We start from the raw sequence: 113526 nt of genomic DNA on the forward strand, positions 1-113526 counted from the left end.
CTGTTTGATGGGCCTGCCGCCCTGTATCTGCGGCCCGTGCGCCCGGGGGGGGCGGCGGTTGGGGGGGGGGGGGCGGCGGGGGGGGGCGCGCGGGGGCCGCCCCCGGGCCGGGCCCGCCCCGCCGCGGTGTTCCGACACCGCGGCGGGACCGGCGACCGGAGGGGATGTCACCTCAGTTCACCCCCTGGCGGCGGGCGATCTGCTTGGCCTGGCTGACAGCGTCGTTCCAGGCGTCGTCGGGCTTCTTGCCCTTGGCCTCGATGTTGGTCAGTTCCGTCTTGTAGGGGGCCATGACAGCGGCGTCGGCCGGCGCCTCGTAGGTGTTCGGGACGGCCTTGGCGGCCGGCCCGAAGATCTCGATGATCTTCTGTCCGCCGAAGAAGGCGTCGGGGCCCGTCATGGCCGGCATCGTGTACGCGGCCGGGGCGGCGGGGAAGATGGCGGCGTCGGTGAACCCGCGGGCGTCGTTGGCCGGGCTGAGGATCCAGCTGATGATCTTGAAGGCTTCCTCGGGATTCCGGCACTGCTTGGGCAGGGCCAGGTAGGAGCCGCCCTGGTTGGCCGGTCCGACGGGCATCGCGCACACCCGCCACTTGCCCTTCGTCTGAGGGGCCGCCTGCTCGATGTCCAGCGCGTGCCAGGCCGCGCCGAGCTCGGTGAGGAGGGTCTTGCCGACGGCGGCGTTCCAGGAGTTGTCGTTGATCTTGGCGTCGAGGCCCAGGGTGTAGGGGCGCACCGACGTGGTCCATGCGGCGCGGATGTGGTCCTGGTCGCCGATGAAGTGGTTGTTCTTGTCGATGAACCGCTGCGTGCCCTGGCCGACGGTCATGTCGAACATGGAGCCGAGGTTGTTGACCAGGAAGGTGCCGGGGTTCTTCTTCTGCACCTCGGTGCCGAGCGCGAAGTAGTCGTCCCAGGTCGTGACCAGCGCGGCGACCTTGTCGGGGTCGGTGGCCACGCCGGCCTTGGCGAACAGGTCCTCGCGGTAGAAGAGCGCGGTGGGGCCGATGTCGATCGGGAAGCCGATCTGCTTGCCGTCGCTGGTCTGGGCGAGCTTCGTCTTCCAGCCCAGGTACTGCGAGGAGAGCTTCTTGAAGCCCAGGTCGTTCAGGTCGAGGAAGCGGGAGGCGTTGGGCAGGAAGGACGCGATGTCCTCGCCCTTGATACCGGTGATGTCGGGCACGGAGGAGCCGCCCGCGGCGAGGGTGGTGGTGAGCTTCTGCTTGAAGTCACCGCCGATGGAGGAGGCCGTCAGCTCGACCGCACCGCTGAAGTGGGTCTTCGCCTCCGCCACCACCTTGTCGCTGAGTGCGCCGCCCCAGTACCACAGGGTGAGGTTCTTGCCGTTCTTGGTGCCGCCCGATCCGGAGCCGCCGCATGCGACGGTCAGGCCGGACGCCGCCGCGGTGAGCGCGGCGGCCTGGAGGAAGCCTCTGCGTGAAAGGTCCACGGGTCACTCCTGTTGTTCCTGTGCGTGGTACTGAGGGGCGTGGGCTGAGGGGGGTGGTGCTGTGGGTGTGGGGCGGGGGTGCTGTGGGGCTCTGGGATCGAGCGGTGGATCGGGTGCGGGTCAGTGCTGCCGGGCGGGCGGGGTGACGGGCGCGTGGCGCACCGGGGGGCCCGCGTCCGGCGGCAGGCGGTCGGCGAGGAAGCCGTAGGCCTGCTTCAGGTCGGGATCGGCCAGGGAGCGCCACCAGCGATCGACGCCGTACCAGCCGGGGGCCGCGAGGGCGCCGCCGTGGTGCTGTACGGACAGCCCGGCCGCCAGCACCGCGAACCGCAGCCGTTCGGCCAGTGGCCAGCCGCCGAGGGAGGCCGTGACGAAGCTCGCCCCGAAGACGTCCCCGGCGCCGGTCGCGTCCAGGACGTCCACGGCGAGGGCCGGGACCTCCGCGTACTCCCCGGTGATCTGGTCGACGGCGATCGCGCCGTCCCCGCCCCGGGTGACCACCGCCACCGGCACCAGCTCCGCGAGCGTACCGAGGGCCGCCACCGCGCTGTCGGTGCGGGTGTAGGCCATCGCCTCGGTCTCGTTCGGGAGGAAGGCGTGGCACAGGGCGAGCTGGTCGAGGAGGTCGCGGGACCACTCCTGGGTGGGGTCCCAGCCGACATCCGCGTAGACGTGGGTGCCGTTCGCGGCGGCCTTGGCGATCCACTCGCGCGGCTCGGCCTCGATGTGCACCAGCGCCGTGCGCGCCTCGGGCGGGTCGCCCATCAGCGCGTCCTGCGTGAACGGGGGCTCCTGGCCGTGGGTGACGAGGGCCCGGTCGTGACCGGTCGCGAGCGAGACGGTGACGGGGGTGGGCCAGCCGTCCGCGGTGCGGGAGAGCGAGAGGTCGATGTCCTCCTGGTCGCACAGGACGTCCCGGCAGTACTCGCCGTAGAAGTCGTCACCGAAGACCGTGGCCAGCGAGGTGCGCAGGCCGAAGCGGGCCGTGGCCACCGCGAGGTTCGCGATGCCGCCGGGGCCGCAGCCCATGCCGCCCGTCCAGATCTCCTCGCCCGGCGTCGGCGGCTTTCCCAGCCCCGTGAGAACGAGGTCGTAGAAGAGCAGCCCGGTCAGCAGCACATCGGGCCTGTCGTCGTCCACGCGCGCCACCTCTCGTCAAAACTCGTCATTTTCGATGCCGGAATCGTGCGCTGCTCGGGGAGATTGGTCAATACCCGAGCAGAACTGAGCATGGAAATGATTGAAGATGACGAGTAGTGTGCACCGCGTGCTGGCAGAACGACGACACCAACTCATCCTGCGGGCCCTTCGCTCGGGTGGCCCCGCCTCTGTGACTGACCTCTCCGAGCAACTCGGCGTGAGTCCGGCCACCATCCGGCGCGACCTGGTCAGACTGGAGGAGGACGGACTGCTCACCCGGGTCCACGGCGGCGCCGTGGCCGACGAGGGCGACCAGCCCTTCGCCGAGGTCGCCGAGGTGCGGGTGGCCGAGAAGGACGCGATAGCCGCGCACGCCGCCGCCATGGTGGCCGACGGCCAGTCCGTCCTCCTCGACATCGGCACCACCGCCTACCGGCTCGCCCGGCAGCTGCACGGCCGCCGCCTCACCGTGATCACCAGCAACCTGGTGGTCTACGAGGAGCTGGCCGACGACGAGGGCATCGAACTGGTGCTGCTCGGCGGCGTGGTCCGGCGCGAGTACCGCTCCCTGGTGGGCTTCCTCACCGAGGACAACCTGCGCCAGCTGCACGCCGACTGGCTCTTCCTCGGCACCAGCGGCGTGCGGCCCGGCGGGCAGGTGATGGACACGACCGTCGTCGAGGTGCCGGTCAAACGGGCCATGATCAAGGCCGGCGAGAAGGTCGTCCTGCTCGCCGACGCGCAGAAGTTCCCGGGTACGGGCATGGCGAAGGTGTGCGGTCCCGAGGACCTCGACGCGGTCGTGACGAACGCCCCGGTCGACCCGGCGACCCGCTCCTCCCTGGAGGAAGCGGGCGTCGAGGTCGTCGTGGCAGGAAAGGTGAAAGCGTGAAGCTGACGATTCTGGGCGGCGGCGGGTTCCGCGTGCCGCTCGTGTACGGGGCACTGCTGAGCGACCGCGGCGAGGGCCGGGTCACCGAAGTGGTGCTGCACGACCTCGACGACAGTCGACTGTATGCGGTAGCCCGCGTACTGGCCGAACAGGCCGCCGGCGTGCCCGACGCCCCCACCGTCACCGCCACCACGGACCTCGACGAGGCGCTGCGCGGCGCCGACTTCGTCTTCTCAGCGATCCGCGTCGGCGGCCTGGAGGGCCGCGCCAACGACGAGCGGGTGGCGCTGGCCGAGGGCGTCCTCGGCCAGGAGACGGTCGGCGCCGGCGGTATTGCCTATGGTCTACGAACCGTCCCGGTCGCCGTCGACATCGCCCAGCGCGTGGCCCGCCTCGCCCCCGACGCCTGGGTCATCAACTTCACCAACCCCGCGGGCCTGGTCACCGAGGCCATGTCCCGCCACCTCGGCGACCGCGTCATCGGCATCTGCGACTCCCCGGTCGGCCTCGGCCGCCGTATCGCCAAGGTGCTCGGCGCCAACCCGCGCGAGGCATTCATCGACTACGTCGGCCTCAACCACCTCGGCTGGGTACGCGGCCTGCGCGTCGCCGGCCGCGACGAACTCCCGCGCCTGCTCGCCGACGCCGACCTGCTCGGCTCCTTCGAGGAGGGCAAGCTCTTCGGAACCGACTGGCTCCAGTCGCTCGGCGCCATCCCGAACGAGTACCTGCACTACTACTACTTCAACCGCGAGACCGTCCGCGCCTACCGCGAGGTCGAGCGGACCCGCGGCGCCTTCCTCCGTGACCAACAGGCGCAGTTCTACGACGAGATGAAGCGCCCCGACGCGTCCGCGCTGACCGCCTGGGACCGCACCCGCGCCGAGCGCGAGGCGACCTACATGTCCGAGAACCGGGAGACCGCCGGCGCCGGCGAACGCGAGGCCGACGACCTCTCCGGCGGCTACGAGAAGGTCGCCCTCGCCCTGATGCGGGCCATCGCCCGCGACGAACGCACCACCCTGATCCTCAACGTCCGCAACCAGGGCGCACTGTCGGTCCTCGACACGGACGCCGTCATCGAGGTGCCGTGCCTGGTCGACGCCAACGGCGCCCACCCCGTCGCGGTCGACCCGCTGCCCGACCACGCCACCGGCCTGGTCTGCGCGGTCAAGGGCGTCGAGCGCGAGGTCCTCGCGGCGGCCGAGAACGGCTCCCGCACGACGGCGGTGAAGGCCTTCGCGCTGCACCCGCTGGTCGACTCCGTGAATGTCGCGCGCCGCCTGGTCGAGGGCTACACCGAGGTCCACCCGGGTCTGGCGTACCTTAAGTAGGCACCGTCCCGGTAAGCGCTTTCCCCGAGTGCTCGGCAGCGAGTCCTCGACAGCTCCCCACGTACTCAGCAGCTCAGCTCCCTGGTTCCCTGGAGACCTCCCATGCACGACGAACGCAGCCGGATCGAGGAGCGCGTCCAGCGCGCCCACGACCAGCGGATCAAGCCCGCGATCTACGCGGCCACCGCGCCCTTCACGGTCGAGGCCTGGCAGGCCCCCGGCGAGCCGGTCTCCTTCGAGGAGGCCGCGGCGGCGCCGTACAAGCCGTTCGCGATGGACACCCCGTGGGGTCCGCCCTGGGGCACCACCTGGTTCCGGATGCGCGGACAGGTGCCCGCCGAGTGGGCCGGGAAGCGCGTCGAGGCCGTCATCGACCTCGGCTTCACGGGCGACTGGCCGGGCAACCAGGCCGAGGCACTGGTGCACCTTGTCGACGGGACGCCGCTGAAGGCGGTCAACCCGCTCAACCAGTACGTGGCGATCGCCAACCCGGCGGAGGGCGGCGAGGTCGTCGACTACCTGGTCGAGGCGGCCTCCAACCCCGACATCCTCGCCAACAACTTCGCGGAGCCGACCCCGCTCGGCGATGTACTGACCGCGGGCGACCGTCCACTGTATACATTCCGCCGGGCCGACCTCGCCGTCCTCGACGAGGAGGTCTTCCACCTCGACCTCGACGTCCAGGTGCTGCGCGAACTGATGCTGGAACTCGGCGAGCACGACCCCCGCCGGCACGAGATCATGCACGCCCTGGACCGGGCCATGGACCTCCTCGACCTCGACGACGTCTCCGGTACGGCCGCCGACGTACGGGCCGCGCTCAAGCCCGTGCTGTCCAAGCCGGCCAACGCCAGCGCGCACATCGTCTCCGGTGTCGGGCACGCGCACATCGACTCCGCGTGGCTGTGGCCGATCCGCGAGACCAAGCGCAAGACGTCCCGCACCTTCTCGAACGTGACGTCCCTCGCCGACGAGTACGAGGACTTCATCTTCGCCTGCTCGCAGGCCCAGCAGTACGAGTGGGTGCGCGACAACTACCCGCAGGTGTGGGCCCGTATCCAGGAGTCCGTCAAGCGCGGCCAGTGGGCGCCGGTCGGCGGCATGTGGGTCGAGTCCGACGGCAACCTGCCCGGCGGCGAGGCCATCGCCCGCCAACTCATCCACGGCAAGCGGTTCTTCATCGAGCACTTCGGCGTCGAGACCAAGGGCGTCTGGCTGCCCGACTCCTTCGGCTACAACGCGGCCTACCCGCAGCTCGCCAAGCTCGCCGGCAACGAGTGGTTCCTCACCCAGAAGATCTCCTGGAACCAGACCAACAAGTTCCCCCACCACACCTTCTGGTGGGAGGGCATCGACGGCACCCGCATCTTCACCCACTTCCCGCCGGTCGACACCTACAACGCACGCTTCAGCGGCGAGGAGATGTCCCGCGCGGTCCGCAACTACCAGGAGAAGGGCAACGCCACCCGCTCCCTGGCCCCCTTCGGCTGGGGCGACGGCGGCGGCGGCCCCACCCGCGAGATCATGGAACGGGCGCGCAGGCTCGCCGACCTGGAGGGCTCGCCCAAGGTCGTCGTCGAGCACCCGGACGAGTTCTTCGCCAAGGCCCGCGCCGAGTACCCCGACGCCCCGGTCTGGGTCGGCGAGCTCTACCTGGAACTCCACCGCGCCACCTACACCTCCCAGGCCCGCACCAAGCAGGGCAACCGGCGCAGCGAACACCGGCTGCGCGAGGCCGAGTTGTGGGCGACCACCGCCGCGCTGCACGTACCGGGCTACGCCTACCCGTACGAGAAGCTCGACCGGCTGTGGAAGACGGTCCTGCTGCACCAGTTCCACGACATCCTGCCGGGCTCCTCGATCGCCTGGGTGCACCGCGAGGCCGAGGCCGAATACGCCCGCGTGGCAACGGAGTTGGAGCAGCTGACGACGGCCGCCGTGGCCGCGCTGGGTGGCGGCGGCACCACCGTCTTCAACACCAGCCCCTACGACCGCGCCGAGGTCATCCGCACCGCGACCGGTGTCCCGATGTACGCGACGGTCCCGGCGAACGGCAGCGCCCCGCTGGCCGCCGAGTACGTCCCGCAGGCGGTGACCGTCACCGACCGCGTCCTCGACAACGGCATCGTCCGCGTCGAACTCGCCGACGACGGCACCCTCGCCTCCGTGCGCGACCTGCGCCACGGCGGCCGCGAAGTCCTCGCCGACCAGGGCAACCTGCTCCGCCTGCACACCGACCTCCCGAACTACTGGGACGCCTGGGACGTAGACAAGCACTACAAGAACCGCTTCACCGACCTCCTGACCGTCGACTCCATCACGGTCGTCGAGCAGGACCCGCTGCTCGGCGCGATCCGCGTGGAACGGTCCTTCGGCAAGGGCTCGAAGATCGTGCAGACGATCACCGTCCGGGCCGGCAGCGCCCGGATCGACTTCGAGACCGACATCGACTGGCACGAGGCCGAGAAGTTCCTCAAGGCCGGCTTCCCGGTCGACATCCGGGCGGCGCACTCCTCCGCCGAGATCCAGTTCGGCCACATCCAGCGGCCCACGCACACCAACACCAGCTGGGAGGCGGCCCGTTTCGAGGTCTCCGGCCACCGCTGGGTGCACCTCGCCGAGCCCGGCTACGGCGTCGCCGTCATCAACGACTCGACGTACGGCCACGACGTCTCCCGCACCGTCCGCGAGGACGGCGGTACGACGACCACGGTCCGACTCAGCCTGGTGCGCGCCCCGCGCATCCCGGACCCGGGCGCCGACCAGGGCAGGCACCGCTTCGTCTACTCGCTGCTCCCCGGCGCGAGCATCGAGGACGCCGTCGCCGAGGGCTACGCCCTCAACCTCCCGCTGCGGCTGGCCGATTCGGGGGGCGCTCCGCAGCCGGTCGTCTCCGTCGACGGCGACGGCATCACCGTCGAGGCGGTCAAGCTCGCCGACGACGAGTCCGGCGACGTCGTGGTCCGGCTCTACGAGTCGAACGGCGGTCGCGCCGAGGGCACGCTGCGCACGGGCTTCCCGCTCGCAGGCGCCCGGATCACCGACCTGCTGGAGCGCCCGCTGGAGGAGGAGGTCTCCTTCGACGAGGGCTCGGTCGCCGTCGCCCTGCGGCCCTTCCAGATCCTGACGCTCCGTCTGAAGCGGTCGGAAGCGGGCCAGTAGAACCCCGGAGGGCGGGCCCGGTTCGTCGCACGCCGGGCCCGCTCTCCGGCACATCCCCCAACTGACCTTGTACGCACCAGGAGTTCAGCCGTGCCCATGCAACCGTGGTTCAACGACGCCAAGTTGGGGATCTTCGTCCACTGGGGGATCTACGCCGTCGACGGCGTCCAGGAGTCCTGGTCGTTCTACGACGACATCGTGCCGCACGACCAGTACATGTCCCAGCTCGACCGGTTCACCGGCGCGAAGTACGACCCGCGCGCCTGGGCCGACCTGTTCGCCCGTGCCGGCGCCAAGTACGCCGTCCTCACCAGCCGGCACCACGACGGAGTGGCCCTGTGGGACACCGAGTTCGGCGATCTCAACCTCGGCAGGGACTACCTCACCGGCTACGCCGACGCGCTCCGTGAGCAGGGCCTCAAGGTCGGCCTCTACTACTCGCACTCCGACTGGAACCACCCCGACTACGCCACCACCCGCAAGCCGGGCCGCCCGCCCGAGCAGGAGGACAACCGGTACTCCGAGTGCTCCGCCGAGGACGAGGACCTCGCGGCCTGGGAGCGCTTCATCGCCTACCGGGACGGCCAGATACAGGAGTTGGCCTCCCGCTACCGGCCCGACCTGATGTGGTTCGACGGCGAGTGGGACCGCAGCGAGGAGCAGTGGCGCATCAAGGAACTCGCCGCGCTGATCCGCTCGTACTCACCGCACGTCGTCTTCAACGCCCGCATGCTCAGCGAGGGCGACTACGCGACACCGGAGCAGGGCGCCCCCATCGAACCCCCGGACGGGCCGTGGGAGTTGTGCCTCACCATCAACGACTCGTGGGGTTACCAGCACCACGACGACAACCACAAGTCGCTGAGCCAGCTGGTGCGTTACTTCACGGAGACGATCGGCGGAGGCGGCAACCTCCTCCTCGACGTCGGCCCGATGGAGGACGGCACCATCCCGCAGCCGCAGGTCGAGCGCCTCGAAGGCCTGGGGGAGTGGATCCGCAAGCACTCCGACGCCGTGTACGGCACGGTCCGCGGCCTCCCGGCAGGGCACCACTACGGGCCGAGCACCCTCTCCGCCGACGGCCGCACCCTCTATCTCACCCTGTTCGACGTCCCACGCGCCGAGATCGGCGTCCGGGGACTGGTCACTCCGGTCCGCAGGGTCACCGTGCTCGGCACCGGCACCGAACTCGCCCACCGGGTGATCGGCGGGCTGCACGAGGCGGTCGGCGTGCTGTGGATCGACCCGCCCGCAGGCGCCGACCTCGACCCGCACGCGACCGTGCTGGCCCTGGAACTCGACGGGGAACTGGAGCTGTACCGGGGCTCCGGCCGCTTCTGAGAACGTTGGCGTCCCGAAACGTGGACCGGTTCCCATCAAGACTTGGACCGGTTCCCATCAAGAATTGAGGAAACGGTAAGTGGGCAGGTCGGCGGCCCTTTCCGGCCGATCCCGGCCCGCGCCGTTCGACTCCGTGACACCTGGAGTTCGTCTGCCCCTTCTGGGATCCGAGGGGAACGGCGAGCGAAAGGTGTCAGCATGCGAGACCCGCGGATGTCCGCGATCGGCAAGGGGCTGCGGCGGCGGGGGAGGCTGATGGCCCAGGCGGTCAGCCCGCCGCGCCGCCCCCTCGACGCGATGCCCGCCCCCCGGGCGGCCGCCGACGGCTACACCGCGCCGCGCGCTCCGCGCCTGGTGGACTCGCCGGTGTTCGTGCTGTCCTCCGTGCGCTCCGGGTCCACGCTGCTGCGGGTGCTGATGAACAGTCACAGCCGGATCCGCGCCCCGCACGAGATGCATCTGCGCACCCTGCACGTCCACCTCTCCCGCGAGTTCACCGACGACGCCATGCGGGCGCTCGCGCTCGACAAGGAGGAGCTGGAACACGTCCTGTGGGACCGGGTCCTCCACCTCGAACTGCAGCGCAGCGGCAAGGACGTCATCGTCGACAAGACCCCGCCCAACACCCTCATCTGGCCGCGCCTGCACCGATGTTGGCCGCACGCCCGCTACATCCTGCTGCTGCGCCACCCCGCCGTCGTCGTCGCCTCGCTCACCGCGCGCCGGGACGACCCCGACCACGAGGCGATCCGCGCCGAAGTCCTGGGCTACGCCGAGAAGTTGGAGGAGGCCCGGCAGCATCTCGACGCCCACGTCATGACGTACGAGGACCTCACCGCCGAACCGGAGAAGTCGACCCGAGGCCTGTGCGAGTACCTCGGTGTGCCCTGGGAGAGCGGCATGCTCGACTACGGCAGCAAGGACCACGGCGTCCACCGGCCGCAGCTCGGCGACTGGAGCAGCACCCTCAAGTCGGGCCGGGTCCAGCCCGCCCGCACCGTCGATCCGGACACCGAACTGCCGTACAGGCTCAAGGAGTTGGCGCGGGCGTGGGGGTACCCGGACGGGGCACCCCCACGCTGACGCTCAGCCGGTGAAACCGGCCGTGATGGACGTGAACTGCCAGGTGTTCTGGCTGATGCCGGAGCAGTTGCTCACCACTCCGCCACCGGCACACCCGCGGTCACGGTTGACCGACCAGAACGCGAGACGTGCGATGTGGTGCGAGTTCGCCCAGTCCTTGATCGAGGTCCAGATCGCCGGGGTGGTGGTCTCCGACTGGTCGGAGAGTCCGTTCATGCCGGAGATCCCGATGTGCGAGTAGGCCGTGGCGTCGTCCCACCCGAAGGTGGACTTCAGCTTGGTCTTCAGGCCCTCGGCCGCGGAGACCGTGTTGCCGTACATGTCGGAGCCGCCGCCGAAGTCGAACGGCATGATGGTGAAGACGTCGATGTTGGCGTTGAGCGACTGCGCCTGCTCGATCAGCCGGTTGCCGTAGTAGGTCGGGCCGGTGGTCGAGGTGCCGAAGGTGACGATCGTCCGCAGGCCGGGGTTGTTGGCCTTGACGGTCTTCAGCGCGGTCAGGATCTTCGCCTGGACGGCCTCGTTCTCGAACTCGTCCGTGTTCTCGATGTCCATGTCGATCGCCTTGAGGCCGTAGGCGTCGATCACCTTCTGCAGCGCCCCGGCGAGCGCGCTCGCGGAGGAGCAGTTGGCGCCGAGCTTGCTGCCCTGCCAGCCGCCGAAGGACGGCACGATGTCGCCGCCCGCCGCGCGGATCTGGTTGATGGCGGTCTGGTCGACGCCACCGGTCAGGGCGCGGCTGCCGTCCCAGGCGGGGGTGCAGCCGCCGGAGTCCAGCACGAACGCCATCGTGAACCACTTGATGCCGGTCGCGCTCATCACCGTGCTCGGGCTCGGCGGATCGCCCCAGCCCTCGTACAGGTAGGGCGCGGCCTGCGTGAACCCGGTGCCGCCGCCGGTGCCGGCACTCGTGGTGACGCTCACCGCGTTGGAGGCCGCCGAGGTGTTCCCGGCCGCGTCCCGCGCCTTCACGGTGAACGTGTAGGCGGTGCCGGCCGAGAGCCCGCTGACCGTGGCGCTCGTACCGGAGACGCTGAGGACCTGGTTCGAGCCGCTGTAGATGTCGTACGCCGTGACGCCCACGTTGTCCGTCGAGGCGCCCCACGACAGGGACACGCTGGAGGACGTCTTGCCCGTGGAGGTCAGTCCGGTCGGCGCGGTCGGCGCCTGGGTGTCGCCACCGCCACCGCCGCCGGGACCGTCGAGGCTGATGTCGTCCGCGTAGTAGGTGCCCTGCGCGTACCAGCCGTGGACGTAGATGGTGGCGCTGGTCTGTGAGGCGCCGGTGGTGAACGACGTCGTCAACTGCGCGTACGCCGACGGGGAGGAGGTCCACGTCGAGGAGCCGCCGTCGACACCGAGGTAGACATAACTGCCGCGCACCCAGCCGCTGAGCGAGTACGCCGTGTTCGGTTGCACGGCGACCGTCTGGGAGCACTGTGCGGTGTCGCTCGAACTCACCGCGCCCGCAAGGGCCTTGGAGCCGCCGTGCACCGGTGAGGAGACCACCGAGCCGAGGTTTCCGGTGCAGGACCAGGGGGACAGGGAACCCGACTCGAAGCCGGGGTTGGTCAGGACGTTGGCTGCCTGCGCGGTACCGGGCAGCGCGATGGCCCCGGCCATGGCCAGGGCTGCGGTACCGAGCAGAGCGAGGAGGCGACGTCTGGAACGTCTGAGTGTGTCGCGCACGCGATCTCCCTGAAGGAATGGGGGTGTTCGGGAGTGCTGGAAGGTGCGCAACCAATGTGGTCTGGACCAATCAGGGTGTCAAGATGCTGCTCCATGATTGGTCCAGACCGGTATGAAGTTGTGGTGCGGAGGGGGAGGGGAGACCCGGAGGCCTAGGCGCGGGCCGCCGCGCGGCTGCCCAGCTCCGGTGCGAGTGTGCTCTCCGGCGCCGTCCCGGTCTGCGCGGGCACCGTCGGAAGCAGGGGCTCCGACTCCTCCGGGCGCTGGTGCGGGAGCGTCACGGGACGCAGCTGACGCGGGCCCGAGACCACCGCGTAGTCCGCGCCCAGGAACGGCGGCTCCATCGTGCCCGGGTCCTCGCCGAGCGCCAACTGCACTGCCGCCCAAGGGGCGTTGACCCCGCACAGCGACAGCTGGTGCAGGCCGCCCGCGGGGCGGGTGTTGACGTCCATCAGCACCGGCGTCTCGCCGAACATCCGGAACTGGATGTTGGAGAGGTAGTGCAGCCCGAAGCCCTCCGCGATCCGGCGGGCCGGCTCCAGCCACTGCTCGTGCAGGGTGAAACCGCGCCGGCGGCCGTTCTTCGTGCGGCCCACGGCGAGCCGGACCAGGTTGTCGGGACCGGTCAGGCAGTCCACCGACACCTCCGGCTCCTCCAGGCGCGGCATGACCAGCCAGTCGACCTGCTCGTCGGCCTGCTCCAGCGCCTCGACGACGGTGTCGAGCGGGACGTAGGGGCTCGGGAATCCGTTGAGGTGCATGAGCGAGAAGGGGGCGCGCGTGACCACGCGGAAGCCCACCCCGCCCGCACCGGACGCCGGCTTGAAGCACGCCTTGTGCCCGGCGGCCTCCAACTCCTCGACGGCCGCGACGAGTTCGGGCGCCGTGCGGACCCGCCACCACGGCGGCACGGGCACGCCGATCGCCTGGACGGCCTCGTAGGCGATCACCTTGTCGTGGAAGACGGCGACGGCCTCGGGGGTCGGCGCCAGCAGTGCCGTGCCCACCGCCTCGAAGTCCGCGCGGTGCGCCACGATCTCCGACTGGTGCAGCCGGGGCACGAACACGTCGATGCCGCGGCGGGCGCACTGGTCGAGGGCGTACTCGACGTAACCGGCCGGGGACAGGCCCTCGGGCTCAAGGTCCGCGGTGTCGGCCGCGGCCAGTACGGGGGAGTCCGCGTCGCCGTGCGTGGCATGGATCTCGACGGCCCGATCGCTGGGATTTCTCCGCAGCTGATCCATGAAGAACACGTTCTCCGCGTACGTGCGGTTGAGCCAGACGCGTACGCGAGAGACCATGCAGGGCCGTCCTTTCGGGTTCGCGGGCACGGCGGAGCGAGGCCGTGCCCGGCCAGGGTGGTTGGAGGGACACCAAACCGCCCTCGGCGAAGAGGCGTTCGTGGCGGTGGTGTTGGGGCGATCATACGGCTTTCAAGGGGTGCCGCGTGCAACGCCCGTGTTACGGATTTCCCGATCCTGCCCACCCGGCCCATGAACTCCCGTCACAAGACCGCCCCGAGCACCGTCCGGACCGCCCACCGGGGCGGCCTCGCCGTCTTGTCGCGGAACGGCGGGATGTGATCTCGTGGCCTCATTCGTGCGCGCGGAGGGGGCGAGAGGTGGAGTCGACGGCCGGTGGTGCCGGACAGCTGCTGGCCATCAGCGACCTGCACATCGGGTACGCAGAGAACCGCGCCCTGGTCGAGAACATGCGCCCCGGCACGGACGAGGACTGGCTGATCGTGGCCGGTGACATCGCCGAGACCGTGGCCGACATCCGCTGGGTCCTGGAACTCCTCGCCGGCCGCTTCCGCAAGGTCCTGTGGTCGCCCGGGAACCACGAACTGTGGACCCACCCCAAGGACCCCGTCACCCTGCGCGGCGTCGCCCGCTACGACCACCTCGTCGCCCTGTGCCGCGAGCTCGGCGTCCTCACCCCGGAGGACCCCTACCCTCTCTGGGACGGCCCCGGCGGCCCGGTCGTCGTGGCCCCGCTCTTCCTCCTCTACGACTACTCGTTCCTCCCGGCCGGCTGCGCCACCAAGGACGAGGGACTGACGTACGCGCACGGCACCGGCATCGTCTGCAACGACGAGTTCCTGCTGCACCCCGACCCCTACCCCAGCCGCGAGGCCTGGTGCCGGGCCCGGGTCGCCGAGACCGAACGCAGACTCACCGGGATCCCCGACAACCTGCCCACGGTCCTGATCAACCACTACCCCCTGGACCGGCACCCCACCGAGGTCCTGTGGTACCCCGAGTTCGCCATGTGGTGCGGCACCACCCTGACCGCCGACTGGCACCGCAGATTCCGCGTGGACACCATGGTCTACGGCCATCTCCACATCCCGCGGACCACCCACCACGAGGGCGTCCGCTTCGAAGAGGTGTCCGTGGGATACCCCCGCGAGTGGCGGAAGCGCCCGGAACCCCCGGGACGACTGCGCCGCATCCTGCCGATGGAGGTCGGAGCCGGTGATCGAGGAGCTGCTCCCGGAGTCCGTGGTGACCGTGGAGACACACGGTGACGAGGGCTTCCAGGACGCCCCGCTGTACCCCGGGGAAGAGGCCCGGGTGGCCCGCGCGGTGCCCAAACGGCGACGCGAGTTCACCGCCGTACGGGCCTGTGCCCGGCGCGCCATGGAGAAGCTCGGCGTGCCCCCGCAGCCGATCCTGCCCGGTGCCCACGGCGCCCCGACCTGGCCCGCCGGACTCATCGGCAGCATGACCCACTGCGACGGCTACTGCGCCGCCGCCCTGGCCCGCGCCACCGACCTCGCCTCGCTCGGCATCGACGCCGAACCCCACGCCCCGCTCCCCGACGGCATCCTCCCCTCCGTCGCCCTGCCCGCCGAACAGGAACGGCTGACCCGGCTCACGGCCCACCTGCCCGCCGTGCACTGGGACCGGCTCCTGTTCAGCGCCAAGGAGTCCGTCTACAAGGCCTGGTTCCCGCTCACCGGGAAGTGGCTGGACTTCTCGGAGGCCGACATCGAAGTCTTCGCGGACCCCGGCGACGAAGCGCGCGGCGGCCTGCGCGCCCGACTCCTCGTCCCCGGCCCGGTGGTCGGCGGCGAGCGCCTCGACACCTTCGAGGGCCGCTGGACCGTACGACGGGGACTGGTCGCCACGGCGATCACGGTCCCGCATCCCTGACCCCTCGTCACCCCTCCGGGCACCAGCACTCCAGTCACCCCTCCGGGCACCAGCTCTCCAGCAGCCCGAAGAACGCCTCCTCGTTGCCCGCCAGTCCGGCGTCCGTCAGAGCCTGGTCCGCCTCGGCGAGTACCGAGGGTGGGACCAGGACGGGGCGTGGGTCGCCCGGGGGGCCGTCGAAGGCGGCTCTGACCGTGTGCAGCAGCCGTAGGTAGGCCTGGACGGCGGCGCGCTCGCGGTCGGTCATCACTGCGGTCTGCATAGGACGGCTCTCCCCTGATCGGCGTCGTGCGCCCCCGCACGGCGGTGGCACGACTCCAGCTTGCCGCGTGCCACTGACAATCCCGTTTCACCGGGCGCCGGTTCGCCCGCTTAGCGGAGGCGAAACCTCCCCGAAATCCCCGGTGGGACAGCGGTCGTAGGCTGGGAGGCAGGGGTTTGGGCCGTCCGCGGGCGGCCAGGTGAACGGGAGGTGAGTACGTGGAGGACGTCCCGGTACAACGCCCGGCGCGCGCCGCACGGCTGCGCCCGGTGGGCGACGCGGAACTCACGCTCCAGTACCGCGTCGTGCACGGATACCGCCGTGCCTTCCGCATGGCCGGCCAAGGCCCGGCGCTCGTGCTCATCCACGGCATCGGCGACTCCTCGGCCACCTGGGCGGAGCTGATCCCACAGCTCGCCCGCACCCACACGGTGATCGCCCCCGACCTCCTCGGCCATGGCGCCTCCGACAAACCACGGGCCGACTACTCGGTCGCCGCCTACGCCAACGGCGTGCGCGATCTGCTCACCACCCTCGGCATCGAGTCCGCGACCCTGCTCGGCCACTCGCTGGGCGGGGGAGTGGCGATGCAGTTCGCCTACCAGTTCCCCGAACGCACCGAACGGCTCGTCCTCGTCAGCGCGGGAGGTGTGGGCCGCGAGGTCAACCCCGTGCTGCGGCTCATCACCCTTCCGGGCTCCCATCTCGCCCTGTCCGCCCTCCGGTTGCCCGGCATGCGCGTTCAAGTCGGCCTCGCCGTGGGGCTGATGAGGCTCCTCGACACCGACCTCGGCCAGGACGCCCCCGAACTCCTCACCCTCGTCGACGCGTTGCCCGACGAGACCGCCCGCAACGCCTTCATCCGCACCCTGCGCGCGGTCGTCGACTGGCGCGGCCAGGTGGTGACCATGCTCGACCGCTGCTATCTGACCGAGGGCATGCCGACGATGCTGCTGTGGGGCGACCGGGACAGCGTGGTGCCGGTACGGCACGCCCACGGCGCCCACGAGGCCATGCCGGGCAGCCGCCTGGAGATCTTCGAAGGGGCGGGACACTTCCCGTTCCACACCGACCCGGCCCGGTTCCTCGCCCTGGTCACGGAGTTCACCGGCACCACCACCCCGGCCCACTGGAGCCGCGAGCACTGGCGCGACCTCCTGTGCGAGGGTCGGCCCGGTGTCACGGCCCAGGGTGACGCGACGGAACGGGACCTGAGGGAGGCGAGCGAACGCAGCGCGACCTGACGGAACGTCAACTCCCGTTCCCGCGGCCCCGGATCACGCCTCGGGACGCTTCACGCTCTCCAGGAGCATGTCCAGCCACTCGGCGACCTTGTCGCGGTGCTGGTCGGTGGGCAACTGCGCGGCGCGCCAGGCGATTCCGCGCACCCCGTGGTCCTGCAGCAGCCGCTCCAGCGGGTCCCCCGCGGCCGCGGCCGCCGCCCGCTCGCGGTCGGCGAGCTTCTGCAGCAGCTCCTGCTCGGTCCGCTGGAGGGCGCCGGCGAGGGCCTCGGAATCCTCGGCCGTGAGGAATCCGGCGTGCACCCGGAAGAAGCGCTGGAGTGCGTCGCAGTGCTCCATCGTGGGGCGCCGGTCGCCGTTGATGAGCGCGCCCGCCTGCTGGCGCGACATGCCCGCGCCGTCGGCGATCTCCTGCTGGGTGTACTTGCGCCCGTTGGGCTTGAGCCTGGTGCGGCGCAACAGGTCGAGGCGCTGCAGGAACCGGGCCTGCACATCGGGCTCGCCCGCGGGACGGCCGCTCAGCAGGGCCCTGACCACGGGGTCCGGGACACCGGAGGCCACGGAGAGCCGGCCCACGTGGAAGACCTCGGCCTGCGGGACGTCGAGCCGCTCGGCCAGCGCGGTGACGCGGTCGACTACGGCGGGCAGCACGGCGCCCGCCGTCGCGCCCGGTACCTCGAAGCCATCCGACACCGACAGATCTCCTACGTCTCTCACAGGCCTCTCACAAACGGTGGCCGTGAACATCCCGGAGGGTAGCGGTTCGTTCGAACTCGCATCCAGGTCTCGCCACAACTGTGGCCAATTTCAGCCGTCAACCATCATGAAATGCCACGATAGTTGACACGGCAAGAGTCGGGGCAGCAGGATCAGGACGCCGCGAGAAGGCCGCATAGGCAAGAGGGGTGACCTCCCGATGGCGTATCAGGCAGGTGGGCAGCGGTCCGCACCGCGGCCCGCCCCCGAGAGTCCCGAGGCCCAGGCGTATCTGCTGGACTACGCCACGCTGCTGGAGGCCGTTCCCTTTCCCTCCGTCGTCATGGACCACCGCTGGGACGTGGTGCTGACCAACGGCGCGTTCAAGTCACTTTTCCGGGCGGTCGGTCCGCATCCGACGGCCATGCCGGGCGACAACTTCCTTCGGTTCGTGCTCTTCCACCCCGACGCGAGCACGGTTCTCGGTGAGCACGAGTCGAGTTGGTGCCTGCCGATGCTGGCCCACTTCGCCTCCGTCGTGGAGAGCCACGCCCACGACCACGGCCTCCAGGCGATCCGCCGCGACATCGCCCAGGACCCGATCATGGAGGCCGCCTACCGGCAGGGCCTGCCGCACTGGATCCGCGCGGTGGGCGAGGGGGCCGTGGAGCACGACGGCGCGGTCCGCCCCGTACGGCACCCCGACCCGCGCTGGGGCGTCACGGACTGCCGGATCGTCGGCGAGACCCCCAAGACCCTTGAGAACATGGGCTATACGCGTCTGACGCTGGTCCTGCGCGAGGCCCGCCGCACCCCGCCGCCCAGGACCCGCAGGCCGGGCCGCGGCGCGGGACACCTGAGAGTGGTCCCGGCGGCCGAGTGAACCCCGCCCCAACTCGGAGGACCGGTAAGCGGGTTGGGGTCAGCGCTCGGCGACGACCAGCACCAGCGGCACCCCGTCGCACGGCACCAGCCGCAGCCCCCGCGCATACCCCGCCCGGCCCGCCGCCAACGCCTCCGCGAAGTCCGGTCCCTTGCTGAGCGAACCGACCAGCCGGCGCGGGTCGGTGGACGCCGCGACCCGGCCGCGTGCGTTCACCAGCCGTGCAGGGCCGGGCAGTTGGCGCAGCATCGGCATCACGGCCGCCTCGAAGTGCCGTAGATACACGTCCGCCGCGGCCACCCCGGCGAACCGCCCCTCCACGTGCACCGGCGCCGACAGGGTGAGGCTGTACTCGTCCGAGCAGAGGTAGTCGACGTACGGTCCGGCGACCGCCCGCTCCCCGGTGTCGCGGGGCAGCGCGAACCAGTCCCAGTGCGTGTAGTCGGCGTACGCCGAGTGCTCGGGATCGAGGTCGAGCAGCAGCGGCCGGATGCCCCCGTCGGAGGTGGACTGCCACCACTCCAGCCAGGCCGGTACGTCGCTCAGCAGCCCCGGCGCGGCGACGAAGCCGACGCCGGACACCAACTCCTGCCGGGCCAGCCGGAGATGGAGGCCCGGGCGGAGCGCGGCGAGGTCGACGGTCGCGGGGCGGCGGCCCTGGACGGCCACCTTGGTGAGCAGCGCCGCCGTGTCGGCGCGGGTCGCGGCCACGGCGTCGAACACGGACTCCAGGGCCGAGCGCACCCCGGCCGCGACGGACTGCTCGGGTGCCGTGGCCGGCGGTGCCGTCGCGAGGCTCATGCGTGCCCTCCAGCAGACGGGGAGCGGACGCGGTGCCGGCTACAGGGCCAGCCGCTCGGCGATCAGCCGCGCCGTGGATTCCTGCACGCACCGCTCGGCCAGCTCCCTGGCCGAATCGTGGGCCCCATCTTGCACGGCCGAGATTACGGAGCGGTGACGGTCTGCGGCTTCTTCACGATATTCGTCGCTGCCGAGCACCAGGCACAGCAGCGCCCCGACCTCGGTCTGCAACGCCACCTGCTCCCGGGTGAGCCGCGCCGACTGCGCGGCGGCGGCCAGCTCGACATGGAACCGGCCGTACACCCGGCCGCGCGCCGCCGCGTCCTCGGCCTGCGTCAACTCCGCGGCCGTACGCCGGAGTTGTACGAGATCCTCGGGCTCGGTCCGCTCCGCGGCGAGCCGGGCCGCGGTACCGGACAGGGCGGCCCAGTGGTCGCCGAGGTCGCGCAGCTCCTCGGTGCTCCAGCCGCGCAGCCGGACCTTCAGCCGCTCCTCGCCGGGGACCTCGGGCAGCGACACGAAGCTGCCGCCGCCGCGCCCTCGGCGGGTGGTGACCAGACCCTGCTGGCGCAGCGCCATCAGCGCCTCCCGCAGGGTCACCGTGGACACGCCGAGCTGTCCGGCGAGCTCGCTCTCGCCCGGCAGCTGCTCGCCGTCGGCGAGCAGCCCGAGCTCGATGGCGTCCCCGAGCCGGCTCACGACGGCGTCCACCCGCGCCCGGTTGTCGACCGGCGTGAAGACGGCTTTTCGGGCGCCGCCGTTGCTGTGCTGCTGCTGGTTCACGGTCACCACCTTGCACGTTGACTCAAGCTTTACCCTAGGGGGGCCTTGAGCTTTGAACTATGACTTCATATGTTTCCGTGCAACGTCACAGAGCACCAGAAAGGTTCCCGCCCATGGAGGGGATTGCGATCCGGCTGCGGGATCTGCGGAAGTCGTTCGGCGAGACGACCGCCGTGGCCGGCGTCGACCTGGAGATCCGGGACGGCGAGTTCTTCTCGATGCTCGGCCCCTCCGGCTCGGGCAAGACGACCGTGCTCCGCATGATCGCCGGCTTCGAGAGCCCCACCGGCGGCACCATCGAACTCGCCGGCCAGGACGTCACCGGCCTCGCCCCCTTCGAGCGCGACGTCCACACCGTCTTCCAGGACTACGCCCTCTTCCCGCACATGACCGTCGAGCAGAACGTCGCCTACGGCCTCAAGGTCCGCAAGGTTCCCAAGCCCGAACGACTCGCCCGCGCCCGCCAGGCCCTCGCGGAGGTACGACTGGAGGGCTACGGCACCCGCCGCCCGTCCCAGCTCTCCGGCGGCCAGCGGCAGCGCGTCGCCCTCGCCCGCGCGCTCGTCGGACGCCCCCGTCTGCTGCTGCTCGACGAACCCCTCGGCGCCCTCGACCTGAAACTGCGCGAGCAGATGCAGGTCGAACTCAAGGCGCTCCAGCGGGAGGTGGGCATCACCTTCGTCTTCGTCACCCACGACCAGGAGGAGGCCCTGACGATGAGCGACCGCATCGCCGTCTTCGACCAGGGCCGCATCCAGCAGGTCGGCACCCCCGCCGAGGTCTACGAGCGTCCCGCGACCCCGTTCGTCGCGTCCTTCGTCGGCACCTCCAACCTGCTGGCGGGCGAGGCCGCCGAGCGGATCGTCGGCACCACCGGCACCTACAGCATCCGGCCCGAGAAGATCCGCGTCCTCAAGGACTCCGCCGAGACCGGCGAACCGGAGCACGAGAGCGCCGCCGGCACCGTCGCCGAGGTCGTCTACCTCGGGGACTCCACCCGCTTCCTCGTCGACCTCGACGCCGGCGGCCGGCTCACCGCCCTCCAGCAGAACCTGGAGACCTCCGCCGAGGACGTGGCCGCCTACCGCGGCAGCCGGGTGCGACTGCAATGGCACCAACGCCACACGGTGCACGTCCCCGACCCCCGCTGACCCGCCCGCTCCTCCCCCCACCCCTTCGCCGACCGCTCGCTCACCCATCTCCTCCACCCATGGAGAACGCCGTGCGTCTCACCCGAACCCTCCAGGTGACGGCCTGTGCCGCCGTCCTGCTCGCCGCGACCGCCTGCGGCTCCTCCGACTCGTCGGGCAGCTCGTCCGGCGGCCTCAACCCCCCTGACCTCAAAGCTCAGTCGAAGCTCGGCAGGAGCGAGGGCGAGGTCAACCTGATCGCCTGGGCGGGCTACGTCGAGGACGGCTCCAACGACCCCAAGGTCAACTGGGTCGGCGACTTCGAGAAGCAGACGGGCTGCCAGGTCAACTCCAAGGTCGCGGCCAGCTCCGACGAGATGGTCAAGCTGATGAAGACCGGTGAGTACGACGCCGTCTCCGCCTCCGGCGACGCCTCCCTGCGCCTCATAGCCTCCGGCGACGCCGCCCCCGTCAATACGAGCCTGGTCCCCAACTACAAGGACATTTTCCCCGACTTGCAGCTCCAGGCCTGGAACTCGGTCAAGGGCAAGGCCTACGGCATCCCGCACGGCCGCGGCGCCAACCTGCTGATGTACAACACCCAGAAGGTCACACCCGCCCCGACCTCCTGGTCCGCGGTCTTCGACGACGCCTCCAAGTACAAGGGCCATGTCACCGCGTACGACTCGCCGATCTACATCGCCGACGCGGCCCTCTATCTCAAGGCCACCAAGCCCGAGTTGAAGATCAAGGACCCCTACGCGCTCGACCAGACACAGTTCGACGCCGCCGTCGCCCTGCTGAAGAAGCAGAACGCGGACATCGGCGAGTACTGGAGCGACTACCTCAAGGAGATCTCCGCCTTCAAGAGCGGCGACTCCGTCGTCGGCACCACCTGGCAGGTCATCGCCAACCTCACCGCCGACGAAGGCACCAAGATCAAGGCCTTTGTTCCCAAGGAGGGTTCGACCGGCTGGTCCGACACCTGGATGATCTCCGCCAAGGCCAAGCACCCCAACTGCGCCTACAAGTGGCTCAACTGGATCGTCTCCCCGAAGGTCAACGCCCAGGTCGCCGAGTACTTCGGCGAGGCCCCCGCCAACGCCAAGGCCTGCGAGGAGACCAGCGACAAGAACTTCTGCACCACCTTCCACGCCGCCGACACCGCGTACTGGAAGAACATCGCCTTCTGGAACACGCCCATCCAGCAGTGCCTCGACGGCCGCACCGACGTCAAGTGCGTGCCGTACGCCAAGTGGGTACAGGCCTGGACCGAGATCAAGGGCTGAGCCATGTCCCTGCTCAACCGGACCGCGGGGGCGCTGTACCGGCGCCCCCGGCTGCGGCTCTCCCTGCTCCTCACCGCACCGCTGCTGTGGCTCGCGGTGCTCTATCTCGGCTCGCTGAGCGTGCTGTTCGTCTCCGCGTTCTGGACGACGGACTCCTTCACCTCCGAGGTGGTGAAGGTCTTCTCGGCCGACAACTTCCACGAGCTGTTCACGGTGCCCGTGTACCGGCAGGTGATCCTGCGCAGCATCGGCGTCGCACTCGCCGTCACCGTCCTGTGCGCCGTGATCGCGTTCCCGCTCGCCTTCTGCACGGCCCGAGTTGCCAGGCCGAAGTGGCGCCCGCTGCTGGTGGTCGCCATCCTCACGCCGCTGTGGGCCAGTTACCTGGTGAAGGTGTACGCGTGGCGGCTCATCCTCTCCCAAGGCGGCCTGGCCGACTGGATGTTGAAGCCGTTCGGGCTCAGCGGACCCGGCTTCGGACTACCGGCGGCCGTCCTCACGCTCACCTACCTCTGGCTGCCGTACATGGTGCTGCCGATCCACACCGCGCTGGAGCAGCTGCCCGCCAACCTCCTCGACGCGTCGGCGGACTTGGGGGCGCGGGCCGGGCGGACCTTCCGGTCGGTCGTGCTGCCGATGGTGCTGCCGTCCGTCGCCGCCGGGTCGATCTTCACCTTCTCGCTCAGCCTCGGCGACTACATCACCGTGCAGATCGTCGGCGGCAAGACCCAGCTCATCGGCAACCTCGTCTACTCCAACATCGAACTCAACCTGCCCATGGCCGCCGCCCTCGGCACGGTCCCCGTCGTCGTGATCGTCGTGTACCTGCTCGCGATGCGCCGCACGGGCGCACTGAGCAGCCTGTAAAACACCGTCGACCGCCTCTGAAGGAGGTGACATGTCATGCAGCTCTCCCGCTCCGCGCGCATCGCCCTGCGCGTGGCCGCCGGCTTCGGCTTCGCGGTGATCTACGTCCCGCTCCTGCTCGTCCTCGTCAACTCCCTCAACCCGGACCGCAGCGCGAGCTGGCCGCCCTCCAGCCTGACCCTGCACTGGTGGTCGGTCGCCCGGCAGAACTCGGGTGCCCGCGCGGCACTTTGGGTTTCCGTGAAGGCCGGGCTCGGCGCCACCGCCATCGCCCTGGTGCTCGGCACCCTGATCGCGTTCGCGGTCGCCCGGTACCGTTTCTTCGGCCGCGACGCCATTTCCTTCGTGGTCGTCCTGCCGATCGCGCTGCCCGGCATCGTCACGGGCATCGCGCTCAACTCGGCGTTCAGCACGGTACTCGAGCCGCTCGGCGTGGGCCTCGGCCTGTTCACGGTGATCGTCGGACACGCAACCTTCTGCATCGTCGTCGTCTTCAACAACGTCGTCGCCCGGCTGAGGCGCACCTCCGGGTCGTACGAGGAAGCGGCGATGGACCTGGGCGCCGACACCTTCCGCGCCTTCGTCGACGTCACCTTCCCCCTGGTGCGTTCGGCGCTCCTGGCCGGCGGACTGCTCGCGTTCGCGCTGTCCTTCGACGAGATCGTGGTGACCACCTTCACCGCCGGACCCGGCATCGAGACGCTCCCGATCTGGATCTTCAACAACATGACCCGGCCCCAGCAGGCGCCGGTCGTCAACGTGGTGGCCGCGGTACTCGTCCTGCTCTCCGTGCTCCCGATCTACGTCGCACAGCGGCTGTCCGCCGACACGGCCACGGCCAGCCGGGTCTGAGGCCCTGAGCACCTGTTTTTCGCGGCGCCGGCCGGTCTAGGCTCTGGGGATGACCTTGGAATGGGAACAGGTAATCGTGCACGCGGAGGACCCGGCGGCCCTGGGCCAGTGGTGGGCCACGGCTCTCGGATGGGTGGTGGTCCACTCCTCCGACGACGAGTTCGAGATCCGTCCGGCGCCGGACCGCCTGCCGGGGATCGACTTCGTGCGGCTCGCCGAGAGCAAGAAGTCCAAGAGCCGGCTGCACCTCGACTTCAGGCCCGACGACCAGGCCGCCGAGGTGGCCCGTCTGGAGGCCCACGGCGCCCGGCGGGTCGACATCGGCCAGGGCGAACAGCCGTGGGTCGTCCTGGCGGACCCCGAGGGCAACGAGTTCTGCATCCTCGGGCAGCGGCGTCAGTAGGCACCCCTGGGTGGGATTGTCGCCGGTCTGTTCCGGCTCACCGTCCTCGCGGCGACATTCGCGCGAGGACATACTCAGGCGGAGAGCTATGTGACATAGTACTGACGTGAGCAAGCGACTGACCTGCGATGTCGTGGTCGTCGGCGCCGGAGTGGTGGGCGCCGCCTGCGCCCTCTACGCGGCCCGGGCCGGCCTCGACGTCGTCATCGTGGATCGCGGCCCGGTGTCCGGCGGTACGACCGGCGCCGGCGAGGGCAACCTGCTCGTCTCCGACAAGGAACCCGGTCCCGAACTCGACCTCGCCCTCCTCTCCGCCCGCCTGTGGACACAACTCGCCGAGGAGCTGGGGGAGTTCATCGAGTACGAGGAGAAAGGCGGCCTCGTCGTGGCCTCCACGCCCAGCGGGCTCACCGCCCTGGAGCGCTCCGCCGAGCAGCAGCGTGCCGCCGGAGTCGTCGCCGAACCGGTCGACGCCGAGGCCTTGTACGACCTCGAACCCCGCCTCGCCCCGGACCTCCCGGGCGGCGTGTACTACCCCCAGGACCGCCAGGTGATGCCCGCCCTGGCCGCCGCCCACCTCGTCCGGGTCTCCGGCGCCCGCCTGCTCACCGGCCGCACGGTGACGGCCGTCCTCCGCAAGGCCGATGGAACGGTCCAGGGCGTCCGCACCGCGCCGGGCGACATCCTCGCCCCGACCGTGATCAACGCCGCCGGCACCTGGGGCGGTGAACTCGCCGCTCTAGCCGGCACCACCCTCCCCGTCCTCCCGCGCCGAGGCTTCGTCCTCGTCACCGAACCGCTCCCGCGCCTGATCCACCACAAGGTGTACGCCGCCGACTACGTGGCCGACGTGGCCAGCGACTCGGCCGCCCTGCAGACCTCACCCGTCGTGGAGGGCACGGCCGCCGGGCCCGTACTGATCGGCGCCAGCCGTGAACGCGTGGGTTTCGACAGGGAGTTCTCGCTGCCGGTCCTGCGGGCGCTGGCGGCGGGCGCGACCCGCCTGTTCCCGTTCCTGGCCGAGGTGCGGGCGATGCGCTCCTACCTCGGCTTCCGCCCCTACCTGCCGGACCACCTCCCCGCCATCGGCCCCGACCCCCGGGTCCCCGGCCTCGTCCACGCCTGCGGGCACGAGGGCGCCGGCATCGGACTCGCCACCGGCACCGGGCACTTGATCGCCCAACTCCTCGGCGGCAAGACCTCCGACCTCGACATCGCGCCCTTCCGTCCCGACCGCTTCCCCGACCAGGAGGGCGAGTGAGCCCAGGATCCCCGCAGAACCTCGCCGACGCCCTCCCGGAACCGGCCTTCACGGTCACCCTGGACGGCCGTGAGATCGAGGCAGTCCCGGGCCAGACCGTTGCCGCCGCCCTCTGGTCGGCGGGCGTGACGTCCTGGCGCACCACCCGAGTCGGGGGAACGCCGCGTGGTGTCTTCTGCGGCATCGGCGTCTGCTACGACTGCCTCGTCACCGTCAACGACCGCCCGAACCAACGGGCTTGCCTGGCGCCCCTGCAACCTGGTGACGCCATCCGCACGCAGGATGGAACGGGCCACGATGGCTGAGCGACCGCACCTCGCCGTGATCGGCGCGGGCCCGGCGGGACTCGCCGCCACCGTGGCCGCCGCGGCACACGGCGTCCGCGTCACGCTGCTGGACTCGGCCGCGCGGGCGGGCGGCCAGTTCTACCGACAGCCCGCCGCCGAACTGAACGCCCGCCGCCCGCAGGCCCTGCACCACCAATGGCGGACGTGGGAGCGGCTCCGTGACTCCCTCGCGCGATACGCAGAGGCAGGCCACGCAACACACTTGACGGACCATCATGTCTGGTTCGTAGAGCGCCGGTCGGACCACTTCACCGTGCACACCCTGGGCGGCCCCGCACAGGAGGACCCGGTCGAGGTGCGCGCCGACGCCGTTCTGATCGCCACCGGCGGCTACGAGAAGGTCCTCCCCTTCCCCGGTTGGACCCTTCCCGGAGTCCTCACCGCGGGCGGCGCGCAGGCCATGCTCAAGGGCTCCCTGGCTGTCTCCGGACGAACCGCCGTGGTCGCAGGGACCGGTCCACTCCTCCTCCCCGTGGCGACCGGTCTCGCGGCATCCGGCGTCGAAGTGGCCGCACTTGTCGAATCCGCCGACCCCAAGGAGTTTCTACGACGGACCCGTGTGCTCGCGGCACAGCCCGGGAAGGTCGCCGAAGGTGCCCAGTACGCGGCTCAACTCATCCGCCGCCGCGTCAAGTTGCTCAGCCGGCACACCGTCGTCGAGGCGCACGGCGACGAGCGGCTGGAAGCGGTGACCGTGGCCGCGCTCGACACCGACGGGCACGTGCGCCCCGGGACCGAGTGGCGCCTTCCCTGCGACACCCTCGCTGTCGGCCACGGCATGCTCCCGCACACCGACCTCGCCGAGACCCTCGGCTGCCGGCTCGAAGGTCCCGCCGTCCACGTCGACGACGAACAGCGCACCGATGTCCCCGGCGTCTGGGCGGCCGGCGAGACCACCGGCATCGGCGGCGCGGACCTCGCCCTCGCCGAGGGGCACATCGCGGGACGCTCCGCCGCCGCCCGCCTCACGGGTGCTGTACCGGACCCGCACGGGTGGGCGACGGCCGCCAAGTCCCGTGCGCGACTGCGGGAGTTCTCCGCCGCGCTCGACACCCTGTACGCGCCACCCGCCTGTTGGACCGATCTCGTCACCGACGACACGGTCGTGTGCCGCTGCGAAGAGGTCACCGGAGGCGCGATCCGCGAGGCCGTGACCGGGCTCGGCGCCGGTGACGCACGCACCGTGAAGCTGCTGACGCGGGCCGGGATGGGCTGGTGTCAGGGGCGGATGTGCGGGCCCGCGGTCGCAGGGCTCGCCGGGTGCGAACTCACCCCGTCCCGGCGGCCGTTCGCCCGACCCGTACCGCTCGGCGTACTGGCGCGCGCCGGTGAGGCCGAGGACGACGAGCAGCAATGACATGTCACACCCCATTGAGATGAGGCGCTTCATGACCACCACCCCGAACCGTCCCTGGCGCGGCGTCCTCGTCGCCACCGCCCTCCCGCTGACCGACGAACTCGCCGTCGACCACGAAAAGTTCGCCGAGCACTGCGCCTGGCTGGTCGACAACGGCTGTGACGGCGTCGTACCGAACGGCTCGCTCGGCGAGTACCAGGTGCTCACCCCCGAGGAACGGTCCAAAGTCGTCGAGACGGCCGTCGCCGCGATCGGCGGTGCGCGGGTGATGCCCGGTGTCGCCGCCTACGGCTCCGCCGAGTCCCGCCGCTGGGCCGAGCAGGCCCGCGACGCAGGCTGCGCCGCCGTGATGCTGCTGCCGCCCAACGCCTACCGCGCCGACGAGCGTTCGGTCCTCGGGCACTACGCGGAGGTCGCGAAGGCGGGCGTGCCGATCGTGGCGTACAACAACCCCATCGACACCAAGGTCGACCTGGTGCCGGAACTCCTCGCCAAGCTGCACGGCGAGGGGTACATCCACGCCGTGAAAGAGTTCTCCGGCGATGTCCGCCGCGCCTACCAGCTCGCCGAACTCGCCCCGGAACTCGACCTGTTGATCGGCGCCGACGACGTGCTGCTGGAGCTGGCGGTCGCAGGTGCGAAGGGCTGGGTGGCCGGTTACCCGAACGCGCTGCCCGCCGCGAGCGTCGAGCTCTACCATGCGGCCGTCGACGGCGACCTGGCCACCGCGAAGAAGCTCTACGAGCAGCTGCACCCGCTGCTGCGCTGGGACTCCAAGGTGGAGTTCGTGCAGGCGATCAAGCTGTCGATGGACATCGTGGGCCGGTACGGCGGTCCGGTGCGCCCGCCGCGCGTCCCGCTGCTGCCCGAGCAGGAGGCCGTCGTGCGCGCCGCCACCGAGAAGGCCGTCGCGGCCGGACTCGCGTAAGCACCCTCGCATCGGCACCGATCCACCAGGAGCGTCATGCGCAGCAAACTCGTCCTGCACGCCGTCGACTCGCACACCGAGGGCATGCCGACCCGGGTGATCACCGGCGGCATCGGCACCATCCCCGGCGCCACGATGAACGAGCGGCGGCTGTACTTCCGCGAACACCGCGACCACATCCGGCAGTTCCTGATGAACGAGCCGCGCGGCCACTCCGCGATGAGCGGTGCGATCCTGCAGCCGCCCACCCGCCCCGACTGCGACTGGGGAGTCGTCTACATCGAGGTCTCCGGCTATCTGCCGATGTGCGGGCACGGCACGATCGGCGTGGCCACCGTGCTCGTCGAGACGGGCATGGTCGAGGTCGTCGAGCCGGTCACCACGATCCGCCTCGACACCCCGGCGGGACTCGTCGTCGCCGAGGTCGCGGTCGAGAACGGCGACGCGAAGAACGTCACCCTCAAGAACGTCCCGTCGTTCTCCGTGGGGCTGGACCGCAAGGCCACCCTCGCCGACGGGCGGACGGTGACATACGACATGGCGTACGGCGGCAACTTCTACGCCATCCTGTCGCTGGACCAGTTCGAGCTGCCCTTGGACCGGTCCCGCAAGGACGACATCATCAAGGCTGGCCTGTCCCTCATGGAGGCGATCAACGACCGGGACGAGCCCGTCCACCCGGAGGACCGGTCCATTCGCGGTTGCCATCACGTCCACCTGTACGCGCCCGACGCGACCCCCCGGCACTCGCGGCACGCGATGGCGATTTACCCGGGTTGGTTCGACCGCTCGCCCTGTGGCACGGGCACGAGCGCGCGCATGGCGCAGCTCCACGCGCGCGGCGAACTCCCCCTGCACACCGAGTTCGTGAACGAGTCCTTCATCGGCACCCGGTTCACCGGGCGGCTCCTCGGCACCACCGAGGTCGCCGGCGTACCCGCCGTACTGCCCAGCTTCACCGGCCGCGCCTGGATCACCGGCACCGCGCAGTACTCGCTCGATCCCACCGACCCGTTCCCGGGCGGGTTCATCCTCTAGCCCGGGGATAATGGCGGGTCACACGTGACATTGCACCGCTTGTACACCAGGAGACTCGATGGCCGTCCAGCGCACCGGCGCCCCGCCCACCGCTGCCCCGGACCTGCCCGCGCTGGGCGGGAAGAGCAGTTACCGCGAGCGGGTCGCCGACGCGCTTAGGGCCGCGATGGTCGCGGGGGAGCTGCGGCCGGGCGAGGTGTACTCCGCGCCGACGCTCGCCGCCCGCTTCGGCGTCTCGGCCACACCGGTGCGCGAGGCCATGCTCGACCTCGCCAAGGAGGGACTGGTCGACACCGTCCCGAACAAGGGGTTCCGGGTCACCGCGGTCTCCGAGAAGCAGCTCGACGAGTACACCCACATCCGCGCGCTGATCGAGATCCCCACCGTGGTGGGGCTGGCCGGGACCGCCGACCCCGTCTCGCTGGAGGCGCTGCGGCCCGCCGCCCGGGAGATCGTTCACGCGGCCGTGGCCGGCGACCTCATCGCGTACGTCGAGGCCGACACCCGCTTCCATCTCGGGCTCCTCGCGCTGGCCGGCAACGCCCATCTCGTCGAGGTCGTCGGTGATCTGCGGGGGCGGTCCCGCCTGTACGGGCTCACCGCCCTCGTCAAGGAGGGACGCCTGCTGGCCTCCGCCCAGGAGCACCTGGACCTCCTGGATGCGCTGTTGGACCGTGACAAGCGGGCCGTGCGTGAGATCATGACCCGTCACCTGGGACATGTCCGCGGTCTGTGGGCAGCACACAACTGACATCGGGGCCCGCGACGCCGTGAGCCGGTTCAGGTCACTTGCCCCATGGCGCAAACCACTTGCGTCGCTTGCGCTATTCTTGCGCACATGACGCGACGACTTGCTGAGGTGGCGAAGAAGGTCGGGGTCAGTGAGGCCACGGTCAGCCGGGTACTCAACGGCAAACCCGGAGTCTCCGACTCCACCCGGCAGTCGGTGCTGTCGGCCCTGGACGTCCTCGGCTACGAGCGGCCCACCCAGCTGCGCGGTGAACGCGCGCGACTGGTGGGCCTGGTGCTGCCCGAGCTGCAGAACCCCATCTTCCCCGCCTTCGCCGAGGTGATCGGCGGCGCGCTCGCCCAACTCGGCCTCACCCCGGTGCTCTGCACCCAGACCAAGGGCGGGGTCTCCGAGGCCGACTACGTGACGCTGCTGCTGCAACAGCAGGTCTCCGGCGTCGTGTTCGCCGGCGGCCTGTACGCCCAGGCGGACGCACCGCACGACCACTACCGGCTGCTCGCCGAGCGCAACATCCCGGTCGTCCTGCTCAACGCGGCCATCGACCACCTCGGTTTCCCCGCCGTCTCCTGCGACGACGCGGTCGCCGTCGAGCAGGCCTGGCGGCACCTCGCCTCCCTCGGCCATGAGCGCATCGGGCTGGTCCTCGGCCCCGCCGACCACATGCCGTCGGCAAGGAAGTTGACCGCCGCGCGGGCCCTGTCCCCGGATCTGCCCGACGAGTTCGTGGCGCGCGCCATCTTCTCCATCGAGGGCGGTCACGCGGCTGCCTCCCGGCTGATCGACCGGGGAGTCACCGGCATCATCTGCGCCAGCGACCCGCTCGCCCTCGGCGCGGTCAGGGCCGCCCGCCGCAAGGGACTTGACGTCCCGTCACAGATTTCCGTCGTCGGTTACGACGACTCCGCGTTCATGAACTGCACCGAGCCCCCGCTGACCACCGTCCGCCAGCCCATCGAGGCCATGGGCCGGGCGGCCGTCGAGCTCCTGAACTCTCAGGTCGGCGGCTCCGTCGTACCCGCCGAAGAACTCCTCTTCGAACCGGAATTGGTAGTCAGAGGTTCCACTGCGCAAGCCCCGCGCAGCTGACAGGCGCCCCGCTGTCGAATAATTACAGATTCTGCGCGACATCTTGCGGAGAGATGTCGGCGGTGCTTGAGTGTGGGCGCCCACCGCTCCTGCCCAGAGGGGTCCACCGATGAGAAGCACCGGGTTCCGCCGTACCTTCGCCGCGATCGGCGTCTGTTCGCTCGCGCTCACCGCCGCCGCCTGCGGGTCCGGCGGCGACTCGGCGAGCGGCAAGACACGCATCACGGTCAACTGCGAGCCGCCCAAGAGCGCCAAGGTCGACCGCGGGTTCTTCGACTCCGACGTCGCCGCCTTCGAGAAGAAGAACCCCGACATCGACGTCGTAGCGCACGACGCGTTCCCCTGCCAGGACCCGAAGACCTTCGACGCCAAACTCGCCGGCGGCCAGATGGAGGACGTGTTCTACACGTACTTCACCGACGCCAAGCACGTCGTCGACATCAACCAGGCGGCCGATCTCACCCCGTACATCAAGGAGTTGAAGAGCTACGACACGCTGCAGAAGCAGCTGCGCGACATCTACACCGTCGACGGCAAGATCTACGGCATCCCGCGCACCGGCTACTCGATGGGCCTGCTCTACAACCGCAAGCTCTTCCAGCAGGCCGGCCTCGACCCCGACAAGCCGCCGACGACCTGGGCCGAAGTCCGCGCCGACGCCAAGAAGATAGCCGCGCTCGGCAACGGCACCATCGGCTATGCCGACTACAGCGCCCAGAACCAAGGGGGTTGGCACTTCACCGCCGAGATGTACTCGCAGGGCGGCGACGTCGTCAGCGCCGACGGCAAGAAGGCCACCATCGACACCCCGCAGGGCCACGCCGTGCTGCAGAACCTGCACGACATGCGCTGGACCGACAACTCGATGGGCAGCAAGCAGCTCCTCGTCATCAACGACGTGCAGCAGCTGATGGGTTCGGGCAAGCTCGGCATGTACCTCTCCGCCCCGGACAACATCCCGATCCTGGTCAAGGAGAAGGGCGGCAACTACGACGACCTCGCCCTCGGCCCGATGCCCGGCGGCCAGGGCACGCTCATCGGCGGCGACGGCTACATGTTCAACAAGCACGACACGCCCGCCCAGATCCGCGCCGGCCTCAAGTGGCTCGACTCCATGTTCCTCACCCCGGGCAGCGGCTTCCTCGGCGACTACGCCCGCGCCAAAAAGGCCAACGCCCCCGTCGGACTGCCCGAACCGCGCCTGTTCACCGGCGCCGCCGACGCCAAGGACCAGCAGGTCAAGAAGGCCAACTCCAACGTCCCGGTGCAGAACTACCAGACCTTCCTGGACGGCAACGCGCCCCTCCAGAAGAAGATCGAGCCGCCGGACGCCCAGCAGATCTACTCCGTCCTCGACTCGGCCGTCTCCGCCGTCCTCACCAAGAAGGACGCGAACATCGACCAACTCCTCAAGGACGCCTCCGGAAAGATCGACGGCATCCTGGCCCGGGGCTGACCCGATGACCCGGACGGCCACCCGGAGCCCCGTCGAGCCGACGGCGGTACGACAGGTCGAGGCGCCGCCCCCGGTAGGGGGCCGGGGGCGGCGCCGCCTCCTCGACCAGGCCCGTGCCTACGCCTTCCTCATCGGCGGCCTCATCTGCTTCGCCCTGTTCTCCTGGTACCCGGCGATCCGCGCGGTCGTGATCGCCTTCCAGAAGTACACGCCCGGCTCCTCGCCCGAGTGGGTCGGCACCGCCAACTTCACCCGCGTCTGGCACGACCCCGAGTTCTCAGCCGCCTGGCGCAACACCCTCGTCTTCACCCTGCTGGCCCTGCTCATCGGCTTCGCGATCCCCTTCGTACTCGCCCTGGTCCTCAACGAGTTGAGGCACTGGAAGGCGTTCTTCAGGGTCGTCGTCTACCTCCCGGTGATGATCCCGCCGGTGGTCACCGCCCTGCTGTGGAAGTGGTTCTACGACCCCGGAGCGGGCCTCGCCAACGAGACGCTGCGCTTCCTGCACCTGCCCACCTCGAACTGGTCCAACGGCACCGACACCGCCCTCATCTCCTTGGTGATCGTGGCCACTTGGGCCAACCTGGGCGGCACCGTCCTCATCTACCTGGCAGCGCTCCAGTCCATCCCCGGCGAGCTGTACGAGGCCGCCGAACTGGACGGCGCGAGTCTGCTGCAACGCGTCCGGCATGTGACGATCCCTCAGACCCGATTCGTCATCCTCATGCTGATGCTCCTTCAGATCATTGCCACGATGCAGGTCTTCACCGAACCCTTCGTGATCACGGGCGGCGGCCCGGAGAGCGCGACCGTCACCGTCCTCTACCTCATCTACAAATACGCCTTCCTCTACAACGACTTCGGCGGCGCCTGCGCGCTCAGCGTGATGCTCCTCGTGCTGCTCGGCGCCTTCTCCGCCGTCTATCTGCGGCTGACCCGCTCCGGAGAGGACGACCTGTGAGCACCCGCACGCTGCTCTCCCCGGCCGCGCTCGCCCGGCCCCGAGGCAGGGCCGTCTACTGGACCGTCTTCTCCGGCGTCCTCGTGCTCTTCGCGCTCGCCTTCCTCTTCCCGGTCTACTGGATGGTGACCGGCGCGATGAAGTCGCCGGACGAGATCGCCCAGACCCCGCCCACGATCATCCCCAAGCACTGGCACCTCAGCGGCTACACCGACGCCTGGGACCTGATGCAGCTCCCGGAGCACCTCTGGAACACGGTCGTCCAGGCCGCCGGCGCCTGGGCCTTCCAGCTGGTCCTGTGCACGGCCGCCGCCTACGCCCTGTCCAAACTCAAGCCCGCCTTCGGCAAGTTGATCCTCGGCGGCATCCTCGCGACGCTGATGGTCCCCGCGCAGGCCCTGGTCGTACCGAAGTACCTGACCGTCGCCGACCTCCCGCTGATCCACACCAGCCTGCTCAACGACCCCCTCGGCATCTGGCTGCCGGCCGTCGCCAACGCCTTCAACCTGTACCTCCTCAAACGGTTCTTCGACCAACTCCCGCGCGACGTCATGGAGGCCGCCGAGATCGACGGCGCCGGAAAACTCCGCATCCTGTGGTCCATCGTGCTGCCCATGTCCCGGCCCGTCCTCGGCGTCGTCTCGATCTTCGCCCTGGTCGCCGTGTGGCAGGACTTCCTGTGGCCGCTGATGGTCTTCTCCGACACCGACAAACAGCCGATCAGCGTGGCACTCGTCCAGCTGTCGCAGAACATCCAACTGACCGTGCTCATCGCCGCGATGGTGATCGCGAGCATCCCCATGGTCGCCATGTTCCTGGTCTTCCAGCGCCACATCATCGCCGGGATCAGCGCGGGCAGCACGAAGGGCTGACACCGCCCCTCGACGCCCTCCGACAGAAAGGCCAGCACAGTGGGACAGCCCACCCATGCCCAGAGTCACGACGACTGGTGGCGCTCGGCCGTCATCTACCAGGTGTACGTCCGCAGCTTCGCGGACGGCGACGGCGACGGCACCGGCGACCTCGCGGGCGTCCGCGCCAGACTGCCGTATCTCGCCGAACTCGGCGTGGACGCCCTGTGGTTCACCCCCTGGTACCTGTCGCCGATGAAGGACGGCGGCTACGACGTCGCCGACTACCGCGCCATCGACCCGGCCTTCGGCTCGCTCGCCGAGGCCGAGAAACTCATCAGCGAGGCACGGGAGTTGGGCATCCGCACGATCGTCGACATCGTGCCGAACCATGTCTCCGACCAGCACCCGTGGTTCCGCGCCGCCCTCGCCGGCGGTCCCGAACGCGACCTGTTCCACTTCCGTCCCGGACGCGGAGAGCACGGCGAACTCCCGCCCAACGACTGGCCGTCCCAGTTCGCCGCCTCCACCGAACCCGTCTGGACCCGCCTCCCCGACGGCGACTGGTACCTCCACCTGTTCACCCCCGAGCAGCCCGACCTCAACTGGGCCCACCCGGCGGTGCGTCAGGAGCACGAGGACATCCTGCGCTTCTGGTTCGAGCGCGGGGTCGAAGGGGTCCGCATCGACTCGGCCGCACTGCTCGCCAAGGACCCCGCACTGCCCGACTTCGTCGAGGGCCGCGACCCGAACCCCTTCGTCGACCGCGACGAACTCCACGACATCTACCGCTCCTGGCGGGCCGTCGCCGACGAGTACGGTGCCGTCTTCGTCGGCGAGGTGTGGCTCCCCGACACCGAACGCTTCGCCCGCTACCTCCGCCCCGACGAACTGCACACCGCCTTCAACTTCTCCTTCCTGTCCTGCCCCTGGGATCCGGACCGGCTGCGCACGTCGATCGACGAGACCCTCGCCGAGCACGCCCCGATCGGCGCCCCCGCCACCTGGGTCCTGTGCAACCACGACGTGACCCGCACGGTCACCCGCTACGGCCGCGCCGACACCGGCTTCGACTTCGCCACCAAGGCCTTCGGCACCCCGACCGACCTCGCCCTCGGTACCCGGCGCGCCAGGGCGGCGGCGCTGCTGTCGCTGGCCCTGCCCGGCGTCGTCTACCTCTACCAGGGGGAGGAGCTGGGGCTGCCCGAGGTAGAGCTGCCGGTCGACCGGATACAGGATCCGATGTACCTGCGGTCTGGCGGCACCGATCCCGGCCGCGATGGCTGCCGGGTACCGCTGCCGTGGGTGGCCGACGCGCCGTACGCGGGCTTCGGGTCGCGCGGCGAGCCCTGGCTTCCGCAGCCGGCCGGCTGGACATCGTATGCGGTCGACCGTCAGCAGCGGACGGCCGACTCCATGCTCAACCTCTACCGCGAGGCGATCCGCCTCCGGCCGGCCTTCGGCGACGGCCGCCTCACCTGGCTGCCCGCCCCCGACGGCGTCCTCGCCTTCGCCCGGGCGGGCGGCGCGACGTGCGTGGTCAACCTGTCGGACACCCCCGTCGACCTCCCGCCGCACACCAGACTTCTGCTGACCAGCGGCCCCCTGGACGACCAGGGCCGGCTGCGGCAGGACACGGCGGCCTGGCTGCACACCGCGTAACGCCGACGGGCGACTGTCGACAGCCGACGATCAACGGTCGACCGCAGACAGCCGACCGCGGCCGGTCGCCAGTCGCCGCGGCCGGTCACCGGCCGACCGCCACCCCACATCTCGCATCTCGCATCCCGCTATCCCCGCACCCCCACCTCGAAGGGATCAGCACATGCACAGCACCATGCTCAGAACTGTCAGGCACATGCCAAGCATAGGAGTGGCCGTCGCCCTCGCCGCGGGCATGCTCGTCGCCCTGACCCCCGCCGCCGCCCACGCGGCCTCCGGCGCCTCCCTCCCCTTCACCTCCGTCGAGGCCGAGTCCGCCACCACGACCGGCACCAGGATCGGCCCCGACTACACCCAGGGGACCCTCGCCTCCGAGGCCTCCGGGCGACAGGCCGTACGGCTCACCTCCGGACAGCGCGTCGAGTTCACCGTGCCGCGCGCGGCCAACGCCGTGAACGTGTCCTACAACGTCCCGGACGGGCAGAGCGGCAGCCTCGACGTGTACGTCAACGGCACCAGGATCGCCAGGACGCTCGCCGTCACGTCCAAGTACTCGTACGTCGACACCGGTTGGATCGCGGGCGCCGAGACGCACCACTTCTTCGACAACTCCCGGCTCCTGCTGGGCCAGAACGTGCAGCAGGGCGACAAGGTCGCGTTCGTCGCGACCGGTACCCAAGTCACCGTCGCCGTCGCCGACTTCGAGCAGGTCGCCGGGGCCGCCGCGCAGCCGGCCGGTTCGGTGTCCGTGGTCTCCAAGGGCGCCGACCCCAGCGGCGCGGGCGACTCCACCCAGGCTTTCCGGGACGCCATCTCCGCCGCCCAAGGGGGAGTGGTGTGGATCCCGCCGGGCGACTACCGGCTCACCTCCTCCCTCAGCGGCGTACAGAACGTGACCTTGCAGGGTGCCGGTCAGTGGTACTCGGTCGTGCACACCTCGCGCTTCATCGACCAGTCCGGCTCCTCCGGCGGCGTCCACATCAAGGACTTCGCGGTCATCGGCGAGGTCACCGAGCGCGTCGACTCAAACCCGGACAACTTCGTCAACGGGACGCTGGGGCCTGGGAGTTCGGTCTCCGGGATGTGGATCCAGCACCTCAAGTGCGGCTTCTGGCTGACGGGCAACAACGACAACCTCGTCGTCGAGAACAACCGCGTCCTCGACACCACCGCCGACGGCCTCAACCTCAACGGCAGCGCCCACGGCGTGATCGTCCGCAACAACTTCCTGCGCAACCAGGGCGACGACTCCCTCGCCATGTGGTCGCTCAACTCCCCGGACACCAACAGCAGTTTCGAGAACAACACCATCTCGCAGCCGAACCTCGCCAACGGCATCGCGATCTACGGCGGCACGAACATCACGGTCCGCAACAACCTGATCTCCGACACCAACGCCCTCGGCAGCGGCATCGCGATCTCCAACCAGAAGTTCCTCGACCCCTTCTACCCCCTCGCAGGCACCATCACGGTCGACGGCAACACCCTCGTCCGCACCGGCGCGATCAACCCCAACTGGAACCACCCCATGGGCGCGTTGCGCGTCGACTCCTACGACAGCGCCGTCAACGCAACGGTCGACATCACCAACACGACCATCACCAACAGCCCCTACAGCGCCTTCGAGTTCGTCTCCGGCGGCGGGCACGGCTACTCGACCGGCAACGTCAACGTCAGCGGTGCGACCGTGCAGAACACCGGTACGGTCGTCGTCCAGGCGGAGGCGCAGGGCGCGGCGAAGTTCAGCAACGTACAGGCCACCGGCGTCGGCGCGGCCGGCATCTACAACTGCCCCTACCCGTCCGGCTCCGGTGCCTTCACCCTCAGCGGCGGCGGCGGCAACTCCGGCTGGAGCAGCACCTGGTCGGACTGCTCGACCTGGCCGCAGCCCGGCCAGGGCAACCCGCCCCCGGACCAGAACACCAACCTCGCCAAGGGGCGCCCGGCCACAGCGACCGGCTCGCAGGACGTCTACACACCCGGCAAGGCGGTCGACGGCGACGCGAACACCTACTGGGAGTCCGCCAACAACGCCTTCCCGCAGGCCTGGACGGTCGACCTCGGCGCCAACCAGGCCGTCCGCAGGCTGGTGTTGAAGCTGCCGCCGGCGTCCACCTGGAGCGCCCGCACACAGACACTGTCCGTGCTGGGGAGCACCGACGGCTCGGCCTACTCCACCGTCGTCGGCTCCACCGGATACCGCTTCGACCCGGCGACCGGCAACACGGTCACCGTGGCCCTGCCCAGCAGCGCCAACCTGCGCTATCTGCGACTCAACGTCACCGCCAACACAGGCTGGCCGGCAGCGCAGTTCAGCGAAGTGGAGGCGTATCTGTCTTCGTGAGCCGGTCCTGCACCGGAAGAGTCCCGCGCTTCGCCGCCTGGATCTGCTCGTACACATGGGTCCGCAGTTCGGCGAAGCGCGGGTCGACCCGGGTGTGCAACTGGTCGCGTTCCACGGGCAGATCGACCTTCAGCTGCTCCTGCACGACGGTCGGTGAGGCGGAGAGCACCACCACTCGCTCGCCCAAGTAGACGGCCTCGTCGATGTCGTGGGTCACGAAGAGGATCGTGATGCCGCGCTCCCGCCACAACCCCCGTACCAGGTCCTCCAGATCGGCCCGGGTCTGTGCGTCGACCGCCGCGAACGGCTCGTCCATCAGCAGGACTTCGGGCTCGTAGGCGAGAGCGCGGGCGATCGCTACCCGTTGCTGCATGCCGCCGGACAGCTGCCACGGGTACGCCCCGGCCGCCTCCGCCAGCCCCACCGACTCCAGTGCGTCCGTGACCAGTTCCCGTCGCCGCGATTTGCTCAAGTCCTTTTGCTTCAGAGGTAGTTCGACGTTCTCGCCGACCCGCATCCAGGGGAACAGGCTGCGTCCGTACTCCTGGAACACGAACGCCATCCCGGGTGGCGGACCGCTCACCTTCCTTCCGTTCAGGAGGACTTCGCCCGCGGTCGGCGTGAGCAGTCCGCCCATGCACTTGAGCAGGGTGGTCTTGCCGCAGCCCGACGGGCCGACGAGACAGACGAGTTCGCCGGTGTCGACGGTGAAGCTGAGGTCCCGCACCGCCTCCACCCGGCGGCCGGAACCCTCGTAGACCTTTTTGAGGCCGGATACGTCGAGCAGCGCGTGCATGGACCGCCCTTTCACGATGTTCACGGGGACCGGCGGGTGGCTGCGCGCAGGCCGTGGTACCAGCCGAGCACCCGCCGCTCGACCACCTGGAAGACGACGGAGAGCAGGAATCCCAGCATCCCGAGGACGAGGATGCCCGTCCACATGTCGGGCACCGCGAAACTGCGCTGGAACTGGACGACGGTGTAACCCAGTCCGTCGGTGCCGGCGAACATCTCGCTGATGACCATGAGGATGATCCCGATGGACAGCGCCTGGCGCAGCCCGGTGAAGATCTGCGGGCTCGCCGAGCGCAGCACCAGATTCCGCAGGCGGGCGGCGCCCGTGATGCCGTAGGAGAGGGCCGTCTCCTTCATCACCGGGTCGACCGCGCGGACGCCCTCGACCGTGTTGAGGAGGATCGGCCAGACGCAGCCGCTCGCGATGACCACGATCTTCATGGTGTCGCCGATGCCCGCGAACAGCATGATGACCGGGACCAGGACCGGCGGCGGCACCGCGCGCAGGAACTCCAGGACCGGTTCGCACACCGCGCGCACCCGCCGGTAGGAGCCGATGACCGTGCCGAGCGCGATCCCGGCGACGGCCGCCGCGGCGTAACCGGCCGTCAGCCGCAGCACACTCGGCAGGACGTCCGTCCTGAACCGGTCGGCGGTCCACACGTCCGGGAACGTCTTGAGGATCGTCCGCAGCGGTGGCCAGAACACATTGGTGCTGCCGTCCGACGCGAGCCACCAGACGGTGAGCAGCACCGCCGGGAGCGCGACCACGAACAGCAGCCGGAGCAGGACGCGCCTCATGCCGCCACCTCTCCGCGCACCGACTGGTGCCAGGCCAGCGCCCGCCGTTCCACCGTCCGCGCGCCCACGTTGATGATCAGCCCCAGCAGACCGGTCACCACGATCAGCGCGTACATCTCGGGCACGGCCTGCGAGCTCTGCGCGACCATGATGGTCGCGCCCAACCCCGGTGCCCCGATGACCAGTTCGGCCGTGATGGTGAGGATCAGCGCGACGGCCGCCGCCAGCCGTACGCCGGTCATGACGTACGGCAGCGCGCTCGGCCACAGCACGTGCCGGACCCGGGCCCAGGTGCCGAGACCGTAGGACCGCGCCGTCTCCTCGGCGACCGGGTCGACGTCCTGGACGCCGTAGAGGACCTGGATGAGGATCTGCCAGAAGGAGGCGTAGACGACGAGCAACAGCACCGACTTGAGCTCGGTGCCGTACAACAGCACCGCGAGGGGGATGAGGGCGACCGAGGGGATCGGGCGGAGGAACTCGATCGTCGAGGCGGTCGCCTCGCGGAGGTGGGGGACGACGGAGAGCAGGACGCCGGCGACGATGCCCGCGCCGACGGCGATCGCGAGGCCGAGGGCCCAGCCGGTGAGGGTGTCGCCGAGCGCCGACCAGAACGCGCCGTCGTTTAGCTCGATCCAAAACGCGGAGGCGATCCTGCTGGTCGGCGGGAAGTAGGCCTCCTTGACGATGCCGACGCGCGGCACGACCTCGCCGAGGGCGAGGAAGGCCGCGAGTCCGGCCGCACCGAGTGCGGTGTTCAGTCCTTTCACGGGAGCAGCGTGTTCAGGTCGGGGGTCTTCTTGAAGAGGCCGTCGGTCTCGCTCAGCTTCTCCAGCGCCTCGATCGACGAACGGTTGGGATCCGCGGGCCACTTGGGCAGGATCACCTTGGCCAGCACACTGGCCGGGACCTTGGTGTAGGTGGCGACGATCTGGCGGACCTCGTCCGGGTGGGCGTCGGCGTAGGCCAGGGACTCGGCGGTCGCCTGCTGGAACTTCTTGACCACGTCCGGGTTCTTGGCCGCGTACGCCGACGACGTGAAGTACATGGCGACGGTGAGGTTCGGCGCCACGTCGACCAGCGGCCAGGCGATCTGCTGGGCGCCCTGGTTCAGCATCGTGGTGAGCGCGGGTTCGACGGCCATCGCCGCGTCGATCTGGCCCTTGTCGAGCGCGGCCGGCATCTGGTCGAAGGCCAGCTCGACGAACTTCACCTTGTCCGGGTCGCCGCCGGCCTTGCGGACGGACTCGCGTACGGCCGTCTCGTTGATGTTCTTCAGCGTGTTGACCGCGACCTTCTTGCCCTCCAGCTCCTTCGCCGACTTCAGCGTGCTGCCCTTCTTGACGACCAGGGCGCCAAAGTCCTTGCCCGAGACGCCGGTTGAGGCGACGCCGTTGGCGATGGCCTTCACCGGGACGTCGTTGGACTGGGCGAGCATCAGCGAGGTCATGTTGGAGAAGCCGAACTGGAACTGGCCGCTGACCACACCCGGCACGATGGCCGCGCCGCCCTGCGCGAGCGTCATGGCCAGTTTCAGGCCTTGCTTGCTGTAAAAGCCCTGCTTCTGGCCGAGGTAGAGCGGGGCGACATCGACGATGGGGATGACCCCCACCTTGACCGTGGTGGTGCCCCCCGAGGACGTGCTCTTCGACGAACTCGACCCGTCGGACGAGCCACAGGCCGCGGTGGCGAGCAGAAATGTGCCGACCGTGAGACCGGCGAGCAGACGACGCATACGGCTCCTCCTGTGCAGACAACGGTGTTCCGACAGGCTGTGCGCACAGCGCACAGTGGTGCTCTTCTTGGTGCTCAGCGGGAACGTAGAACCCGGCGTCCGACCGGGTCAATGGTTTGGCTAACAAAATTGTTGACAGTTATCGAAATGCGCTTCTACCGTGCTCCCGGAGCGCACTCCGTGCGTCCGTCTGGAGGCGACGATGCCTGCGGCAGTCCGCGCACCGCACTTCGTGAGGTCCTTCGAGCGCGGCCTCGCCGTCATCCGCTCCTTCGACGCCGAGCATCCCGCCCGTACGCTCAGCGAGGTGGCCCGCGCCTGCGAGCTGACCCGCGCCGCCGCCCGCCGGCTGCTGCTGACCCTGGCCGACCTCGGCTACGTCCAGTCCGACGGGCGCCTCTTCCGGCTCACCCCGCGCGTCCTTGAGCTCGGCTACTCCTACCTCGCGGGCTCCACCCTGCCGCAGCTCGCGGCCCCGCATCTGGAGCAACTCGTCGCGCGGACAGGGGAGTCGGCGTCCCTGTGCGTCCTCGACGGCGACGACATAGTCCACGTCGCCTGTCTCCCGGCCCGCCGCGTCCTGGCGGCCACGATCGCCGTGGGCACCCGCCACCCGGCCCGCGCCACCGCGGCGGGACGGGTGCTCCTCGCCCACCTGTCGGCCGAAGAATTGGCCGCCCGACCGTCAGCCGACTTACTGCGCAAGGAACTTCACCGGATACGGGACCAGGGGTACGCAGTCGTCGACGAGGAACTGGAGGAGGGACTCAGATCGGTCGCCGCCCCGGTACGGGACCGGGACGGCGCGGTGGTCGCCGGCGTGAGCGTCGGGGCGCACGCCGGCCGGCACTCCGCCGAGGCCGTACGGCGGGACCTGCTGCCCCAGTTGCTGGCGGCGGTGGCGCTCATCGACGACGACCTGCGGATCACAGATCGAGCACGAGCCGCTTCCCCAGGCAGCGCGAGACACAGATGAGCATGGTCTCGCCGGCCGCCCGTTCCTCCTCGCTCAGCACCGAGTCCCGGTGGTCCGGGGTGCCTTCGAGGACATCGGTCTCGCAGGTCCCGCAGGTGCCCTCGGTGCAGGAGAACAACACCTCGACCCCGGCGGCGCGCACGGTGTCGAGCACGGACACGCCCGCCGGGACGGTGACGGTCTTCCCGCTGCGCTCCAGCACCACCTCGAACTCGCTGTCGGCGCCCGCCTGTTGAATCTTCGGCTGGAAGCGCTCCAGGTGCAGGACGCCGCCGGGGCAGCGGGCCTCGACCGCGTCGAGCAGCGGTCCGGGACCGCAGCAGTAGACGAGGGTGCCCTCGGGCACGTCGTCCAGGACGGACGGCAGGTCCAGCAGTCCGACCTCGTCCTGCGGAGCGACGGTGACCCGGTCGCCGTAGCGGCTCAACTCCTCCATGAAGGCTATGGAGTTGCGGGTGCGACCGCCGTAGAGCAGGCTCCACTCCGCGCCCGCCGCCTCCGCCGCGGCCAGCATCGGCAGAAGCGGGGTGATGCCGATGCCGCCCGCGACGAAGCGGTAGCGGGGGGCGGCCTCCAGGCGGAAGTGGTTGCGCGGTCCGCGCACCCGCACCTTGTCGCCCTGCCCCAACTGCTCGTGCACATAAGCCGATCCGCCCCGCCCGTCCGGCTCCCGCAGCACCGCGATCCGCCATGCCGAGCGGTCCGCCGGGTCGCCGCACAGCGAGTACTGGCGCTCCAGACCGGGGCCGAGCACGACGTCGATGTGCGCGCCCGGCTCCCAGCGGGGCAGTTGCTCGCCGAGCGGGTGGCGCAGGGTGAGGGCGAGCACGCCGTCGGCCGCGAACTCGCGCCGTTCGACTACGAGTTCGGTGTCGGCCGCGAACTCCCGCAGGTCGGCGACGAGTTCTGCCTCGGCTGCGAACTCGCCCAGGACGGCGACGGGTTCGGCTTCGTGCGCGGTCATGCGTCGGCTCCCTGCGGCTCGTCGACCGAGTGGCCCCGGGGGTGGGCGAGCATCCACTCCCACATCTCGATCGGATCCTGAGAGGTGTGCTCGCGGCCGCAGTGACAGGTGCCGTGCAGGATGTCGGTGCCCGGCAGCCAGTCGATGCGGTAGACCTCGCCGGTCGGAGCGGTCACTGGACCCTCTCCACCGGCTTGGCGCCCTCCTCGACCAGCCGGGCGAGGATACGGCGGGCGGCGAGACCGCCGGTGTCGATGTTGATGCTCAGCTCCTGATAGCCGGCGCGCTCAGAACCCAGCGTCCGCTGAAGGAGGTTGAGGGCGTCCACGTCCTGCATGACGACGGTGTGGTTGTTGGCCCGCAGGAACTCAGTGACCTCGGCGTCGTCCGTCGCCCAGTCGCGCGAGACCGCCCAGAAGTCGTACACCTTGCCGTCGGAGGAGGGCGTGATGGCGTAGGTGATCTCGGTGTGGAAGCCGTTCGGGTCGCTGCCGTCCGCCTCGGGGAGTACGCCGACCGGGGCGATCCGGCTGTGCAGGAGGTAGAGGCAGGGCGCGTGGTACTCGATGTCCTGCCAGCGGGTGATCCGCCCCTGTATGCCGGTGGACCTGGCGTAGAACGGCGGGCACTCGGCGTCGTCCATGTGCCGGCTCACCCGTACGACACCGGCGCCCTCGTCGACCTCCGTGGTGATCGGCGTCTCGGCGACCTCGGGGGAGCCGATGTAACCGCCGTGCAGATACGTCTCGTGGGAGAGGTCGAGGAGGTTGTCGACGAGGAGGCCGTAGTCGGCGTCGATCGGCTCCATCCCGCTGACGGTGACCCACTCGGGCGAGGCGAGGTGCGGGGCCCGGGGGATGACCTGCGGGTCCGCGAGCTCCGGGTCGCCGATCCACACCCAGACCAGCGCGTCCTGCTCGACCACCGGGTACGAGGCGACGCGGGCGGTGCGCGGGATGCGTTTCTGCCCCGGCACGTACACGCAGCTGCCGGTCGTGTCGTAGGTGAAGCCGTGGTAGCCGCAGACGATCCGGTCTCCGTCGAGCCGGCTCTCGGAGAGCGGGAACCGCCGGTGCACACACCGGTCGTGCAGCGCCACGGGGGTGCCGTCGTCCTCGGTGCGGTAGAAGACGAGGGGCTCGCCGAGGATCGTCCGGCCGAGCAGATCACGGCCGACCTCGTGACTGTAGGCGGCGACGTACCACTGGTTCCTGGCGAAGGCGGTCATGTGCGGCATTGGAGTTCCCGTCCCTGTCGGCGGGGCGTCGTCGCCCCGCTTGCCGTGGTTGCAGTCAGCGTCCTGACGCCGGCGGGGGCTCCGCAAGGCGGCTTCTGCCAGACGGAAGGACTTCCGTGAAGAGCTGGTCAGCTCGCGCACCCACCGGTGGCACCCCTGTGGCGCTCCCGGCGGGTGCGCTCGGCCCCGTCGGGCCACACCACGTCGACCGGGACGCCCGCCGCGAGGGCTTCGAGCACCGTGTCGGCGGTGCCGCCCCCTCTTCCGGTGGGCGGAGTGCCGTCCCAGACGGCGACGAGCCGGTCGGCACGTTCCACGAGGACGCTGTTCGCCGCCTCGTAGGCCTGCCTGCCGCCGGTCTCGATCGGCAGGACGACGATGTCGTGGGCGGCCTCGACCAACTGGTCGAACAGCGGCGCGTGTTCGGGCCGCACCCGGGTGTGCCGGTAGTCCCGGGAGGGGATGACGACAGCCAGTCGGCCGCCGGCGGCGAGCACGGCCTCCGCGAAGAGGGAGTCGGCGCCCCTGGCGAGACAGGAGACCCCGACCAGTTCTCCGTCGGCGGCATAGCTCCGCAGCAGTTCGTCCAGGGCGGTGCGCACCAGGGCGGAGGTCTTTTCCGTCAGGTCGATGTGCCCGGTCACCGCGATGGTCGTCATGGAGCGCCCCTTTCACCGGCCGGCGGGCTCCTGGAGGGTGTACCCGTGACGGAGGATCACCTTCACCGACCCCATGGCCACCACCCGGTCCGCCTCCTGCTGCGCACGGGTCAGCGCGGAGTACGGGACCAGCAGGGGGTGTGTTCTGCGTCGCCGGCTCAACCGGCGCCCGTACCGCCAGCCCTCGGACAGACGCTGGCGAGCCCAGTTGTCGTGGGCCTCCTCCGCGAGGATCTCGATCAGGGCGTGCAGACTGTCGGGGACCTTCACGTCCACGGTGCTGGGAGGTGGGGGCGTCCACGGCTGCCGTCTGTCCCGTCGTATCATCCGTCCCTCCTGGGCGGACTGGGCCATGCCAACCGGATCGCTTCCAGGACCAGGGTGGCGGCCACGTCGGCTGCGTACTGCTTCCAGGCCTTCTCCAGCTCCGGCCGAGCCGAGTTGACGGAGATGCCCTCGGTGGCGGTGCCGGCCACTGCGCACACCATCGAGAACGACACATGAGTCCGGCCGGCCCTGCGGGTCCGGGTGACGGCACCCGCCGCGTCCGCACCCCCGAGCTCGACGGCGGCCAGCCCCGGCCAGGCGTCGAGCACCGGCCGCAGGGCCGGGTCCCCGCTGCCGCCGACGGGCGCGTCCCCCGAGGCGATCGGGCCGACCACGACACGCGGTGCGGTGCTCCGGGGACCGCCGGGCGGGCGCTCGTACACCTTCTCGGTCCAGTAGGTGTAGTTGAGACGCATGCTGTCACCGAGCGCGGCCACCCCTTCGTGGGCCAGGTGGCTGTGGTCGGGGCGGGGCCGGCAGCTCTGTTCCAGTTCGTCGTGCGTGTAGCCGTGCAGTCGGCTGGAGATCACCACGTCGCCGGGGGCGAGGTCGGGGGCGACGGCGCAGCAGGCTCCGACGAAGACCACCGTCTCGGGCTGGTACTCCTCGATCGTGGCGGCTACGGCGTTGCCGACCCCGTCGCGGCCGGCGCAGGGCTGCGCCACCACCACCTCGTAGGCGCTGCTGCGGCCCACGGCCCGGACGCTGGTGCGCAGCCATGCGCATCCCGTGCCGTGCAGTGCGGTCTCGGTGTGCGCGCCGGAGGTCTCCAGATGCCGGCGCAGCGCCTCATGGGTCTCGGGCAGGAGCGTGACGAGCGCGATGTCGCACCGGCGTCCCGCGGCGGGCGCGCGGGTCGCGGCACCGCGCTCCCCGGCCGCGACGCCGCGGTCCTCCAGCCGGCGGCGCTCGACGAACTCGTTGTCCACGTCACGGCTGATGACGGCGACCTGTTCGTCCTGGGAGAGGTGCCCGACGGCCCGGCCCTGGAAGCTGACCTGCCGCGCCACGCCGGGGCCGAGGAAGTACGGCAGGATCACCAGCCGACCGTCGGCGCGCAGCCGTTCGGCGATGTCGTACTCCTCCCGGCAGTACTCGCTCTCCCAGTAGTGCTGGCTGATGAGCGGCAGGAACACCCGGCACGCGGCCACGTTCGCGTACAGCTGGCTACGCCAGTCGGCGCCGAGCTCGATGGTGTTGCGGCGCAGGTAGTGGAAGTACGACAGGTTCTGTAGTTCGAGGCTGCGGCCGATGCGCTGAGCCAGCGCGTCGTCCCCGCGGGCATTGCTGAGGAAGATGGTGCCCTGTGCGCGGCCGAGGCTGCGGAAGTATCCGACGCCCTCCTCGTAGGTCTCGAACTCCAGCCGCGGCTGGTAGAACCGGGCCACCAGGTCCTGAATCCGGCCGGCGAGTTCCTCCGGGTGGCTCCAGTGGACCGTGATGCGGTCCGCCGGCTCGGCTGCTCGGAGGGCGGCTCCGCTCACCAGTTTCGACGGCTGCGGCATGTATCTGCCATCGGGTGGATCGTGGATCAGTTTGAGGGTCGGCCGGAAGCGGCCGCTCAGCTCGGGGAAGACCCAGGGCACCGCGTGCGGGGAGGCGACGTCGACGACGACGAAGTCGCATCCGTCGACGGCGAGCAGGAACTCGAAGAGATCCTCGAACTCGAGGCTGATGGTGCGGGCGCGGTATCCGACGTCCTCGACCGCCCGCCGGATGAGCGGCTCGGCGGCCCGGTACGCGGGGTCGTCGGGCAGGATCAGTCCGACCGTGCCGAGCAGTCCCTTGGCGGCGCCGCCGGTCGGACCGCTCCGGCTGGTGAGACGCGCGATCGCGGGCTTCACCTCGCCGGCGGCGGGGAGTTGGCGGCGGCTGAACACGATGCGCTGCTCGTCGGCCACCGGGAAGAACCCGGCCGACACACCGGTCTCCATGAACACGAGCCTGGGCTTTCTCGCCTGGAGCGCGAGGTCGTGCTCGTGCACCATGAAGGGCGAGGCACGGTACCGGCGTTCCTCCTGACGGTGAGTCACCACGCCGACGAAGCAGGCGCTCTGATCCATCATCAGTTCCAGATGGGTGGGCGAGAGGGGATTGGTCTTCGGGTCGACCGCGAAGGTGAAACCCTCGTTCCAGAAGAGGTTCCAGAAGTATTCGTTCAGCTCCCGGTCCTCTGCCCAGTAGCTGTGACTGAAATAGGCCGGTATCCGGTCGACGCCTGCCATCACTTCTCCCCACCGTCGGCTCACCCATCCCCCCGCACGCCCCCGGCTACACCCCGAACTCCATAAAATGCGGCGAAAACGCGCTGAACCAGTCGAGACACAACTGAGGCAACTGCCTAGACTGGCACATGACTTCGCCGCACTCCGCGCGTCCTCTCATAGCCGTCATCGGCAGCGCCGACCCTTATCGAGACTTCTCCCACCCCCTCAGGGCCACCGATCTCGCTCCCGAGGCCTGCCGGCAGCTGGGCAGAGAACTCGCCCGGGCCGGCTGTGATCTGGCTGTCTTCTCCAGCAGCTCCGAGTACATCGAGACCGATGTCGTGGCCGGATACGCGGACGCCTGCACCGAGGCGCAGCCCGGCCGGGTGGCGGCCTTCCCGCCGCGCCACAGCGACGTCGACTTCGGCCTGGCACCGGATGCCCACGCCAGCCTGGAGATCCTCCGCGACAGCAGCGGCGAGTGGGAGGTGGCCTTCTACCACACCCTGCTGACCTGCGACGGAGTGTTGCTGATGGGCGGCGGCCAGTCCACCAGGGTGGCCGGGATCATCGCCCTGTCGCAGCGTCTGCCGCTGGTGACGGTCGCCGCGTTCGGCGGCGGAGCCGGCCAGGTCTGGATCAACTTCGACAAGGTCCGCAACGACGCGGACGACTCCGACATCCGCCTGATGGGCGACAACTGGTCCTTGGTGTCCGCCTCCCGGCTGGTCGCCTGTCTGCTCAGACAGCGGGAACGCAGGCTGCGCACCCTCGCGGAACGCGCGCGGGACGAACGTACGGCGGCCCGGCGGTCGGCCAGGGGACTCGCCGCGGCGGCCGTGTGCATGCTGGTCTCCCTCGCGGCCCTGGTGACGGCCCGGCAGTCGCGGCAGGCGGGCGCCCTGGACCTGCTGGTCCTGGTGGGCGCCCCGCTGGTGGCCTCCGCCGCGGGCGCGATCCTGCGCAACTCCTTCGAGAACGACGTGCGTTGGGGGCGCGCGGCGGTACGGGGACTGGGCGCCGGACTGGTCTCTGTCCTGCTCTACTTCGCCTCCCAGCTGCTGACCGTCCCCACCCTCCTCGACCATCTGGACGTGCGCCGACTGCTGTTCTTCACCATTCCGCTCGGCTTCACCGCGGGCTTCACCTTCGACCTGGTCTACGAGCGGCTGCGCACCGGCGCGGCGGGCCCGCCGTCCGTCCTCCCGCCCGACCCGCTGGCGCCCGGCGCGTCCCGACCCTCGAACGCCGACGGTCCGCGCGCCTGAGCGGTACGGCCGTTCCAACTGCGCGCGTGGGGTGCGGCAATGGGTCTTCCGTCTCGCGGAAGCGTACGTCTACGGGTGTGGAGCCGGGGCCGGTGCGCGGTCGCCCGGTGTCCGTGCGGGGGTGCGGCGGCGGATGCTGACCCGGTTGATCACGACCGTCGCCGCGAGCGCCCCGAGCGGAGGGGCGAGCAGATAGACCGGCAGGAGGGAGAGGTCTCCGGAGAACAGTGCCGGGCCGAACTCCCTTGCAGGGTTGGCGATTCCGCCGGACAGGGTGCCGAAGGCGATGATCTGTGCGGCGATCATCGTGCCGACCGCCCAAGGGGTGAACGGGCCGAGCCGGCGGCTGGAGACGCCGATTCCGGCGACGGCGACGATCACGAACATCGTGGCGGCCTCGACGGCGGCCACTGCCGCCCAACTCCAGCCGGGAGCAGGCCTGATGACGGCGAAGTCCACGGCGGGGGAGGCGAACACCGGGCCCCACACCAGTCGTCCGGCCCCGATGCCGAGCAGGGAACCGATCAACTGTCCCGCGATGAACGGCGCGACCTCGCGGCCCGGCGTGCGGCCGTAGCGCCACATCGCGAGGGTGATCGCCGGGTTGATGTGGCCGCCGGTCGCCCGGCCCCAGGGGGAGAGCATCACGGCGGTGACCGTGTAGCCGGAGGGCGGGGCCACGGCGGCGAGCCGGCCCTCTGGAACGTTCCACCAGCCGCCCGCCGCCGGGTCGAGGGTTCCCATCAACCAGCGGACCGTCGTCGCCACGACGAACAACATCACTGCGGTCAGGGCGAGTTCGAGGAGGGCCGAGTGCAGCGTGCGGCGGTTCGCGGTCACATCGGCTTCGTCCACGAGGCGTCGGAGCGGGTCAGTGCGAACGCGGTGGCGGAGGCCGCCACCAGGAGCAGCGCGGCGAACACCAGGGGCAGGGCCCGGCCGCCGTGCTCGACGGCCACGGCACCGGCCAGACCGCCCGCGAACATCGCCGCGGCCGACAGCAGCCGGCGGCCGATCCTGCTGCCCTTGCCGCCCGCGAGCCGGCTGTCCGCCGCCACTCCGGTGATGGTGAGCGTCAGCACGGTCGTGGTCAGATCGGGTACGGCCAGGGCGCGGGCGGTGGCGTTCTGCACGCCCATCGCGAGGCCGAGGAGCGCGATCCGGGTGTATTGGACCGCTCCACTCGGGTGCGCGGTGTCGGTGGTCTGCGCGACCACGTACGCCGCCAGGACCAGGGCCGTCTCCAGCAGCAGCGCCAGGTGCAGAACGCGTCCCCGGTGGGCGCCGGCCCCGTGGGCGAGCCGGCCGCCGAGCAGGGCACCCGCGGCGAACGCGGCCAGCGCGGCGAGGGACGCGACAAGCGAGAAGCCGGCCGCGCCGGCGATCGCGAAGCCGGAGAAGACGACGTTGCCGGTCATGTTGGCGACGAAGACATGGCCCAGGACGAGATAGCTGAAGGCGTCCACGAGCCCGGTCACCACCGTGAGCCCGAGCATCAGGGGAGGGAGCGGGCCGTGCCGGTCCTTCATGTCGGGGACGACCGTGGCCCACGCGTCCCGCAGTACGGCGGACATGGCAGTGCTCCCATCGCTGGAGGTCTCCCGGTCTCGCGGCTCCCTACGAGCCTCGCCCCACGGGAGCGTTCCGTCCAACATGTGGATGCGGACGCAGCGATCTGTCACGCCGATTGATCACCCCGGCCGCCGACCGCGTGCCGCTCCACCACTTCGAGGAACGCGGCGGCGGCCGGCGCCAGCCGCTTGCTGTCGTGGACCGCGCAGATGGTGTGCACGGCCGCCTCGTCCGCGATCCGGAGCGCGCGGGCGCCGTACGGCAGGGAGTCCTGGGGGCCGGTGCCCGGCGCGGAGCCGGTGAACACGGACGAGCGCGGGACGACCGTCACGCCGATGCCCCGCGCGGCCAGCCGGACCATGTCGTGGATCTGCCCGACCTGGAAGTGCTGGCCGGGTTCCACCCCGGCGCGCGCGAAGGCCGCCTCCACCTGGCGGCGCAGTCCGCTGCCCCGAGTGAACTGGATGAGCTGGTGGCTCTCCGGCAGGTCCGCGAGGTCGACGGTGTCGCGGTCGGCCAGGGCGTGACCGGCCGGCACGATCAGCACCAGCGGGTCGACGGCCAGCACCAAGTGGTCCAGCCCTTCCGGGACTTGGCGCGGTCCAAGGCCCACGATCGCGATGTCGAGGTCACCGGCCAGGACCGACGCGGCCATCTGTGCGCTGGGCGCGTTGGTCACATGGAAGTCGATGCCCGGGTAGCGGGCGTGGTAGTCGGCCATGACCTCGACCAGGTCGACCGAGGAGGCGCGCGTTTGGACCAGTCCAAGACGCAGCCGCCCGCGCCGCAGCCCGGAGAGCGCGTCGAGGGCCGCCTGCGCGTTGTCGACGTCGGCGAGGATGCGGCGGGCCAGCGGTTCGAGGAGCTCGCCGGCGGCCGTGAGCCGTACGGAACGGCTGGTGCGGCTGAACAGCCGGGCGCCCACGTCCTTCTCAAGGCGGGCGATCTGCTGACTCAGGGCGGACTGCGCGACATAGCAACTGGCCGCCGCCTGCGTGAAGTTGCGGGACTCGGCAACGGCGAGGAAGTACCTCAGGTGGCGCAGGTCCATGAGTCACATCCATCCGTCTGGCCGATCGATTCCAGCAGAACCATGTGTTGGACCGATCCATCTTCGCAAACCTACCGTCGAGACGCCACCAGCCGACCGACCTCTCAGGAGCCGACGTGTCCAGCAGCATGCCCGTGGGCAGCACCATGCCCGTGGGCGGCATACGGCCCCACGACGGGGTCCGGCACCCCGCGCAACTCGTCGTCCGCAACGGTCGCATCCACACCGGCGACCCCGCCCGCGCGGCGGCCTCCGCCGTGGCCATCACCGACGGTGTCTTCGGTGCCGTCGGGCACGACGCGACCGTGGCCCCGCACATCGGCCCGGACACTCGCGTCGTGGACGCGCTCGGCCGCCGGGTGATCCCCGGCCTCAAGGAGATGTACACGAGCGCGGGCGCCCACCTGACCGGCGAGGCCGACGTCAAGGGCACCATCACCGAGGGCAAGTGCGGCGACCTGGCGATCCTGTCCGCGGACTACTTCTCCGTCGCCGACGAGGACATCGACCGCATCGAGTCCCTGGTGACGGTGGCGGGCGGCAAGGTCGTGCACGCGGCGGGGATTACGAGAACATCGCCACCCCGCTCCCGGAGATCAGCCCCGCCTGGAGCCCGGTCGCCCGCTTCGGCGGCTTCCAGGCGGCGACGGGCGTACGGCAGGCCCGTGCCCTCACCGACGCGGCCACCGACTCCGAGGAGCAGCGCGCCTGGCGCGAACGGCGCGGCGACTTCGACCACGTACCGTCCGTGCCGCACCAACTCGGCGGTGCGCTCGACCCGTTGGACGGTTGCTTCCGACCGGCTGGCGTACCTTCATTCCCGACCGTCCACTTCACCCTCCGGAGCAGCACCATGAGCGCCAGCGCCAGTACGACGACCGGGGGCACCGCGCGATCGGCCTCGGCCTGGGCACCGTTGGCCCGCCCCGTGTTCCGGGCTCTGTGGATCGCCCAGTTCGTGTCGAACATCGGCACCTGGATGCAGACGGTCGGCGCCCAGTGGCTGCTGCTCGGGCACGGGGCGACCATGGTCACCCTGGTGCAGACGGCGTCGAGTCTGCCGATCGTGCTGCTGGCGCTGCCCTCGGGCGTCCTCGCCGACCGGTTCGACCGGCGGGGGCTGCTGTTGGTCGCGCAGTTCGCGATGTTCGCCGTGTCGGCGGTGCTGACCGCGCTCGCCTTCGCGGACGCGCTGTCCGCCGTGCCGCTGCTCGCCCTGACCTTCCTCCTCGGCTGCGGTACGGCGCTGATGGGGCCGTCGTGGCAGGCCATCCAGCCGGAGTTGGTGGAGCGAGAGCAACTGGGGCAGGCGTCCGCGCTGGGCGCGGTGAACATGAACCTCGCGCGGGCGGTCGGTCCCGCGCTCGGCGGTGTCGTGGTCGCCGCGGCCGGGGCGGGGTGGGTCTTCGGCTTCAACGCGCTGTCCTTCCTCGGGATCGCCGCCGTACTGCTGCTGTGGCACCGCCCGAGGACGACCGTCCCCGCCGCCGAGCGCGAACGACTGCTGACCGCGCTGTACGCGGGCCGCCGCTACGTTTGGAACGCTCCAGGCATCCGGCGCGTCCTGCTGCGCACCGCCCTGTTCATCCCCGGCGCGGCGGCACTGTGGTCCCTGCTCCCGCTGATCGCCGCCGACGCGCTCGGGATGGGGTCGGGCGGCTACGGCCTGCTGCTCGGCGCGGTCGGGTTCGGCGCGGTGGGCGGCGCGTTCGCCCTGCCGTGGCTGCGGGAACGCCTGGGCATCAACGGTATCCTGGCCGTCGGCGCCGTCGTGTTCGCCCTCGTCCTGCTGGTCCTCGCCACCGCGCACATCACCTGGCTCGCGGTCCTCGTGCTGCTGCCCGCCGGAGTCGCCTGGATCGGCGTCCTGTCCACCCTCAACGCGGCGATGCAGACCCGGCTGCCGGGCTGGGTCCGGGCCCGCGGCCTCGCCGTCTACCTGCTGGTCTTCCAGGGCGGCCAGGCACTCGCCGCCCCCGTGTGGGGCGCCCTGGTCCAATGGCTGGGCCTCACCACGGCCCTCCTCATCGGCGCCGCCGTCATGCTGCTGAGCGCGCTCAGCCTCCGCCGCTGGCGGCTCTACGGCATGGAGGGCATCGACCCCACGCTCTCCGACCACTGGCCCACCCCGCCGCTGGTCTTCGTGCCCGGCCCTTCCGACGGGCCGGTGCTGGTCTCCGTGGTCTACCGCGTCGCACCGGACGACAGTCCCGCGTTCGTCGAGGCGATGGACAACGTGGCCCGTTCCCGCCGCCGGACCGGCGCGCTCACCTGGGGACTCTTCCAGGACGGCAACGAACCCGGCCGGTTCATCGAGAACTACCTCGTCGGTTCCTGGGCCGAACACCTCGCCCAGCACCACAACCGCCTCACCACCACCGACCGCGCCTTCGAGGACAAGGCCCGCGCCCTGCTCCTGCCCGGCACGAGTCCCGAGGTGACGCACGCCTTCGACGCCTCAGCGACCGCCTGAAGGCGGGTGCGGGACACCCGGGAGAGGCGCGGCCCGGACACCCCGTGCGGGAGTTCGGGGTGCTCCTGGGAGCACCCCGAACGCGTACTCGGATCAGTTGGAGAACCAGGGGTTCCCGCCGCCCAGCGACCACACCGAGACCTTGGTGACGCCGAGGCCCTTGAGGACGGCGAGCTTGCGGTCCATGGCGACGCTGTCGACGTAGTCGTAGAGGACACCGCCGGAGGTCCAGCGGATCTCGCCCGAGGACGCGTCCCGGCGGCTCTCCACGGTCGTCGGGTCGCTGGAGAAGCCGGGGCTCTTCTTCATGTCGCTGAACTGGATGTTGCCCGTCACGGAGTTGAGGTCGCAGGGGTCGGGGGCGCTGTAGCCGTAGGAGGGCAGCCCGATGATCAGGCGGTTGGGGTCGGTGACCTTGCTCTGCGCGTACTTGGTGACCTTCTTCAGCCAGTCGTAGGGGCTGATGGGCAGGCAGCGGGCCCCGGATGCGGTGTCGAACTCCTCGTCGTACGCCATGATCACCACGTCGTCCACTCCGGTGGCGGCCACCGCCGCGTAGTCGTAGAACGCTGCGTCCTCCGTCATCGCCGGAGCGTCGACCTGGAGACGCTTGCCCTTGGCGTGCAGGGCCGTCGCCAACTGCCTCAGGAACGTCTTGTAGTTGGCGAAGTCGGCGGTGCTCCAGGACCAGTAGTCCTCCAGGTCGACGTCGACGCCGCTGAGCCCGGCGTCGCCGACGAGGGAGGTGACCTTGGAGACGGCGGCCGTCCGTTTGGCGTTGGTGCTGACCAGGGCGTGGACGTCGGCGGTGGTCATGCCGGAGAGCGTGGGGTACTGGTAGGCGGAGTGCGCCTTGAGGTCGGCGACGTTGGCCGCGCTGTAGGTGTTGCAGGTGCCGTTGGCGGTGGTCTCCAGGGTGACCGCGCCGTTGCTGCCGACCGACCAGTACTCGGGGTTGAGGGCCCCGTTCTTCACCCTGTTGTCGGCGTACTCGCTCCTGGCGGTGCAGGTGGAGTCGCCCGTCGAGCCGGGGTACAGCCAGGTCTGGAGCTGGACGCCGGAGGTCGCGGAGGGGCCGGCGCCGGCCGGGACCGAGGCCGTACAGGCGAGCAGCGTGGTGACCGTGGAGGCCACGACGCCGGTCACGGTGAGTGCGTGACGGAACATGGGCGGTCCTTTCTGGTGGGGATCGACATGGGAGGGCAGGGAGAAGGGCGTGCGGGATCGCCGCGTCGGCCGGGGGTCGGCGCGGTGAACTGGGGGACAGGAGCGGTCAGTTGCTCCAGTAGGGGTCGAAGGCCAGGGTGTCGGCGCCGGGGACGGTGGTGGCGGCCGACCAGGAGCCGTCGACGACGCGCCCGCCGTCGGGACGGCCGGCCAGGGACAGCCTGGTGAAGATGCGGTAGCGGTCACCCCGGTAGACGGAGCGGGTGAACTCGACCACCCGGCCCTCGGCGTCCCTGGCCGCCCGTTCGAACAGCAGGGCGGGGGTGTGCACGGACACGCCGAGGAGTTCGGACTCCCACTCGTCGACCACGGTCGGTTCGATGCTCTGCGCGGCGTCGGTCAGCAGGATCTGGTAGCGGCGGCCGAGCAGCCGGTAGAAGGAGTCGGTCTCCAGGTCGCGGGCGGTCAGACCGGGTACCAGCGCGTGCGGCACGTGCAGCGTCTCGACACACATCGGGTCGCCGTCCACCGTCCGCAGCCGCAGGATCCGCAGGATCAGCTCGCTGGGCGCGATGCCCAGCCGGCGGCCGATCCGGGGCCCCGCGGCGACGGTCTTGAAGTCCAGCGTGCGGCCGGCCCAGGTGCCGTCCACCCCGCCGACACCCAGCGTCTGCGGCTGTCCGGGGGAGCCGCTGAGGTGCTGGGCGACCTTGGCCCGGGCGACGAACACACCGCGCCCGTGCTCCCGCACCAGCAGACCGTCCCGGACGAAGTCGTCGACCACCGCGCGCAACGTGGGGCGGGAGACCCCGAGTTCCTCGCACAGCTGTCGTTCGCCCGGGAGGGGGCGTCCGGTCCCGGTCTCCTCGATCAGGTCGAGGAGGTGGGTGCGGATGCGTTCCCGCTTCTCCCAACGGCTCTCACCACTGACCATTCCTACCAACTTTCTTTACCAGTGGTTCATCTTCTGTGCAGGTGACTTCCGAATTGCTTGCTTGACAGTCCCCAAATAGTGCCCCAACATGTGCCACTGGTCAATAAGTGGTAAGCGAATTCGCCGGAGGTTCCATGTCCGAGTCCCGTGGCGGACCCGTCACCCGCACCACCCGCCGCCCCCGCCGTACCGTCGCCGCGTCGCTCCTCGCGGCCACGGCCCTGCTGGCCGCAGCATGCACCACCGGCGGCACCACGTCGAAGGCGGACACCGGCGCCGACGACACCATGCCCGTCACCATCACCTTCTGGCACGGTCTCAGCTCCCCGCACGAGATCACCTCGGTGAACGCCGTGCTCGCCAAGTTCCACAAGAAGTACCCCTACATCACGGTCAAGGCCGTCGCCGCCCAGACCGACGACAAGGTCAACCAGGCCATCCGCGGCGGCACCGCGCCCGACGTGGCGTCCTCGTTCAACGCGGCGAACGTCGGCGGCTGGTGTTCCAGTGGAGCGTTCCAGGACCTCAACCCGGACATCAAGGCCGACCACGTCGACATGTCCCAGATCCCGAAGGCTGTCCAGTCGTACACCGCCTTCGGCGGCAAGCGCTGCACCATGCCCTGGCTCGCCGACACCTTCGGCCTGTACTACAACAAGAAGCTGTTCGCGAAGGCCGGGATAACCTCCCCGCCCAAAACCATGTCCGAACTGGCGGCGGACACCAAGAAGTTGACCACCTTCAACGCGGACGGCTCCATCAAGACCGCCGGGTTCATGCCCTACCTCGGCGGCTACGAGATGCTCACCGAGCACCTCGTCCCCAGCTGGGGCGGCAAGTGGCTCACCGCCGACGGCCAGTCCAACGTCGGCGGCGACCCCGCCTTCGCGCAGGCGCTGACCTGGCAGAAGAGCCTGGTCGACTGGTTCGGTGCGAAGAAGCTGGTCACCTTCAAGGCCGGCATGGGCGACGAGTTCTCCGCCCAGAACGCCTTCGAGACCGGCAAGCTGGCCATGATGGTGGACGGCGAGTGGCGCAACTCGTTCATCAAGAACGACAAGGCCGACATCGACTACGGCACCGCGGTGATGCCCGCCGCCGACGGCAAGTCCCAGCTGTACGGCGCCGGTTACGTCGGCGGCAACGTGATCGGCATGCCGCGCGGCGCCAAGCACCCTGGCGCCGCCTGGAAGTTGATCAAATTCCTCACCACCGACACCGACGCGCTGACCACCCTGGCCGACGCCATCGGCAACGTCCCCACCACCAAGGCCGCGCTCGACTCGCCCACGCTGGGGCTCTCCAAGGACCCGCGCTTCGCGCCGTTCCTCCAGGTGTTCAAGAACCCGCTCACCAGCACCACTCCGGCGAGCGGTGACGGTGGCGCCTATCTCACCAACTTCGGTCACTTCGTGGAGAAGTGGCAGAGCGGCTCCGTATCCGGCCTGAAGGCCGGTCTCGCCGCCGTCGACAAGCAGAACAACGCAGCGCTCCAGCTGGGGCAGTGACCGTCATGGCCACCCAACTCCACCTGGCACCGGCGCCGTTGAGGTCACGCCTCCGCCGCAACCGGCTGCGCGTCCTGCTCTTCCTCGCGCCCGGCCTGGTCGGCTTCGCCGTCTTCCTGGTCTACCCCCTGGTGATGACGGTCTGGCTGTCCTTCACCAACTCCAACATGATCTCCCCGGCCCGTTTCGTCGGCCTGCGCAACTACCGCTATCTGCTGGACGGCGACCCGCTGATCTGGCAGGCGATCCGCAACACCGGCTGGCTCGTCGCCGTCATGGTCCCGGCCCAGGTGCTCTTCGCCCTCGGTGTGGCCATGGTCACCGCCCGCCTCAAGGCCGGGGCGAGCGTCTTCCGCACCCTGTTCTATCTGCCCGCGCTCGCCCCGCCGGTCGCCGCGACCGTCGCCTTCGTCTGCATGTTCAACCCCAACTCGGGCCCGGTGAACCGGATCCTGGGCCTGCTCGGCATCCATGGACCGCTGTGGTTCAACTCGCCGGGCTGGTCCAAACCCGCCCTGACCCTGCTCGCCCTGTGGGTCAGCGGCACCATGATGGTCATCTTCCTGGCCGCCCTGCTGGAAGTCCCCGCCGAGTTGTACGAGGCCGCCGAACTGGACGGCGCCGGCTCCTGGCACCGCTTCCGCTACGTCACCCTGCCCACGATCTCACCGGTCGTACTGTTCGCGACCGTCACCGGGGTGATCGCCGGACTCCAGTACTTCACCCAGGCGATGGTCGCCTCACAGGTCGCCAACGGCAACATCCAGCCCGCGCCCGGCTACCCGGACGGCTCCACCCTCACCTTCCCGCAGCAGCTCTACATCGCCGGCTTCAACCAGTTCCACGCGGGCTACGCCTGCGCGCTGGCCGTGGTGCTCTTCGTGGTGGCGATGGCCTTCACCGTCGTCCTGCTCCGCCGCGCCTCCGGCTTCGACATCGAGGAGGCACCGCGATGACGTACCGCTCCGCTCATCCAGAAGTCACCCTGACGGCAAAGGACTCGGCCACGCGGGAAGTCGCCGCGACAGCAAGGGACTTGGCCACCGATGAGCCGCCGCGATGACGACCACCTACGCCCCCGCGCCCACCCGCCAGACCCGCGCCGCATCACCCCACCAGGCCGCACGAGGCCGGGCGAGCCGGCGGCGCAAGCTGGTCTGGATCGCCGAACACGCCGTCGCCGTCGGCCTGGCCTGCGCCTTCATCGGCCCGATCGTGTTCATCTTCCTGACGTCCGTCATGACCGACGGCCAGTCCCTCACCACGAACCTGTGGCCCCACCACTGGCAGTGGTCCAACTACCACACCGTCTTCGCCACCGCACCCGTCGGCACCTGGCTGCTCAACACCGTGCTCTACGCGGTCGCCGCCACCGCCGCCACCCTGCTCTCCAGCGTCCCCATCGCCTACGCGCTGGCCCGACTCCGCTTCAAGGGCCGCAACACCGCGTTCCTCTGCGTCATCACCATGATGATGCTGCCGCCCCAAGTCCTCGTCATCCCGATGTACTTGATGTGGGCCCGGCTCCATCTCACCGGCACCATCTGGCCGTTGGTCCTCCCCTCCCTGTTCGGGGACGCCTTCTCGGTGTTCCTGCTGCGGCAGTTCCTGCTCACCGTCCCCGAGGACTACCTCAACGCGGCCCGCGTCGACGGCTGCGGCGAACTGCGCGTCCTCACCCGGGTGGTGCTGCCGATGATGCGCCCCGCGCTCGTCGCGGTCGGCCTGTTCTCCTTCTTCAACGCCTGGAACGACTACTACGGGCCCCTCATCTACACCGGCGAGACGCCCGCCCACTGGACCCTGGCCCTGGGCCTGGCCACCTTCAAGACCTCCCACGCGGTGCAGTGGAACCTCACCATGGCCGCGACCCTCATCGCGACGGCGCCGGTGATCATCGTCTTCTTCTTCGCGCAAAAGGCATTCATCGAGGGCGTCACACTGACAGGAGTCAAAGGTTGAAGATCACCGTTGTCGGCGGCGGATCCACGTACACCCCCGAACTGGTCGACGGATTCGCCCGGTTGGGACTGCCCGTCACCGAGATCGCCCTCGTCGACCCCGACCCCGAACGGCTCGACGTCATCGCCCCGTTCGCCCGCCGCATCCTGGCCCGCCAGGGCAGCCCCGCGAAGATCACCACCACCGCGGACCCGGACGCCGGCATCGACGGCACCGACGCCGTTCTCTTCCAGCTCCGCATCGGCGGCCAGGCCGCCCGGCACGTCGACGAGACCCTCCCGCACGAGTGCGGCTGCATCGGCCAGGAAACCACCGGCGCGGGCGGGCTGGCCAAGGCGCTACGCACCGTCCCTGTCGTCCTCGACCTCGCCGAACGGGTCGCCAAGCGCGCCCCGAACGCCTGGATCGTCGACTTCACCAACCCGGTCGGCATCGTCACCCGCGCCCTCCTCGACGCCGGCCACAAGGCGGTCGGCCTGTGCAACGTGGCCATCGGCTTCCAGCGCACCTTCGCCGACTGGCTCGGCGTCGACCCCGAGCGGATCACCCTCGACCACGTCGGCCTCAACCACCTGACCTGGGAACGGAGCGTACGGCTCGACGGCGTCGACGTCCTGCCGCGCCTCCTGGACGAACACGGCCAGGCCCTCGCCGACCGGCTGCGCATGCCCCTCGACGTGGTCCGCCGCCTCGGCGTCGTCCCCTCCTACTACCTGCGCTACTACTACGCCCACGACGAGGTCCTGCGCGAACAGCTCACCGAGCCGTCCCGCGCCGAGCAAGTGGCGTCGATGGAAAGCGACTTGCTGAAGACGTATGACGACCCGGCCCTCACCGAGAAGCCCGCCCTCCTCGACAAACGCGGCGGCGCCTACTACTCCGAAGCCGCCGTCCAACTCGTCCAGGCCCTCACCACCGACACCGGCGACGTCCGCGTCGCCAACGTCCGCAACAACGGCGCCCTGCCCTTCCTCCCCGACGACGCCGTCATCGAGGTCCCCTCCCGCATCGGCGCGCACGGCGCAACTCCCTTGCCCGTCACCGCCGTAGAGCCGCTGTTCGCCGGACTGATCGCGCATGTGACGGCGTACGAGGAACTCGCCCTGGAAGCCGCCCTGCACGGCGGAGTCGACCGGGTCGCGACCGCGCTGCTCGCGCACCCCCTGGTCGGACAGGTCTCCGTCGCCGAGGAGTTGGCGGCGAAGCTCGTCGCCGCCAATCGCCAACACCTGTGGTGGGCCTGATGAGTTCGGATCTGCTGCTGGCCTTCGACGGCGGCAACTCCAAGACCGACGTGGCCCTGCTGACCACGGACGGTACGATCCTGGGCCGCGCCCGGGGCGGCGGATTCCGCCCGCAGGCGGTGGGCCTCGACGCGGCCATGGACGTCCTCGCCGGCCTGCGCGCCAAGGCCATGGCCGAGGCAGGTGTCGGCGCCGAGACCGTGGTGGACGGCATCACCGCCTTCCTCGCCGGTGCCGATCTCCCGCACGAGGTCAAGGGGCTGCGCGAGGCCGTCGGCGCCCGCCGCTGGGCCGTCACCCAGCGCGTCGACAACGACTCCTACGCCGTCCTGCGCGCCGGGGCCCGCCGGCCTTGGGGCGTCGGCGTGGTCTGCGGCACCGGCATCAACTGCGTCGGCGTCGCACCCGACGGCCGGACCACCGGCTTCGCCGCGCTCGGCCGGATCTCCGGGGACTGGGGCGGCGGCATCGACATGGGCACCTCGGCGCTGTGGCACGCGGCCCGGGCGGAGGACGGCCGGGGCGAACCGACCGCGCTGCGGGCCGCGGTGACCGGGCACTTCGGCCTCGCCACGGTCGCCGACGTCACCGCCGCCCTGCACAGCGGCGACCTGGCCGCGCTCCGGCTGAGCGAACTGTGCCCGGCGGTCTTCGCGGCCCGCGACGACGGCGACGGGATCGCTACCGAACTCGTCGAACGCCTTGCCGCGGAGATCGCGAGAATGGCCCTGACCGTCCTGTGCCGCCTCCAGCTCGCCACCGCCCCGGAGCCCGAAGTGGTCCTCGGCGGCAGCGTGCTGGCGGCCGGCCACCGGGCCCTCCTCGACGACGTCGAACAGCGACTCAGGGCAGCGGTCCCGGACGTCCGCCCGGTGGTGTGCACCCAACAACCTCTGCTCGGCGCCGCGTTGGCGGCCCTGGACCTCCATCCGCGAGCGGCTCCCGGGGCGGAGGCCCGACTCCGCGCCGGGTTCCGGTGATCCGCCACGACCGGTAGCGCGCCCCGAGCCGCACCGCGCACCCCGCGTGGGTGGCTGCTCCACGGCAGGCCTGGTCGCGTCCGGGCGACGTGACCAGGCCTGCCGCTGCTCCAGGTGCCCCGCACCCAGCCCGCGACCGCTCAGCCCGCGGCGGCCGTCAGCGCCTCCAGCGCGCCGGCCTGCGTACGCCAGTCGTTCTGGTTCGGAGCGGTGCCCGCCCAGCGTTCGCCGAGCACGTTGAGGTCGGACCGGTCCTGCGCCCACAGGGTGTCGGCCTGTTTCTGGATGTAGGCGCGGTAGGTGCTGGAGCCGGTCACGTTCGCGAGGTCGGCGAAGTTCCGCAAGAAGATGCCCTTGAACTGCTTCTGGTTGTCGTCGCAGGACGCCGAGCCCACGTCGCAGGACTCGGTGAGCACCCCGCCGACGGTCAGTTGGGAGCTGCTGATCGCGGCGTTCGCCAGGGTCTTCGCGGTGGTCAGCAGCGAGCTGTCGCCGGTCGTCCTCCACAGTTCGGTGAAGGCGCCGATGGCCAGACCCTGGTTGTAACTCCAAACGGTGGAACCGTTGTTGGCGCAGGACGAGGACAGTCCGTCGTTGACCAGACCCGAGGAGTTGATCATCCCGCTCGCCTTGTACCAGGCGGCCGAGGTCCTCGCCCGCTGGAGCCACACGGCGTCACCCGCGATCCGCTGGTGCAGCGCGGTGGTCAGCCACAGGTACTGCCCGTTGGTCACCGCGTTCTTGTAGGTCTTCTCCCGGTCCCACCACACCCCGCCGCTGCAGGTGCCGGTGTCCCAGTACAGCTGGATGTAATTGGCGATGGTGACGGCCTCGTTGAGATAGCGCGCGTCGTGCGTGTAGTCGTACGCGTCGATCCACGCGATCGCCCACCAGCCCGAGTCGTCGATGGACCGGCTGATGAAGTTTCCCTCGATCGCGTCCGAACTGCGCGTCCCGGCCGGGAAGACACCCTTGTTCTGGTCGAAGGTGCGGGCGATGATCCAGTCGTAGTCGTGGGTGCCGGTGGTCTTCGCGAAGTCGACGACGGAGGTGAGGGTGGCCGCCGAGTTCCACCAACTGCTGGGCCACCAGCCGTTGTAGGGGTCGTACGACGTCATGAGCGTGTCCGCCGCGGCGCGCCCCCTGCTCGGCACGGGCCGGTACCACGCCGTGCAGCTGCCCTCGTTGTGGCTCGCCTCCCGGCCGCAGGCGCGGACCGCGCCGCCGTAGAGCAGACCGCGCGGATCGCGGGTGGCGTACATCGTGGTGCGGGTGGTGGTGGCCCCGGACGGGGTGCTGGTACGGCCGAGGGAGGAGCCGTCCGGCCAGGTCGCACCGCCGTCCCAGGAACGGTCCAACCAGATCTCGTCGCCGGCGCCGCCCGTGTCGATGCTCGCCCAGGCCATCGCGTTCTTCTGGTCCACATGCAGCCGGATCGTGCGGCCGTACAGGGTGGTCGACGGCACCGGCTGGTCGTCGCCCGCCGCCTGGCCCGCGCTCGTGCCGTCGCAGAGGGTGTCGCAGACGGTGGGGTAGACCCAGTTCGTGCAGCCCACGCCGGCCGCGTCGCCGCAGGCCCGGACCAGGCCGCGCTTGTGGTTGCGCGGGTCGGTGATGTTGTACATCAGCGTGCGGGTGCCGGTCCAGGTGCTCGGGATGCTCGCCTTGCCGAGCAGTCCGTCCCAGGTGGCGCCGCCGTCCCAGGACCGGTCCAACCAGACCGCGTCACCGGTGGAGCCGTTGTCGATGCTGGCCCACGCCATGTCGTCCGCGTCGGAGACATGGAGCTGCACCCGCCGGCCGTTGAGCGTCTTGTCCGGCACTGGAAACGTTTCCTGTTTGGCCTGCGAAGGATCCAGCGTGTCACAGGCCAGGACGCACACCTGCGTCGCGGCGGACGCCGGCGGCGCGGCCGGGACGAGCGCCACGAACGCGAGGGCGGCCGTCAGGAGAAAGCTCGGGAGAAAGCTGAGGAACCGTGGTCTGACAACGATGTCGAAGCCATGTAGGGACACCGGAAACTCGCCTCGATTTCACGATGGGGGACGCCGGGTGTGAATGGATTCAGCTTTGGATCAAAGGTCCATACCTCTACCCGCACTCGACGCAGTGAACCGGCTTGGTGCGGCCCTGTCAATGTCGTAAGGTGCGCTTTTTGCACGGGAGTTGAAGGCTGTCGCGATGGGTTGACACCCGCTGTCCCTGCGCCCATCATCGGTGCGAACTTCGGCGAGTCATCTCGCGCACCCGTCGCTTCTCCAGCTCCAGGCTTCTGCGATCGATCGAGTTGAATCGATTCATCATCCTGGTTGTCCAGTTGGGCGGCTGGTTCCCCCACCGATCCGGGAGGCACTCATGCGCCGTCGCAGGCCAGCGCGGAACCGAAAGCCCAGACCGGGGCGCCTGGTCGGGCTCACCGTGGTGGTGGCCGCCGCGCTGGCCGTGACCCCGGCGCTGTCCGCCGGGGCGGCGCCCACGAGCGCAACACCCGTCTCCAAGGCGGCACTTGACGCCGTGAACTACTCGCCGACCTCGCGCACCCTCAAGCCGACCGCCGTCTACCGCACCTCCGGCAGCGTCGCGAACCCGACGAACGTGCTGAACGGACAGGCGACCCGGATCTCCGGCTCGCAGTCCGCCGTCACGCTCGACTTCGGGAAAGAGGTCGGCGGCTTGGTAACGTTGTCATTCGGCAGCACCAGCTCCAGCGGGCAGCGCGTCGGCCTGGCCTTCAGCGAGTCGTCCCTGTACGTGGGCAACAACAGCGACCGCAGCAGCGGCCGCGACGGCGAGGACGGCGCCCTCTACGCCACGCCGAGCGCCAACGGCACCTACACCGTGCCCGCCGCCCAACTCCGTGGCGGTTTCCGCTACTTGACCGTCTTCCTGGACAGCTCGGGCTGGGTGGACCTCACGGGCGTCAGCCTCAACTTCACCGCGGCGCCGGGGAAGTCCAACCCGGCCGACTACGCCAACTACTTCACCTCCAGCGACGAGTTGCTCAACCGCATCTGGTACGCCGGGGCCTACACCGTGCAGTTGAACACCATCGCCTCCAACCAGGGCCGCGCCTGGCCGCCGCCCTCCTCGGCCTGGGACAACGGCGCCACCGTCGGTGTGGGCGACTCCGTTCTGGTCGACGGGGCGAAGCGCGACCGTACGGTGTGGCCCGGCGACATGGGCATCGCCGTCCCCACGCAGTACGCGTACTCCAACGACCTCACCTCGACCCGCAACGCGCTCACCACGATGTACAACGCGCAGTCGTCGGCGGGTGAAATCCCGTGGTCCGGGCCGCCGTTCAACCTCACCGGCTCGGACACGTACCACACCTGGACGCTGCTGGGGACGTCCACGTACTACACGTACACCGCCGACCGGTCGTGGCTGGACTCCGAATGGTCCAACTACAAGCGGGGGATGGCCTTCATCACCAACAAGATCGACGGCAACAACCTGCTCAACGTGACCCGCACCCAGGACTGGGCCCGGGTCGGCCAGGGCGGCGAGAACATCTCCGCCAACGCGCTGCTCTACGGCGCCCTCAGGGGCGGCGCGACCCTCGCCGCGGTCGAGGGCGACAGCGCCCTTGCGGCGAGCTGGAACAGCAAGGCCGACGCCATCAAAGCCGCGGCCAACTCCCGGCTGTGGGACGCCGCCAAGGGCATGTACAAGGACAACCCGACCAGCGGCCTCTACCCGCAGGACGGCAACTCCCTCGCCGTCTGGTACGGGTTGAGCGACTCCACGGCCAAGTCCAAGAGCATCATCGCCGGGCTCGGCAACAACTGGGGCACCTACGGCCCCACCACGCCCGAGTGGGGCGGCAACGTCTCGCCGTTCGCCGGCGGCATGGAGCTCAACGCGCGCTTCACCGCCAACGACGACTACACCGCCCTGGACCAGATCCGCCGCACCTGGGGCCACATGCTCGACAGCGACATCGGCACCAAGAGCACGTTCTGGGAGGGCATCCGGTCCGACGGCGGTCTCGCGTACGGCGGTTCGTTCATGAGCCTGGCGCACGGCTGGTCCACCGCGCCCACCTCCACGCTCACCTTCGACGTGCTCGGCACCGCGCCCGAATCGGCGACCGGCGCCTACCGCTTCGTCCCGCACCCCGGCGACCTGACCAGTGCCCAGGGCCGCATCACCATGCCCCAGGGAGCGATCAATGCCTCCTGGTCCCGGAATGCCTCGGCCGGCACCTACTCGGCCACCCTCTCCAGCCCGTCCGGCAGCACCGGCCGGATCGGCGTCCCCAAGCTCGGCGGCAACATCACGGTGACCGCGAACGGCGCGACCGTCTGGAGCGACGGAGCCTTCACACCCACCTCCGGCATCACCGGCGGCAGCCAGGACGACACCTACGTCTACCTCACCGGCGTCGCCCCCGGCAACTACACCGTCTCCGCCACCGGCCTCGGCAACCCGGCACCGCCCACCGAACCCGGCACCGGCGCCCTGCGCGCGGGCTACACCCGGTGCGCGGGCGAGGGCGGCACCTGCTCCTTCAGCGGCACCCGCTCGGTGGCCTACGGCGCCGGAACGTACACGTACAAGACCGTGACCAGCAGCACCGCCTGCTCCAACGACTCCTTCGGCGGCGACCCGGCCGCGAACCTCGTCAAGTCCTGCTACGTCGCCGACGCGGGCGGCCCGCCCGGCTACACCGCCTGCGCGGCCGAGGGCGGCACCTGCGCCGTGCCCGGCTACAACCGTGACGTCGCCTACGGAGCCAACGGCAACTTCGTCCACCAGGTCACCAACGGCTCCGTGGACTGCTCCAACGCCCACTTCGGCGATCCCGTCGACGGCGTCGCCAAGTCCTGCTACCTGCCGCCCGCAGGCGCCCCGGCCGGTGGCTGGACCAAGTGCGCCGACCAGAACGGGACGTGTGCGGCGGTGGCGGGACAGCCTGTGATGTACGGCGCCTACGGAGCATTCACCACGGCCACCGCGACCGGCGACACGGCGTGCACCGACGCCACGTTCGGCGACCCCATCTCCGGTGAGTCGAAGGCCTGTTACACCGCCACCGGTGGCCCGGTCGGCTACGCCACCAACTGCTCGGCGGAAGGCGGCGCTTGCTCCTTCAGCGGACAGCAGACCGTCGCCTACGGCGCCCGGGGCCGCTACCTCTACAAGACCTTCAGCGGCGGTACGGGCTGCACGACGGCGGCCTTCGGCTCCGACCCGCTGCCCAACGTGAGCAAGTCCTGCTACCTCACGCCCTGAGCGGCCCGACACCTCCGGCGGCCCCCGCCTCCCTGCGTGTCCGGGGGCCGCCGGATCACTCCGGGTGCGCCACCGCCTCCTTCTGGAGCTGCACCGCTGCCAGCAGGCTCAGCCCCGGCTCCGCCTGCCGCAGTGCCCGCACCGCCGCGACCGAGGCGAGGTCCCCGGTGAAGCCCGCCGCGGTCAGCCGGGAGCGGACCCAACGGGCCCGCAGCCGGCCTTCGTCGGCGGCCGCGGTGGACTCGACGAGTGCGGCGGCGCGTTCCAGGCCGGGGCGCTCCTCGGGAGTGGCCCCGGCCAGTGCCTGACGCAGGGCCGCCGCGATCACGTCCGTGTCCCGGACGGTCAGCACGAAGGTGTTCTTCCTGCCCAGTCCCGCGATTCCAGTCATGGAGGACAGACTGGCCGTCATGTCCTGTGTCGGCCAAGCGACTTGAGGAGACTCAGAGACTCGGGAGCCCGGTCACTCGTCGTCGTCCTGCGCCGTCAGGGCGAAGGCCAGCAGGGCCGTCGTGGTGAAGTCCAGCGAGGGCTCCACCGTCTGCCAGGCGCCCACGTCGTCCACGTACCGCGAACCCTTGCCGTCGAAATCGGTCCAGGTTCCGCTCGGTGGACCGGTGGTGCACTTCTTCATGGTCGAGAAGCCGTTCAAGTCGGTCGGTTTGTCGGCCGCGTTGGGGCCGTTGACCACCGCGCCGCGCAGGATCGCGCCCTTGCCGTCGAGGCTGCCGCGCAGGTTGGCCAACTGATGCTCCGGGCAGTGCGGATAGACCTCACCCGCGCCGATCATGAAACTGGCGCCCCACGGGTTGGCGCCGAGCGCCCAGCCCCGCTGCCGCCCGGCGAAGGCCGCGAAGCCGGTGTCCCCGGTCGCCCTGGCGTAGAGACGGGCCGTGGCCACCAGACCGAAGGTGTGCGGTACGGCGTCGAAGTCGTCGTAGACCGCGCCCGCGCCGAACGGATCGTGCCCGGCCCGCTCGACCCCGTCCTCCAAACTGTCGCCGCGTGTTGGCCCGGAACACCGGCCGGTGTCCGGCGCGGCCGGCGGGGGCGGCTCCCTCGCCGGCCAGCCGGCCCGGCTGCGCGGCGCGAAGGTCATCGGCACCGCGGGACCGCACAACGCCGACTTCCTGCGCTCCCTCGGTGCCGTCCCCGTCGAACACGGACCCGGCCTCGCCGCCCGGCTGCGGGCCCGCGGCACCCGACGGCATCGACGCCTTCGTCGACACCTTCGGACAGGGCAACGTCGACATCGCCGTCGAACTCGGCGTGCCCCCGCGGCGCATCAACACCCTGGCCGACGGCCGCGCCGTCGCCCGCCACGGCGTACGCAGCCGCGCGCAGGAGGACGTGTTCACCCCTCAACTGGTCGCCGAACTCGCCGAACTGGTCTCCAAGGGACTGCTCACCGTCCACATCAGCGAGGTGTATCCGCTGGAGGAGGTCCAGGAGGCCTACCAGCAGGTGCAGCGCCGCCACAGCCGCGGGAAGATCGTGCTCGTCCTGGTCCCACCGGACGAACGCGCCGCCCTCACCGACGAACTCCGCACCGTTGACGCCTGACCCCACTTCACGGAGGACCCCATGCCCGTACGCCGTATCGGTCTCGTCGTCCACCTGGGACGCGCGACGGCCCGGGACGCGGCGCGTGCCGTGCACGACTGGAGCGAGGCACACGGCGTCCGCTGCACGGAGATCGACGTGTGGGGCAAGGACCACCAGCGCCGGACCGGACGCGAGGAGGCCGAGGCGGCGGGCAACCCCGACCTCGTGGTCACCCTCGGCGGCGACGGCACCTTCCTGCGCGGGGCCCGCATCGCCGTCAAGAGCGGAGCCGACGTGCTCGGCGTCGACCTCGGCAAGGTCGGCTTCCTCACCGAGGTCCCCGCCCACGACATCGGGGACGCCCTCGACGCCGTCCACGAGGGGCGGGCCGTCGTGGAGGAACGCATGACGCTGACCATGCGCGCCTCCCGGCCCCTGGACATCCCGCCGGAGATGGAGGCCCTGCTGCGCTACGGCCGCGGTCCGATGCTGCCGCCGCCGCAGGTCCGGCCCGAGACCACGGCGGGCGGCGGCTGGGGGTGCGCGCTGGACGTCATCGCCCTCAACGACGTCGTCCTGGAGAAACTGGCCCGTGACCGGCAGGTCAGTGTCGGTGTCTACGTGGCCGGCGCGCTGCTGGCGAGCTACTCGGCCGACGCCCTGGCCGTCGCCACCCCCACCGGGTCCACGGCCTACAGCTTCGCCGCCGGCGGACCTGTCCTCTCGCCCCACATGGACGCCGTCGTCTTCACGCCCATCGCCCCGCACATGACCTTCGACCGCAGCGTCGTCGCCGCCCCCGACGAACCGGTCGGCCTGCGTGTGCTGCCCCACTCCGGACAGGCCGCCGTCAGCGTCGACGGCCAACTCCGCGGCGTCCTGGACCCCGGCGACTGGATCGGCGTCTTCCGCTCCCCGCAGCGGGTCCGCCTCATCCGCCTGCGCCCCACCGACTTCTACGGCCGGCTGCGCGACCGCTTCCGGCTCACCGACGCCCCCGCCACCGCCCAGGACGGTCCCGCGGCCCCCTTCTTCCGCCCGGACACCCCGGTCCCGCCGGACCTCGCCGGAATGCGCCTGCCACCGCCCGCCGCCGCGCGCTGACGGTCGTAGGGGAGGTTCCGCGGCGAGGGCTAGACCGGCAGGCGGACGGTGAAGACCGTGCCGGTGCCGACCGTGCCGGCCACCGTCACCGTCCCGCCGTGCGCCTCCGTGAGCCGGCGGACGACGACGAGGCCGAGACCGCTGCCGCCGGTGCGGCGGCTGCGGGACTTCTCGGCCCGCAGGAACCGGTCGAAGACCCTCGGGCGGGGTCGCCATCGCCCGCGCGTTGGTCAACCGCCCGGCCCTGGTCCTCGCGGACGAACCCACCGGCGCCCTGGACACCGCCAACGGCCGTGCCGTACTGGAGCTGTTGACCACCCTGAACGACGAGGGCACCACCGTCGCGATCATCACCCACGACCGGGACATCGCCGCACAGCTGCCCCGCAGGGTGGAGATCCTCGACGGCCGGCCGGTCGCCGACGTCCGCCGCGAGGACTACGGCTCCGGCGAGGACACCCCGGCCGTCGACATGGCCGAACTCGCCGACGACACCCTCGCCGTCCGCGGGGACACCTTCACCGACCTCCATGGGGAACGCCGGTCATGACCACGACCGCACCGGAGCCGACCGCCGCCACGGCCGTCGCCGACACCAGGCCGGTACGGCTGGCCCCGCTGCACATCCCGCGTCTGGGACTGCTCGGCAGCCACACCCGCCGGATGCGGGCGGCACTGTCCGCGCTGGGGATCTCGATCGGCGTCGCCACGATGATCGTGGTGACCGGGATCCCGGCGTCCAGCCAGAAGGCGTTGATGAACCAGCTCTCGGCGCTGGGCACCAACATGCTCCAGGCCGTCCCCGTGCCCAACCAGACACCACCGGTCCAACTGCCGCCCCAGTCGGTGGACATGGTCCGCCGGATCGGACCGGTCACCGTGGCCGGCGCGGTCGCGAACACGCACGTCGAGGTGTTCCGCAACGACCGTGTCGACGCCGACGACCACGCGGGGCTGGCCGTGCCGGCCGGCAGGACCGACCTGTTGGAGGCGATCAACGCCGAGGTCCGGTCCGGGCGTTACCTCGGCGCGAGCACCGAGCGGTTCCCCACGGCGGTCCTCGGCTCGGTCGCCGCCACCCGGATGGGCATGGCCGCCGGTGTCCACCCCTCCATCAGGGCCTCCCGCCCCACCCCGACGGAGGCGTTGGCGACGGCGTGACGGTTCGCCCCCCGCACGTACGGACGAGATTCACATGAGCGCCACCGGACCCTTCCCTGACGTTTGTTGCTCTTGGAACACTCGCACCGCGCGCATTTCGCCATGTTCCGGCCGGCCGCGCGTCAGGATGAGAGGTGCCTCACCCATGTCCGAAGTCAACCGGCGTCGCTTTCTGCAACTCGCGGGTGCCACGACGGCGTTCACCGCGCTGTCCAACAGCATCGAGCGTGCCGCCGCGCTCCCCGCGAACCACCGCTCCGGGAGCATCGAGGACGTCGAGCACATCGTCGTCCTGATGCAGGAGAACCGGTCCTTCGACCACTACTTCGGTTCGCTCAGAGGCGTCCGGGGCTTCGGCGACCCGCGTCCGGTCGTGACCCGGCAGGACGGCAAACCGGTCTGGTACCAGTCGGACGGCACGAAGGACATCCTCCCGTTCCGCCCCGAGGCCGACGACCTGGGCCTGCAGTTCATCCAGGACCTCCCGCACGGCTGGAACGACGGGCACGCCGCGTTCGACGGCGGCAAGTACGACAAGTGGGTGCCGTCCAAGGGCTCCACGACGATGGCGTACCTGACCCGCGAGGACATCCCGTTCCACTACGCGCTCGCCGACTCCTTCACCATCTGCGACGCCTACCACTGCTCGTTCATCGGCTCCACGGACCCCAACCGCTACTACATGTGGACGGGTTACACGGGCAACGACGGCACCGGCGGCGGCCCCGTCCTCGGCAACGACGAGGCCGGCTACAGCTGGACGACGTACCCCGAGCGGCTCGAAAAGGCGGGCGTCTCCTGGAAGATCTACCAGGACGTCGGCGACGGCCTCGACGCGGCCGGCGGCTGGGGCTGGATCCAGGACGCCTACCGCGGCAACTACGGCGACAACTCGCTGCTCTACTTCAAGCAGTTCCAGAACGCCCGGCCCGGCGACCCGCTCTACGACAAGGCCCGCACCGGCACCGACGCCACCAAGGGCGAGGGCTTCTTCGACCGGCTGAAGGCCGACGTCAAGGGCGGCAAGCTGCCGAAGATCTCCTGGGTCGTCGCCCCCGAGGCCTTCACCGAGCACCCCAACTGGCCCGCGAACTACGGCGCCTGGTACGTCTCGCAGGTCCTGGACGCGCTGACCTCCGACCCCAAGGTGTGGGCGAAGACCGCCCTGTTCATCACGTACGACGAGAACGACGGCTTCTTCGACCACCTGGTGCCGCCGTTCGCGCCGGGCTCGGCCGCGCAGGGCAAGTCGACCGTCGACGTCGGCCCCGACCTCTTCGCGGGCAACGCCAGCCACCCCGCCGGTCCCTACGGCCTCGGCCAGCGCGTCCCGATGATCGTCGTCTCGCCCTGGAGCAAGGGCGGTTACGTCTGCTCGGAGACCTTCGACCACACCTCGGTCATCCGGTTCATGGAGCGCCGCTTCGGCGTCCACGAGCCCAACATCTCGCCGTGGCGGCGCGCGATCTGCGGCGACCTGACCACCGCCTTCGACTTCTCCCGCAAGGACGTCAAGAGGGTCCCGCTCCCGGACACCGACGGCTACCGGCCGCCGGACAAGAACCGCCACCCCGACTATGTGCCGACCCCGCCCGCCAACCCCGTGCTGCCGAAGCAGGAGCGCGGACTGCGCCCGGCCCGGCCGCTCAAGTACGCGTCCGTGGTGGACGGTTCGGCGGACCCGGCGGCCGGGAAGTTCACGCTCGCCTTCGCCTCCGGCGCGAAGGCCGGCGCCAACTTCCTGGTCACCTCCGGCAACCGCACGGACGGGCCCTGGAGTTACACCACCGAGGCGGGCAAGACCGTCTCGGACACCTGGAACTCGGCCTACTCCAGCGGCTCGTACGAGCTCACCGTGCACGGCCCGAACGGCTTCCTGCGCGTCTTCAAGGGCCCCGGCAAGAGCGCCGGACCCGAGGTCACCGCCCGCGACTGCGGCGACGACGTCGAGCTGACCTTCACCAACAAGGGCTCGGGCACAGTCCAGTTGAGGGTCGTCAACGGCTACGGCGGCAAGACGTGGACCGTGAAGGTGCGGGCGGGCGCCACCGTCCGGCACACCGTCGACCTCGGCGCGAGCAGGCGGTGGTACGACCTGACGGTCACCTCGGACGGCGATGCGGGCTTCCTGCGGCGATTCGCCGGACATGTCGAGAACGGCCGCCCGGGGGTCAGCGACCCGGCGATCGGGCGGGTATGAGCACTGTCGTAAGGCCGGTTGTATTCCGGGGCACTCGCGGTAGTGTGCCCCGGTGACCACGCATTCGAACACACCTGCAGGCTGGTACCCGGATCCGCACGGAGCGCCCCAGACCCTCCGTTACTGGGACGGCGCGAAGTGGACCGAGCACACCAACGCCGACCAGCAGGCGCAGCCGCAGCAGCAGTCGGTGCCCCAGCAGCAGGCGGGGCCGGACCCGCGGGTGCGGCAACAGGTGCAGCAGCAGGCCGGGGTCGCCGGTGGCGGCCCCGGCGGCGGCAGTCTGTTCACCGAGCCGGTCCTCGTGGTGAACCAGAAGGCCAAGCTGATCGAGCTGACCAACGAGTACAAGGTCATGGATCAGAACGGCAATCTGCTCGGCACCGTCACCGAGATAGGCCAGAGCGCGCTGAAGAAGGCCATACGCTTCGTCTCCAGCCTCGACCAGTTCATGACGCACCGGCTGGAGATCCGGGACGCCCACGGGCAGCCGCAGTTGGTGCTGACCCGGCCCGCGAAGCTCATGAAGTCCCGGGTGATCGTGTCCCGCCCGGACGGCTCGCCGGTGGGCGAGATCGTCCAGCAGAACATGATCGGGAAGATCAACTTCGGGCTGATGGTGAACGGCCAGCAGATCGGCGCGATCAAGGCGGAGAACTGGCGGGCCTGGAACTTCGCCATCGTCGACCACGCGGACAACGAGGTCGCCCGGATCACCAAGACCTGGGAAGGCCTCGCCAAGACGATGTTCACCACCGCGGACAACTACGTCCTGCAGATCCACTACCAGCTGCCCGAGCCGCTGCTGAGCCTGGTGGTGGCGACGGCGCTGACCGTCGACACCGCCCTCAAGCAGGACTCGCGGGGCCTCGGCTGATCCCGGTCACAGCGCGGTGAGATGCCCCGGCTCGGACCGCCGGCCCGGCTGCCGGGGCATCAACGCCGGTTCCAGGGAAGCCGATTCGGGCTCCAGCGCCAGCACGGCGGCCACGGGATGATCGTGGTCGCCGTACTCGTTCGGCAGCGGCACCAGCGGGGTCACCCGGGTCAGCAGCACCACACCCCACGACGCGAGTGCGGCCCCCGTCAGCGCGAGGAGGATGCCGGCCGCGCCGCCCTGGAGGCGTTCGCCGAGCAGGGCCAGGCCGATCGCGGCGGCGGCCACCGGGTTCGCCAGGGTCACCACCGCGAGCGGGGCACCGAGGCCGCCCCGGTAGGCGGTCTGCGACAGCAGCAGCCCGCCCGCCGCGAACACCGCGACCAGCAGGGCGACTCCGACCACCTGCATGCTCAGCAGCGGACCCGAGCGGTCCGTCGCCGCGACCGTCACGGTCTGCGTGAGCGCGGAGGCGACACCCGAGGCGACACCGGACGCGGAGGCATGCCGTAGACCGGGCTTCGTGCCGCGCCGGGCCAGCAGGCCGATCAGCGCGGACGTCGCGCCCGCGACCGCCAACGCCTGCGGAACGGTGAGGACTTGGTCGGGCTGGGGCCCGGACGCCGTCACCAGCAGGGCCGACAGGCCGAGCAGGGTGAGCGCGGTGCCCCGCCATTCGCTCGCGCTGACCCGCCGCCCGGCCACCCGCGCGCCCATCGGCACCGCGGCGACCAGGGTGAGCGCGCCCAGCGGCTGTACGACGGTCAGCGGACCGTACTTGAGGGCCACGACGTGCAGCAGCGCGGCCGACGCGTTCAGGACGACCGTCCACCACCAGGAACCGGTGGCGAGCAGCCGCAGCATGCCCGCGTCGGAGTTGCGGGACGCCAGCCGTTCCTGCGCCACGGCGGCGGCCGCGTAGGCGACGGCCGAGAACAGGGAGAGGACGACAGCGACGAGGGTGGCGTTCATCGGCCGGCTCCGACGAGGACCGGCTGCTTCTCCGGGGCGAGCTCCGACTGACCGCGGCCGGCCGTGGTCGCCGTGCGGTGCGGCGGGTGGATCAGCGCGAGGGCGATGCCGAGCATGGCGGTGGCGACGATCGCGTCGAGCCAGTAGTGGTTCGCCGTGCCCACGATCACCGTCAGGGTGACCAGCGGATGCAGCAGCCACAGCCAGCGCCACCGGGACCGGGTCGCGACGATCAGGCCGATCGCGACCATCAGGGCCCAGCCGAAGTGCAGCGAGGGCATCGCCGCGAACTGGTTCGAGAGGTGGTCGCTGGTCGGCGGGCCGTACACCGAGGGGCCGTAGACCTTCGCGGTGTCGACCAGGCCGGTCGCGGCCAGCATGCGCGGGGGCGCCAGCGGGAACACGAAGGGCAGGACCAGGGCGGCCGAGGTGACCGTCGCCAGGACCCGGCGGGCCCAGACGTAGTGCGCGGGGCGCCGCAGGTACAGCCAGACCAGGAAGGCCACGGTGGCCGGGAAGTGGACGGTCGCGTAGAAGGTGTTCGCGAGGTGCACGAGGGTGTCGCTGTGCAGCAGCACCGACTGCACCGAGCCCTCGTTCGGGAGATGCAGGGTCCGTTCCAGGTCCCACACGTGGCGGGCGTTGTGCAGTGCCTCGGTGGTGTGGCCCGTCGCCAGCTGGCGGCCGAACTTGTAGACGAGGAAGAGCCCTGCGACGAGCAGGAGCTCACGGACGAGCGGGGGCCGCGCTATCGCGCTGGTCCCCTTCTCTGCAGGCTCGGTGCGGGCATTCATCCCCCGGCCCCTTCGCTGACGGTGGTGCGTGTGGTGGTGCTGGCAGGGCTTGTGACCCTTCCGGCGGACCGAACTCATCGGTACGAGTCCGTTCCGATACGCCAGTGTACCGATACGAGATGGTACCGATACGGTGGAGTACCGGTACACTGGCGTATCGATAGCGAAACGAGACACACTGGAGAGCGGACCCCACCCCGGGTCCGCGGGCCGAGTGAGGAGAAGAGCCATGACGTCGCAGGCTGAGGACGCACCGGACACGGTCGCCGCCTCGCGCCGCTCCAAGATCACGCCCGAGCGTGAGCGGGAGTTCTTCGACGCCGTGCTCGACCAGATCAGAGAATGCGGCTACGACTCCGTCAGCATGGAGGGCGTCGCCAGCAGCACCCGGTGCAGCAAGTCCACGCTGTACCGGCAGTGGGGGACCAAGCCCCAGTTCGTCGCCGCCGCGCTGCGCGCCAACCGCCGGGCACACTTCACCGGCATCGACACCGGCTCCCTCGCGGAGGACCTGCGCCAGGCCGCGCGGGCCGCGGGCGCCTGGTCGGCGAAGGACACCAAACTCGTCGCGGCCCTCGGCCACGCCGTCACCCAGGACAGCGAACTCGCCCAGGCACTGCGCGAGGCGCTCGTCCACCCCGAGATCACCGCGCTGGAGGACATCCTGCGCCGCGGTGTGGAACGCGGCGAGATCCCGGCCGACCACCCGGCGCTGCCGTACGTCCCCGCCCAGATCTTCGGCGTCCTGCGGGCCCGCCCCGTCCTGGAGGGCTGCTACGCCGACCCCGACTACCTGGTGAGATTCGTGGAGGCCGCGGTGCTGCCCGCACTGGGCCTGTCCGGGTCGCCCTGAGAATCAGGCCGCCGTCCATGGGATGACTGGACGGTGACCTGGCCGCGCCGCACCGTGGGGACGGGGGCGGCGCGCACCCCCCGGCCGGGTGGGGTTCCTCTTGAGCGGAGAGGCGCCCCATCCGGCCGACTGTGTGCCGGGGCGCGACGGGATCAGATCGTCTGGCCGTCGCCGCCGCCCGAGGCCACCTTGATGCCCGCGGTGATCTCGTCGATCACGGACTCCTTCTGGCCGACGTCGACGCCGAAGCGGACCACGACCATCTGGCCGGTGCTCGCGGGCGAGGGGAACGCGAGCGACTCGACATAGCCGTCCGCGCCCTTGCTGGTGATGGCCTTCCAGCGCACCAGGTAGCCCTTCTGCCCGGCGACGGTGACGGCCTTGGACGCCAGCACCTCGTGCGAGGTGATGCTGCCGTAGGTCGTACCGCCGTAGGACTCCTTGGCGTTGGCGGCGATGTCCGCCTTCGCGACCTCCTCGGCCGTGGTGCCCTTCGTGCCCAGGACCACCGCGGGCGCCGAGTAGGCCCCGCCGTTCGTGCACGTCTGTGCGGTGTTGCCGGGGCACTTGTACGAGGTGTTCGACGTGACCTGCGCGCCGACCTCGATGACCTGGCCGTACCAGTCGGACGGCACGGTGAAGCTGATGCCGTCGAGCGAGTCGGTCACCGTGCCGCCGGCCTCGACCTTCGGCTGCGCGGACTGGCTGGGCGCGGGCGTCGCACCACCCGTACCACCGGACCCACCCGTCCCGCCGGATCCGCCGAAGGGATTGCCCTGCCCGCCCGTACCGCCCTGTCCCTCGGGGCCGCCCTGGCCGCCGAAGCCGCCCTGCCCGTTCGGCGCCTGCTGGGTGCCGGCCTGGTTGCCGTTCCCGCTGCCGGACAGCGCGTAGGCACCGACACCGATGGCCGTCAGCACCGCGACGGCCACCGCCACGGCTATGCCGGTGCGCAGATTGCGGTGCGGCGCGGCCGGGGGCTGCGCGGGATGGGCCGGGTACGCCCCGGGGAACGGCGGCTCGGTCGGGGGTCCCCATTCGGCGGCCGACCCGGCCGGGCGGGTCCGGTCCGTCCATGCCTTGCCGTCCCACCAGCGCTCGGTGGCGGGACCGTCATTCGTCTGCCCGGGATCGGGGTACCACCCGGGGGGAGTCACCTGCGTCATGTCCCCACCGTATGAGGCGTCGGTGAAAGCGGGATGAGAGGATCCGGCCGTGATGGCGTCACAGCGCCGCCGACGATCGCGAGCCCGGCCCTCACCTGCCGCGTCCGGCGCCGTCGGTGCACAGTGCGGCACACCTGTTCACGCTGTTACGTGATTGATCGAAAGTGGCTTTATTTCGACCCCTTCTGACTGCTCGTCACGCCCACGTACCCCGCCGTCACCCGATAAGGCAACAGCTGCCCGGACCGCCCTCCGTTGCGGCAGCCGGGCGGCTACGCTCGATGTCTGTACGTCGTTCGGCCTACCCGGGGAGGAATCGGGATGACGGAGGACCGGCCCCCGGAGGCCACCTCGGCCTCCCTGTGGGAGCGCGACGAAGAGGTCGCCGGTGTCGTGGAGGCGATCGACGCCCTGTGCGCGGACCAGTCGTCCTCGGGCAGTCTGCTGGTCGTCCGGGGCGAGGCGGGATTCGGCAAGACCGCGCTCCTCGCGGAGACCCGCCGCATCGCCGAGGAGCGCAACTGCGTGGTCTGGCAGGCCCGCGGCGGCGAGACCCTCAAGTCCGTCCCCTTCAACGTCGTACGGCAGCTGCTGCAGCCCGCCCTGCTCTCCCTGATGCCAGAGGAGGCGCGCGAGTACCTCGGCGACTGGTACGACATCGCGGGCCCCGCCCTGGGCATCGCCGAACCCGGCGAGCGGCAGGCCGACCCGCAGGGCGTGTGCGACGGCCTCGTCGCCGCCGTACGCAGGCTCGCCAAACGCGAGTGGCCCCTCGTCCTGCTGATCGACGACGCCCACTGGGCCGACCAGGAGACCCTGCGCTGGCTCGCCGCGTTCGCCGAGCGCCTCGACGACCTCTCCGTCCTCGTCGTGGTCGCCCGCAGGCCCGACGAGGTCACCGGCGAGCGCGGCCGGTATCTCAACGCGATCGCCGCCCTCACCGGCCACCCCGTCGCCCAGCTCAGCGCCCTGACCCCGAAGGCTGCCGCCGGCCTCACCCGCGCCACCCTCGGCCCGCACGCCGACGACGCGTTCTGCCGCGAGGTGTGGGCGGTCACCGGCGGCAACCCGTACGAGACCGTCGAACTCCTCGCCAAGGTCCAGGACAGCCAACTCGCCCCGGTCGAGGCCTCGGCCGCCGAACTGCGCGCCCTGAACCGCTCCTCGCGCGGCGGCGGACTCGTCGCCCGCCTCGACGGCCTGGGCACCGAGGCCACCCGGTTCGCCTGGGCCGCCGCCATCCTCGGCACCGGCATCTCCGTGAAACTGGTCGCCCGCCTCGCCACCATCACCGGCGACGAGGCGGACCGCTGCGCCGAACTGCTCCGCAGCGAACGCATCCTCACCGCCCCCGACCCCGCCACCTCCCAGGCCGACGCCGGCGAGCTGGAGTTCGTCCACCCACTGATCGCCAGCGCCGTCTACGACTCCATCCCGGGCGGCTGGCGTACCGCCATGCACGGCATCGCCGCCCAGGTCGTCACCGACTCCGGACGCGGCGCCGCGGCCGCCTCACGGCACCTCCTCCAGGTGCACCCGGAGGAGGACCAGGAACTCGTCGAGCAGCTGCGCGAGGCGGCCAGGGAACACCTCTCCATCGGCGCCCCCGACGCCGCCCGCCGCTGTCTGGAGCGTGCCCTGGTGGAGCCGCCGCTCGCCGAGACCCACGCGAGCGTGCTCTACGAACTGGGCTGCGCCACCCTGCTCACCGCGCCCGCCACCACCATCGGCCACATCCAGAGCGCCCTCGCCATGCCGGGCCTGGACGGCCACGCGCGTGTGGACGCCGTCTTCCGGCTGTCCCAGGCGCTGACCCACAACGACCAGCTGGAGGAGGCCGTCCGCACCGTCGAGGCGGAGGCCGCCCGGCACGAACCGGGCGCCGCCCGGATGCGGCTGCAGGCCGTGCAGTACATGTGGGAGGGCATCCACGCGGGCGAGGGCACCTCCCCGGGACGCTCCGAGCGGCTCGCCGAACTCGCCGCCACCTGCACCGGCCGCGACAACTCCGAGCGTGCCCTGCTCATCCTGCGCGGCTTCGACGCCATGACCCACGGCGAGAACGCCGAAGAGGTCGTCGAGGTCTGCGACCGCGCCCTCGTCAACGGACGGCTCGCCCCGGGCCTCGGCTGGACCGACACCGAGTGGGGCCTCGAAATCCTCATGATGCTGGCCAGCGCCTACGCCTACACGGACCGCCTGGACCGCGCGGAGAGCCTGTACAACGAAGCGCTGCGCGCCTACGAGACGGCGGGCTGGAGCGGCGGCCACCTCTCCCTGGCGCACGCCTATCTCGGCCTCGGCCTGCGCAGGCGCGGCCGGCTCCGGGAGGCGGAGATCTCGCTGCGCGAGTCCCTGCGGCTGGCCGAGCGCGTCGGCCGCGGACTGCCCCTGTACTGGTCGGCGACCTGCAACCTGGTCGACACGCTGCTCGCCCGCGGCCATGTCGAGGAGGCCTGGGCGATCGCCGAACAGTACGGCTTCGCACCGCCGTACCCGTCCACCATCGTGCTGCCCGACCCGCGCTGTGTGCGCGGCAGGCTGCTGATCGCCGTCGGCCGGACCAAGGACGGCATCAACGAACTGGAAGAGGCCGCGAAGGCAGCGAGCGTACGCGGCCATCACAACCCGGTCCTCGTCCCGTGGGCCGTCGACCTCGCCCGGGCCCTCGCCGTCGAGGACCCGACCCGCGCCGCCCAGCTCGCCTCCGACGCCCGCCGCCGCGCCGAACGCTTCGGCACGGACACCGCCATCGGCGAGGCCCTGCGGTGCGCTGCCGCACTGGAAACGGGTCAGCGCGCGGTACGGCTTGCTGCGCAGGCTGTCGCGTACCTGGAGTCCTCGCCCTGCCAGTACGAGCATGCGGCGGCGCGGGTGGAGTACGGGATCGCCGCGCGGTCCGTGGCTGAGATCAACAGGGGTCTGACACTGGCGCGTTCGTGCGGGGCGGACGGTTTGGCGGCGCAGGCGCGGGAGGTGTTGGAGACGGGGAGGGGGTTGCGTTGAGTCGTTCTTCGGCTGCGGGCCGGTGGGGGCTGGTCGCGCAGTTCCCCGCGCCCCTGAAGACTTGGGCGGGCCTGCGCTATTGAGAACTGCGGAGGTCCTCGCGCGCCTGAAGACTTGGGCGGGCCCGTGTTTTTGAGGGCCGCGGAGGCCCTCGCGCGCCCCAAAACCTCAGCCGGCCTGTGCTTTTGAGCTGGCCTGTGGTGTCAAGGGGCGCGGGGAACTGCGCGACCAGCCACGACGCAGCCGCACCCGACCCACAACGCCAGCCCCCACCCCCTTAGTCGCCGTCCTCCTCCAACACCCGCTGAGCCACGGCGAACGCCGAATTCGCCGCAGGCACCCCGCAATACACCGCACTCTGCAACAGCACCGCGCCGATCTCCTCCGCGGTCAGCCCATTACGCCGAGCCGCCCGCACATGCATCGCCAGTTCGTCGTAATGCCCGTGCGCAACCAACGCGGTCAGCGTGACCATGCTCCGCTCGCGCCGCGACAACGTCGTGTCGGTCCAGATCTCCCCCCACGCGTACCGCGAGATGAAGTCCTGGAAGCGCGCGGTGAACGGTGTCTGCCGAGCCTGCGCCCGGTCCACGTGCTCGTCGCCGAGCACCTCACGCCGTACCGCCATCCCGCGCCCCGCACCCCCGTCCAGGTGCGCGCGCAGCGCCGTGAGGACGGCCTCCGGGCACTGCGCGGGCGCCAGATGCGAGGCCCCCGGGATCTCGACCAGGGCCGCGCCCGGCACCGCGTCGGCGATTTCGCGCAGATGCGCCGGCGGCGTCGCCGGGTCCTCGCGCCCGGCGATCGCCAGCGTGCGCGCGCCGACCCCGGAGAGCCGTGACCGCAGGTCGTACGCGGCCAGCGCGTCACAGCACGCGGCGTACGCGGCCGGGTCGGCGGCCCGCTGGTCGGCCACCAGCTCCGGCACGGTGAACCCGGGCGTGAACCAACGGGAGTTCGCGTTCTCGGCCAGCCAGCCCAGCCCCTCGCTCCGTACGCGCGCGGCCCGTTCCTCCCACGGCTTCGCACCGTTGAAGTGCGCGGAGGAGCAGATGACGGCCAGCGACGACACCCGCTCGGGGTGTTCCACCGCGAGATGCAGACCGACCGCACCGCCCAACGACACGCCCGCGTAGGCGAATTGCCCGATCCCGAGCGAGTCGGTGAGCGCGAGCACCAGGTCTGCGAGGTCGCCGACGGTCGCCCCGGGGCCGATCAGATCCGGTGCCGAACCTCCGTGTCCCGGCAGGTCCCAGCGGATCACCCGGTGGGTGATGGACAGTTCGGGCGCGACCTTGTCCCAGAGCGCGTACGACGTACCCAGCGAGGGGCCGAGCAGCAGCGGGGGAGCGGAAGCGGGCCCCTCGGCACGGAAGTTGAGCAGCTTCTCGGTCAACGTCGCTCCAGCGCACGGTCGGTGAGGGCTCCGGCGGAACCCGTGTAGCGGGCGGGGTCGGTGAGTGCGGAGAGGTCGAGGTCCTTCAACTCGGGCTCCTCGGTCAGCAGTTCGGCCAAGGTGCGGTTCTCCGCGTAGGTCCGCCGGGCGGCCTCCGTGAGCAGCTCCTTCGCCCGGGACCGGCCGAGCAGCGGCGCCAGTTCGGCGGACAGCCGCTCGGAGACGATCAACCCGTGGGTGGCATCGAGGTGTTCACGCATCACGTCGGGATGCACCCGCAGCCCCTCGGCCAGTTCGACGGCGTCGCGGGCCGCACCGCCGACCAGCCGCAGCAACGCGCGCAACGGCTCCCACTCGGCGTGCCAGGCCCCGGCCGGCCGCTCGTCCTCGGCGACCAGAGAGCCGTAGAGGACGGCCGCGAGCTGCGGCGCCTGCCGCGCGGCGGCGGCGATCAGTGTGGACCGTACGGGATTCGCCTTGTGCGGCATGGCCGACGAACCCCCGCCGCTGCCCTCCGAGACCTCGGCGATCTCGGTGCGGCCGAGGACGAGGACATCGGCGGCGAGCTTGCCCAGCGCCCCCGCCGCGAAGGCCAGGCACCCGGCGAGGTCGGCGATCGGGGCTCGCAGTGTGTGCCAGGGCAACGGCGGTGCGGTCAGCCCGAGTTCACGGGCGTATGCGTCCGGAAGAGCGAGCGGGTCCTCGGCGCCGTATGCGACGAAGGCCGCCAACGTGCCCGCCGCACCCCCGAGTTGGACGGGCAGCGCACTCCGTACGACCCGCACCCGGTCCCGTGCGTCGAGCACCAGCGACCGCCATCCGGCGGCCTTCAGCCCGAAGGTCGTCGGTACGGCGTGCTGAGTCAGGGTCCGGCCCGGCAGCGCGGTGTCGCGGTGGGCGGCGGCCAGCCCCGCCAGCGCGACCTCCGTACGCGTGAGGTCGGCCAGCACCAGGTCCAGGGTGCGGGCGGCGACCAGCATCGTCGCCGTGTCCATGATGTCCTGGCTGGTCGCGCCCCGGTGGACGTAGGGGCCGTACTCCGCGCCGACCGCCTTCGTCAGGTCGGCGACCAGCGGGATCACCGGGTTGCCGCCGCCGCGTGCGCGCTCCGCGAGGGACCGTACGTCGAAGTGGTCCACGTCGGTCGCGGCCGTCACCGCCGTCGCGGCCTCGGCGGGGGCGAGCCCCAGAGTGGCCTGGGCGCGGGTGAGCGCGGCCTCCGCGTCGAGCAGGGCCCGTAGGTACGCGGTGTCGCTCGTCGCGGACGCGGCGGGGGAGCCGGCCCACCCGGGGGCGAGCAGGCCGGTGTCCGACGGGTCGGCAAAAGTCACTGGAACTCCAGGAAGACCGTTTCGCCTTCGCCCTGAAGGCGGATGTCGAAACGGTAGGTGCCCCGGCCGTCGTCCCGGGCGATCAGCGTGTCGCGCCGCGCCGGGTCCAGCCCGGACAGCAGCGGGTCTCCGGCGAGCGCGGCCTCGTCGCCCGGGAGGTAGATCCGGGTGAAGAGGTGCACCAGCAGCCCGCGCGCGAAGACGCACGCGCTGAGGTACGGGGCGCTGAGCCCGCGGGCGCCCGGTCGCAGTGTCCGTGCGTACCAGTGGCCGTTGGCGTCGGTCTGGATGCGGCCCCAGCCGGTGAACTCCACGCCGTTGCGGCCGAGATAGCCGCCGCTCGCCGGGTCGCGCCGGATGGAACCGTCGGTCGTGGAGACGTTGCCGTCGGGGTCGGGACCCCACAGCTCCACGAAGGCGTCGGGCAGCGGATTGCCCTCGCCGTCGTAGACGTACCCCTGGACGGTGATCGTGTCCGGGTGGCCGACCGGTGCGATGTCGCCGCCGCCGGGGAACGGGAGCGCGTAGCCGTAGAAGGGGCCGACCGTGTGCGACGGGGTCGGCAGCACGGACTCCGGGCGGCTCGTGTCGATCTTCGTCATGGCGGGTCAGCGTCCTTCTTCGATCCAGGTGGCGTGCGGGCCGTCGAGCACGATGTCCCAGTGGTAGCCCATCGAGAACTCGGGCACGGACAGGCTGTGGTCGTAGGTCGCGACGAGGCGCTGCCGGGCCGCGTCGTCCGTCACCGACTGGATGATCGGGTCGTAGGGGAACAGCGGATCGCTCGGGAAGTACATCTGCGTCACGAGCCGTTGGGTGAACGCCGTGCCGAACATCGAGAAGTGGATGTGCGCCGGACGCCAGGCGTTGAGGTGGTTGCGCCAGGGGTAGGGGCCCGGCTGGATCGTCGTGAAGTGGTATCCGCCCTCGTCGTCGGTCAACGTGCGGCCGACGCCGGTGAAGTTGGGGTCCAGCGGGGCGTCGTGCTGCTCGCGCTGGTGCGCGTAGCGGCCGGCCGAGTTGGCCTGCCAGATCTCGACCAGCTGGCCGCGGATCGGCCGTCCGGACCGGTCCAACAGCCGCCCGGAGACGGTGATCCGTTCACCGATCGGCTCCCCGTCGTGCTGCCGGGTCAGGTCGTTGTCGATCTCGGTGATGTCCCGTTCGCCGAAGGCGGGGGAGGCGAGTTCCACCAGCTCCGGGTCCTTCGAGACGTCGATGGTGACCGGCGGCTGTTTCGGGTGGCGGAGCAGCGAGGAGCGGTAGGGGGCGTAGTCGCGGCGCGGGTGGTGCTCGACCGGGGCGCCGTCCGTGAGCCGCTTCTCGTACGTCGCGTGCTCGGCCGCTATTTCGAGGTCTATGTCGTGCTGGGTGAGAGCCATGGGGGTTCCTACCGTTCGAGGACGAGGGCGAGGCCCTGGCCCACGCCGATGCAGAGGGTGGCGACACCGACTCCCGAGCCCTTGCGGGCGAGTTGGTGGGCGACGGTGCCGGCGAGGCGGGCACCGGAGGCGCCGAGGGGGTGGCCCAACGCGATGGCACCACCCTGGGGGTTGAGGATCGCGGGGTCGAACTCGGGCCATTCGGCGACACATCCGAGGACCTGGGCGGCGAAGGCCTCGTTGAGTTCGAGGACTGACAGGTCGTCAAATCCCTTGCCCGCCTTGGCGAGTGCGCGGTTGACGGCCTCGACGGGGGCGAGTCCGAAGTAGTCCGGGTCGAGCGCGTGCACACCGGTCGCCGAGACCCGGGCCAGGGGCTGACGGCCGGTGGCCCTGAGGCCCTCCTCGTCGGTCAGCAGCAGGGCGGCGGCACCGTCGTTGAGCGGCGAGGCGTTGCCCGCCGTGACCGTGCCTCCCCCGGCCTTCGGCCGGGGGGACCCCCATCTCGCTTCGCTCCCCGTCCGGAACGAGGGCTTGAGCCTGGCCATCGCCGTCAGGGAGGCGTCCGGCCGTACGCATTCGTCGGCGGCGAAGGCGACCGGGTCGCCCTTGCGCTGCGGAATCGGGACGGCGGCGATCTCGCCGTCGAAGAGGCCCGCGGCCTGCGCGTCGGCCGCCTTCCGGTGGCTGCCGAGCGCGAACTCGTCCTGCTGCTCGCGGCTGATCTTGTGCTTGTCGGCGATCAGTTCCGCGCTCTCGCCGAGCGGGATGGTCCACTGCGGGTTCATGGCCGGGTTGACCATGCGCCAGCCGAGCGTGGTCGAGTACAGCTCGGTGTGCCCGGCCGGGAAGGGGCGGTCCGACTTGGGCAGGACGTACGGTGCGCGGGTCATCGACTCCACCCCGCCCGCCACGGCGATCGAGGCGTCCCCGACCGCGATGGCGCGGGCCGCCTGGATCACCGCCTCCAGGCCGGAGGCGCACAGCCGGTTGACGGTCACGCCCGGCACGGACGTGGGCAGGCCGGCGAGGAGGCCGGCCATGCGGGCCACGTCGCGGTTCTCCTCCCCGGCGCCGTTGGCGTTGCCGAAGTACACGTCCTCGATGCGGGCCGGGTCCAAGTCCGGGGTGCGGGCGAGGAGTTCGCGGAGGGCGTGGGCCGCCAGGTCGTCGGGGCGGACCGAGGCGAGGCCTCCGCCGTATTTGCCGAACGGGGTGCGGACGGCGTCGACGATGTAGACGGTGTTCACAACAGGCCCTCCGTGACGGTCAGTTCGGCGTCGGTCCTGGCGACGATCTCCTCGACGGTCACACCGGGCGCGGTCTCGGTGAGCACCAGCCCCTCGGGTGTCACGTCGAGCACGCCGAGATCGGTGATGACCCGGTTCACGCACGCCTTGCCGGTGAGCGGCAGGGCGCACTCCTTGAGGATCTTCGGGGAGCCGTCCTTGGCGACATGGGTCATGACGACGATGACCGTGCGGGCGCCGTGGACGAGGTCCATCGCCCCGCCGATCCCGGTGATCAGCTTGCCGGGGATCGCCCAGTTCGCGAGGTCGCCCCCGGCCGAGACCTGCATCGCGCCCAGCACCGCGACGTCTATGTGACCGCCCCGGATCATCCCGAAGGAGAGCGAGGAGTCGAAGAAAGAGGCGCCCGGCAGGACCGTCACGGTCTCCTTGCCCGCGTTGATCAGATCCGGGTCGACCTCGTCCTCGGTCGGATACGGGCCGGTGCCGAGGATGCCGTTCTCGGATTCGAGGATCACCTCGACGCCGGGCGGGAGGTAGTTGGGGATCAGGGTCGGCAGTCCGATGCCGAGATTGACGTACTGCCCGTCTGCGAGTTCGCTTGCCGCGCGGGCCGCCATCTGTTCGCGGGTCCAGGCCATCAGCTGCTCACCGTCACTGTCCGCTGCTCGATCCGCTTGTCGGCGGCCTGTTCGGGGGTGAGGGCCACCACCCGCTGCACGAAGATCCCCGGCAGATGCACCGCGTCCGGGTCGATCTGGCCGGGCTCCACCAGCTCCTCGACCTCGGCGATCGTCACCCGGCCCGCCATGGCCGCGAGGGGGTTGAAGTTGCGGGTCGACTTGTTGAAGACCAGGTTCCCGTGCCGGTCGCCCTTGGCGGCCCGCACCAGGGCGAAGTCGGTGCGGATGCCGCGCTCCAGCACGTACTCGGTGCCGTCGAAGTCCCGCACCTCCTTCGGCGGCGAGGCGAGCGAGACGCCGCCGGAGCCGTCGTAGCGCCAGGGCAGTCCGCCCTCGGCGACCTGGGTGCCGACCCCCGCAGGGGTGTAGAAGGCGGGGATGCCGGCCCCGCCCGCGCGCAGCCGCTCCGCGAGGGTGCCCTGGGGGATCAGCTCGACCTCCAGTTCCCCGGCCAGGTACTGGCGGGCGAACTCCTTGTTGGCGCCGATGTAGGAGCCGGTCACCCGGGCGATCCGGCCGGCGGCCAGCAGCACGGCGAGGCCGGACTCCAGTGCCCCGCAGTTGTTGGACACCACGCCCAGCGAGCCGACTCCGCGCTCGTACAGCGCCTGGATCAGCACGTTCGGTACACCGCTCAGCCCGAAGCCGCCGACGGCCAGTGTCGCTCCGTCCGGCACATCGGCCACTGCCTCCAGGGCTGTGGCGACCACCTTGTCCATCCGTGAAGCTCCGTCCCGTCCGAGCGCCCGGTCAGCGGTCCACGCGGTTTCCGTAGCGTGTGCGGTTCCGCAGTTCATCAGGGCACTGAGCATTTCGGTGAAGTTTCCTTCACGCTGTCACTGCGGGGCCCTCGCGTCAAGACCTGGGAGAAGTCACAGGTCGGCTCGGTGTGCAGGCCTGGACTCGGCCCCAGGGTTCCCGGGTATCGTTCAGTGCACGGACGAATATGACTTCGGGAGGGCACATGGGCGCGGTGGACCTCACCATTCACCCCGGGCACCTCGCCCGGCGGCTCCAGCAGGCGCACTATCTGCTGTGGAACGCGATGGTCTCGGAGGAGATCACCTCGCCGCAGTTCGCCGTGCTCAACGCGCTCGTCGAGGAACCGGGGCTCGACCAGCGCACGGCGGGCGAGCGGGTGGGCCTGGACCGGTCCACCGTCGCCGAGGTGATCAGCCGGCTGAGCAACCGCGGTCTCCTCGACAAGGTACGTGACGCGCGCGACGGCCGCCGTTTCGTGCTCTGCCTGACCGACGACGGCCGCCGCGTCCACCGCAAGCTCGCCGTCCGCACCGCTCGGATGAACCAGGTCTTCCTGGCCCCCCTCTCCGCCGAGGAACAGGGCGTCTTCCTCGACCTCATCCAACGGGTCTCGGACGCGGCCGAGGGACTCCGCAACCCCACGGAGCCCCTCGCCGCCCACCGCTGACCCCCGGGCCGCCGCCGTCAGGCCTTCGCGAACACCACCCAGACCTGGCCCTTCGCGAAGTTCACGGGCGTGCCGTCGGAGGTGGTGAACTCCGTTCCGCCCGTCGCCTCCGGCCGCTTCCAGTCGACGCTGTAGGTACGGCCGTCCCGCAGCACGTCCGCCTTCCCGGAGCCGACGGTCGAGGTGTACGGCGTGTTGTTGCCGAGGACGTCGTGGTAGGCGGACCTGCGGATCTGCACGTACTGGATCACGACCGTCGCCGGGGCCAGCCGCTTGCCGGCGGTCGTCACGGTGGGTGTGCCGTCCTCGGTGACCAGCCAGCGGTGCCGCGACCCGGACCAGGTGAAGGTGAAGCGCGCCGCCGGATAGCGCACCGTGCGGGAGGCCGTGGCCCTGCCGCCCGCGGGGGCCGCGCCGTAGTGGAAACCGGTGGTCAGGGCCGCCGCTCCCGGTGCGGACGAGAGCAGCTTGTTCGGGTGCAGATAGAGGTTGTGCGGGGCGGACTTGGTGACCCCCCGGTAGTAGGCGCTCGCCACCTCGTCGGGCGACGCGGACCGCAGCGGGGCCTTGGCGATCAGCGGCAGCAGCTTGTGCTGGGCGCCGGAGAAGGCGAGCGTCGGGTCGTCGAACTGGCGCAGCAGCTCCAGATCGGACACGCGGGCACTGCGCACCGGTCCGACGGACTTGGGCAGCTTGGTGGCGAACACCGCCATCAGCCGGCTCAGTCCGCCCTCGACCTGCTCGGCGTAGACGATGTCCGCCGAGTCCAGGCCGGTCTGCGGCCGGGCCGCGGGCACATTGTCGATCTTCACCGCGAGCACCGGGCCGGCGGCGGGGGCGACCGTGCCGCCGGAGCTCGGGCTCTGCGTCGGGGACTGGCTCCGTCCGCGTCCGTCGTCGGCAGTGCCGCCGTGATGCGCCGTGCAGCCCACCGCGAGGGAGGCCGTCATCGTGGCGGCCAGCAGCGCCGCTCGTCTCGCGCCGCGACGCCGGGGCGCCTTCTGTCCCATGCCCACCGTTGCCACCAGTCTGTGTTTTCGATTGTGCGCTTATAAGTTCATTGGTGGCCATACCCGCTCGGTTGTGTTTGTGCGCGTCGAATGGGCCGATCGGCTCACCCGAAGATCCGGAAGGATTCAGTCCGGAGGTCCGAGGATCTCCGCGAGGTCGTAGCGGACCGGCTCCTCCAGCTGTGCGTAGGTGCAGCTCTCGGGCGTGCGGTCCGGGCGCCAGCGGCGGAAACGCGCCGTGTGCCGGAAGCGCGCGCCGTTCTCCATGTGGTCGTACGCCACCTCGGCCACCCGCTCCGGCCGCAGCGGCACCCAGGAGAGGTCCTTCTTGCCCGACCAGCGGCTCGGCGCCCCCGGCAGCCGGGCGCTCTCATGGGCGGCCTCCTCCGCCCAGGCCGCCCACGGATGCCCGGCGGGATCGTCCATGCGCAGCGGCTCCAACTCCTCGATCAGCTCGGCGCGCCGCTTCATGGTGAACGCGGCCGACACTCCCACGTGCTGCAGGGTGCCCTGGCCGTCGTGGAGACCGAGCAGGAGCGAACCCACCACGGGGCCGCTCTTGTGGAGGCGGTACCCGGCGACCACCACGTCCGCCGTCCGCTCGTGCTTGATCTTGAACATGGCGCGCTCGTCCTGGCGGTAGCGCAGATCCAGCGGCTTCGCCACGACACCGTCGAGCCCGGCCCCCTCGTACTGCTCGAACCACCGCCGCGCCACCTCGATGTCGGTGGTCGCGGGCGCGAGGTGCACGGGCGCGGTCACACCCGACAACGCCTGGGCGAGGAGCGCCCTGCGGTCGGCGAGCGGTACGTCCACGAGCGACTCGTCGGCCAGGGCCAGCAGGTCGAAGGCGACGAAGGAGGCCGGGGTCCGCTCGGCCAGCGTCCGCACCCGCGAGTCGGCCGGGTGGATGCGCTCGGTCAGCGCGTCGAAGTCGAGCCGCCCATCCCGCGCGATCACGATCTCGCCGTCCAGCACACAGCGCTCCGGCACCCGCTCCTTCAACGCCTCCACCAGCTCGGGAAAATACCTGGTCAACGGCTTTCCGGTACGGCTTCCCAGCTCGACCTCGGTGCCGTCGCGGAACACGATCGCCCGGAAGCCGTCCCACTTCGCCTCGTAGTGCATGCCCGGCGGAATCCTCGCCACCGACTTGGCGAGCATCGGCTTCACGGGCGGCATCACCGGCAGATCCATGATTCCGATTCTGCGCTCGTACGCCGCTTGTCGCCCGGTGTGCGATGTCCGGACGGCGGGCCTACCGTGGCTCGCATGGGCGAAGCGGTGGAACTGGAGGCGGGCGGCCGGACCGTACGGCTGTCCAGTCCCGACAAGATCTTCTTCCCGGAGCGCGGCTTCACCAAGCTGGACCTCGCCCGCTACTACATCGCGGTCGGCCCCGGAATCCTGCGGGCCCTGCGCAACCGCCCCACCACCCTGGAGCGGTACCCGGACGGGGTCGAGGGCGAGAACTTCTTCCAGAAACGGGCGCCCAAGAACATGCCCGACTGGATTCCGCGCGCCCACATCACCTTCCCCAGCGGACGCAGCGCCGACGAGATGTGCCCCACCGAGGAGGCCGCCGTCCTGTGGGCCGCCCAGTACGGCACGCTCACCTTCCACCCCTGGCCCGTGCGCCGCGACGACGTCGACAGCCCCGACGAACTCCGCATCGACCTCGACCCGCAGCCCGGCACCGACTACGACGACGCGGCCCGCGCCGCCCACGAACTCCGCGCCGTACTCGACGAGTTCGGCGGTCTGAAGGGCTTCCCCAAGACCTCCGGCGGACGCGGCCTGCACGTCTTCGTCCCCATCGAACCCAACTGGACCTTCACCCAGGTCCGCCGCGCGGCCATCGCCGTCGGCCGCGAACTGGAACGCCGGATGCCCGAGCAGGTGACGATCAAGTGGTGGAAGGAGGAGCGCGGCGAGCGCATCTTCGTCGACTACAACCAGACCGCCCGCGACCGCACCATCGCCTCCGCCTACTCCGTACGACCCCGCCCGCACGCCCCCGTCTCGGCGCCGCTGAGCTGGGACGAGGTCGGTACCGCGCACCCCCGCGACTTCGACCTGGCGACCATGCCGGGCCGTTTCGCCGAACTCGGCGACGTGCACGCCGACATGGACGACCACCGCTACTCCCTCGACGCCCTCCTCGAACTGGCCCGCCGCGACGAACACGACCACGGGCTCGGCGATCTGCCGTACCCGCCGGAGTACCCGAAGATGCCGGGGGAGCCCAAGCGGGTGCAGCCGAGCCGCGCGAAGAAGGACCCCGAGGGATCCTGACGGGATGCCCCGCCTGCTGACGCGAGGGGACCTCGACGCCCTCTTCGAACCCGCGGCCTGCCTCGCCGCGCTGCGTGAGGGCTTCCTCGCGGCGGGTGCCGCGACGGCGGTTCCGGTCCAACGGATGCGCGCGGAACGGCCGTTCCCCGCTACGGCCACCGCCTTCATCCCTGGCACCGACGCCTCCGTGGTGACGTGCGCGGGGGCCGGGGCGCGGAGCGTGCTGTGCCTGCGCGCCGGCACGAACGGGGAGTTGCTCGCCCTCCTCGACGCGGCGACGGTGACCGCGTGGCGGACCGGACTGGCGGCGGCACTCGGCACCCACGTCCTCGCGCATCCGGCGGAGGACGCGGTGGTGGGCGTGATCGGCGCCGGGGCGCAGGCCGAGTTGACGGTACGGGGATTGGACGCCCTGCGGCCGTACGGTCAACTCCTCGTCCACGACGTCGACTTCGAGCGGGCGACCGACTTCGCCGTACGGCACGGCGGCAAGGTGCTGGGCTCGGCGACGGAGCTCGCCTCGGCCGCCGACATCGTGCTCCTCGCGACCTGGTCCCGCACCCCGCCGCTGTCCCTCGCCAACACCCGTGCGGGCCAGCACTTCACGAGCCTCGGCGCCGACGGACCGGGCAGGCGGGAACTCGCCGCCGACCTGCTCGACGCGGCGCTCGTCGTCGCGGACGATCGCCGACTGGTCGCGGACACGGGCACGTTGGCGCCGTCCGACATCGACACGACACTCGGTGACGTACTGCGCGGCGACCACCCCGGCCGTACCGATGCCGGCGCCCGCTCGGTGTACGTCCCTGCCGGCCCGCCCTGGCAGGACCTGGCGCTCGCCCGGCTGGCGTACCGGCGGGCGGAGCGGGACGGGGTGGGGCGGTGGGTGCATCTGCCGGAGTGAGCAGGAGGCTGCGCCGGCTTGGGAGCGCTCTCACCGTCCGCTTCGCCCGCGGCTATCCTGATCCGCAGCATCGAGGAGGGGTCCAGAAGTGACCGAGACAGCACCGCGCCCCACGCTGGAGGCCGTGGCCGCGCGGGCGGGGGTGTCGCGGGCCACCGTGTCCCGGGTGGTCAACGGCGGGGACGGGGTGCGGGAATCGCTCGTCGAACGGGTCCGGCAGGCCGTGGAGGAACTCGGCTACGTCCCCAACCAGGCCGCCCGCTCCCTGGTGACCAGGCGGCACGACGCCATCGCCGTGGTGATCGCCGAACCGGAGACCCGCGTCTTCGCCGACCCCTTCTTCGCCATGCAACTGAGGGGCATCAGCAAGGAGTTGACCGCCCACGACTCCCAACTCGTACTGCTCCTCACGGAGGGCCGCGCCGACCACGCCCGCGTCGGCCGCTATCTCGCCGGCGGCCATGTGGACGGGGCGCTCGTCTTCTCCCTCCACCTCGACGACCCACTGCCCGGACTGATCCAACGGGCCGGTGTCCCCACGGTGTTCGGCGGCCGGCCCTCCTGGAGCGAGGGGACCCGCGCCTCCGGGCCCACCGTGTACGTCGACTGCGACAACCGGGGCGGTGCCCGCGAGGCCGTACGGCATCTCGTCGGGCTCGGCCGCACCCGGATCGCGCACATCACCGGCGCCCTCGACCAGACGTCCGCGGTGGACCGGCTCGACGGGTTCCGGGACGTCATGGTCGACGCCGATCCCCGGCTGATCGTCGAGAGCGACTTCACCCCGGGCGGCGGTGAGCGCGCGATGCGGGAACTCCTCGACCGCTGCCCCGACGTGGACGCCGTGTTCGCCGCCAACGACCTCACCGCCTACGGCGCCATGAAGGTGCTGCGCGAGGAGGGGCTGCGGGTGCCCGAGGACGTGGCCGTGATCGGCTTCGACGACATGCTGCCGGTCGCCGAGCAGACCGAGCCGCCGCTCACGACGGTCCGTCAGGACATAGAGGAGATGGGCCGGTTGATGGCGCGCCTGCTGCTGCGCGGCCTCGACCGCCGGGTCACCAGGGAGAGCGTCGGAGGCGCGCCGTCCAGTGTGATCCTTCCGACCACACTGGTCCGCCGCGCCTCCGCGTAGGCCTGCCCCCTGGGGGTGCTCCGTCAGCTCTGCGGCGGCTCGCTCTTGATGATCGCGAAGCGGGCGCCGTGCGGGTCGGTGAGCTGGGCCATGCGGCCGACGCCCTCCATGGTGGCGGCGGGCACGGCGACCTGGCCGCCGGTCTCCACCGCCTTGGCCACGGTGGCGTCCACGTCGGCGACCTCGAAGTAGGCCAGCCAGTACGCCCCCGAGGCCGCCCCGGTCGCGTCGAAGTCGAGGGGGACGACACCGCCGAACATCGCGTCCTCACCGGCACCGGCCGGGTTGAGACAGGTGTAGTCACCGCCCGGCATGGGGGCGGCCGAGGTCTCCAGACCGAGCGAGGCGTGGTAGAACGCGGCAGCCGCGGCGACGTCCGGTGTGTACAGCTCCACCCAGGTCAGCGAACCGGGGTCGCCCGCCACGTCGACCCCCTTGGTCCGGCCCGGCTGCCAGATGCCGAAGGCGGCGCCCGCCGGGTCCCTGAGGACCGCCATGTGCCCCTCGCCCATCACGTCCATCGGCTGGAACAGGACCGCGCCGTGCGCCTGCTCCACCGCCTTGGCCGTGGCCTCCGCGTCCGGGCTCTGGAAGTAGACGGTCCAGGCGGACGAGTCGTGCTCCGGGGGCAGTGGCATGCCGCCGGCGACCGTCCTGCCGTCCAGCTGGAAGAAGCCGTAGCCGCCGGCCTCGGGTCCCGCGGACTGGAACTGCCAGCCGAAGAGACCGCCGTAGAAGGAGACGGCGCCGTCGATGTCGGGCGAGCCGACGTCCAGCCAGTTGGGAGCGCCGTTGACGAAACGGGTGGTGAGCATCTTTGCCCTCCTCATTGAAGGGTCCCGTACTTGAGGGGGCCCGTTCTCTGCACTGCCGAGTCTTGCACCGCCCACTGACAATCGCTGCCGGTGTGGCGTGGTGAGTCGGCTCGACCGATTTGTTCACCCTCGGTGACCACGGAAGTTCTCCGTGTTTTCCTCCGGTTCCGCGCGCCGCCGTGCGCCGGTTCGGGCGCGGCGCCACCATCGGGGTGGCCGGAGGCCTCGGAGCGCGGCGTTGATCCCGCGTTGATCGAACGTTTTTCACCGCACGGCACGCTCCTGGTCATGCACATCGACACGATCACCGCGCCCGACCTGGACTGGCAGCACGAGGCGTTGTGCGCGCAGACCGGGGCGGACTTCTTCTTCCCCGAGCCCGGCAGCTCCGTCCGGGAGGCCAAACGCATCTGCGGCATGTGCCCCATCCGCTCCGTCTGCCTGGAGTACGCCCTCGACAACGACGAACGCTTCGGCGTGTGGGGCGGCCTCTCGGAGAAGGAACGCCTGGAGCTCAGGCGTACCTCGCGCTGACCGGGACCGGGCCGTTTGTCGATGCGGTTCGGACAGGGGCGTGCGGCTAGGATCCGGGGGCGCACCCGGGCGTAGCGCAGAGGCAGGCGCACGTCTTGGCAAGACGGTCACATCGGTTCGAATCCGGTCCCCGGGCTGCGTTCGCGGGCCCTGTAGAGCAGAGGCAGACTCGCCGCCTTCTCAGGGCGGTCACGCCGGTTCGAATCCGGCCGGGGCCCACTTTCGGAGCACGGCCGGGGCGGGAACCGATGACTGACGAGGGCGGGATCACGGAGGCGGAACTCGCGGCCTTCCACCACGCGGTGGGCAGGCTGCGCGAGTTGCCCGTCGACGATCCGGTGCGGCTGCGCGCGGAGCAGGTCGCCGCGTCCTTCGCCCGGGACGGACGGCTGCGGCGCCGCAAGGCGCGTGGTGCCGAGGTGTCCGAGGCCGACGCGGCGGCGATGGCCGCGACGGCGACGGGGGCGGTGGACCGGCGCGAGGATGCTCCGCTGGCTCCGACGGGCGAGCTTGCCCAGGTGGACGCCGGGGGTGTGTACCGCAAGCCGCGCGGTTGCTATGTCTGCAAGTCGCCCTATCGACAGGTGGATTCGTTCTACCACCGGCTGTGTCCCGACTGCGCCGCCGACAACACCGCCCGCCGCGCGCTGAGTACGGATCTGAGCGGGCGCCGGGTGCTGCTCACCGGCGGGCGGGTGAAGATCGGTTTCCAGTTGGCCCTGATGATGCTGCGGGACGGCGCGGAGGTACAGGTCACCTCGCGGTTCCCGCACGACACCGTGCGCCGCTTCCGCGCGGAGCCCGGCAGCGAGAAGTGGCTCGACCGGCTGACCGTGCTCGCCGTGGACCTCCGCGACCCGCGCCAGGTCCTGGGCCTGTGCGAGGAGTTGCGGCAGACCGGCGAACCGCTCGACATCCTCGTCAACAATGCCGCGCAGACCGTACGGCGGCCCCCGCAGTCGTACGCCCTGCTGGCCGCCGGGGAGCGCGACGCACTGCCCGAAGGGGCCCGGCAGGCACCGGGGTTCACACCGATGCGGATGCTCGCGGGCGGGGCCTCGGCGCTGCCCGTCGTCCTGCGCGAGGCCGACGAGGCCGGACTGCTGCCCGACCCGTCCCCGGAGAACTCCTGGTCGGCACGGCTCGGCGCCCTCGACCCGGCCGAGGTCCTGGAGACCCAGCTCGTCAACGCGCTCGCCCCCGCCCTGCTCTGCGACCGGCTGCTTCCGCTGCTGCTCGCGTCACCGCAGCCACGCCGGTACGTCGTCAACGTGACCGCCGTGGAAGGCAGGTTCGCCGTCCGCAACAAGACGGCCGGACACCCGCACACCAACATGGCCAAGGCCGCGCTCAACATGCTCACCCGCACCAGCGCCGCCGAACTCGCCGAACAGGGCGTCCACATGTGCGCCGTCGACACGGGCTGGATCACCGACGAGAACCCCGCGCCCAAGAAGAGCCGCATGGCCGGCGCAGGCTTCCGCACACCGCTGGACATCGTGGACGGCGCGGCCCGTGTCTACGACCCGATCGTGCGCGGTGAGTCGGGGGACCCGGTGTCCGGGGTGTTCCTCAAGGACTATCGGGAGGCGGCGTGGTGAGCGGGGACACGGAGGACACGGGTGAGGTCGGCTTCGCCGGTGTGGTGTACGTCCCGCCGCGTCCGGTCGCCGAACTGGGGCCGCTGCTCGACTGGTTGCGGGCGGGGCGGCCGGCCGGGGAGCGGCTGGACTTCGCCGTGGGGACGGTGCTGCCGGACGGGCGGCTCGATCTGTGCAAACAGGGCCTGGGCGCGGAGGGGGCCGCGCGTGTCGCGGAGGCACTGGCCCAAGGCCCGTCTCCTGTACGGCACCTGCTGCTCGGTACGGACGGGCTCGGTGACGAGGGTGCCGAGGTCGTGGCCGGTGGCAGCGGTGAGGTCGAGACGCTCTACCTGGGCTGCAACGGGATCACGGCCGGGGGCGCCTGCCGGATCGCCGACCGGTTGCGGGCCTCGCCGCAGGTCGTGACCGGTGTGTGGCTGAAGCGCAATCCGCTGGGCAGCGGCGGTGGGCGGGCGGCGGCCGAACTCATCGAGTCCGCACGGTCGTTGCGCACGCTCGACCTCGTCCAGACCGGGCTCGACCCGGCCGGTGTGACCGTCCTCGCCGACGCGCTGCTGGCCGCCGCCGGCAACGGCCGCCGCGTTGAGCGGCTCTTCATCGGCGGCAACCCGCTCGGCGCGGACGGCGCTGTGCCCCTCGCTGCCGTCATCTCCGAGGGCGCGATCGACGAACTCTACGTGTCCGCCGCCCAGTTGGGCGACGCGGGCGCCCTCCGGCTGGCCGACGCCCTGGAACAGGCGCCGTACGGACGGCTCACTCGGCTGTCCGTCGCCAGCAACGGCATCGGTCCGCAGGCCGCGGCACGGCTGGTGACGGCGGCCACCGCGGCCGGAGTCGGTCTGCTCGACCTCGGCCGGGTCCGGGCGGCGGGTGTGCTGGGCGCGGCCGACAACCACGTCGACCTGTACGCCGCCGAGACCATCGCCGGCACCCTCGTGGCCGCCGAACACCGCCTCACCCACCTCGTCCTGTCCCACACCGGGATGCGCAGCCGCGAGGCCCACCGCCTCCTCGACACGGCACCCCGCGCGCTCACCCCCACCCGCTTCGTCCTCGGCCAGGGCGTCGCCGCCAGCATCAAGCGCCGCCTGGAGACCCTCACCGCCACGTCCCGCCACCACCGCTCGCCCCCGATGTGGCCGCCGTACGCAGCGTGCACCGCACGGTGTGGCCCGGGGAGGGCCCAGGGCCTGTCTGACAATTCCCGTCTGCCTCGCGACGCCATGCACGCTCCCCCACTGCCTTGAGGGCGTGGGAGGTGCCCCCACTCGCCGCACCGGGCGCAGACCCAAGTACGTCCGGTGCGAGGGTCCACGCCCGGCGCGCCGAGAGCACGCACCTGAAGCCGTGCGGCCGTCTTCCGGGCGACGACGGGAATTGTCAGACAGGCCCCAGCACGGCGTCAGCGACGCGCCATCCCGGTGAATATGTCGGTCCAGAACCGCTGTTGCTGTGCCGACGCCCCCACCAGATAGGTGGCCCGGAGTTTTGCCGGCAGCAGGGCGACCATGCGGGCCACCACCGCGCGGTGCTTCTTCAGCTGGGACAGCTCCGCGTTGGCGAGGATCTGGTGGACCAGGTCGCTGTCGTCGCCGCCCTCGTCGGTGTGCTCGGCGGCGCGGCGCAGCCGGGCCTCCCAGTGGTCCGCCTCCCGGGCCAGTTCACGGAGGCCGGTGACCGGGCGGCCCTTGAAGCGGTCGATCAGGGCGGTGAGCGGCACGGGCGCGTACTCGCCGTCACCGAGGTAGACCGTCGCCATCTCCAGCGGCAGCCCCTTGCGGTGCAGCTTGATGAGCCGCTCCAGGGTGCGCTTGGTGATCCAGGCGCGGCCGTCGTCGTCGATGTCGTGCTTCCACCACTCCAGCACCGTCTCGGCGTCCGCGCCGTACCGCGCGAGCAGCCACTCGTTGGCCGGGATGTCCTCGGGCTCCACCGTGAGCGAGGCGGTGAACCGCGTCGCCTGGGCGATGTTGTTCCGCGAGACCAGCAGCTTGCGGCCGAGGTGGTACGGCGGGTTCTGGACGGCGATCTGCGCCCGCAGGTTCTCGATGCGCCGGCCGGCGAGGGACCACTCCTGGGTGATCTCCATGAGCTTGGCGAACGCGGCCTTGTCCTTGGGGCGGTTGTACTCGTCCCACACGATCGCCTTCGGGTCCGGCCCGGTGAAGTTCGCGGCCAGCAGGTTGTCCAGGGTGCCGTCCGGCGACGGGATCGGCGCGCACAGGTCCTCGACGTTCGTCACCGGCAGCGAGAAGTACAGCGGCTCGCGGCCCAGGCCCGCGCGGACCGTCTCCCGGACCAGCTCCGTCTTGCCGCAGCCGGGCGGCCCTTGCAGCAGCACCGTCCAGCGGTTGCGCAGCGCGGCCCGCACCACCTGCCGTACCGGGTCGGGGATCGTGCCCGGGTTGGGCACGCCGAGGGCCTGGGCGAGGCGGTCGAGGATCTCCGCGGTGCGGTTCTGCCCGGGTCTGCCGTCGGGGCCCGGCTCGGCCAGCCGCAGCCGCTCGCCGTCGATCAGGGGCAGGCCCCAGCGGAGCGGGAAGCCCTCTTTCGCGTTGGCCAGGATGTGGTCCAGGGTGCGCGGGGACAGCAGCTCGCGCAGCGCGGGGGAGAGCGACGCCCACACCGCGAACACCGGATTCAGGTCCCAGGGGCGGTACTTGGCGGCGAGATGCCGGCGCCAGGACGTGTCGTTCGCCGTGATCCGCATCGTGACCATGCGGTCGAGCAGTGCCAGGTCGCCGCGCCGGGCCGAGGTCTCCGACAGCGACTCGTTGTCCGTGAGGAAGACACCGACGCAGCCCAGCGCCCGCAGATCGTGCTCACCGAGCGTCCAGTTGCAGGCGATCTGCATCAGCTGCGACTGGATCGTGTCGCCCGCCTGCAGCGAGTCGTCGATGAGCAGTACGAACGGCGTGCCCGGCTTCAACTGGCTCATCACCAGCTGCCGCAGCACGAGTTCACCGGTGTGCGGGTCCCGCACCGGCGCGTTGATCAACAGGTCGTCCGGTGTCAGATTGGCCGCCGGGACGTACACCAGCGCGGTGTCCGGGTGGGCGCGGCCGATGTGGGAGAAGAACGTGGCCGTCTTGCCGATGCCGTGCTCGCCGAAGATCTGCCCGGTCTGCCCCAGGTCGATCATCGCGTCGATGAAGGACTCCAGGCGGGACACCTCCCGCCCGCCGCGCCCGGTCGCCGGGGTCGCCAACTGCCCTGTCTCCGTGCTCATTTACCGCGATCCTGTCGTGACGCGATGGCAGTCCATCGCCGGGGTGTGCGTCTCGGGCCACTCGCTGCCGCCCTCGGTGATCAGCCAGATCCACTTGTCCGGCTCGGCGGGCGCGATCGGCGGCGCGTACCCGTCGGTGAGCATCACGACCGCGTCCGGGGTGACGTCGAACCGGCGGCCGTTCACCTCCGTGCGCCCCTCCACGTAGTCCGCGACCACCTGGAAGCTCGTGCCGCCACCGCCGTAGACCCGCTCGCCCGGAGTGAACGGCATGACCACGGCGTCGAAGGACAGCCAGTGCGCCTCGACTCCGTCGATGCGGCCGACGAGTTCGGTGAGCCAGGTGATCACGTGCTGGGGCATCGAGCCCGAGGTGTCGTACGCGATGACCAGGACCTTGTCGCGGACCGGGCCGCGCCGCGAGAGCATCGGGTCCTGGCCGAGGGCCGCGAGCAGGGCGCCGCGCTTCTTCGGGTACACCAGCCGCTCGCCGTCGCGCAGCTTCGAGCCGAGGACGTCGACGAGCCAGCGCTGCCACCAGTGGACCGCACGCGTGCGTGCCGTCTCGCCGCGCAGGACGCCCGCGCCGAGGTTCCCCCAGATCCGGGCGGCCCGCGCGGAACCGTCCTCCGTACGGCCCATCAGGTCGAGCAACTCCCGCTCCGCGCCGGTGTGTCCGCGCCGGGCCGCCAGCAGGGAGTTCAGCAGCGCGGACGACGTCACCGCGTCCACGGTCTCCTGGTCGGCCGGTACCCGGCCGTCCATCAGGTGCACGCACAGGTGCCGCTCCGGGACCGGAGGATGTGCCATGCGCTTGAGCTCGCCGTAGACCTTCATGTCGGTGGCGACGAACTCCTCGTAGGGGACGGGCTCCAGGCCGTGCGTGGTGAGGTCGTCCTGGTACAGGGCGTGGATCCGCCGTGGGTCGATGCCTGTCGGGCGGCCGTCCAGGAGGGGCAGTCCGGAGCGGCCGAGTCGGACCAGGGCGACATGGTTGATGGAGACCTCGGCGGCCAGCTCGAACACCGGGTCCTCGCGCAGCTCGGGGTCGGCGAACAGGTGTCGCTGGACCAGGTGCCGGGCCTCGTGGAAGAGCACGAACTTGACGCCGTCCAGGCCGAGTCGGACGAAGAAGTCCGGGTTGAAGAGCAGCAGGCAGGAGCCGTCGCCGGAGGCGACCACGGCCGCGGTGTCCACCGCCGTGGTCGGGATCTGGTGATGGCATTTCGCGTACAGCCAGGACGCCACCGCGGACTCGGTCAGCCCGAAGTCCAGCAGCGCGGCCTCCTTCAGCCGCCGCGCCTCGGCGACCGTCGCCGGGTCCGCCGGCCGGTGCCGCTCCAGGGCCCTGCGGTCGGCCAGATCGACCACAGGGGTACGCCGACCCCGCTCCCCGTACGCCATCCCACGCCCCCCGCGCCGCAGTTCCCCCGGTGGCTCATTGGTACCAGGCCCCACTGACATCGGGCCAAGGCATTACGCTCTGACCCCAAGGGCGGGGTCGTAGCGCAGAGGCAGGCGCACCGGTCTCCAGAACCGGGGCACGCTGGTTCGAATCCAGCCACCCCGCCCCCCTCCCGACCGGGCTCAGGCGATCGCGCCCGCCGTCACCACCAGCTCCGCCGCGTTCCCGTGGAAGGTGTCGATCAGCTGCGCCAGCACCGCCCAGGCGTCCTCGCGGTCGGCCACGTGCTCGCGCACCAGCGGCCGTAGCGCGTCCCGGGCCTCGCCCACGCGCGTGGGGAACAGCAGTCGACCTGTGGACAGCACGTTCAGCACGTGTGACGCGGGGCCCCAGGAGGTCGCGTATGCGGCGGGGCCGTCCAGCACTCCGGCCTGCTCGACCCGGTGGGTGAACTTGCGGTGCGTGCCGAACTGCGCGCGGAGCGCGGGCGGGCAGTCCGGGCGTATCGCCAGTGCCCAGCGCGCGTAGCCGGGCAGTGGGCGGTCCCGGTCCGCCTCGGTGACCGCCTGCCAGTCGGAGCGCTCCAGGACCATCGACGCGGCCGTCCGCGCGGCGCCCATGGAGGTGCCCTCGCGCAGGGCGCCGACCAGGCCGAAGCGGGTGAAGTCGGCCGGTACGGGCGGTTCTTCCTCGTGCCGCAGGTACTTGGAGAGGGTCAACGGCCCCTTGCGGCCGGGGCCGAACGGCACACCCCGCGCGATGGCGCGCCGCATCGCGTTGTCCGCGCAGACGTGCCGCCAGACCCACGGGTTCAGTTCCGGATCGTCCTCCTCCAGAACCCACAGCAGCACGGACGCCGGGACCGCCGTCCTCGTCCAGGACCAGAACGGAGTGGTGTCGTGGGCCTCGGGAGTCCGCTCTCCCGCAGGCAGCCCGATCCGCCGCCGTACCCGCTCGGCGTCCCCGCCGTCGATCAGGCCCAGCAGGAAGTCGACGGCCGCCCCCGACGTGCTGTTCTCACGCATGGCCGCATGATGCCGCAGCAGGGCGGCGGCCCGCACCGGTAAATGGATCGCCGGGCGGGCCGGGGCCGGCGGGCCGGGGTCGGTCGGGTCAGGCGCTCGCGCGGGCCGCCATGCGGGCCTTGCGGATGGCCAGCTTCTCGTCGAACTTGGACGCCTCGGAGTCGAGACCGCCCATGTAGAGGCCGATCTCCTCCTGGGCGCGCAGTCCCTCGGGGCCGAGACCGTCGATCTCCATGACCTTCAGGAAGCGCAGCACGGGCTGGATGACGTCGTCGTGGTGGATGCGCAGGTTGTAGACCTCGCCGATGGCCATCTGGGCGGCGAACCGCTCGAAGCCGGGCATGCCGTGACCGGGCATCCGGAAGTTGACGAGGACGTCGCGCACGGCCTGCATGGTGAGGTCGGGGGCGAGCTCGAACGCGGCCTTCAGGAGGTTGCGGTAGAAGACCATGTGGAGGTTCTCGTCGGTCGCGATGCGGGCCAGCATGCGGTCGCAGACCGGGTCGCCGGACTGGTGGCCGGTGTTGCGGTGCGAGACGCGCGTGGCGAGCTCCTGGAAGGCGACGTACGCCACGGAGTGCAGCATCGAGTGCCGGTTGTCCGACTCGAAGCCCTCGCTCATGTGCTGCATGCGGAACGCTTCGAGCTTGTCCGGGTCGACCGCGCGGGAGGCGAGCAGGTAGTCCCGCATGACGATGCCGTGCCGGCCCTCCTCCGCCGTCCAGCGGTGCACCCAGGTGCCCCAGGCGCCGTCGCGGCCGAACAGGGAGGCGATCTCGTGGTGGTAGCTGGGGAGGTTGTCCTCGGTGAGGAGGTTCACCACGAGGGCGATGCGGCCGATCTCGGTGACCTTGGACTGCTCCTTGTCCCAGGCCTCGCCGTCCTCGAAGAAGCCGGGGAAGTTGCGGGCGTCGCTCCAGGGCACGTACTCGTGCGGCATCCAGTCCTTGGTGACCTTGAGGTGCCGGTTGAGCTCCGTCTCGACGACTTCTTCCAACGCGTACAGCAGCTTGGCGTCGGTCCAGACTGCGGGGCTGCCGAGGTGCGGGGAAGTGATCGTCACGGGGACTCCAGGGGGACGTGGTGCAAAACTGAACAAACCGGCGAGCGGTGCCGGGGTCCGTGCAACTTACGGAATCGTAGGCTACGAAACCGTAGGTTACGAGACCGTAGGTTAAGGACGCTGTAAAGATCGCTGTTCAGGCCGCGTCGCCGGGGAATCCCGAACGGTGCCAGGACCGCAGGTCCGGACGCCGAACGGGTGGTCCGGTCCCTCGGTCAGGCGTACAGGTCCCGGAGCCTGACCGAGAGGCACGTCACACAGCCTTCGAGTTTCTCGAACTCGCTGATGTCCACCACGATCGGCTCCAGGCCGAGGTCGGCGAGCAGATCGGCCGTGTTGGGCGCGCTCGCCGCCATCAGCAGCTTGTCGCCGCCGAGCTGCACCACGTGCGCACCGGCCTCCTCGGGCACCGACAGGAAGCGGGGGAAGAGCGAGGGCCGGTCCACCTTGGGGATGTGCCCGAGCACCGTCCCGTCGGGCAGCGCGGTGACCGCCGACTTCAGATGCAGCACCTTGCTCACGGGCACGGCGACCACGCGCGCCCCGAGCGGCTCGAACACGGCCCGCAGCTGCTGCACGCCGGCCGCGTTCGTACGGCCGCCCCGGCCGACGTAGATCGTGTCGTCGATCTTGAGGACGTCGCCGCCCTCCAGGGTGCCCGGCTCCCAGACCCAGTTCACCGAGCAGCCGAGCCGGGCCACCGCCTCCTCGACCCCGCCGGTCTCCTCGCGCCGGGTCTCGGCGCCGGGCCGGGTGATCAGCGCCACGTTCTTGTACATGACGACCGTGTCCTCGACGAACACGGAGTCGGGGAAGTCGTCGGCGGGCTCCACCTCGATCGTCTCCCAGCCGTGCGTCCGCAGCGCCTGGACGTACGCCTCCCACTGCTCGACGGCTTGCTCGACGTCGACCTTCTCCCGCTCGATGTGCGTGACCAGCCCTTCGGCCAGGCGCGGGCTGGGGCGGCGGACGAGGGCCTTGTGGCTGGGCACGAGCGGGACTCCGTATCGGCGGGATCGTTTCGGCGCCGGCAACGCGGCACCGGTTGGCCATCATGCGTCACCCGTCCTTGCCGACAAAACCCCTGCCGTGAGGCTGTGGCCCTCCTGAGATGCGCCGCCCCGTCCTACACCAGCTGCTCCACCTCCTCCGGAGTGATCGTCTTCAGCTCCCCGTCCAGCAGCAGCCAGCGGGTGACGCCGATGGACTCCAGGAACGGCAGATCGTGACTGGCCACGATCAGCGCGCCCTCGTAGGACTCCAGCGCGGTGGTGAGCTGCCGCACGCTCGCCATGTCGAGGTTGTTCGTGGGCTCGTCCAGCATCAGCAGCTGCGGGGCGGGCTCCGCGAGCATCAGTGCGGCCAGCGCGGCCCGGAAGCGTTCGCCGCCGGACAGCGTCGCCGCCTTCTGGTCGGCGCGGGCGCCCCGGAACAGGAAGCGGGCCAGCCGCGCCCGGACCCGGTTGTTGGTGGCGGCCGGCGCGAACCGGGCCACGTTCTCGGCCACGGTCAACTCGTCGTCGAGGACGTCGAGCCGCTGCGGCAGGAACCGCAGCGGGACATGCGCCGTCGCCTCGCCCGACACCGGTGCCAGTTCCCCGGCGATCGTGCGCAGCAGCGTCGTCTTGCCCGCGCCGTTGCGCCCGATCAGCGCGATCCGCTCCGGCCCGCGCAGATCGAGCCCCCCGGACACCCGCGCGCCGTAGGCGAGTTCGAGGTCCAGGAGGGTCAGGACCGTACGGCCCGGCGGTACGGCCGTGTACGGCAGGTCGACGCGGATCTCGTCGTCGTCCCGTACGGCCTCCACCGCCTCGTCGAGCCGTTCCTTCGCCTCGGTGAGCCGCTCCTCGTGCAGGATGCGGTGCTTGCCCGCGGACTCCTGCGCCGCCCGCTTGCGCGCCCCCATGACGATCTTCGGCTCGCGCTTCTGGTCGTTCATCTTCTGCCCGTACCGCTTGCGCCGGGCCAACTTGAGGTGTGCGTCGACGAGTTCGCGCTTCTGTTTGCGGAAGTCCGACTCGGCGACGCGCACCATCCGTTCGGCGGCGTCCTGTTCGACGGCGAGGGCCTCCTCGTAGGCGGAGAAGTTCCCGCCGTACCAGGTGACCTCGCCGGAGCGCAGATCGGCGATCTGGTCGACGAGGTCCAGGAGTTCGCGGTCGTGGCTGACCACGACCATCACTCCCGGCCAGGACGCGACGGCCGCGTACAGCCGCCTGCGCGCGTACAGGTCGAGGTTGTTGGTCGGTTCGTCGAGGAGCAGGACGTCCGGCCGGCCCAGCAGCAGCGCGGCCAGCCGCAGCAGGACCGACTCGCCGCCGGACACCTCGCCGATGGTGCGGTCCAAGTCGATGTGCCCCAGGCCGAGTTCGCCGAGTGTGGCGAGGGCCCGTTCCTCCACGTCCCAGTCGTCGCCGAGCGTCTCGAAGTGCTCCTCGGCCGCGTCACCGGCCTCGATGGCGTGCAGGGCGGCCCGGCGCGCGGCGATGCCGAGAGTCTCGTCGACGCGCAGGGCGGTGTCGAGGGTGACGTTCTGCGGGAGGTAGCCGACCTCGCCCGCGACCCGCACCAGGCCGTCGACCGGGGCGAGTTCGCCCGCGATCAGCTTCAACAGGGTTGATTTCCCTGATCCGTTGACTCCGACGAGCCCGGTTCGGCCGGGTCCGAAGGCGACGTCGAGGTCTTCGAGGACGGGGGTGCCGTCCGACCAGGCGAAGGAGAGGGAGGTACAGGTGACGGAAGAACTCATGCGGGCCTCGCGGTTGCTCGATGTGGTCGGGGCAGACGCGTTGCGAGACACCGCGGGGCGGGAGGCTGGTCCCGGAGGGCAGAGAGAAGGCCCTGTTCCGGAGGACGGCTCGGACGCCGAGGTCGAACACGACGGACACACCTCAGGGGTGTGTGACGCGGTGTCTCAGAACCTCAGACGAGCAACGTCCTTCTCCAATCGACGGCAACAGGACCGAGGGAAACGGTACGGAGGGCCGCCGGCGCGTGTCAACGCAATTAAACGCGCGCCCCCGGCCGACACATCGATGTCGGATTCCTGCCAGCCGACGGGCGCCCGCGGCTGCTTGAGTGGGCCGTATGACGAACCAGAACATTCTCCGCGACCGGGCACTGGCCTTCCGCGCGCTGCATGTGGCGGGGCGCCCGCTCGTCCTGCCGAACGCCTGGGACGCCGCGAGCGCCCGCATCGTGGAGGACGCGGGCGCGTCGGCCGTGGCGACCACCAGCGCGGGCCTCGCCTGGGCGCTGGGCGTCCCGGACGGCGACCGGCTGGACCTGGACCGGTCCATGGCAGCGGTCGCCCGCATCACCTCGACCGTGACCGTACCCGTGAGCGCCGACATCGAGAGCGGCTTCGCGAAGGACCCGGCGGGCGTCGCCGACACGGTCCGCGCGGTGCTCGCGGCGGGCGCCGTGGGGGTGAACATCGAGGACGCGCTCTACGGCGGTGAGGGCGTCCTGCGTCCGGTCGCGGAGCAGGCCGAGCGCATCGCGGCCGCCCGGGAGGCCGCCGACGCGGAGGGGGTGCCGCTGTTCGTCAACGCGCGCATCGACACGTTTCTGCGGGGCGCCGGGGGAGTGGACGCGACCCTGGAGCGGGCCGCCGCCTTCCGGGCCGCGGGCGCGGACGGGATCTTCGTGCCCGGGGCCGTCGAACCGGGAACGGTCAAGGAACTCGCCGACGGGATCGACGGTCCGCTCAATGTGCTGGTCGGCCCCGGCGCACCGCCGGTCGCCGAACTGGCCGCGCTGGGCGTCGCCCGGGTGAGCGCGGGCTCCAGCATCGCGCTGGCCGCGTACGCCGTGGTCGACCGTGCCGCGCGGGAGCTGCTGGACACGGGTACCTACGACGCGGTGGCGGGAGGCCTGGGCTACGGAGAACTCAACTCGCTGCTGGGGTAGGGGCGTCGGCTCAGCAGGCGTCCCGCATCAGCTCGGCGAGGTCGTGGTCCAGGTCGAGCTGGAGGTGTTCGAGACCGGCGGGCACCAGCTCGCCGGTGGCCCGCAGGAAGCGGCGGATCTCGGTCGAGCGGACATGCACGACGGCGGTGCCCTCGGGGGCGTGGAACTCCAGGACGGTGCGGTCGAAGCCGTAGGGCCGCACGCGGACGTCGCCGTGGCCCTCGGCGCCGTGCAGACCGGCCGACAGGAGTTCCCGGGCGAAGGTCCAGCAGACCTCGACGCCCTCCAGGGTGGCCGGTGCCGGGAAGGTCATCCGGACGGCGAAGGGGTCGCGTCGGTCGTAGTGCAGGGTGGCGGGGATGCTCGGCATCCGCGGTGCGGCGGCGACGAGACGGGCCTCTACGGACTGCTCGATGACGATGGACAACGCCTTGCTCCCTTGTGTGACGGCGGTGCGGACTGCGGTGACGGCCGGAAGGACTCCCGAAAGGAGTCCGGAACGGACCTCCTGGTGGATGGGTCCGCACTGGAAGAGACGCCGGAACGACCCAATCCGTGCACACGAAATTCCAGTGACCTCTGTCACCGTCGCCCATATGCGCCCAAGGTGGGCGGGGCCGTCTGGACGGCCTCCTGGGAGTGGGCTAGCTTCGCCCGCCATGAGGCGCATGGGGAACACGCGACGGGTGGGACGGACGTACCGGAGGGCGGCGGCCGGGGTGATGTGCGCGGCGGCGCTGGCCGTACTGACCGCCGTACCGGCGCAGGCACGGGACACGGCGCACCGGGCTCCGCATTGGGAGCTCAAGGACAGCGGAGCCGCCGGTGTGCGCTTCAGGGGACTGTCGGCGGTCAGCCGGAACACCGCGTGGGTGGCCGGTACCGCGGGCACCGTGCTGCGCACCACCGACGGCGGGGCGAGCTGGCGGAACGTCTCGCCGCCGGGTACGGCCGACCTCCAGTTCCGGGACATCGAGGCGTTCGACGCACGGCGCGCGGTGGTGCTGGCGATCGGCGAGGGCGAGGCCTCCCGCGTCTACCGGACCGACGACGGCGGGACGACCTGGACGGAGTCCTTCCGCAACACCGACGCGAACGCCTTCTACGACTGCATGACCTTCTTCGACAGCCGCCACGGCCTCGCGATGAGCGACCCGGTGGACGGAAAGTTCCGCATCCTGTCGACCGGCGACGGCGGCCGTTCCTGGAAGGTGCTGCCCACCACCGGGATGCCGGCCGCGCTCGACGGCGAGGCGGGCTTCGCGGCCAGCGGCCAGTGCCTGGTCAGCTCCGGGCCCCGGGACGTCTGGCTGGCCACCGGCGGGGGTGCACGCGCGCGTGTCCTGCACTCCGCCGACCGCGGCCTCACCTGGACGGCGGCCGACACACCGATCCCGGCCGGCGACCCCGCGCGCGGAGTCTTCGCGCTCGCCTTCCGCGACCGCGCGCACGGACTCGCGGTCGGCGGCGACTACAACGCCGACCAGCCGTCACCGCTCGCGGCCGCCGTCACCGGCGACGGCGGCCGTACCTGGACTCCCGCCACGACCCCGCCGCCCGCCTACCGCTCCGGCGCGACCTGGCTGCCCCACAGCCGCTCCACCGCCCTCGCGGTCGGCCCCACCGGCACGGACCTCACGACCGACGCCGGCCGCACCTGGAAGACGGTCGACACCGGCTCGTACGACACCGTGGACTGCGCGGCCGACCTGGGCTGCTGGGCGGCGGGGGAGAAGGGGCGCGTGGCGCGGCTGGAGGACTGAGGGCCACGGGCGGTGCGGCGAGTGCGGCGTTTTTTGATGGCACCCGCCGCCGAAGATCCCCGTACGCTCGGCACCACCATGACGACCGTACGCATTCCCGCGGGCTGGCCCGCGACCGAGGAGCAGGCCCGCGCCGTCCAGGACGAGTTGCGGGAGCGGGTGGTGACCGACGAACCGGGACCGCCGCCAGGGACCGGGCACGTCACGGGAGTCGACGTCGCCTACGACGACGAGCGGGACGTGGTGGTGGCAGCGGCGGTCGTGCTGGACGCGGCGGACCTCACGGTCGTCGCCGAGGCCACGGCGGTCGGCACGGTCTCCTTCCCGTACGTCCCGGGCCTGCTCGCCTTCCGCGAGATCCCCACGGTGCTGGCCGCGTTGGACGCCCTGCCCTGCCCGCCGGGCCTGGTCGTGTGCGACGGCTACGGCCTGGCCCACCCGCGCCGCTTCGGCCTCGCCAGCCACCTCGGCGTCCTCACCGGCCTGTCCACGATCGGCGTCGCCAAGAACCCCTTCACCTTCACCTACGACGACCCGGGCGTCCCGCGCGGCTCCGTCTCCCCGCTCCGTGCGGACGCCGAGGAGGTCGGCCGCGCGCTGCGCACCCGCGAGGGCGTGAAGCCGGTCTTCGTCTCCGTCGGACACCGGATGACCCTGGACAACGCCTGTGCCCACACTCTTGAGTTGACCCCGGAGTTCCGCCTCCCGGAGACGACCCGCAGGGCGGACGCGCTGTGCCGGCGGGCGCTGCGGGAGGCGACCGCCTGAGTACGTGGGGCGGGTCGCTTCTGAGTACCTGTTCTGAGTACTTGTACGGATGTGGCCCCACCCGGGTGATCGGCAGGCTGTGCCGCATGACAACTCACCGTTCCCCGAAGCCCGTTGCCAGTCCGAGCCAGCCGATCGAGCGTGCCGTGACGATCGCGCTCGTCCTGTCCGTGGCGGCTGGCCTCGCCTGGATCGGCGGGATGATCTACACGCTGTGGCCGTGAGCCGGGCGGGCGTACGGGGGCGGGAAACCAACGAGCCCCACACCGCAACAACCGGTGTGGGGCTCGGACTTGAGCGCCGGGCAGGCCTTGCACCTGCATTTCCCCGCAGGAAGCGGGGCGTCTTTCCTTGGACGACCAACGCGTAACCAGGCTCCGGGTGTTCCGGCGACCGGCTCGTGATCAACTATAGCCCATCCCGAGGGACGGTTCGAACTCGCCGATCAGTGGGGCCGGTTCGCGGCCCGGCGTTCCGCGTCGGCGTGCCACCAGCCCGGCGGGGAGGGGCCGACGGCCTCTGCGGTGGGCTGGTCCGGATGGAGTCCGAGGCGTCGTAGCGCGTCGGCGCGCACCCGGACGTCGAACCAGCCGTGCCAGTGGCCGTCCGGCCCGATGCCGCAGGCGAGACCCCAGCTCAACTCGTCCTGGGCGAAGGGCATCCAGTCGATGCCGCGCTCCCGCAGTCAAGCGCGCGTGGCCGCCCACGGCGTGAGGCGGCCGGGCAGGTTCTCGTAGGCCGCGACCGTGATCCAGTCGGTGTACGGCGTCTCCACGGCGGCCATGGTGGCACGGGGAGCCGGCATCCTCACCGGGTCGCCGCCACCCGGAACACGATGCCCGCGGCGCGGAGTCGCTCGATGAGGGCGTTGCCCAGCGCGACCGCCGTCGTCACCTGGCCCGCGGTGGGCGGGAGTTCGTCGAGGGACAGGGAGAGGGCCGCCTCCGCGAACATCTTCGCCGTCTCGTCGTAGCCGGGGTCGCCGCCCGAGACCTCGGTGAAGACGCGTCGGCCGCCGCCCTCGCCCACGAACTTCACGGAGAACCAGCTCTTCGCGCGCTTCTCCGGGCTCGGTCCGTCGCCCGGCTTGAGGCGGTCGGACAACCAGCGGCGGGCGGGCGGGAGTTGAGCGGCGGTGGCCAGGGCGCCGACCGCCGTGACACCGCCGAGCGCCACGGGAAGGTGCCGTACGGCCGCGTAGTGGCGGTAGCGGAAGTCGGGGCCGTAGCGGTCCAGGGCCTTCGCGGATCGTTGAACGATCTGCGGGTCGATGGTCGGCAGGGGCACCGCCCAGGAACCGACCTCCCCGGCGAACCGCGGTGCCCCGGCGGGCGCGGTGGCCCGGCGTCCCACCAGCCGGGGTTCGTGCCGTCGCCGGTCCCGCGCGGCGGCCAGCACCTGCCGGCCGCGCCCGAGTTGGGTCAGTGCCGAGGCGAACGTACCGCCGGAGAACATCGCGTCGGCGGTCACGAAGCCGTCCACCGTGAGGGGCACCCCCTCCGGCAGCTGCTGGACGGTGAAGTACGCCCCCAGGTCGTGCGGAACCGAGTCGAAGCCGGCCGCGTGCACCAGCCGTGCGCCGGTCTCACGCGCGCGTGCGTCGTGACGGACGTACGTCAGGTCGACGAACTCGGGCTCGCCGCTGAGGTCGAGATAGTCGGTGCCGGTGTCCGCGCAGGCGGCGACGAGGTCCTCGCCGTAGGTCACATAGGGGCCGACCGTCGTGGCCACCACGCGCGCGTGCTCGGCGAGTTCGCGCAGGGAGACCGGGTCGGAGACGTCTGCGCGCAGGACGCCCACCGTCGTGCCGCCGGGCAGCCGTTCGCGCAGCCGCTTCAGTTTCAGCTCGTCCCGGCCGGCGATCGCCCAGCGCAGCCCCTCGGGCGCGTGGGCGGCGAGGTACTCCGCGGTGAGCGCGCCGACGAAGCCCGTGGCTCCGAAGAGCACGATGTCGTAGGGACGGTCCGTCCTGTTCAGCCTGCTCATGACACTCCTGGGGGTCCCGCAGCCCGCGCCGCTGTCGGTGGCTGAGGCTAGCGTGAAGAGTGCGGAGCCCGACGACGAGCCCGGAGGTATCAGGTGGCCGTGCCCAGGAACGCCCTGAAGAAGTGGGCGAAAGTACGTGAGTTCGCCCTCGGGCTGCCGGGCGCGGTCGAGGCCGCGCGGCGGATCCGCATATCGATACTGCCCCTGGGGTGAGAGCGTCGCCAAGGTCAACAAGAAGGTGTTCGTCTTCCCCGGTGTCGACGACAGCAGCTACCCGCTGGCCCTCACGGTCAAGCGCACGGACGAGACCGCCCACACCCACGCGCTGACCTCGCCGGGCGCCGAGCCCGCCGGCTACGGCCTCGGCAAGGCCGGCTGGGTGCGGACACCGCTCGCCGAGCAGGGAGCCCCCGGCCGCCGAGCTGCTGTGCGACCGGGTGGAGGAGAGCTGTCGGGCGATCGCCCCGAAGCGGCTGACGGCCGAGCCGGACGCGGAGGGCCGTGGCCAGGGGCGGCCGACGGAGGTACTTTGACCAAGCGCTTGCTCGCTGAGCTCTTGTGTGGAGTGGAACACGTTCTTAGCATCATCGGTGTTACATCAGTTGTGTCACAGCTGGGGGCTGGATGACAGCGGCAACGACGCCCGGGCACGGCCCGCTCTCCGGTGTGCGCGTGGTCGAGCTGGCCGGGATCGGCCCCGGCCCCTTCGCGGCCATGCTCCTCGCCGACCTCGGCGCCGACGTCGTCCGCGTCGACCGGCCCGGCGGCCCCGGACTCGGGGTAGCTCCCGAGCACGACGTCACCAACCGCAACAAGCGCTCCGTCCTCGTCGACCTGAAGGCACCCGACGGCCCCGCGCGCGTCCTCGACCTGGTGGAGCGCGCCGACATCCTGATCGAGGGCAACCGCCCCGGTGTGACCGAACGCCTCGGCGTCGGCCCCGAAGCCTGCCACGCCCGCAACCCCCGGCTCGTCTACGGCCGCATGACCGGCTGGGGCCAGGACGGCCCGCTGGCCGAACGCGCCGGGCACGACATCGCCTACATCGCGCTGACCGGCACCCTCGGCATGATCGGCAGCCCGGGGGAGCCCCCGCCCGCCCCCGCCAACCTGCTCGGCGACTACGCGGGCGGCTCCCTCTACCTCGTCGTCGGCGTCCTCGCCGCACTGCACCACGCGCGCGTGACGGGCACCGGCCAGGTCGTCGACGCCGCCATCGTCGACGGCACCGCCCACCTCTCCGCGATGATCCACGGCATGCTCGCCGCCGGCGGCTGGCAGGACCGGCGCGCCGCCAACCTCCTCGACGGCGGCTGCCCGTACTACGGTACCT

The 113526-nt window shown here is 70.9% G+C and carries 103 protein-coding genes, 3 tRNA genes and 3 pseudogenes (1 of these 109 only partly in view); 60 read left to right on the top strand and 49 right to left on the bottom strand.

Going from position 1 to position 113526, the window contains the following annotated elements; translation table 11 throughout:
* Window positions 1–172: 172 nt before the first annotated feature.
* Both ACWDEW_RS34050 and ACWDEW_RS34055 read right to left on the bottom strand, forming a co-directional pair.
* Complete coding sequence (locus tag ACWDEW_RS34050) at window positions 173–1450, bottom strand: ABC transporter substrate-binding protein (protein ID WP_450518005.1); 1278 nt, start codon at window positions 1448–1450, stop codon at window positions 173–175.
* Window positions 1451–1570: 120 nt separating this feature from the next.
* Window positions 1571–2590 carry a carbohydrate kinase family protein gene (locus tag ACWDEW_RS34055; RefSeq protein ID WP_450518007.1) on the bottom strand — a complete coding sequence of 340 codons (1020 nt, stop codon included), beginning with the start codon at window positions 2588–2590 and terminating at the stop codon, window positions 1571–1573.
* Between the two features lie 127 nt (window positions 2591–2717).
* On the opposite strand from ACWDEW_RS34055, the gene ACWDEW_RS34060 reads away from it, so the two are divergent.
* The 5 genes from ACWDEW_RS34060 (at window position 2718) to ACWDEW_RS34080 (ending at window position 10402) form a co-directional block, all read left to right on the top strand.
* Complete coding sequence (locus ACWDEW_RS34060) at window positions 2718–3482, top strand: DeoR/GlpR family DNA-binding transcription regulator (RefSeq protein ID WP_450518009.1); 765 nt, start codon at window positions 2718–2720, stop codon at window positions 3480–3482.
* Window positions 3479–4816 carry a 6-phospho-beta-glucosidase gene (locus tag ACWDEW_RS34065; protein ID WP_450518011.1) on the top strand — a complete coding sequence of 446 codons (1338 nt, stop codon included), beginning with the start codon at window positions 3479–3481 and terminating at the stop codon, window positions 4814–4816. Before ACWDEW_RS34060 ends, ACWDEW_RS34065 begins: the two co-directional genes overlap by 4 nt.
* 102 nt (window positions 4817–4918) lie before the next feature.
* Window positions 4919–7978 (top strand): alpha-mannosidase, encoded by a 3060-nt coding sequence (locus ACWDEW_RS34070; RefSeq protein ID WP_450518013.1) that lies wholly within the window; start codon window positions 4919–4921, stop codon window positions 7976–7978.
* 90 nt (window positions 7979–8068) lie between these two features.
* Complete coding sequence (locus tag ACWDEW_RS34075; RefSeq protein WP_450518015.1) at window positions 8069–9319, top strand: alpha-L-fucosidase; 1251 nt, start codon at window positions 8069–8071, stop codon at window positions 9317–9319.
* 198 nt (window positions 9320–9517) lie between these two features.
* Window positions 9518–10402 carry a sulfotransferase family protein gene (locus ACWDEW_RS34080; RefSeq protein ID WP_450518017.1) on the top strand — a complete coding sequence of 295 codons (885 nt, stop codon included), beginning with the start codon at window positions 9518–9520 and terminating at the stop codon, window positions 10400–10402.
* Window positions 10403–10405: 3 nt separating this feature from the next.
* On the opposite strand, the gene ACWDEW_RS34085 is transcribed toward ACWDEW_RS34080, so the two are convergent.
* Both ACWDEW_RS34085 and ACWDEW_RS34090 read right to left on the bottom strand, forming a co-directional pair.
* Window positions 10406–12091: a carbohydrate binding domain-containing protein gene (locus ACWDEW_RS34085; protein WP_450518019.1), complete on the bottom strand. Its 1686-nt coding sequence runs from the start codon at window positions 12089–12091 to the stop codon at window positions 10406–10408.
* Window positions 12092–12243: 152 nt separating this feature from the next.
* Window positions 12244–13392, bottom strand: a complete 1149-nt coding sequence (locus ACWDEW_RS34090) for an ATP-grasp domain-containing protein (RefSeq protein WP_450518021.1) — start codon at window positions 13390–13392, stop codon at window positions 12244–12246.
* A 320-nt stretch (window positions 13393–13712) separates the two neighbouring features.
* On the opposite strand from ACWDEW_RS34090, the gene ACWDEW_RS34095 reads away from it, so the two are divergent.
* Entirely contained in the window at window positions 13713–14621 is a 909-nt protein-coding gene (locus ACWDEW_RS34095; protein WP_450518023.1) for a metallophosphoesterase family protein, read from the top strand.
* Window positions 14569–15249: a 4'-phosphopantetheinyl transferase family protein gene (locus tag ACWDEW_RS34100; RefSeq protein WP_450518025.1), complete on the top strand. Its 681-nt coding sequence runs from the start codon at window positions 14569–14571 to the stop codon at window positions 15247–15249. The genes ACWDEW_RS34095 and ACWDEW_RS34100 overlap by 53 nt, the downstream gene beginning before the upstream one ends.
* A gap of 34 nt (window positions 15250–15283) precedes the next feature.
* Here ACWDEW_RS34100 and ACWDEW_RS34105 read toward each other — a convergent pair whose 3' ends face one another.
* The gene (locus ACWDEW_RS34105; RefSeq protein ID WP_200677520.1) at window positions 15284–15511 is read right to left on the bottom strand and encodes a hypothetical protein; all 228 of its coding nucleotides are present in this window, start codon (window positions 15509–15511) and stop codon (window positions 15284–15286) included.
* Window positions 15512–15729: 218 nt separating this feature from the next.
* Between ACWDEW_RS34105 and ACWDEW_RS34110 the strand changes: the two genes are divergently transcribed.
* Complete coding sequence (locus ACWDEW_RS34110; protein ID WP_450518027.1) at window positions 15730–16755, top strand: alpha/beta fold hydrolase; 1026 nt, start codon at window positions 15730–15732, stop codon at window positions 16753–16755.
* Window positions 16756–16788: 33 nt separating this feature from the next.
* Here ACWDEW_RS34110 and ACWDEW_RS34115 read toward each other — a convergent pair whose 3' ends face one another.
* Window positions 16789–17445, bottom strand: a complete 657-nt coding sequence (locus tag ACWDEW_RS34115) for a helix-turn-helix domain-containing protein (RefSeq protein WP_450518029.1) — start codon at window positions 17443–17445, stop codon at window positions 16789–16791.
* Between the two features lie 223 nt (window positions 17446–17668).
* Here ACWDEW_RS34115 and ACWDEW_RS34120 point away from each other — a divergent pair, with 223 nt between their 5' ends.
* Complete coding sequence (locus ACWDEW_RS34120; RefSeq protein ID WP_450518031.1) at window positions 17669–18331, top strand: MmyB family transcriptional regulator; 663 nt, start codon at window positions 17669–17671, stop codon at window positions 18329–18331.
* Window positions 18332–18370: 39 nt separating this feature from the next.
* On the opposite strand, the gene ACWDEW_RS34125 is transcribed toward ACWDEW_RS34120, so the two are convergent.
* A complete protein-coding gene (locus ACWDEW_RS34125) occupies window positions 18371–19132 on the bottom strand; it encodes a cache domain-containing protein (RefSeq protein WP_450518033.1) in 762 nt (253 codons plus the stop codon).
* Window positions 19133–19171: 39 nt separating this feature from the next.
* On the bottom strand, window positions 19172–19915 hold the full coding sequence (locus ACWDEW_RS34130) for a FadR/GntR family transcriptional regulator (protein WP_450518035.1): 744 nt from the start codon (window positions 19913–19915) through the stop codon (window positions 19172–19174).
* Between the two features lie 113 nt (window positions 19916–20028).
* Here ACWDEW_RS34130 and ACWDEW_RS34135 point away from each other — a divergent pair, with 113 nt between their 5' ends.
* From ACWDEW_RS34135 to ACWDEW_RS34215, 17 genes are all read left to right on the top strand, one after another.
* Window positions 20029–21066 carry an ABC transporter ATP-binding protein gene (locus tag ACWDEW_RS34135; RefSeq protein ID WP_450518037.1) on the top strand — a complete coding sequence of 346 codons (1038 nt, stop codon included), beginning with the start codon at window positions 20029–20031 and terminating at the stop codon, window positions 21064–21066.
* A 71-nt stretch (window positions 21067–21137) separates the two neighbouring features.
* A complete protein-coding gene (locus ACWDEW_RS34140) occupies window positions 21138–22334 on the top strand; it encodes an ABC transporter substrate-binding protein (protein WP_450518039.1) in 1197 nt (398 codons plus the stop codon).
* A gap of 3 nt (window positions 22335–22337) precedes the next feature.
* On the top strand, window positions 22338–23201 hold the full coding sequence (locus ACWDEW_RS34145; protein WP_450518041.1) for an ABC transporter permease: 864 nt from the start codon (window positions 22338–22340) through the stop codon (window positions 23199–23201).
* Between the two features lie 36 nt (window positions 23202–23237).
* Window positions 23238–24053 (top strand): ABC transporter permease, encoded by an 816-nt coding sequence (locus ACWDEW_RS34150; RefSeq protein ID WP_399120416.1) that lies wholly within the window; start codon window positions 23238–23240, stop codon window positions 24051–24053.
* A 49-nt stretch (window positions 24054–24102) separates the two neighbouring features.
* Entirely contained in the window at window positions 24103–24456 is a 354-nt protein-coding gene (locus ACWDEW_RS34155; RefSeq protein WP_450518043.1) for a VOC family protein, read from the top strand.
* A 106-nt stretch (window positions 24457–24562) separates the two neighbouring features.
* Window positions 24563–25717 carry an NAD(P)/FAD-dependent oxidoreductase gene (locus ACWDEW_RS34160; RefSeq protein WP_450518044.1) on the top strand — a complete coding sequence of 385 codons (1155 nt, stop codon included), beginning with the start codon at window positions 24563–24565 and terminating at the stop codon, window positions 25715–25717.
* Complete coding sequence (locus tag ACWDEW_RS34165) at window positions 25714–26022, top strand: (2Fe-2S)-binding protein (RefSeq protein WP_450518046.1); 309 nt, start codon at window positions 25714–25716, stop codon at window positions 26020–26022. Before ACWDEW_RS34160 ends, ACWDEW_RS34165 begins: the two co-directional genes overlap by 4 nt.
* A complete protein-coding gene (locus ACWDEW_RS34170; RefSeq protein ID WP_450518047.1) occupies window positions 26015–27421 on the top strand; it encodes an FAD-dependent oxidoreductase in 1407 nt (468 codons plus the stop codon). The genes ACWDEW_RS34165 and ACWDEW_RS34170 overlap by 8 nt, the downstream gene beginning before the upstream one ends.
* A gap of 31 nt (window positions 27422–27452) precedes the next feature.
* Complete coding sequence (locus tag ACWDEW_RS34175) at window positions 27453–28349, top strand: dihydrodipicolinate synthase family protein (protein ID WP_450518049.1); 897 nt, start codon at window positions 27453–27455, stop codon at window positions 28347–28349.
* A 36-nt stretch (window positions 28350–28385) separates the two neighbouring features.
* Window positions 28386–29387: a proline racemase family protein gene (locus ACWDEW_RS34180; RefSeq protein WP_450518051.1), complete on the top strand. Its 1002-nt coding sequence runs from the start codon at window positions 28386–28388 to the stop codon at window positions 29385–29387.
* A 58-nt stretch (window positions 29388–29445) separates the two neighbouring features.
* Entirely contained in the window at window positions 29446–30138 is a 693-nt protein-coding gene (locus tag ACWDEW_RS34185; RefSeq protein WP_450518053.1) for a GntR family transcriptional regulator, read from the top strand.
* Between the two features lie 87 nt (window positions 30139–30225).
* Entirely contained in the window at window positions 30226–31224 is a 999-nt protein-coding gene (locus ACWDEW_RS34190) for a LacI family DNA-binding transcriptional regulator (RefSeq protein ID WP_399120408.1), read from the top strand.
* Between the two features lie 109 nt (window positions 31225–31333).
* Window positions 31334–32680, top strand: coding sequence for an ABC transporter substrate-binding protein (locus ACWDEW_RS34195; protein WP_450518054.1), 1347 nt, complete (start codon window positions 31334–31336; stop codon window positions 32678–32680).
* 4 nt (window positions 32681–32684) lie between these two features.
* Window positions 32685–33641, top strand: a complete 957-nt coding sequence (locus tag ACWDEW_RS34200; RefSeq protein ID WP_450518056.1) for a carbohydrate ABC transporter permease — start codon at window positions 32685–32687, stop codon at window positions 33639–33641.
* Window positions 33638–34513 carry a carbohydrate ABC transporter permease gene (locus ACWDEW_RS34205; RefSeq protein ID WP_450518058.1) on the top strand — a complete coding sequence of 292 codons (876 nt, stop codon included), beginning with the start codon at window positions 33638–33640 and terminating at the stop codon, window positions 34511–34513. Before ACWDEW_RS34200 ends, ACWDEW_RS34205 begins: the two co-directional genes overlap by 4 nt.
* Before the next feature lie 39 nt (window positions 34514–34552).
* Complete coding sequence (locus ACWDEW_RS34210; protein WP_450518060.1) at window positions 34553–36154, top strand: glycoside hydrolase family 13 protein; 1602 nt, start codon at window positions 34553–34555, stop codon at window positions 36152–36154.
* A gap of 163 nt (window positions 36155–36317) precedes the next feature.
* Window positions 36318–38498 (top strand): discoidin domain-containing protein, encoded by a 2181-nt coding sequence (locus ACWDEW_RS34215; protein ID WP_450518062.1) that lies wholly within the window; start codon window positions 36318–36320, stop codon window positions 38496–38498.
* On the opposite strand, the gene ACWDEW_RS34220 is transcribed toward ACWDEW_RS34215, so the two are convergent.
* From ACWDEW_RS34220 to ACWDEW_RS34235, 4 genes are read right to left on the bottom strand one after another with little or no spacing between them, the layout of a single operon-like run.
* On the bottom strand, window positions 38467–39294 hold the full coding sequence (locus ACWDEW_RS34220; RefSeq protein WP_450518202.1) for an ABC transporter ATP-binding protein: 828 nt from the start codon (window positions 39292–39294) through the stop codon (window positions 38467–38469). The two genes, ACWDEW_RS34215 and ACWDEW_RS34220, sit on opposite strands and share 32 nt — an antisense overlap.
* 20 nt (window positions 39295–39314) lie before the next feature.
* Window positions 39315–40094, bottom strand: coding sequence for an ABC transporter permease (locus tag ACWDEW_RS34225; protein WP_450518064.1), 780 nt, complete (start codon window positions 40092–40094; stop codon window positions 39315–39317).
* On the bottom strand, window positions 40091–40864 hold the full coding sequence (locus ACWDEW_RS34230; RefSeq protein ID WP_450518065.1) for an ABC transporter permease: 774 nt from the start codon (window positions 40862–40864) through the stop codon (window positions 40091–40093). The genes ACWDEW_RS34225 and ACWDEW_RS34230 overlap by 4 nt, the downstream gene beginning before the upstream one ends.
* Window positions 40861–41829: an ABC transporter substrate-binding protein gene (locus tag ACWDEW_RS34235; RefSeq protein WP_450518067.1), complete on the bottom strand. Its 969-nt coding sequence runs from the start codon at window positions 41827–41829 to the stop codon at window positions 40861–40863. Before ACWDEW_RS34235 ends, ACWDEW_RS34230 begins: the two co-directional genes overlap by 4 nt.
* Before the next feature lie 202 nt (window positions 41830–42031).
* Here ACWDEW_RS34235 and ACWDEW_RS34240 point away from each other — a divergent pair, with 202 nt between their 5' ends.
* Complete coding sequence (locus ACWDEW_RS34240) at window positions 42032–42805, top strand: IclR family transcriptional regulator domain-containing protein (protein WP_450518069.1); 774 nt, start codon at window positions 42032–42034, stop codon at window positions 42803–42805.
* Here ACWDEW_RS34240 and ACWDEW_RS34245 read toward each other — a convergent pair.
* From ACWDEW_RS34245 to ACWDEW_RS34270, 6 genes are all read right to left on the bottom strand, one after another.
* Window positions 42756–43769 carry a PDR/VanB family oxidoreductase gene (locus tag ACWDEW_RS34245; RefSeq protein WP_450518071.1) on the bottom strand — a complete coding sequence of 338 codons (1014 nt, stop codon included), beginning with the start codon at window positions 43767–43769 and terminating at the stop codon, window positions 42756–42758. The two genes, ACWDEW_RS34240 and ACWDEW_RS34245, sit on opposite strands and share 50 nt — an antisense overlap.
* Complete coding sequence (locus tag ACWDEW_RS34250) at window positions 43766–43945, bottom strand: hypothetical protein (protein ID WP_200715902.1); 180 nt, start codon at window positions 43943–43945, stop codon at window positions 43766–43768. Before ACWDEW_RS34250 ends, ACWDEW_RS34245 begins: the two co-directional genes overlap by 4 nt.
* Window positions 43942–45006, bottom strand: a complete 1065-nt coding sequence (locus ACWDEW_RS34255; protein ID WP_450518073.1) for an aromatic ring-hydroxylating dioxygenase subunit alpha — start codon at window positions 45004–45006, stop codon at window positions 43942–43944. Before ACWDEW_RS34255 ends, ACWDEW_RS34250 begins: the two co-directional genes overlap by 4 nt.
* A 128-nt stretch (window positions 45007–45134) precedes the next feature.
* Window positions 45135–45665 carry a hypothetical protein gene (locus ACWDEW_RS34260; protein WP_450518075.1) on the bottom strand — a complete coding sequence of 177 codons (531 nt, stop codon included), beginning with the start codon at window positions 45663–45665 and terminating at the stop codon, window positions 45135–45137.
* A gap of 12 nt (window positions 45666–45677) precedes the next feature.
* Complete coding sequence (locus ACWDEW_RS34265) at window positions 45678–45992, bottom strand: RyR domain-containing protein (RefSeq protein WP_450518076.1); 315 nt, start codon at window positions 45990–45992, stop codon at window positions 45678–45680.
* On the bottom strand, window positions 45989–48217 hold the full coding sequence (locus tag ACWDEW_RS34270) for a TIR domain-containing protein (RefSeq protein ID WP_450518078.1): 2229 nt from the start codon (window positions 48215–48217) through the stop codon (window positions 45989–45991). The genes ACWDEW_RS34265 and ACWDEW_RS34270 overlap by 4 nt, the downstream gene beginning before the upstream one ends.
* A 128-nt stretch (window positions 48218–48345) precedes the next feature.
* Between ACWDEW_RS34270 and ACWDEW_RS34275 the strand changes: the two genes are divergently transcribed.
* On the top strand, window positions 48346–49467 hold the full coding sequence (locus ACWDEW_RS34275) for a hypothetical protein (RefSeq protein ID WP_450518080.1): 1122 nt from the start codon (window positions 48346–48348) through the stop codon (window positions 49465–49467).
* Window positions 49468–49536: 69 nt separating this feature from the next.
* Here the strand turns inward: ACWDEW_RS34275 and ACWDEW_RS34280 are convergent, their stop codons facing one another.
* From ACWDEW_RS34280 to ACWDEW_RS34290, 3 genes are all read right to left on the bottom strand, one after another.
* The gene (locus tag ACWDEW_RS34280) at window positions 49537–50307 is read right to left on the bottom strand and encodes an MIP/aquaporin family protein (RefSeq protein ID WP_450518082.1); all 771 of its coding nucleotides are present in this window, start codon (window positions 50305–50307) and stop codon (window positions 49537–49539) included.
* On the bottom strand, window positions 50304–51041 hold the full coding sequence (locus tag ACWDEW_RS34285; RefSeq protein WP_450518084.1) for a YoaK family protein: 738 nt from the start codon (window positions 51039–51041) through the stop codon (window positions 50304–50306). The genes ACWDEW_RS34280 and ACWDEW_RS34285 overlap by 4 nt, the downstream gene beginning before the upstream one ends.
* A gap of 104 nt (window positions 51042–51145) precedes the next feature.
* The gene (locus ACWDEW_RS34290) at window positions 51146–52090 is read right to left on the bottom strand and encodes a LysR family transcriptional regulator (RefSeq protein ID WP_450518086.1); all 945 of its coding nucleotides are present in this window, start codon (window positions 52088–52090) and stop codon (window positions 51146–51148) included.
* Between the two features lie 116 nt (window positions 52091–52206).
* On the opposite strand from ACWDEW_RS34290, the gene ACWDEW_RS34295 reads away from it, so the two are divergent.
* On the top strand, window positions 52207–52947 hold the full coding sequence (locus tag ACWDEW_RS34295) for an amidohydrolase family protein (protein WP_450518088.1): 741 nt from the start codon (window positions 52207–52209) through the stop codon (window positions 52945–52947).
* Window positions 52944–54563: an MFS transporter gene (locus ACWDEW_RS34300; RefSeq protein WP_450518090.1), complete on the top strand. Its 1620-nt coding sequence runs from the start codon at window positions 52944–52946 to the stop codon at window positions 54561–54563. The genes ACWDEW_RS34295 and ACWDEW_RS34300 overlap by 4 nt, the downstream gene beginning before the upstream one ends.
* A 93-nt stretch (window positions 54564–54656) precedes the next feature.
* Here the strand turns inward: ACWDEW_RS34300 and ACWDEW_RS34305 are convergent, their stop codons facing one another.
* Both ACWDEW_RS34305 and ACWDEW_RS34310 read right to left on the bottom strand, forming a co-directional pair.
* A complete protein-coding gene (locus tag ACWDEW_RS34305) occupies window positions 54657–55730 on the bottom strand; it encodes a glycosyl hydrolase family 18 protein (RefSeq protein WP_450518092.1) in 1074 nt (357 codons plus the stop codon).
* Window positions 55731–55836: 106 nt separating this feature from the next.
* Window positions 55837–56664 (bottom strand): GntR family transcriptional regulator, encoded by an 828-nt coding sequence (locus ACWDEW_RS34310; RefSeq protein ID WP_450518094.1) that lies wholly within the window; start codon window positions 56662–56664, stop codon window positions 55837–55839.
* A gap of 134 nt (window positions 56665–56798) precedes the next feature.
* Here ACWDEW_RS34310 and ACWDEW_RS34315 point away from each other — a divergent pair, with 134 nt between their 5' ends.
* The 5 genes from ACWDEW_RS34315 (at window position 56799) to ACWDEW_RS34335 (ending at window position 62358) form a co-directional block, all read left to right on the top strand.
* Window positions 56799–58172, top strand: coding sequence for an ABC transporter substrate-binding protein (locus tag ACWDEW_RS34315; RefSeq protein WP_450518096.1), 1374 nt, complete (start codon window positions 56799–56801; stop codon window positions 58170–58172).
* A gap of 5 nt (window positions 58173–58177) precedes the next feature.
* Entirely contained in the window at window positions 58178–59128 is a 951-nt protein-coding gene (locus ACWDEW_RS34320) for a carbohydrate ABC transporter permease (protein WP_450518098.1), read from the top strand.
* A 103-nt stretch (window positions 59129–59231) separates the two neighbouring features.
* On the top strand, window positions 59232–60134 hold the full coding sequence (locus tag ACWDEW_RS34325; RefSeq protein WP_450518100.1) for a carbohydrate ABC transporter permease: 903 nt from the start codon (window positions 59232–59234) through the stop codon (window positions 60132–60134).
* Window positions 60131–61378, top strand: a complete 1248-nt coding sequence (locus ACWDEW_RS34330) for a 6-phospho-beta-glucosidase (protein WP_450518101.1) — start codon at window positions 60131–60133, stop codon at window positions 61376–61378. The genes ACWDEW_RS34325 and ACWDEW_RS34330 overlap by 4 nt, the downstream gene beginning before the upstream one ends.
* Entirely contained in the window at window positions 61378–62358 is a 981-nt protein-coding gene (locus ACWDEW_RS34335) for an N-acetylglucosamine kinase (protein WP_450518103.1), read from the top strand. The genes ACWDEW_RS34330 and ACWDEW_RS34335 overlap by 1 nt, the downstream gene beginning before the upstream one ends.
* A 140-nt stretch (window positions 62359–62498) precedes the next feature.
* On the opposite strand, the gene ACWDEW_RS34340 is transcribed toward ACWDEW_RS34335, so the two are convergent.
* Window positions 62499–64373, bottom strand: a complete 1875-nt coding sequence (locus ACWDEW_RS34340; RefSeq protein ID WP_450518105.1) for a glycoside hydrolase family 76 protein — start codon at window positions 64371–64373, stop codon at window positions 62499–62501.
* A gap of 340 nt (window positions 64374–64713) precedes the next feature.
* Here ACWDEW_RS34340 and ACWDEW_RS34345 point away from each other — a divergent pair, with 340 nt between their 5' ends.
* Window positions 64714–67596: an alpha-L-rhamnosidase-related protein gene (locus ACWDEW_RS34345; RefSeq protein WP_450518107.1), complete on the top strand. Its 2883-nt coding sequence runs from the start codon at window positions 64714–64716 to the stop codon at window positions 67594–67596.
* 55 nt (window positions 67597–67651) lie between these two features.
* On the opposite strand, the gene ACWDEW_RS34350 is transcribed toward ACWDEW_RS34345, so the two are convergent.
* The gene (locus ACWDEW_RS34350; RefSeq protein ID WP_450518109.1) at window positions 67652–67987 is read right to left on the bottom strand and encodes a hypothetical protein; all 336 of its coding nucleotides are present in this window, start codon (window positions 67985–67987) and stop codon (window positions 67652–67654) included.
* 72 nt (window positions 67988–68059) lie between these two features.
* On the bottom strand, window positions 68060–68590 hold the full coding sequence (locus tag ACWDEW_RS34355; RefSeq protein WP_450518111.1) for a glycoside hydrolase family 9 protein: 531 nt from the start codon (window positions 68588–68590) through the stop codon (window positions 68060–68062).
* Between the two features lie 149 nt (window positions 68591–68739).
* Between ACWDEW_RS34355 and ACWDEW_RS34360 the strand changes: the two genes are divergently transcribed.
* Window positions 68740–69159 (top strand): zinc-binding dehydrogenase, encoded by a 420-nt coding sequence (locus ACWDEW_RS34360; protein ID WP_450518113.1) that lies wholly within the window; start codon window positions 68740–68742, stop codon window positions 69157–69159.
* Between the two features lie 21 nt (window positions 69160–69180).
* Window positions 69181–70245 (top strand): NAD(+)/NADH kinase, encoded by a 1065-nt coding sequence (locus ACWDEW_RS34365; protein ID WP_450518115.1) that lies wholly within the window; start codon window positions 69181–69183, stop codon window positions 70243–70245.
* 29 nt (window positions 70246–70274) lie between these two features.
* Here the strand turns inward: ACWDEW_RS34365 and ACWDEW_RS34370 are convergent.
* A pseudogene (locus ACWDEW_RS34370) lies at window positions 70275–70448 on the bottom strand (ATP-binding protein); the annotation flags it as partial.
* Here ACWDEW_RS34370 and ACWDEW_RS34375 point away from each other — a divergent pair.
* The 4 genes and pseudogenes from ACWDEW_RS34375 to ACWDEW_RS34390 all read left to right on the top strand — a co-directional run.
* Window positions 70445–70795 (top strand): annotated as a pseudogene (locus ACWDEW_RS34375) (ABC transporter ATP-binding protein); the annotation flags it as partial. The pseudogenes ACWDEW_RS34370 and ACWDEW_RS34375 sit on opposite strands and share 4 nt — an antisense overlap.
* Window positions 70792–71406 (top strand): ABC transporter permease, encoded by a 615-nt coding sequence (locus ACWDEW_RS34380; protein ID WP_450518117.1) that lies wholly within the window; start codon window positions 70792–70794, stop codon window positions 71404–71406. The pseudogene ACWDEW_RS34375 and the gene ACWDEW_RS34380, both read left to right, overlap by 4 nt.
* 145 nt (window positions 71407–71551) lie before the next feature.
* A complete protein-coding gene (locus tag ACWDEW_RS34385; protein WP_450518119.1) occupies window positions 71552–73606 on the top strand; it encodes a phosphocholine-specific phospholipase C in 2055 nt (684 codons plus the stop codon).
* Between the two features lie 52 nt (window positions 73607–73658).
* The gene (locus tag ACWDEW_RS34390; RefSeq protein WP_450518120.1) at window positions 73659–74483 is read left to right on the top strand and encodes a phospholipid scramblase-related protein; all 825 of its coding nucleotides are present in this window, start codon (window positions 73659–73661) and stop codon (window positions 74481–74483) included.
* Between the two features lie 6 nt (window positions 74484–74489).
* Here the strand turns inward: ACWDEW_RS34390 and ACWDEW_RS34395 are convergent, their stop codons facing one another.
* Together ACWDEW_RS34395 and ACWDEW_RS34400 are read right to left on the bottom strand one after the other, a co-directional pair.
* Complete coding sequence (locus ACWDEW_RS34395) at window positions 74490–75455, bottom strand: hypothetical protein (protein ID WP_450518122.1); 966 nt, start codon at window positions 75453–75455, stop codon at window positions 74490–74492.
* On the bottom strand, window positions 75452–76249 hold the full coding sequence (locus ACWDEW_RS34400) for a phosphatase PAP2 family protein (RefSeq protein WP_450518124.1): 798 nt from the start codon (window positions 76247–76249) through the stop codon (window positions 75452–75454). Before ACWDEW_RS34400 ends, ACWDEW_RS34395 begins: the two co-directional genes overlap by 4 nt.
* Window positions 76250–76478: 229 nt before the next feature.
* On the opposite strand from ACWDEW_RS34400, the gene ACWDEW_RS34405 reads away from it, so the two are divergent.
* On the top strand, window positions 76479–77102 hold the full coding sequence (locus ACWDEW_RS34405) for a TetR/AcrR family transcriptional regulator (RefSeq protein ID WP_019069769.1): 624 nt from the start codon (window positions 76479–76481) through the stop codon (window positions 77100–77102).
* A 152-nt stretch (window positions 77103–77254) separates the two neighbouring features.
* On the opposite strand, the gene ACWDEW_RS34410 is transcribed toward ACWDEW_RS34405, so the two are convergent.
* Window positions 77255–78268 carry a DUF2510 domain-containing protein gene (locus ACWDEW_RS34410; RefSeq protein WP_450518126.1) on the bottom strand — a complete coding sequence of 338 codons (1014 nt, stop codon included), beginning with the start codon at window positions 78266–78268 and terminating at the stop codon, window positions 77255–77257.
* 321 nt (window positions 78269–78589) lie between these two features.
* Between ACWDEW_RS34410 and ACWDEW_RS34415 the strand changes: the two genes are divergently transcribed.
* Window positions 78590–81274, top strand: a complete 2685-nt coding sequence (locus ACWDEW_RS34415; RefSeq protein ID WP_450518128.1) for an ATP-binding protein — start codon at window positions 78590–78592, stop codon at window positions 81272–81274.
* Window positions 81275–81551: 277 nt separating this feature from the next.
* Here ACWDEW_RS34415 and pcaDC read toward each other — a convergent pair whose 3' ends face one another.
* Genes pcaDC through ACWDEW_RS34450 form a run of 7 tightly spaced genes read right to left on the bottom strand, consistent with a single transcriptional unit; the run spans window position 81552 to window position 88035 of the window.
* Entirely contained in the window at window positions 81552–82670 is a 1119-nt protein-coding gene (gene pcaDC, locus ACWDEW_RS34420; RefSeq protein ID WP_450518130.1) for a bifunctional 3-oxoadipate enol-lactonase/4-carboxymuconolactone decarboxylase PcaDC, read from the bottom strand.
* Window positions 82667–84001, bottom strand: a complete 1335-nt coding sequence (pcaB, locus tag ACWDEW_RS34425) for a 3-carboxy-cis,cis-muconate cycloisomerase (protein WP_450518132.1) — start codon at window positions 83999–84001, stop codon at window positions 82667–82669. The genes pcaDC and pcaB overlap by 4 nt, the downstream gene beginning before the upstream one ends.
* Window positions 83998–84603 carry a protocatechuate 3,4-dioxygenase subunit alpha gene (gene pcaG / locus ACWDEW_RS34430; RefSeq protein WP_450518134.1) on the bottom strand — a complete coding sequence of 202 codons (606 nt, stop codon included), beginning with the start codon at window positions 84601–84603 and terminating at the stop codon, window positions 83998–84000. Before pcaG ends, pcaB begins: the two co-directional genes overlap by 4 nt.
* Window positions 84604–84609: 6 nt before the next feature.
* Complete coding sequence (gene pcaH, locus ACWDEW_RS34435; protein ID WP_450518136.1) at window positions 84610–85383, bottom strand: protocatechuate 3,4-dioxygenase subunit beta; 774 nt, start codon at window positions 85381–85383, stop codon at window positions 84610–84612.
* A gap of 8 nt (window positions 85384–85391) precedes the next feature.
* Window positions 85392–86633 carry a thiolase family protein gene (locus ACWDEW_RS34440; protein ID WP_450518138.1) on the bottom strand — a complete coding sequence of 414 codons (1242 nt, stop codon included), beginning with the start codon at window positions 86631–86633 and terminating at the stop codon, window positions 85392–85394.
* Window positions 86630–87274: a CoA transferase subunit B gene (locus ACWDEW_RS34445; protein ID WP_450518140.1), complete on the bottom strand. Its 645-nt coding sequence runs from the start codon at window positions 87272–87274 to the stop codon at window positions 86630–86632. Before ACWDEW_RS34445 ends, ACWDEW_RS34440 begins: the two co-directional genes overlap by 4 nt.
* Complete coding sequence (locus ACWDEW_RS34450) at window positions 87274–88035, bottom strand: CoA transferase subunit A (RefSeq protein WP_450518142.1); 762 nt, start codon at window positions 88033–88035, stop codon at window positions 87274–87276. The genes ACWDEW_RS34445 and ACWDEW_RS34450 overlap by 1 nt, the downstream gene beginning before the upstream one ends.
* A 245-nt stretch (window positions 88036–88280) precedes the next feature.
* Here ACWDEW_RS34450 and ACWDEW_RS34455 point away from each other — a divergent pair, with 245 nt between their 5' ends.
* Complete coding sequence (locus ACWDEW_RS34455; RefSeq protein ID WP_450518144.1) at window positions 88281–88745, top strand: MarR family winged helix-turn-helix transcriptional regulator; 465 nt, start codon at window positions 88281–88283, stop codon at window positions 88743–88745.
* 17 nt (window positions 88746–88762) lie between these two features.
* Here the strand turns inward: ACWDEW_RS34455 and ACWDEW_RS34460 are convergent, their stop codons facing one another.
* A complete protein-coding gene (locus tag ACWDEW_RS34460) occupies window positions 88763–89755 on the bottom strand; it encodes a DUF3048 domain-containing protein (RefSeq protein ID WP_450518146.1) in 993 nt (330 codons plus the stop codon).
* 126 nt (window positions 89756–89881) lie between these two features.
* Complete coding sequence (locus ACWDEW_RS34465) at window positions 89882–90952, bottom strand: ATP-dependent DNA ligase (RefSeq protein WP_450518148.1); 1071 nt, start codon at window positions 90950–90952, stop codon at window positions 89882–89884.
* Window positions 90953–91027: 75 nt separating this feature from the next.
* Between ACWDEW_RS34465 and ligD the strand changes: the two genes are divergently transcribed.
* From ligD to ACWDEW_RS34480, 3 genes are all read left to right on the top strand, one after another.
* Window positions 91028–92050 carry a non-homologous end-joining DNA ligase gene (gene ligD, locus ACWDEW_RS34470; protein ID WP_450518150.1) on the top strand — a complete coding sequence of 341 codons (1023 nt, stop codon included), beginning with the start codon at window positions 91028–91030 and terminating at the stop codon, window positions 92048–92050.
* Window positions 92051–92054: 4 nt separating this feature from the next.
* Window positions 92055–92954 carry an ornithine cyclodeaminase family protein gene (locus ACWDEW_RS34475; RefSeq protein ID WP_450518152.1) on the top strand — a complete coding sequence of 300 codons (900 nt, stop codon included), beginning with the start codon at window positions 92055–92057 and terminating at the stop codon, window positions 92952–92954.
* 88 nt (window positions 92955–93042) lie between these two features.
* A complete protein-coding gene (locus ACWDEW_RS34480; protein WP_450518153.1) occupies window positions 93043–94089 on the top strand; it encodes a LacI family DNA-binding transcriptional regulator in 1047 nt (348 codons plus the stop codon).
* 23 nt (window positions 94090–94112) lie between these two features.
* On the opposite strand, the gene ACWDEW_RS34485 is transcribed toward ACWDEW_RS34480, so the two are convergent.
* Window positions 94113–94904: a VOC family protein gene (locus ACWDEW_RS34485; RefSeq protein WP_450518155.1), complete on the bottom strand. Its 792-nt coding sequence runs from the start codon at window positions 94902–94904 to the stop codon at window positions 94113–94115.
* Window positions 94905–95192: 288 nt separating this feature from the next.
* Here ACWDEW_RS34485 and ACWDEW_RS34490 point away from each other — a divergent pair, with 288 nt between their 5' ends.
* The 5 genes from ACWDEW_RS34490 to ACWDEW_RS34510 all read left to right on the top strand — a co-directional run bounded on the left by ACWDEW_RS34490 (window position 95193) and on the right by ACWDEW_RS34510 (window position 98289).
* Entirely contained in the window at window positions 95193–95438 is a 246-nt protein-coding gene (locus ACWDEW_RS34490; RefSeq protein WP_450518156.1) for a WhiB family transcriptional regulator, read from the top strand.
* A 64-nt stretch (window positions 95439–95502) separates the two neighbouring features.
* Window positions 95503–95574 (top strand) — tRNA-Ala (locus tag ACWDEW_RS34495).
* A gap of 10 nt (window positions 95575–95584) precedes the next feature.
* Window positions 95585–95656 (top strand) — tRNA-Glu (locus ACWDEW_RS34500).
* A 30-nt stretch (window positions 95657–95686) separates the two neighbouring features.
* Window positions 95687–97039: an SDR family NAD(P)-dependent oxidoreductase gene (locus ACWDEW_RS34505; RefSeq protein ID WP_450518157.1), complete on the top strand. Its 1353-nt coding sequence runs from the start codon at window positions 95687–95689 to the stop codon at window positions 97037–97039.
* Window positions 97036–98289 carry a ribonuclease inhibitor gene (locus ACWDEW_RS34510; RefSeq protein WP_450518159.1) on the top strand — a complete coding sequence of 418 codons (1254 nt, stop codon included), beginning with the start codon at window positions 97036–97038 and terminating at the stop codon, window positions 98287–98289. The genes ACWDEW_RS34505 and ACWDEW_RS34510 overlap by 4 nt, the downstream gene beginning before the upstream one ends.
* A gap of 155 nt (window positions 98290–98444) precedes the next feature.
* Here the strand turns inward: ACWDEW_RS34510 and ACWDEW_RS34515 are convergent, their stop codons facing one another.
* Window positions 98445–100271, bottom strand: a complete 1827-nt coding sequence (locus ACWDEW_RS34515) for an AAA family ATPase (protein ID WP_450518161.1) — start codon at window positions 100269–100271, stop codon at window positions 98445–98447.
* Window positions 100272–101675 carry a vWA domain-containing protein gene (locus tag ACWDEW_RS34520; RefSeq protein ID WP_450518163.1) on the bottom strand — a complete coding sequence of 468 codons (1404 nt, stop codon included), beginning with the start codon at window positions 101673–101675 and terminating at the stop codon, window positions 100272–100274.
* Between the two features lie 91 nt (window positions 101676–101766).
* Between ACWDEW_RS34520 and ACWDEW_RS34525 the strand changes: the two genes are divergently transcribed.
* Window positions 101767–101842: transfer RNA gene (locus ACWDEW_RS34525), tRNA-Trp, on the top strand.
* A 16-nt stretch (window positions 101843–101858) separates the two neighbouring features.
* Here ACWDEW_RS34525 and ACWDEW_RS34530 read toward each other — a convergent pair.
* The 4 genes from ACWDEW_RS34530 to ACWDEW_RS34545 form a co-directional block, all read right to left on the bottom strand.
* Complete coding sequence (locus tag ACWDEW_RS34530; protein WP_450518165.1) at window positions 101859–102701, bottom strand: hypothetical protein; 843 nt, start codon at window positions 102699–102701, stop codon at window positions 101859–101861.
* Between the two features lie 88 nt (window positions 102702–102789).
* Window positions 102790–103764, bottom strand: a complete 975-nt coding sequence (locus tag ACWDEW_RS34535) for an acyl-ACP desaturase (RefSeq protein WP_381253553.1) — start codon at window positions 103762–103764, stop codon at window positions 102790–102792.
* A gap of 215 nt (window positions 103765–103979) precedes the next feature.
* Window positions 103980–104756 carry a dimethylargininase gene (gene ddaH, locus ACWDEW_RS34540; protein WP_450518167.1) on the bottom strand — a complete coding sequence of 259 codons (777 nt, stop codon included), beginning with the start codon at window positions 104754–104756 and terminating at the stop codon, window positions 103980–103982.
* Between the two features lie 134 nt (window positions 104757–104890).
* Complete coding sequence (locus ACWDEW_RS34545; protein WP_450518168.1) at window positions 104891–106513, bottom strand: ABC-F family ATP-binding cassette domain-containing protein; 1623 nt, start codon at window positions 106511–106513, stop codon at window positions 104891–104893.
* A 338-nt stretch (window positions 106514–106851) separates the two neighbouring features.
* Here ACWDEW_RS34545 and ACWDEW_RS34550 point away from each other — a divergent pair, with 338 nt between their 5' ends.
* Window positions 106852–107676 carry an isocitrate lyase/PEP mutase family protein gene (locus ACWDEW_RS34550; protein WP_450518170.1) on the top strand — a complete coding sequence of 275 codons (825 nt, stop codon included), beginning with the start codon at window positions 106852–106854 and terminating at the stop codon, window positions 107674–107676.
* A gap of 10 nt (window positions 107677–107686) precedes the next feature.
* Here the strand turns inward: ACWDEW_RS34550 and ACWDEW_RS34555 are convergent, their stop codons facing one another.
* Window positions 107687–108103 carry an SsgA family sporulation/cell division regulator gene (locus tag ACWDEW_RS34555; protein ID WP_450518172.1) on the bottom strand — a complete coding sequence of 139 codons (417 nt, stop codon included), beginning with the start codon at window positions 108101–108103 and terminating at the stop codon, window positions 107687–107689.
* A 241-nt stretch (window positions 108104–108344) separates the two neighbouring features.
* Here ACWDEW_RS34555 and ACWDEW_RS34560 point away from each other — a divergent pair, with 241 nt between their 5' ends.
* The 3 genes from ACWDEW_RS34560 (at window position 108345) to mmpA (ending at window position 110431) form a co-directional block, all read left to right on the top strand.
* Window positions 108345–109439, top strand: a complete 1095-nt coding sequence (locus tag ACWDEW_RS34560; protein WP_450518174.1) for a WD40/YVTN/BNR-like repeat-containing protein — start codon at window positions 108345–108347, stop codon at window positions 109437–109439.
* A 78-nt stretch (window positions 109440–109517) separates the two neighbouring features.
* Entirely contained in the window at window positions 109518–110207 is a 690-nt protein-coding gene (locus tag ACWDEW_RS34565; RefSeq protein WP_450518175.1) for an endonuclease V, read from the top strand.
* An 86-nt stretch (window positions 110208–110293) separates the two neighbouring features.
* Window positions 110294–110431 (top strand): morphogenic membrane protein MmpA, encoded by a 138-nt coding sequence (gene mmpA / locus ACWDEW_RS34570; protein ID WP_362977217.1) that lies wholly within the window; start codon window positions 110294–110296, stop codon window positions 110429–110431.
* Between the two features lie 221 nt (window positions 110432–110652).
* Here the strand turns inward: mmpA and ACWDEW_RS34575 are convergent, their stop codons facing one another.
* Both ACWDEW_RS34575 and ACWDEW_RS34580 read right to left on the bottom strand, forming a co-directional pair.
* Complete coding sequence (locus ACWDEW_RS34575) at window positions 110653–110868, bottom strand: hypothetical protein (protein ID WP_450518177.1); 216 nt, start codon at window positions 110866–110868, stop codon at window positions 110653–110655.
* A 146-nt stretch (window positions 110869–111014) separates the two neighbouring features.
* The gene (locus ACWDEW_RS34580; protein WP_450518179.1) at window positions 111015–112193 is read right to left on the bottom strand and encodes a saccharopine dehydrogenase family protein; all 1179 of its coding nucleotides are present in this window, start codon (window positions 112191–112193) and stop codon (window positions 111015–111017) included.
* Between the two features lie 93 nt (window positions 112194–112286).
* Between ACWDEW_RS34580 and ACWDEW_RS34585 the strand changes: the two are divergent.
* Both ACWDEW_RS34585 and ACWDEW_RS34590 read left to right on the top strand, forming a co-directional pair.
* A pseudogene (locus tag ACWDEW_RS34585) lies at window positions 112287–112726 on the top strand (MmcQ/YjbR family DNA-binding protein).
* A gap of 91 nt (window positions 112727–112817) precedes the next feature.
* Window positions 112818–113526: the 5' portion of a CaiB/BaiF CoA transferase family protein gene (locus ACWDEW_RS34590; RefSeq protein WP_450518181.1), read on the top strand. 473 nt of this gene lie beyond the right edge of the window; 709 of the gene's 1182 nt are visible here — the first part of the coding sequence; its start codon is at window positions 112818–112820; the stop codon falls past the right edge of the window.

Source organism: Streptomyces sp. NPDC001100 (assembly GCF_053598575.1).

Bases quoted from the DNA above. Each gene is read 5' to 3' on its own strand.
- ACWDEW_RS34225 (WP_450518064.1), bottom strand. From the start codon at position 40,094: ATGAGGCGCGTCCTGCTCCGGCTGCTGTTCGTGGTCGCGCTCCCGGCG.
- ACWDEW_RS34145 (WP_450518041.1), top strand. From the start codon at position 22,338: ATGTCCCTGCTCAACCGGACCGCGGGGGCGCTGTACCGGCGCCCCCGG.
- ACWDEW_RS34560 (WP_450518174.1), top strand. From the start codon at position 108,345: ATGGGGAACACGCGACGGGTGGGACGGACGTACCGGAGGGCGGCGGCC.
- ACWDEW_RS34070 (WP_450518013.1), top strand. From the start codon at position 4,919: ATGCACGACGAACGCAGCCGGATCGAGGAGCGCGTCCAGCGCGCCCAC.
- ACWDEW_RS34200 (WP_450518056.1), top strand. From the start codon at position 32,685: ATGACCCGGACGGCCACCCGGAGCCCCGTCGAGCCGACGGCGGTACGA.
- ACWDEW_RS34400 (WP_450518124.1), bottom strand. From the start codon at position 76,249: ATGAATGCCCGCACCGAGCCTGCAGAGAAGGGGACCAGCGCGATAGCG.
- ACWDEW_RS34190 (WP_399120408.1), top strand. From the start codon at position 30,226: ATGACGCGACGACTTGCTGAGGTGGCGAAGAAGGTCGGGGTCAGTGAG.
- ACWDEW_RS34350 (WP_450518109.1), bottom strand. From the start codon at position 67,987: ATGACTGGAATCGCGGGACTGGGCAGGAAGAACACCTTCGTGCTGACC.
- ACWDEW_RS34195 (WP_450518054.1), top strand. From the start codon at position 31,334: ATGAGAAGCACCGGGTTCCGCCGTACCTTCGCCGCGATCGGCGTCTGT.
- ACWDEW_RS34565 (WP_450518175.1), top strand. From the start codon at position 109,518: ATGACGACCGTACGCATTCCCGCGGGCTGGCCCGCGACCGAGGAGCAG.
- ACWDEW_RS34385 (WP_450518119.1), top strand. From the start codon at position 71,552: ATGTCCGAAGTCAACCGGCGTCGCTTTCTGCAACTCGCGGGTGCCACG.
- ACWDEW_RS34315 (WP_450518096.1), top strand. From the start codon at position 56,799: ATGTCCGAGTCCCGTGGCGGACCCGTCACCCGCACCACCCGCCGCCCC.
- ACWDEW_RS34445 (WP_450518140.1), bottom strand. From the start codon at position 87,274: ATGGCCTGGACCCGCGAACAGATGGCGGCCCGCGCGGCAAGCGAACTC.
- ACWDEW_RS34090 (WP_450518021.1), bottom strand. From the start codon at position 13,392: ATGGTCTCTCGCGTACGCGTCTGGCTCAACCGCACGTACGCGGAGAAC.
- ACWDEW_RS34150 (WP_399120416.1), top strand. From the start codon at position 23,238: ATGCAGCTCTCCCGCTCCGCGCGCATCGCCCTGCGCGTGGCCGCCGGC.
- ACWDEW_RS34255 (WP_450518073.1), bottom strand. From the start codon at position 45,006: ATGCCGCACATGACCGCCTTCGCCAGGAACCAGTGGTACGTCGCCGCC.
- ACWDEW_RS34475 (WP_450518152.1), top strand. From the start codon at position 92,055: ATGCCCCGCCTGCTGACGCGAGGGGACCTCGACGCCCTCTTCGAACCC.
- ACWDEW_RS34545 (WP_450518168.1), bottom strand. From the start codon at position 106,513: ATGAGTTCTTCCGTCACCTGTACCTCCCTCTCCTTCGCCTGGTCGGAC.
- ACWDEW_RS34180 (WP_450518051.1), top strand. From the start codon at position 28,386: ATGCGCAGCAAACTCGTCCTGCACGCCGTCGACTCGCACACCGAGGGC.
- ACWDEW_RS34405 (WP_019069769.1), top strand. From the start codon at position 76,479: ATGACGTCGCAGGCTGAGGACGCACCGGACACGGTCGCCGCCTCGCGC.
- ACWDEW_RS34275 (WP_450518080.1), top strand. From the start codon at position 48,346: ATGACTTCGCCGCACTCCGCGCGTCCTCTCATAGCCGTCATCGGCAGC.
- ACWDEW_RS34345 (WP_450518107.1), top strand. From the start codon at position 64,714: ATGCGCCGTCGCAGGCCAGCGCGGAACCGAAAGCCCAGACCGGGGCGC.
- ACWDEW_RS34450 (WP_450518142.1), bottom strand. From the start codon at position 88,035: ATGGACAAGGTGGTCGCCACAGCCCTGGAGGCAGTGGCCGATGTGCCG.
- ACWDEW_RS34105 (WP_200677520.1), bottom strand. From the start codon at position 15,511: ATGCAGACCGCAGTGATGACCGACCGCGAGCGCGCCGCCGTCCAGGCC.
- pcaH (WP_450518136.1), bottom strand. From the start codon at position 85,383: ATGGCTCTCACCCAGCACGACATAGACCTCGAAATAGCGGCCGAGCAC.
- ACWDEW_RS34580 (WP_450518179.1), bottom strand. From the start codon at position 112,193: ATGAGCAGGCTGAACAGGACGGACCGTCCCTACGACATCGTGCTCTTC.
- ACWDEW_RS34120 (WP_450518031.1), top strand. From the start codon at position 17,669: ATGGCGTATCAGGCAGGTGGGCAGCGGTCCGCACCGCGGCCCGCCCCC.
- ACWDEW_RS34155 (WP_450518043.1), top strand. From the start codon at position 24,103: ATGACCTTGGAATGGGAACAGGTAATCGTGCACGCGGAGGACCCGGCG.
- ACWDEW_RS34125 (WP_450518033.1), bottom strand. From the start codon at position 19,132: ATGAGCCTCGCGACGGCACCGCCGGCCACGGCACCCGAGCAGTCCGTC.
- ACWDEW_RS34220 (WP_450518202.1), bottom strand. From the start codon at position 39,294: ATGCACGCGCTGCTCGACGTATCCGGCCTCAAAAAGGTCTACGAGGGT.
- ACWDEW_RS34320 (WP_450518098.1), top strand. From the start codon at position 58,178: ATGGCCACCCAACTCCACCTGGCACCGGCGCCGTTGAGGTCACGCCTC.
- ACWDEW_RS34575 (WP_450518177.1), bottom strand. From the start codon at position 110,868: ATGCCCTTCGCCCAGGACGAGTTGAGCTGGGGTCTCGCCTGCGGCATC.
- ACWDEW_RS34305 (WP_450518092.1), bottom strand. From the start codon at position 55,730: ATGTTCCGTCACGCACTCACCGTGACCGGCGTCGTGGCCTCCACGGTC.
- ACWDEW_RS34285 (WP_450518084.1), bottom strand. From the start codon at position 51,041: ATGTCCGCCGTACTGCGGGACGCGTGGGCCACGGTCGTCCCCGACATG.
- ACWDEW_RS34530 (WP_450518165.1), bottom strand. From the start codon at position 102,701: ATGCGTGAGAACAGCACGTCGGGGGCGGCCGTCGACTTCCTGCTGGGC.
- ACWDEW_RS34260 (WP_450518075.1), bottom strand. From the start codon at position 45,665: ATGACGACCATCGCGGTGACCGGGCACATCGACCTGACGGAAAAGACC.
- ACWDEW_RS34455 (WP_450518144.1), top strand. From the start codon at position 88,281: ATGGGCGCGGTGGACCTCACCATTCACCCCGGGCACCTCGCCCGGCGG.
- ACWDEW_RS34270 (WP_450518078.1), bottom strand. From the start codon at position 48,217: ATGGCAGGCGTCGACCGGATACCGGCCTATTTCAGTCACAGCTACTGG.
- ACWDEW_RS34415 (WP_450518128.1), top strand. From the start codon at position 78,590: ATGACGGAGGACCGGCCCCCGGAGGCCACCTCGGCCTCCCTGTGGGAG.
- pcaG (WP_450518134.1), bottom strand. From the start codon at position 84,603: ATGACGAAGATCGACACGAGCCGCCCGGAGTCCGTGCTGCCGACCCCG.
- ACWDEW_RS34215 (WP_450518062.1), top strand. From the start codon at position 36,318: ATGCACAGCACCATGCTCAGAACTGTCAGGCACATGCCAAGCATAGGA.
- ACWDEW_RS34310 (WP_450518094.1), bottom strand. From the start codon at position 56,664: ATGGTCAGTGGTGAGAGCCGTTGGGAGAAGCGGGAACGCATCCGCACC.
- ACWDEW_RS34465 (WP_450518148.1), bottom strand. From the start codon at position 90,952: ATGGATCTGCCGGTGATGCCGCCCGTGAAGCCGATGCTCGCCAAGTCG.
- ACWDEW_RS34460 (WP_450518146.1), bottom strand. From the start codon at position 89,755: ATGGGACAGAAGGCGCCCCGGCGTCGCGGCGCGAGACGAGCGGCGCTG.
- ACWDEW_RS34490 (WP_450518156.1), top strand. From the start codon at position 95,193: ATGCACATCGACACGATCACCGCGCCCGACCTGGACTGGCAGCACGAG.
- ACWDEW_RS34550 (WP_450518170.1), top strand. From the start codon at position 106,852: ATGACGAACCAGAACATTCTCCGCGACCGGGCACTGGCCTTCCGCGCG.
- ACWDEW_RS34485 (WP_450518155.1), bottom strand. From the start codon at position 94,904: ATGCTCACCACCCGTTTCGTCAACGGCGCTCCCAACTGGCTGGACGTC.
- ACWDEW_RS34080 (WP_450518017.1), top strand. From the start codon at position 9,518: ATGCGAGACCCGCGGATGTCCGCGATCGGCAAGGGGCTGCGGCGGCGG.
- ACWDEW_RS34300 (WP_450518090.1), top strand. From the start codon at position 52,944: ATGAGCGCCAGCGCCAGTACGACGACCGGGGGCACCGCGCGATCGGCC.
- ACWDEW_RS34235 (WP_450518067.1), bottom strand. From the start codon at position 41,829: ATGCGTCGTCTGCTCGCCGGTCTCACGGTCGGCACATTTCTGCTCGCC.
- ACWDEW_RS34380 (WP_450518117.1), top strand. From the start codon at position 70,792: ATGACCACGACCGCACCGGAGCCGACCGCCGCCACGGCCGTCGCCGAC.
- ACWDEW_RS34265 (WP_450518076.1), bottom strand. From the start codon at position 45,992: ATGATACGACGGGACAGACGGCAGCCGTGGACGCCCCCACCTCCCAGC.
- ACWDEW_RS34170 (WP_450518047.1), top strand. From the start codon at position 26,015: ATGGCTGAGCGACCGCACCTCGCCGTGATCGGCGCGGGCCCGGCGGGA.
- ACWDEW_RS34520 (WP_450518163.1), bottom strand. From the start codon at position 101,675: ATGGCGTACGGGGAGCGGGGTCGGCGTACCCCTGTGGTCGATCTGGCC.
- ACWDEW_RS34240 (WP_450518069.1), top strand. From the start codon at position 42,032: ATGCCTGCGGCAGTCCGCGCACCGCACTTCGTGAGGTCCTTCGAGCGC.
- ACWDEW_RS34290 (WP_450518086.1), bottom strand. From the start codon at position 52,090: ATGGACCTGCGCCACCTGAGGTACTTCCTCGCCGTTGCCGAGTCCCGC.
- ACWDEW_RS34515 (WP_450518161.1), bottom strand. From the start codon at position 100,271: ATGAGCACGGAGACAGGGCAGTTGGCGACCCCGGCGACCGGGCGCGGC.
- ACWDEW_RS34365 (WP_450518115.1), top strand. From the start codon at position 69,181: ATGCCCGTACGCCGTATCGGTCTCGTCGTCCACCTGGGACGCGCGACG.
- ACWDEW_RS34175 (WP_450518049.1), top strand. From the start codon at position 27,453: ATGACCACCACCCCGAACCGTCCCTGGCGCGGCGTCCTCGTCGCCACC.
- mmpA (WP_362977217.1), top strand. From the start codon at position 110,294: ATGACAACTCACCGTTCCCCGAAGCCCGTTGCCAGTCCGAGCCAGCCG.
- ACWDEW_RS34325 (WP_450518100.1), top strand. From the start codon at position 59,232: ATGACGACCACCTACGCCCCCGCGCCCACCCGCCAGACCCGCGCCGCA.
- ACWDEW_RS34185 (WP_450518053.1), top strand. From the start codon at position 29,446: ATGGCCGTCCAGCGCACCGGCGCCCCGCCCACCGCTGCCCCGGACCTG.
- ligD (WP_450518150.1), top strand. From the start codon at position 91,028: ATGGGCGAAGCGGTGGAACTGGAGGCGGGCGGCCGGACCGTACGGCTG.
- ACWDEW_RS34505 (WP_450518157.1), top strand. From the start codon at position 95,687: ATGACTGACGAGGGCGGGATCACGGAGGCGGAACTCGCGGCCTTCCAC.
- ACWDEW_RS34410 (WP_450518126.1), bottom strand. From the start codon at position 78,268: ATGACGCAGGTGACTCCCCCCGGGTGGTACCCCGATCCCGGGCAGACG.
- ACWDEW_RS34135 (WP_450518037.1), top strand. From the start codon at position 20,029: ATGGAGGGGATTGCGATCCGGCTGCGGGATCTGCGGAAGTCGTTCGGC.
- ACWDEW_RS34335 (WP_450518103.1), top strand. From the start codon at position 61,378: ATGAGTTCGGATCTGCTGCTGGCCTTCGACGGCGGCAACTCCAAGACC.
- ACWDEW_RS34245 (WP_450518071.1), bottom strand. From the start codon at position 43,769: ATGACCGCGCACGAAGCCGAACCCGTCGCCGTCCTGGGCGAGTTCGCA.
- ACWDEW_RS34395 (WP_450518122.1), bottom strand. From the start codon at position 75,455: ATGAACGCCACCCTCGTCGCTGTCGTCCTCTCCCTGTTCTCGGCCGTC.